Source organism: Agaribacterium haliotis (assembly GCF_002312815.1).
GTDB lineage: Bacteria > Pseudomonadota > Gammaproteobacteria > Pseudomonadales > Cellvibrionaceae > Agaribacterium > Agaribacterium haliotis.
Genome location: NZ_NKQJ01000005.1, coordinates 1 through 115,343, shown reverse-complemented (window position 1 = coordinate 115,343; position 115,343 = coordinate 1). Strand labels below are relative to the sequence as shown.

97 protein-coding genes and 6 tRNA genes (1 of these 103 running past the window's edge) are annotated in these 115,343 nt (G+C 50.8%); 36 read left to right on the top strand and 67 right to left on the bottom strand.

Annotation, left to right across the window (positions count from 1 at the left end; translation table 11 throughout):
• From CFK45_RS07640 to murI, 3 genes are all read left to right on the top strand, one after another.
• Window positions 1-437, top strand: the 3' portion of a protein-coding gene (locus CFK45_RS07640; protein ID WP_096085849.1) for a Bax inhibitor-1/YccA family protein. The gene continues 250 nt to the left of window position 1, outside the view; 437 of the gene's 687 nt are visible here — the last part of the coding sequence; its start codon lies off the left edge, out of view; it ends in the stop codon at window positions 435-437.
• An 80-nt stretch (window positions 438-517) separates the two neighbouring features.
• Window positions 518-1,618: a tRNA (uridine(54)-C5)-methyltransferase TrmA gene (gene trmA, locus CFK45_RS07635; RefSeq protein ID WP_096085848.1), complete on the top strand. Its 1,101-nt coding sequence runs from the start codon at window positions 518-520 to the stop codon at window positions 1,616-1,618.
• A gap of 26 nt (window positions 1,619-1,644) precedes the next feature.
• Window positions 1,645-2,445: a glutamate racemase gene (gene murI, locus CFK45_RS07630; RefSeq protein WP_096085847.1), complete on the top strand. Its 801-nt coding sequence runs from the start codon at window positions 1,645-1,647 to the stop codon at window positions 2,443-2,445.
• A 123-nt stretch (window positions 2,446-2,568) separates the two neighbouring features.
• Here murI and CFK45_RS07625 read toward each other — a convergent pair whose 3' ends face one another.
• From CFK45_RS07625 to CFK45_RS07575, 11 genes are all read right to left on the bottom strand, one after another.
• Window positions 2,569-4,437 (bottom strand): SurA N-terminal domain-containing protein, encoded by a 1,869-nt coding sequence (locus CFK45_RS07625; RefSeq protein ID WP_096085846.1) that lies wholly within the window; start codon window positions 4,435-4,437, stop codon window positions 2,569-2,571.
• Between the two features lie 128 nt (window positions 4,438-4,565).
• Window positions 4,566-4,838 carry an HU family DNA-binding protein gene (locus tag CFK45_RS07620; RefSeq protein WP_096085845.1) on the bottom strand — a complete coding sequence of 91 codons (273 nt, stop codon included), beginning with the start codon at window positions 4,836-4,838 and terminating at the stop codon, window positions 4,566-4,568.
• Window positions 4,839-5,070: 232 nt separating this feature from the next.
• The gene (gene lon / locus CFK45_RS07615; RefSeq protein ID WP_096085844.1) at window positions 5,071-7,482 is read right to left on the bottom strand and encodes an endopeptidase La; all 2,412 of its coding nucleotides are present in this window, start codon (window positions 7,480-7,482) and stop codon (window positions 5,071-5,073) included.
• Between the two features lie 71 nt (window positions 7,483-7,553).
• Window positions 7,554-8,840: an ATP-dependent Clp protease ATP-binding subunit ClpX gene (clpX, locus tag CFK45_RS07610; RefSeq protein ID WP_096085843.1), complete on the bottom strand. Its 1,287-nt coding sequence runs from the start codon at window positions 8,838-8,840 to the stop codon at window positions 7,554-7,556.
• An 80-nt stretch (window positions 8,841-8,920) separates the two neighbouring features.
• Window positions 8,921-9,559: an ATP-dependent Clp endopeptidase proteolytic subunit ClpP gene (clpP, locus tag CFK45_RS07605; RefSeq protein ID WP_096085842.1), complete on the bottom strand. Its 639-nt coding sequence runs from the start codon at window positions 9,557-9,559 to the stop codon at window positions 8,921-8,923.
• Between the two features lie 239 nt (window positions 9,560-9,798).
• Window positions 9,799-11,109: a trigger factor gene (gene tig, locus CFK45_RS07600; protein ID WP_096085841.1), complete on the bottom strand. Its 1,311-nt coding sequence runs from the start codon at window positions 11,107-11,109 to the stop codon at window positions 9,799-9,801.
• Between the two features lie 57 nt (window positions 11,110-11,166).
• Window positions 11,167-11,251: transfer RNA gene (locus tag CFK45_RS07595), tRNA-Leu, on the bottom strand.
• Between the two features lie 174 nt (window positions 11,252-11,425).
• Window positions 11,426-12,604: an acetyl-CoA C-acyltransferase FadA gene (gene fadA / locus CFK45_RS07590; protein ID WP_096085840.1), complete on the bottom strand. Its 1,179-nt coding sequence runs from the start codon at window positions 12,602-12,604 to the stop codon at window positions 11,426-11,428.
• Window positions 12,604-14,766, bottom strand: a complete 2,163-nt coding sequence (gene fadB, locus CFK45_RS07585; protein WP_096085839.1) for a fatty acid oxidation complex subunit alpha FadB — start codon at window positions 14,764-14,766, stop codon at window positions 12,604-12,606. Before fadB ends, fadA begins: the two co-directional genes overlap by 1 nt.
• A 145-nt stretch (window positions 14,767-14,911) precedes the next feature.
• Window positions 14,912-15,493: a helix-turn-helix domain-containing protein gene (locus tag CFK45_RS07580; RefSeq protein ID WP_096085838.1), complete on the bottom strand. Its 582-nt coding sequence runs from the start codon at window positions 15,491-15,493 to the stop codon at window positions 14,912-14,914.
• Window position 15,494: 1 nt separating this feature from the next.
• Window positions 15,495-17,348, bottom strand: a complete 1,854-nt coding sequence (locus CFK45_RS07575; RefSeq protein WP_096085837.1) for a beta-ketoacyl synthase — start codon at window positions 17,346-17,348, stop codon at window positions 15,495-15,497.
• 123 nt (window positions 17,349-17,471) lie between these two features.
• Between CFK45_RS07575 and CFK45_RS07570 the strand changes: the two genes are divergently transcribed.
• From CFK45_RS07570 to CFK45_RS07560, 3 genes are all read left to right on the top strand, one after another.
• On the top strand, window positions 17,472-18,488 hold the full coding sequence (locus tag CFK45_RS07570; protein ID WP_096085836.1) for a GlxA family transcriptional regulator: 1,017 nt from the start codon (window positions 17,472-17,474) through the stop codon (window positions 18,486-18,488).
• A gap of 192 nt (window positions 18,489-18,680) precedes the next feature.
• Window positions 18,681-18,998, top strand: a complete 318-nt coding sequence (gene hpf, locus CFK45_RS07565; RefSeq protein ID WP_096085835.1) for a ribosome hibernation-promoting factor, HPF/YfiA family — start codon at window positions 18,681-18,683, stop codon at window positions 18,996-18,998.
• Between the two features lie 261 nt (window positions 18,999-19,259).
• Complete coding sequence (locus CFK45_RS07560; RefSeq protein ID WP_096085834.1) at window positions 19,260-19,916, top strand: GGDEF domain-containing protein; 657 nt, start codon at window positions 19,260-19,262, stop codon at window positions 19,914-19,916.
• A 163-nt stretch (window positions 19,917-20,079) separates the two neighbouring features.
• Here the strand turns inward: CFK45_RS07560 and uvrB are convergent, their stop codons facing one another.
• Both uvrB and rlmKL read right to left on the bottom strand, forming a co-directional pair.
• Window positions 20,080-22,080 carry an excinuclease ABC subunit UvrB gene (uvrB, locus tag CFK45_RS07555; protein ID WP_096085833.1) on the bottom strand — a complete coding sequence of 667 codons (2,001 nt, stop codon included), beginning with the start codon at window positions 22,078-22,080 and terminating at the stop codon, window positions 20,080-20,082.
• Window positions 22,077-24,275 (bottom strand): bifunctional 23S rRNA (guanine(2069)-N(7))-methyltransferase RlmK/23S rRNA (guanine(2445)-N(2))-methyltransferase RlmL, encoded by a 2,199-nt coding sequence (gene rlmKL, locus CFK45_RS07550; protein WP_096085963.1) that lies wholly within the window; start codon window positions 24,273-24,275, stop codon window positions 22,077-22,079. Before rlmKL ends, uvrB begins: the two co-directional genes overlap by 4 nt.
• A gap of 271 nt (window positions 24,276-24,546) precedes the next feature.
• Here rlmKL and rmf point away from each other — a divergent pair, with 271 nt between their 5' ends.
• Window positions 24,547-24,765, top strand: coding sequence for a ribosome modulation factor (gene rmf / locus CFK45_RS07545; RefSeq protein WP_096085962.1), 219 nt, complete (start codon window positions 24,547-24,549; stop codon window positions 24,763-24,765).
• A 312-nt stretch (window positions 24,766-25,077) separates the two neighbouring features.
• Here the strand turns inward: rmf and CFK45_RS07540 are convergent, their stop codons facing one another.
• Entirely contained in the window at window positions 25,078-26,448 is a 1,371-nt protein-coding gene (locus tag CFK45_RS07540) for an SPFH domain-containing protein (RefSeq protein WP_096085832.1), read from the bottom strand.
• 297 nt (window positions 26,449-26,745) lie between these two features.
• Here CFK45_RS07540 and CFK45_RS07535 point away from each other — a divergent pair, with 297 nt between their 5' ends.
• Window positions 26,746-27,603: a hypothetical protein gene (locus CFK45_RS07535; RefSeq protein ID WP_096085831.1), complete on the top strand. Its 858-nt coding sequence runs from the start codon at window positions 26,746-26,748 to the stop codon at window positions 27,601-27,603.
• A 172-nt stretch (window positions 27,604-27,775) separates the two neighbouring features.
• Window positions 27,776-28,288, top strand: coding sequence for a phage holin family protein (locus tag CFK45_RS07530; protein WP_096085830.1), 513 nt, complete (start codon window positions 27,776-27,778; stop codon window positions 28,286-28,288).
• A 12-nt stretch (window positions 28,289-28,300) separates the two neighbouring features.
• Here CFK45_RS07530 and CFK45_RS07525 read toward each other — a convergent pair whose 3' ends face one another.
• The 4 genes from CFK45_RS07525 to CFK45_RS07510 all read right to left on the bottom strand — a co-directional run bounded on the left by CFK45_RS07525 (window position 28,301) and on the right by CFK45_RS07510 (window position 32,745).
• A complete protein-coding gene (locus tag CFK45_RS07525; RefSeq protein ID WP_096085829.1) occupies window positions 28,301-29,263 on the bottom strand; it encodes a hypothetical protein in 963 nt (320 codons plus the stop codon).
• Window positions 29,260-30,903, bottom strand: coding sequence for an alpha/beta hydrolase (locus CFK45_RS07520; RefSeq protein WP_158224632.1), 1,644 nt, complete (start codon window positions 30,901-30,903; stop codon window positions 29,260-29,262). The genes CFK45_RS07525 and CFK45_RS07520 overlap by 4 nt, the downstream gene beginning before the upstream one ends.
• 31 nt (window positions 30,904-30,934) lie before the next feature.
• A complete protein-coding gene (locus CFK45_RS07515) occupies window positions 30,935-31,657 on the bottom strand; it encodes a polysaccharide deacetylase family protein (RefSeq protein WP_096085827.1) in 723 nt (240 codons plus the stop codon).
• 158 nt (window positions 31,658-31,815) lie between these two features.
• Window positions 31,816-32,745 (bottom strand): helix-turn-helix domain-containing protein, encoded by a 930-nt coding sequence (locus tag CFK45_RS07510; RefSeq protein WP_096085826.1) that lies wholly within the window; start codon window positions 32,743-32,745, stop codon window positions 31,816-31,818.
• A 209-nt stretch (window positions 32,746-32,954) separates the two neighbouring features.
• Between CFK45_RS07510 and CFK45_RS07505 the strand changes: the two genes are divergently transcribed.
• Window positions 32,955-33,815, top strand: coding sequence for a hypothetical protein (locus CFK45_RS07505; RefSeq protein ID WP_096085825.1), 861 nt, complete (start codon window positions 32,955-32,957; stop codon window positions 33,813-33,815).
• Window positions 33,816-33,941: 126 nt separating this feature from the next.
• Here CFK45_RS07505 and CFK45_RS07500 read toward each other — a convergent pair whose 3' ends face one another.
• From CFK45_RS07500 to CFK45_RS07460, 9 genes are all read right to left on the bottom strand, one after another.
• The gene (locus CFK45_RS07500; protein WP_096085824.1) at window positions 33,942-35,204 is read right to left on the bottom strand and encodes a sensor histidine kinase; all 1,263 of its coding nucleotides are present in this window, start codon (window positions 35,202-35,204) and stop codon (window positions 33,942-33,944) included.
• A 71-nt stretch (window positions 35,205-35,275) separates the two neighbouring features.
• Window positions 35,276-35,965: a response regulator transcription factor gene (locus CFK45_RS07495; protein ID WP_096085823.1), complete on the bottom strand. Its 690-nt coding sequence runs from the start codon at window positions 35,963-35,965 to the stop codon at window positions 35,276-35,278.
• A 74-nt stretch (window positions 35,966-36,039) separates the two neighbouring features.
• Window positions 36,040-37,173 carry a DJ-1/PfpI family protein gene (locus CFK45_RS07490; RefSeq protein WP_096085961.1) on the bottom strand — a complete coding sequence of 378 codons (1,134 nt, stop codon included), beginning with the start codon at window positions 37,171-37,173 and terminating at the stop codon, window positions 36,040-36,042.
• A gap of 322 nt (window positions 37,174-37,495) precedes the next feature.
• Window positions 37,496-37,867 carry a hypothetical protein gene (locus tag CFK45_RS07485; protein WP_143247508.1) on the bottom strand — a complete coding sequence of 124 codons (372 nt, stop codon included), beginning with the start codon at window positions 37,865-37,867 and terminating at the stop codon, window positions 37,496-37,498.
• Between the two features lie 611 nt (window positions 37,868-38,478).
• The gene (locus CFK45_RS07480) at window positions 38,479-38,733 is read right to left on the bottom strand and encodes a hypothetical protein (RefSeq protein ID WP_096085821.1); all 255 of its coding nucleotides are present in this window, start codon (window positions 38,731-38,733) and stop codon (window positions 38,479-38,481) included.
• 1 nt (window position 38,734) lies between these two features.
• On the bottom strand, window positions 38,735-39,007 hold the full coding sequence (locus CFK45_RS07475) for a hypothetical protein (RefSeq protein ID WP_096085820.1): 273 nt from the start codon (window positions 39,005-39,007) through the stop codon (window positions 38,735-38,737).
• Window positions 39,008-39,626: 619 nt separating this feature from the next.
• The gene (locus CFK45_RS07470) at window positions 39,627-39,884 is read right to left on the bottom strand and encodes a hypothetical protein (protein WP_143247507.1); all 258 of its coding nucleotides are present in this window, start codon (window positions 39,882-39,884) and stop codon (window positions 39,627-39,629) included.
• A gap of 17 nt (window positions 39,885-39,901) precedes the next feature.
• A complete protein-coding gene (locus CFK45_RS07465) occupies window positions 39,902-40,144 on the bottom strand; it encodes a hypothetical protein (protein WP_096085818.1) in 243 nt (80 codons plus the stop codon).
• A gap of 725 nt (window positions 40,145-40,869) precedes the next feature.
• Window positions 40,870-41,325 (bottom strand): GNAT family N-acetyltransferase, encoded by a 456-nt coding sequence (locus tag CFK45_RS07460; RefSeq protein WP_096085817.1) that lies wholly within the window; start codon window positions 41,323-41,325, stop codon window positions 40,870-40,872.
• A gap of 537 nt (window positions 41,326-41,862) precedes the next feature.
• Here CFK45_RS07460 and CFK45_RS18445 point away from each other — a divergent pair.
• Window positions 41,863-43,917, top strand: a complete 2,055-nt coding sequence (locus CFK45_RS18445) for a methyl-accepting chemotaxis protein (RefSeq protein ID WP_096085816.1) — start codon at window positions 41,863-41,865, stop codon at window positions 43,915-43,917.
• A gap of 226 nt (window positions 43,918-44,143) precedes the next feature.
• A complete protein-coding gene (locus tag CFK45_RS07450) occupies window positions 44,144-45,235 on the top strand; it encodes an AI-2E family transporter (protein WP_096085815.1) in 1,092 nt (363 codons plus the stop codon).
• A 107-nt stretch (window positions 45,236-45,342) separates the two neighbouring features.
• Here the strand turns inward: CFK45_RS07450 and CFK45_RS07445 are convergent, their stop codons facing one another.
• Window positions 45,343-46,767, bottom strand: coding sequence for a methyl-accepting chemotaxis protein (locus tag CFK45_RS07445; protein WP_096085814.1), 1,425 nt, complete (start codon window positions 46,765-46,767; stop codon window positions 45,343-45,345).
• A 282-nt stretch (window positions 46,768-47,049) separates the two neighbouring features.
• Here CFK45_RS07445 and CFK45_RS07440 point away from each other — a divergent pair, with 282 nt between their 5' ends.
• Together CFK45_RS07440 and CFK45_RS07435 are read left to right on the top strand one after the other, a co-directional pair.
• The gene (locus CFK45_RS07440; protein ID WP_096085813.1) at window positions 47,050-48,021 is read left to right on the top strand and encodes a phospholipase D-like domain-containing protein; all 972 of its coding nucleotides are present in this window, start codon (window positions 47,050-47,052) and stop codon (window positions 48,019-48,021) included.
• A 195-nt stretch (window positions 48,022-48,216) separates the two neighbouring features.
• Window positions 48,217-48,648, top strand: coding sequence for a hypothetical protein (locus tag CFK45_RS07435; RefSeq protein ID WP_096085812.1), 432 nt, complete (start codon window positions 48,217-48,219; stop codon window positions 48,646-48,648).
• Window positions 48,649-48,783: 135 nt separating this feature from the next.
• On the opposite strand, the gene CFK45_RS18880 is transcribed toward CFK45_RS07435, so the two are convergent.
• Together CFK45_RS18880 and CFK45_RS07430 are read right to left on the bottom strand one after the other, a co-directional pair.
• Entirely contained in the window at window positions 48,784-48,951 is a 168-nt protein-coding gene (locus CFK45_RS18880; RefSeq protein ID WP_143247506.1) for a helix-turn-helix domain-containing protein, read from the bottom strand.
• 110 nt (window positions 48,952-49,061) lie between these two features.
• Window positions 49,062-49,337 (bottom strand): hypothetical protein, encoded by a 276-nt coding sequence (locus CFK45_RS07430; protein ID WP_096085811.1) that lies wholly within the window; start codon window positions 49,335-49,337, stop codon window positions 49,062-49,064.
• Window positions 49,338-49,533: 196 nt separating this feature from the next.
• Here CFK45_RS07430 and CFK45_RS07425 point away from each other — a divergent pair, with 196 nt between their 5' ends.
• Window positions 49,534-51,144 (top strand): ABC-F family ATPase, encoded by a 1,611-nt coding sequence (locus CFK45_RS07425; protein ID WP_096085810.1) that lies wholly within the window; start codon window positions 49,534-49,536, stop codon window positions 51,142-51,144.
• A gap of 181 nt (window positions 51,145-51,325) precedes the next feature.
• Here the strand turns inward: CFK45_RS07425 and CFK45_RS07420 are convergent, their stop codons facing one another.
• From CFK45_RS07420 to CFK45_RS07410, 3 genes are all read right to left on the bottom strand, one after another.
• Complete coding sequence (locus CFK45_RS07420) at window positions 51,326-52,129, bottom strand: DUF3037 domain-containing protein (protein ID WP_158224631.1); 804 nt, start codon at window positions 52,127-52,129, stop codon at window positions 51,326-51,328.
• 8 nt (window positions 52,130-52,137) lie between these two features.
• Complete coding sequence (locus tag CFK45_RS07415; protein ID WP_143247505.1) at window positions 52,138-52,878, bottom strand: HipA family kinase; 741 nt, start codon at window positions 52,876-52,878, stop codon at window positions 52,138-52,140.
• Window positions 52,879-53,195: 317 nt separating this feature from the next.
• Window positions 53,196-53,927: a DUF3800 domain-containing protein gene (locus tag CFK45_RS07410; RefSeq protein ID WP_096085807.1), complete on the bottom strand. Its 732-nt coding sequence runs from the start codon at window positions 53,925-53,927 to the stop codon at window positions 53,196-53,198.
• 160 nt (window positions 53,928-54,087) lie between these two features.
• On the opposite strand from CFK45_RS07410, the gene CFK45_RS18255 reads away from it, so the two are divergent.
• A complete protein-coding gene (locus tag CFK45_RS18255; protein WP_143247504.1) occupies window positions 54,088-54,252 on the top strand; it encodes a transposase in 165 nt (54 codons plus the stop codon).
• On the opposite strand, the gene CFK45_RS18875 is transcribed toward CFK45_RS18255, so the two are convergent.
• The 13 genes from CFK45_RS18875 to CFK45_RS07345 form a co-directional block, all read right to left on the bottom strand.
• Window positions 54,224-54,409: a hypothetical protein gene (locus CFK45_RS18875; RefSeq protein ID WP_414630748.1), complete on the bottom strand. Its 186-nt coding sequence runs from the start codon at window positions 54,407-54,409 to the stop codon at window positions 54,224-54,226. The genes CFK45_RS18255 and CFK45_RS18875 overlap by 29 nt on opposite strands.
• A gap of 182 nt (window positions 54,410-54,591) precedes the next feature.
• Window positions 54,592-54,678 (bottom strand) — tRNA-Leu (locus tag CFK45_RS07400).
• A 68-nt stretch (window positions 54,679-54,746) separates the two neighbouring features.
• Window positions 54,747-54,820: transfer RNA gene (locus CFK45_RS07395), tRNA-Cys, on the bottom strand.
• Window positions 54,821-55,213: 393 nt separating this feature from the next.
• A complete protein-coding gene (pgsA, locus tag CFK45_RS07390; protein WP_096085806.1) occupies window positions 55,214-55,795 on the bottom strand; it encodes a CDP-diacylglycerol--glycerol-3-phosphate 3-phosphatidyltransferase in 582 nt (193 codons plus the stop codon).
• Between the two features lie 32 nt (window positions 55,796-55,827).
• A complete protein-coding gene (uvrC, locus tag CFK45_RS07385) occupies window positions 55,828-57,660 on the bottom strand; it encodes an excinuclease ABC subunit UvrC (protein ID WP_096085805.1) in 1,833 nt (610 codons plus the stop codon).
• A gap of 9 nt (window positions 57,661-57,669) precedes the next feature.
• A complete protein-coding gene (locus CFK45_RS07380; protein WP_096085804.1) occupies window positions 57,670-58,314 on the bottom strand; it encodes a response regulator in 645 nt (214 codons plus the stop codon).
• Between the two features lie 176 nt (window positions 58,315-58,490).
• Window positions 58,491-59,678 carry a UDP-N-acetylmuramate dehydrogenase gene (gene murB / locus CFK45_RS07375; protein WP_096085803.1) on the bottom strand — a complete coding sequence of 396 codons (1,188 nt, stop codon included), beginning with the start codon at window positions 59,676-59,678 and terminating at the stop codon, window positions 58,491-58,493.
• Window positions 59,678-60,178: a low molecular weight protein-tyrosine-phosphatase gene (locus CFK45_RS07370; protein WP_096085802.1), complete on the bottom strand. Its 501-nt coding sequence runs from the start codon at window positions 60,176-60,178 to the stop codon at window positions 59,678-59,680. The genes murB and CFK45_RS07370 overlap by 1 nt, the downstream gene beginning before the upstream one ends.
• Before the next feature lie 39 nt (window positions 60,179-60,217).
• Window positions 60,218-61,018: a 3-deoxy-manno-octulosonate cytidylyltransferase gene (kdsB, locus tag CFK45_RS07365; protein ID WP_096085801.1), complete on the bottom strand. Its 801-nt coding sequence runs from the start codon at window positions 61,016-61,018 to the stop codon at window positions 60,218-60,220.
• A 150-nt stretch (window positions 61,019-61,168) separates the two neighbouring features.
• Window positions 61,169-62,308: a tetraacyldisaccharide 4'-kinase gene (gene lpxK, locus CFK45_RS07360; RefSeq protein WP_096085800.1), complete on the bottom strand. Its 1,140-nt coding sequence runs from the start codon at window positions 62,306-62,308 to the stop codon at window positions 61,169-61,171.
• A 16-nt stretch (window positions 62,309-62,324) separates the two neighbouring features.
• Complete coding sequence (locus CFK45_RS07355; protein WP_096085799.1) at window positions 62,325-62,750, bottom strand: ExbD/TolR family protein; 426 nt, start codon at window positions 62,748-62,750, stop codon at window positions 62,325-62,327.
• 2 nt (window positions 62,751-62,752) lie between these two features.
• Window positions 62,753-63,379, bottom strand: coding sequence for a MotA/TolQ/ExbB proton channel family protein (locus CFK45_RS07350; protein WP_096085798.1), 627 nt, complete (start codon window positions 63,377-63,379; stop codon window positions 62,753-62,755).
• 86 nt (window positions 63,380-63,465) lie between these two features.
• Window positions 63,466-66,507 carry a ComEC/Rec2 family competence protein gene (locus CFK45_RS07345; protein WP_158224630.1) on the bottom strand — a complete coding sequence of 1,014 codons (3,042 nt, stop codon included), beginning with the start codon at window positions 66,505-66,507 and terminating at the stop codon, window positions 63,466-63,468.
• Between the two features lie 216 nt (window positions 66,508-66,723).
• Between CFK45_RS07345 and CFK45_RS07340 the strand changes: the two genes are divergently transcribed.
• Entirely contained in the window at window positions 66,724-67,248 is a 525-nt protein-coding gene (locus tag CFK45_RS07340; protein WP_096085796.1) for a DUF2062 domain-containing protein, read from the top strand.
• A gap of 175 nt (window positions 67,249-67,423) precedes the next feature.
• Here the strand turns inward: CFK45_RS07340 and CFK45_RS07335 are convergent, their stop codons facing one another.
• The 3 genes from CFK45_RS07335 to CFK45_RS07325 are packed head-to-tail and all read right to left on the bottom strand — an operon-like array spanning window position 67,424 to window position 70,582.
• The gene (locus CFK45_RS07335) at window positions 67,424-68,653 is read right to left on the bottom strand and encodes a lipoprotein-releasing ABC transporter permease subunit (RefSeq protein WP_096085795.1); all 1,230 of its coding nucleotides are present in this window, start codon (window positions 68,651-68,653) and stop codon (window positions 67,424-67,426) included.
• Complete coding sequence (gene lolD / locus CFK45_RS07330) at window positions 68,653-69,339, bottom strand: lipoprotein-releasing ABC transporter ATP-binding protein LolD (RefSeq protein ID WP_096085794.1); 687 nt, start codon at window positions 69,337-69,339, stop codon at window positions 68,653-68,655. Before lolD ends, CFK45_RS07335 begins: the two co-directional genes overlap by 1 nt.
• A gap of 1 nt (window position 69,340) precedes the next feature.
• Window positions 69,341-70,582, bottom strand: coding sequence for a lipoprotein-releasing ABC transporter permease subunit (locus CFK45_RS07325; protein ID WP_096085793.1), 1,242 nt, complete (start codon window positions 70,580-70,582; stop codon window positions 69,341-69,343).
• Window positions 70,583-70,846: 264 nt separating this feature from the next.
• Between CFK45_RS07325 and CFK45_RS07320 the strand changes: the two genes are divergently transcribed.
• The gene (locus CFK45_RS07320; protein WP_096085792.1) at window positions 70,847-71,410 is read left to right on the top strand and encodes a PilZ domain-containing protein; all 564 of its coding nucleotides are present in this window, start codon (window positions 70,847-70,849) and stop codon (window positions 71,408-71,410) included.
• Window positions 71,411-71,421: 11 nt separating this feature from the next.
• Window positions 71,422-71,715, top strand: coding sequence for a hypothetical protein (locus CFK45_RS07315; protein WP_096085791.1), 294 nt, complete (start codon window positions 71,422-71,424; stop codon window positions 71,713-71,715).
• 381 nt (window positions 71,716-72,096) lie between these two features.
• On the opposite strand, the gene CFK45_RS07310 is transcribed toward CFK45_RS07315, so the two are convergent.
• The 3 genes from CFK45_RS07310 to CFK45_RS07300 form a co-directional block, all read right to left on the bottom strand.
• Window positions 72,097-72,172 (bottom strand) — tRNA-His (locus CFK45_RS07310).
• A gap of 87 nt (window positions 72,173-72,259) precedes the next feature.
• A tRNA-Arg gene (locus CFK45_RS07305) sits at window positions 72,260-72,336 on the bottom strand.
• A gap of 19 nt (window positions 72,337-72,355) precedes the next feature.
• Window positions 72,356-72,432: transfer RNA gene (locus CFK45_RS07300), tRNA-Pro, on the bottom strand.
• A 256-nt stretch (window positions 72,433-72,688) separates the two neighbouring features.
• Between CFK45_RS07300 and folD the strand changes: the two genes are divergently transcribed.
• The 3 genes from folD (at window position 72,689) to CFK45_RS07285 (ending at window position 75,644) form a co-directional block, all read left to right on the top strand.
• The gene (gene folD, locus CFK45_RS07295; protein WP_096085790.1) at window positions 72,689-73,531 is read left to right on the top strand and encodes a bifunctional methylenetetrahydrofolate dehydrogenase/methenyltetrahydrofolate cyclohydrolase FolD; all 843 of its coding nucleotides are present in this window, start codon (window positions 72,689-72,691) and stop codon (window positions 73,529-73,531) included.
• Window positions 73,532-73,649: 118 nt separating this feature from the next.
• Window positions 73,650-74,408: a pseudouridine synthase gene (locus CFK45_RS07290; protein ID WP_096085789.1), complete on the top strand. Its 759-nt coding sequence runs from the start codon at window positions 73,650-73,652 to the stop codon at window positions 74,406-74,408.
• A gap of 105 nt (window positions 74,409-74,513) precedes the next feature.
• Window positions 74,514-75,644, top strand: a complete 1,131-nt coding sequence (locus CFK45_RS07285; protein ID WP_096085788.1) for a class I SAM-dependent methyltransferase — start codon at window positions 74,514-74,516, stop codon at window positions 75,642-75,644.
• 121 nt (window positions 75,645-75,765) lie between these two features.
• Here the strand turns inward: CFK45_RS07285 and CFK45_RS07280 are convergent, their stop codons facing one another.
• From CFK45_RS07280 to CFK45_RS07270, 3 genes are all read right to left on the bottom strand, one after another.
• A complete protein-coding gene (locus tag CFK45_RS07280) occupies window positions 75,766-77,319 on the bottom strand; it encodes an alpha/beta fold hydrolase (RefSeq protein WP_158224629.1) in 1,554 nt (517 codons plus the stop codon).
• Window positions 77,320-77,488: 169 nt separating this feature from the next.
• Window positions 77,489-78,172, bottom strand: coding sequence for a pseudouridine synthase (locus CFK45_RS07275; RefSeq protein WP_096085786.1), 684 nt, complete (start codon window positions 78,170-78,172; stop codon window positions 77,489-77,491).
• Window positions 78,172-79,026, bottom strand: a complete 855-nt coding sequence (locus tag CFK45_RS07270) for a DUF748 domain-containing protein (protein ID WP_096085785.1) — start codon at window positions 79,024-79,026, stop codon at window positions 78,172-78,174. Before CFK45_RS07270 ends, CFK45_RS07275 begins: the two co-directional genes overlap by 1 nt.
• Window positions 79,027-79,069: 43 nt before the next feature.
• Here CFK45_RS07270 and CFK45_RS07265 point away from each other — a divergent pair, with 43 nt between their 5' ends.
• The 4 genes from CFK45_RS07265 (at window position 79,070) to CFK45_RS07250 (ending at window position 82,065) form a co-directional block, all read left to right on the top strand.
• On the top strand, window positions 79,070-80,551 hold the full coding sequence (locus CFK45_RS07265) for an FMN-binding glutamate synthase family protein (RefSeq protein ID WP_096085784.1): 1,482 nt from the start codon (window positions 79,070-79,072) through the stop codon (window positions 80,549-80,551).
• A 34-nt stretch (window positions 80,552-80,585) separates the two neighbouring features.
• The gene (locus CFK45_RS07260; protein ID WP_158224628.1) at window positions 80,586-81,074 is read left to right on the top strand and encodes a DUF3806 domain-containing protein; all 489 of its coding nucleotides are present in this window, start codon (window positions 80,586-80,588) and stop codon (window positions 81,072-81,074) included.
• Window positions 81,075-81,365: 291 nt separating this feature from the next.
• Window positions 81,366-81,575, top strand: a complete 210-nt coding sequence (locus tag CFK45_RS07255; protein ID WP_096085782.1) for a cold-shock protein — start codon at window positions 81,366-81,368, stop codon at window positions 81,573-81,575.
• A 106-nt stretch (window positions 81,576-81,681) separates the two neighbouring features.
• Window positions 81,682-82,065, top strand: coding sequence for a YbaN family protein (locus tag CFK45_RS07250; protein ID WP_096085781.1), 384 nt, complete (start codon window positions 81,682-81,684; stop codon window positions 82,063-82,065).
• 18 nt (window positions 82,066-82,083) lie between these two features.
• Here the strand turns inward: CFK45_RS07250 and CFK45_RS07245 are convergent, their stop codons facing one another.
• The 3 genes from CFK45_RS07245 to CFK45_RS07230 form a co-directional block, all read right to left on the bottom strand.
• Window positions 82,084-83,523 carry a DUF1552 domain-containing protein gene (locus CFK45_RS07245; RefSeq protein ID WP_096085780.1) on the bottom strand — a complete coding sequence of 480 codons (1,440 nt, stop codon included), beginning with the start codon at window positions 83,521-83,523 and terminating at the stop codon, window positions 82,084-82,086.
• Complete coding sequence (locus CFK45_RS07240; RefSeq protein WP_143247502.1) at window positions 83,520-86,879, bottom strand: DUF1588 domain-containing protein; 3,360 nt, start codon at window positions 86,877-86,879, stop codon at window positions 83,520-83,522. The genes CFK45_RS07245 and CFK45_RS07240 overlap by 4 nt, the downstream gene beginning before the upstream one ends.
• Before the next feature lie 480 nt (window positions 86,880-87,359).
• On the bottom strand, window positions 87,360-88,202 hold the full coding sequence (locus CFK45_RS07230) for an SDR family NAD(P)-dependent oxidoreductase (RefSeq protein ID WP_096085777.1): 843 nt from the start codon (window positions 88,200-88,202) through the stop codon (window positions 87,360-87,362).
• A gap of 333 nt (window positions 88,203-88,535) precedes the next feature.
• Between CFK45_RS07230 and CFK45_RS18250 the strand changes: the two genes are divergently transcribed.
• Window positions 88,536-88,955 carry a hypothetical protein gene (locus tag CFK45_RS18250; RefSeq protein WP_143247501.1) on the top strand — a complete coding sequence of 140 codons (420 nt, stop codon included), beginning with the start codon at window positions 88,536-88,538 and terminating at the stop codon, window positions 88,953-88,955.
• Between the two features lie 50 nt (window positions 88,956-89,005).
• Here the strand turns inward: CFK45_RS18250 and CFK45_RS07225 are convergent, their stop codons facing one another.
• A complete protein-coding gene (locus CFK45_RS07225) occupies window positions 89,006-89,872 on the bottom strand; it encodes a S1/P1 nuclease (RefSeq protein ID WP_096085776.1) in 867 nt (288 codons plus the stop codon).
• The gene (djlA, locus tag CFK45_RS07220; protein ID WP_239923605.1) at window positions 89,869-90,750 is read right to left on the bottom strand and encodes a co-chaperone DjlA; all 882 of its coding nucleotides are present in this window, start codon (window positions 90,748-90,750) and stop codon (window positions 89,869-89,871) included. The genes CFK45_RS07225 and djlA overlap by 4 nt, the downstream gene beginning before the upstream one ends.
• A gap of 43 nt (window positions 90,751-90,793) precedes the next feature.
• On the opposite strand from djlA, the gene CFK45_RS07215 reads away from it, so the two are divergent.
• Entirely contained in the window at window positions 90,794-91,849 is a 1,056-nt protein-coding gene (locus CFK45_RS07215) for a fructosamine kinase family protein (protein WP_143247500.1), read from the top strand.
• A gap of 22 nt (window positions 91,850-91,871) precedes the next feature.
• Here CFK45_RS07215 and CFK45_RS07210 read toward each other — a convergent pair whose 3' ends face one another.
• From CFK45_RS07210 to CFK45_RS07195, 3 genes are all read right to left on the bottom strand, one after another.
• Window positions 91,872-92,672, bottom strand: a complete 801-nt coding sequence (locus CFK45_RS07210) for an ion transporter (protein ID WP_096085775.1) — start codon at window positions 92,670-92,672, stop codon at window positions 91,872-91,874.
• 465 nt (window positions 92,673-93,137) lie between these two features.
• On the bottom strand, window positions 93,138-94,505 hold the full coding sequence (gene cysS / locus CFK45_RS07200; RefSeq protein ID WP_096085773.1) for a cysteine--tRNA ligase: 1,368 nt from the start codon (window positions 94,503-94,505) through the stop codon (window positions 93,138-93,140).
• Between the two features lie 21 nt (window positions 94,506-94,526).
• On the bottom strand, window positions 94,527-96,185 hold the full coding sequence (locus CFK45_RS07195; RefSeq protein ID WP_096085772.1) for a glutamine--tRNA ligase/YqeY domain fusion protein: 1,659 nt from the start codon (window positions 96,183-96,185) through the stop codon (window positions 94,527-94,529).
• A gap of 133 nt (window positions 96,186-96,318) precedes the next feature.
• On the opposite strand from CFK45_RS07195, the gene CFK45_RS07190 reads away from it, so the two are divergent.
• Both CFK45_RS07190 and CFK45_RS07185 read left to right on the top strand, forming a co-directional pair.
• Window positions 96,319-96,810: a peptidylprolyl isomerase gene (locus CFK45_RS07190; protein ID WP_096085771.1), complete on the top strand. Its 492-nt coding sequence runs from the start codon at window positions 96,319-96,321 to the stop codon at window positions 96,808-96,810.
• Between the two features lie 410 nt (window positions 96,811-97,220).
• Window positions 97,221-99,056, top strand: a complete 1,836-nt coding sequence (locus tag CFK45_RS07185; protein ID WP_096085770.1) for a putative bifunctional diguanylate cyclase/phosphodiesterase — start codon at window positions 97,221-97,223, stop codon at window positions 99,054-99,056.
• A gap of 118 nt (window positions 99,057-99,174) precedes the next feature.
• Here CFK45_RS07185 and CFK45_RS07180 read toward each other — a convergent pair whose 3' ends face one another.
• Both CFK45_RS07180 and CFK45_RS07175 read right to left on the bottom strand, forming a co-directional pair.
• Window positions 99,175-99,783, bottom strand: a complete 609-nt coding sequence (locus tag CFK45_RS07180) for a MiaE family protein (protein ID WP_096085769.1) — start codon at window positions 99,781-99,783, stop codon at window positions 99,175-99,177.
• Complete coding sequence (locus tag CFK45_RS07175; protein WP_096085768.1) at window positions 99,780-100,235, bottom strand: DUF1289 domain-containing protein; 456 nt, start codon at window positions 100,233-100,235, stop codon at window positions 99,780-99,782. The genes CFK45_RS07180 and CFK45_RS07175 overlap by 4 nt, the downstream gene beginning before the upstream one ends.
• Before the next feature lie 353 nt (window positions 100,236-100,588).
• Between CFK45_RS07175 and CFK45_RS07170 the strand changes: the two genes are divergently transcribed.
• A complete protein-coding gene (locus tag CFK45_RS07170) occupies window positions 100,589-103,393 on the top strand; it encodes a bifunctional aconitate hydratase 2/2-methylisocitrate dehydratase (RefSeq protein WP_096085767.1) in 2,805 nt (934 codons plus the stop codon).
• Between the two features lie 152 nt (window positions 103,394-103,545).
• Here the strand turns inward: CFK45_RS07170 and CFK45_RS07165 are convergent, their stop codons facing one another.
• On the bottom strand, window positions 103,546-103,884 hold the full coding sequence (locus CFK45_RS07165) for a hypothetical protein (protein ID WP_143247499.1): 339 nt from the start codon (window positions 103,882-103,884) through the stop codon (window positions 103,546-103,548).
• Between the two features lie 25 nt (window positions 103,885-103,909).
• On the opposite strand from CFK45_RS07165, the gene CFK45_RS07160 reads away from it, so the two are divergent.
• From CFK45_RS07160 to CFK45_RS07140, 5 genes are all read left to right on the top strand, one after another.
• Window positions 103,910-105,241: a helix-turn-helix transcriptional regulator gene (locus CFK45_RS07160; protein ID WP_096085765.1), complete on the top strand. Its 1,332-nt coding sequence runs from the start codon at window positions 103,910-103,912 to the stop codon at window positions 105,239-105,241.
• A 315-nt stretch (window positions 105,242-105,556) separates the two neighbouring features.
• A complete protein-coding gene (locus CFK45_RS07155) occupies window positions 105,557-108,886 on the top strand; it encodes an FG-GAP-like repeat-containing protein (protein ID WP_096085764.1) in 3,330 nt (1,109 codons plus the stop codon).
• A 353-nt stretch (window positions 108,887-109,239) separates the two neighbouring features.
• Window positions 109,240-110,901 carry a sugar porter family MFS transporter gene (locus CFK45_RS07150; protein WP_096085763.1) on the top strand — a complete coding sequence of 554 codons (1,662 nt, stop codon included), beginning with the start codon at window positions 109,240-109,242 and terminating at the stop codon, window positions 110,899-110,901.
• 149 nt (window positions 110,902-111,050) lie between these two features.
• Window positions 111,051-111,548, top strand: coding sequence for a YchJ family protein (locus CFK45_RS07145; RefSeq protein ID WP_096085762.1), 498 nt, complete (start codon window positions 111,051-111,053; stop codon window positions 111,546-111,548).
• Between the two features lie 51 nt (window positions 111,549-111,599).
• Window positions 111,600-114,182 (top strand): glycoside hydrolase family 2 TIM barrel-domain containing protein, encoded by a 2,583-nt coding sequence (locus CFK45_RS07140; RefSeq protein ID WP_096085761.1) that lies wholly within the window; start codon window positions 111,600-111,602, stop codon window positions 114,180-114,182.
• Between the two features lie 110 nt (window positions 114,183-114,292).
• Here the strand turns inward: CFK45_RS07140 and rluB are convergent, their stop codons facing one another.
• Window positions 114,293-115,192, bottom strand: a complete 900-nt coding sequence (gene rluB / locus CFK45_RS07135) for a 23S rRNA pseudouridine(2605) synthase RluB (RefSeq protein ID WP_204378433.1) — start codon at window positions 115,190-115,192, stop codon at window positions 114,293-114,295.
• Window positions 115,193-115,343 lie beyond the last annotated feature (151 nt).

The window sequence follows — 115,343 nt, the reverse complement described above, 5'->3', positions numbered from 1 at the left end:
CCACCTGCCTGGGCGCAGGCCTTGGGCCGGTCTTGGGCCATTACCTTGCAGCCTACTCCAACGGCTCTGCGCTGATTATGCAGTCTCTGGGCCTAACCGCGATTGTCTTTTTTGGCCTCTCCGGTTATGTATTAACGACCGGTAAAGATTTCAGCTTTATGGGTGGCTTTTTAATGGCCGGCCTGATTGTTGCCATTGTCGCCTCGCTCGGCGCGTTTATCGCAAGCCTTTTTGGTGTGGCGATTTCCGGCGTATTTTTAGCGATCAGCGTTATGGTTGCGCTGCTGATGGCCGGCTTTATTTTGTACGACACCAGTCGTATCGTGAACGGCGGCGAAACCAACTACATTATGGCCACCACCGCTCTTTACCTGGACATTTACAACTTGTTCACCAGCTTGCTGCACATCCTCGGCGCATTTAGTGGCGATGACTAATATTGCTTAGCAAGCTTGGCTAATGCTAACTAAAGGCGCGATTGCTATAATCGCGCCTTTGTTTTATCTGAGCTCCGTTAATGCGCAACCTCCCTCCCGGCAAAGCCGCCCCCGATTTATACGAACAGCAATTTGCAACCAAGCTTGACGCCTGCCGCCAGGAATTCGCGGATTTCTACAGCGCCGAGTTTGACGCTTACCGTTCTGACTGCAAACACTATCGCATGCGCGCTGAATTTCGTATTTGGCACAATGACAGCGGCGCCCACTACGTTATGTTTGAACCGGGGCAAAATAAGCAGCCGATCATTATCAATGACTTTGATATCGCATCTGAAACCATTTACAAAACGATGCAGCCCCTACTCAGCCACATCAATCAGCATGCAGAATTAAACAAGCGCCTATTCCAAATTGAATTTTTAAGCAGCCTCAAAGGTGAGTTGCTCGTCAGCCTTATCTACCACCGAGCACTTGGCGACGACTGGCTCAACTTAGCCAGAGAACTAGAAAGCACATTTAATCTTCGGGTAATCGGCCGATCGCGCAAACAAAAAGTCGTTGTCAGCCAAGACTGGATAAGCGAAACACTCAACCTGGATTGCGGCACCTTTGTCTACCAGCAAGTTGAAACGGGCTTCACCCAGCCCAACGCCGGCGTTAACCAGCACATGTTAAATTGGGCGGTTAAACACAGCAGCAGCGTTGGCGGTGATCTGCTCGAGCTCTACTGCGGCAATGCCAATTTTACCATTCCACTTTCTACAAATTTTGACAAGGTACTCGCCACCGAACTTGCCAAAATATCAACGCGCTCAGCCCTTCACAATATCGCTGAAAATCAGCGCAATAACATTCAACTTGCCCGCTTGTCTGCCGAAGAAGCTACTGAGGCGCTCACCGGGGTGCGCGAATTTCGCAGGCTCAAAGAGATTGATCTCAACAGCTACAACTTCTCTACGATTTTTGTCGACCCTCCGCGAGCCGGTATTGACGATGACACCCTCGCGTTTATGAGCCGCTTTAATAATATTATTTACATTAGCTGCAACCCGGTGACCCTGCGTGCAAACCTCGGCAAACTTGACGCCAGCCATGTCGTCGAACGCATGGCGCTGTTTGATCAGTTCCCTTATACCGAGCACCGCGAGTGCGGCGCAATATTAAAAAAACGCAACTGAGAAACATATAGCGATAGTTGAGCCACATGAGCAAGCCTTTACGTATTGCAATCTACGACTCCGGCGCAGGAGGCTTGTCGATCGCCAAAGAGTTAAAACAGCGCAAACACAATTGCACGTTAATTTATTTGGCCGACAAAGCACTGTTTCCCTATGGCTCTCAAAGCGACGAGCGCTTAATTCATCGCGCGACGCAGTTAATGCAAAAGCTGCACAACCACTATCAACCCGATGCCGTTATCATCGCTTGTAACACTGCCAGCACGCTTTTACTTCCTCACCTAAGAGAGCGCTGGCACACACCTTTTATTGGCGTTGTCCCAGCGATCAAACCAGCCGCGGCGGCAAGCAAAAACAAGAGCATCGCCATACTGGCCACCGAGGCGACCGTTCAGCGCGACTACGTGCAACAACTTATTCATGATTTTGCCAAGGGCCAACATATTAAAATGCATGCGTGCCCGGAACTTGTCGATATGGCTGAAGACTATATTCAGCGCGGCCAGTTTTGCCAAAACCGCCTTGGCAAACGCATCGAGGAAATATGTAAAGAAGAGCCCGCGCCAGATCATCTTGTTCTCGCCTGCACTCACTTTCCTATCTTAAAAAGTGAAATTACATCGATCGCAAACAAACACGGAGCAACCGTAATCGATTCAAGCAAAGCCATCATTAACCGCCTCGAAAAAATCTTGCCCGGGCTCGCGCTAGCTCCCCCGCCAGACCAAAAAATCGTTTTGATAAATACCGGCAATGACAAGCTTCAACATTACGCAAGTTATTTAAATAGCGATGACAACACTTGCAGATATGAAACTGATTTTTAAATCAGCTCTCACAAGTAAAAAATCTGACCCGAGTTATTCCCACTAAGTAACAGACATAAAAAAGGCCGGCATTAAGCCGGCCTTTTGGGTCAAAACAACAAGCGCATAGCTGCGCGCTTGAGCTTAGTTCAGTTTAATATCAGCCAGTGCAACCACTTCTGCTTCAAATGCACCGCCATCTTGATTAGCGTAAGCTCGACCAAGCTGAGCAAAAAACGCATCTCTCTCACCTTCGAGCATGTCGGCTTCACTGCCGTCTTCTACCGAGCTTAAAGCAAGCAATAACATATCGCCATTGGCCAGCTTGTGTTGCACATAAGTTACTTGCCCAGATTCAGGCACAGCGCTTGTAAAAGCAGTGGCGATCACCTCGCGGTTCACATCGGCTTGATCACGCTTGACTGCAGCGTAGCTGTTATAAACATAGCCTTTTTCTTCGCTTAGCTGCTGTGCATCCGCACCGGCCTCAATAGAAGCCTGTAATTCGGCAGCCAAAGCCGCAAGCTGTTCGGATTGAAGCTGTTCACTTACTCGAGCGGCAACAAGCGCTTTTACCTCATCAAGCGTTTTAATATAACTAGGCTTGTGTTCTTTAATGCGTAAAACAACGGAGCGCTCAGGGCCGAGCTCTAACAGTTTACTGTTGTGGCCATTAGTTAAGACCTCTGGATCAAAAGCTTCGTTGCGCACCTCGGCCAACTCTGCAATACCCGAACCACTATTTCGATCAAAATAGCTGGTGAGCTGCACTGGTAACGCAAGCTCAGCCGAGGCCGCGCTTAAATCGTCAGATGAAAACGTTAGCTCACTCAAGCTTTCAGCTTGAAGCGCATAATCTTCCGCAGCCTGAACTTTGGCGATCTCGGCACTGATGGCCATTTTGCGGGCATCAAAGCTTGGCACTTCTTGCTTGCTAACAACCAGAGCCTTTATAAAATGAACGCCCGCCTCGGTTTCAACGGCGCCACTGACCTGCCCCTGCTCTAACTGATAAGCAGCCTGCTCAAATGCCTCGGGGAACATTCCCGGCGACAACACGCCAAGCGCACCGCCATCCATGTTTGTCGCGATGTCATCGGAGTACTGCTCCGCCAGCGCGGCAAATTCTTCGCCGGCATCGAGTTTGCTCTGCACTTCCTGCACCGTCGCGGCATCGCCGTCCTCGATAAGAATGTGCGCTAACTCATAACTATCCTTGCCGCTGAAATTTGCGACTTCCGCGTCGTATTGCTGGCGGATGTCTTCTTCAGCAACGTCGATGGTGGCCGCAATGGCATCAACGCTTAATTCCAGGTATTCCACCTGAACCTTCTCGGCAACGCGAAAGCTCTCTTTATTCTGCTCGTAATAATCAAGCAAGGCCTGCTCACTTGGCTCAATGCTTTGCTCTAGCTTAGATGCCGGAATTTCAACCGCAACAAATGAGCGCTTTTGGTGGGTCAATTTGACCAACTGTAAAAGTTCGAGCTCTGTTGCAAATGAAGACGCAGCAAGCCCCGCTGCCTGCTGATTAATCAACATATCCGCTGAGACTTCCTCACGGTAAGACGATGGGGTAAAGCCAGCTTGTGCCAACATATTGCGAAAAACTGATTGACTGAAAGCGCCGTCGATCTGAAATTCTGGTGCCTGAGTGATCGATGAAGAATAAACCCGATCTGAAATTGCCATGCCGCTTTTCTCGGCGTTGGTCACCAGGGCCATGCGGGTTGTCAAGTTATTTAGCACAGGATCGCGCAGGCGCTCTTCACTCAACAGCGGTGATGATGCATCAATATTACCTTGTCGCATCATGCGATCGCGCTGCATACGAATCGCTCGCTGCAAATCGATGTTGCTAATCGCCTGACCATTTACACTGGCCGCATCATTGCCGGCAACCGAACCAAGATAGCCCTGGCCAACACCGGTCAGCACCATAGGGACAACAAAGACTAAAATGACAACAACCGCAAGTGTGCCTTTTAGGTTCTGGCGTACACTTTCTAACATGGGAACCTCATAGTGATTAAATGACAAAGGCGCATCTAATGCGCCTTTGTCGTGTTGAGCCGAAATGACCCAATATTTATTCTGAAATCAGCGATACTCGTTCACTGGCACGATATCGCCAAAAACGCTTAGTTAACAGCGTCTTTCAGGGCTTTACCTGGCTTAAAGCTAGGAATTTTAGCCGCAGCAATTTCGATTGGCGCACCAGTTTGTGGATTGCGACCAGTGCGAGCTGCACGCTCTTTAACTAGGAAAGTACCGAAACCAACCAGAGCAACTTGATCATCTTCTTTAAGCGCGTTAGTGATTGAGTCTGTCACAGCGTCAAGAGCGCGACCGGCTGCGGCTTTAGAAATGTCAGCAGATGCTGCAATGGCTTCGATTAATTCTGATTTGTTCACAATGAACCCCTCTTATTATCTTTAAGAACTGAAAAAAAGCTGCTCGCCCCTGAGCGAGCTTCCCAGGTCATGTTTGCTACCCTGATGTTCGGCAAAGCGTTCCCGCCCCAAGACCTTAATATGCGTGCGAAACGAAGGACGATTTATACCAAGCAGCCCAGTACCGGTCAAGCGAGAATTCGCCCTAGCCCAGGCTTTTTAAGGCCTGAGCGCGAAATCCAAGCCTGCGTCACTAGTGGGTGCTTATTCTTTGATCAGCGCCCAGCTCTTTTGCTTGCTGCTCGAGCTGCTCGTACTCTTCGTCGCTAAATGGCTTGGGCATATATTGCAGCGCAACTTCAAGCACGTCGTCTATCCACGTCACAGCTTTTATATCGAGATCCTCTTTTATGTTATCCGGTATCTCTCTTAGGTCGCGCTCATTGTCAGCAGGTATCAACACCGTCTTAATGCCACCGCGATGTGCTGCCAGCAACTTTTCTTTTAAACCGCCAATTTTAAGAACCTCACCGCGCAGTGTAATTTCACCGGTCATGGCCACATCTGCGCGCACCGGAATATTGGTAAATACCGAAACCAAAGCGGTGCACATCGCAATACCTGCGGACGGGCCATCTTTAGGTGTCGCGCCTTCGGGCACGTGAATATGAAGATCTTTGTTTTCATGAAAATTTGGCTTAATCCCAAGCACTTGTGCTCGTGAACGAACCACCGTCATCGCCGCCTGTATGCTTTCTTGCATAACATCGCCGAGCGAACCGGTTTTCACAAGGCGCCCTTTACCTGTCACAGCAGATGCCTCGATCGTTAGCAACTCACCACCGACTTGCGTCCATGCCAAACCCGTTACCTGCCCCACCTGATTTTCTTCTTCGGCACGGCCAAAATCAAATTTGCGTACACCGAGATAATCTTCAAGAGCTGACGCTTGCACCTCGATCGTCGCGCTGGCTTTATTCATTACATTTTTGGTAACGACTTTTCGGGCCAGCTTGGCAACTTCCCGATCAAGGCCACGTACACCGGCCTCTTTAGTGTAATAACGAATAACATCTCGAATAACATCATCACCGACCTTAATCTCGTCTGCCCGCAAACCATTATTTTTAATTTGCTTCGGCACCAGGTAACGACTGGCGATATTTACTTTTTCATCTTCGGTGTAACCGGGAATACGAATAACTTCCATGCGATCCAACAACGGCCCAGGAATATTCATAGAGTTTGAGGTACACACAAACATGACGTCGCTTAGGTCGTAATCAACCTCAAGATAGTGATCGTTAAACGAGCTGTTTTGCTCAGGATCTAAGACTTCAAGCAATGCACTGGCCGGATCACCGCGGTGATCCATGCCCATCTTGTCAATTTCATCAAGCAAAAACAGTGGGTTCTTAACGCCAACTTTGCACATTTTCTGTACTAATTTGCCCGGCATTGAACCTATGTAGGTTCGCCGATGACCGCGAATTTCCGCCTCATCTCGAACGCCGCCAAGTGCCATGCGCACAAACTGCCTGTTGGTTGCGCGGGCGATGGACTCGCCCAGAGATGTTTTGCCCACACCCGGAGGGCCAACAAGGCACAAGATTGGGCCTTTTACTTTTTTAACACGCTTTTGCACCGCAAGATATTCCATGATGCGCTCTTTGACCTCGTCGAGACCGTAGTGGTCTTTCTCGAGTATGCGCTCGGCGCGACTAAGGTCGTGCATCACACGACTGCGCTTTTTCCATGGAATGGTGACCATCCAATCTATGTACGCGCGCACAACCGAAGCTTCGGCCGACATGGGCGACATCATTTTTAGTTTGTTGAGCTCGGCATTGGCTTTTTCTTCTGCCTCTTTAGGCATGCCGGCTGCACTAATTTTATTAGCCAGCTCATCGAGCTCGTTCGCCTCGACCCCAATTTCACCTAGCTCTTTCTGAATGGCCTTCATTTGCTCGTTCAGATAGTACTCGCGCTGACTTCGCTCCATCTGCTTTTTCACGCGACCGCGAATTTTCTTTTCAACACGGTGCAGGTCCGCCTCGGCTTCGAGCAAAGCGATTAAATGCTCTAGGCGCTCGTGATCATCGATAAGCTCGAGCAAACTTTGTTTTTGTTTCAGTTCCAGCGACATTTGTGCGGCAACCGTATCAGCAAGCCGGCCAGGCTCATCGATGCCGGTGATGGAGCTGAGCACTTCGGCCGGCACTTTTTTACTGGTGTTTACGTAGTTTTCGAAACAGGTCATCAGCGAGCGCATCAGCGCATCGGCTTCTCGATCGTCGGCGCTGGTACTTTCAAAGGCTTCAAAGTCGGCGACAAAATAACTTTCTTCATCGCGAATTTCATTGATGCGCGCGCGCGCCTTGCCCTCAACCAATACTTTAATTGTACCGTCGGGAAGTTTTAACAACTGCAACACCGAAGCCACAGTGCCGAAAGGAAACAGATCATCGGCGCCGGGCTCATCCACCGAGGCGTTTTTTTGCGCAACCAAAATAACTTGTTTATCTTCGAGCATTGCCTGCTCAAGCGCTTGAATCGATTTCTCCCTGCCGACAAAAAGCGGGATAACCATGTGCGGATATACAACAACATCGCGCAGCGGCAACAACGGTAAAGTGGTATCTTGACTGAGGCTAGTATCGGTCATAACAAACTCTTAATTTGCTTCAATGGTCTGGCTGCAGGCAGCCAAACGAAAACGGCGCCGAGGCGCCGCTATTATTCTTCTGGCAAGGCTTTGGGGGTATCGACACTTTCATACACCAACAGTGGCGACGACTCACCTTTAATTACCGCTTCGTCAACAACTACCTTGGCGACGTTGTCCTGGGACGGAAGATCGTACATCGTGTCGAGCAAAACGTTTTCCATAATGGAGCGTAGACCACGAGCACCGGTTTTTCGCTCCATTGATTTTTGCGCAACAGCCGCAAGTGCCTCGTCGCGAAAATCAACTTCGACACCCTCCATTTCAAACAGCTTGCCATATTGCTTAACAAGCGAGTTTTTCGGCTCTTTAAGTATGCGTACAAGCGCGGCTTCATCGAGCTCATCCAGGGTTGCAATCACTGGCAGACGGCCAACAAATTCCGGAATCAAACCAAAACGAATCAAGTCTTCAGGCTCAAGCTCACGCAGGGTTTCACCAACATTTTTGCTGTTGTCTTTGCTCTTAACTTCGGCGCTGAAACCAATACCGCCCTTCTCAGAGCGATCGCGAATAATCTTATCGAGGCCGGCAAATGCGCCGCCGCAAATAAACAGAATATTCGAGGTATCAACCTGCAAAAACTCTTGCTGAGGATGCTTGCGCCCGCCCTGTGGCGGCACAGACGCGACAGTACCTTCGATCAATTTGAGCAGGGCCTGCTGCACACCCTCACCACTGACATCGCGGGTAATAGACGGGTTGTCAGATTTGCGGCTGATTTTGTCTATCTCATCAATGTAAACGATGCCCTGCTGAGCCTTGTCTACGTCGTAATCGCACTTTTGCAAAAGTTTTTGAATGATGTTTTCAACATCTTCGCCAACATAGCCCGCCTCGGTCAGCGTTGTCGCATCGGCAACTGTAAACGGAACATTAAGCATGCGAGCAAGCGTTTGCGCCAATAACGTCTTACCACTACCGGTAGGCCCCACTAATAAGATATTACTCTTACCGAGCTCGATCTCAGCCTTGCTGCCTTTGTCGCCAAGACGCAGACGTTTATAGTGGTTATACACTGCCACAGATAGTACTTTTTTGGCCTTTCCCTGACCGATAACATATTCGTCAAGCTTGGCCGATATTTCTTGCGGTGTCGGTAACGCATCACTACCAGACTCAGTATTCGACTCCTGAATTTCCTCGCGAATAATGTCATTACACAAATCGACACATTCGTCACAGATAAATACCGAGGGGCCCGCAATAAGCTTGCGAACTTCGTGTTGGCTTTTCCCGCAGAAAGAGCAATACAGCAGCTTGCCGTTGTCGTCGTTTCCGCCTTTTTGGTCGGACATTGACCTTCTCCAATCTTTTACTACAGCTAAGCACGTTGGGGCACGCACTTAGGTTTTCAAGTCTTGCGCCTTTAATGCAGTTATTTAGCAACCGCTCGCGCATCTAATACTTCATCAATGAGGCCAAAATCAAGTGATTCTTGTGCACTCATAAAGTTGTCACGCTCGGTGGCCTCAGCCACCTCTTCAACACTGCGACCGGTATTTTCAGCCATCAGCTCATTTAAACGCTGGCGAATTTTGAGTATTTCCTGAGCGTGAATATGTATGTCAGTCGCCTGCCCTTGAGCCCCGCCACTTGGCTGGTGAATCATGGTGCGTGCATTTGGCAAGCAGTAGCGTTTACCCTTTGCGCCAGCCGTTAGTAAAAAAGCACCCATCGAACAGGCCTGGCCGATACACATGGTACTGACATCGGGCTTGATAAACTGCATGGTGTCGTGAATAGACATACCCGCTGTCACACTGCCACCGGGTGAATTGATATAAAGATGTATATCTTTATCGGGGTTTTCAGCTTCGAGAAATAGCAGCTGGGCCACAACCAAATTGGCCATATGATCTTCGACGGGGCCCACCAGAAAGATAACGCGCTCTTTTAACAGGCGAGAATATATGTCGTAAGACCGCTCCCCTCTTGCAGTTTGCTCAACAACGATCGGCACCAAAGAATCGTTGACTTCCAAGCTGTTTGTACCTGTCCAGATATTATTTGTCATGAAGCGATATCACCTTAAAAGACGGAGTTCTGAAAACAAATGCGGGCAAAAATACACACTTAGATTAGCCCATCAAAGTTCATTTTACCTATTTCAAGCCAAGTTTCACGGCCTACGACATAAAAATGACGAAGACGGTATGCAATGCAAACAATGCGCACAGAAAACAAGCAAATGCGCCCATATAAAACAAAAAAAGCCGGCTTAGCCGGCTTTTTTATCATCAAATAGAAGTTNGCTTACTTTTCAGCAGGCTTGATGGCCTCTTCGTAACTAACTTTTTCATCTTTAACTTGAGCCTTTTCAAGCAGTGCATCCACGACTTGATCCTCAAGCGCTGCCGCCTCAACACTGGCCAGGAGCTGCTCGTTTGAGTAGTAGTAATTTACAACTTCCTCAGGGCTCTCGTAGGTTGATGCCGTCTCTTCGATGATTTCACGAACTTTATCCTTGTCAGCCTCAAGCTTTTCAGCCTTAACAAACTCGGAAATGATCAGGCCAAGCGCCGTGCGACGCTCCGCCTGCTCTTTAAACATTTCATCTGGCAACAAAGATTGCACGTCAATTTTGTCGGCAATCGCGCCATACTGCTGCATGGTTTGACCACGCAGCGCATTAATTTCACCTTGAACAAGCGCTTTAGGCAACTCAACCTTATTCGCCTCGATCAGTGCATCCATAACCTGCTCTTTGAGCTTGGCGCGCAGAGCACGTTTTTTCTCGCGCTCCATATTGCCCTTCACATCTTCGCGGAAGCTGGCCTCATCGCCATCACTTACGCCAAATTTTGCGAAAAACTCTTCATTCACCTCAGGCAAAATCTGAGCCTCAACCAGGCTAACACTTACATCAAAAACAACATCGGCGCCTTTGAGGCTATCGACGTGATAGTCTTCAGGAAACTTGAGCTCAAGTGTTTTTTCGTCACCCGCTTTGGCGCCGAGCAGACCATCTTCAAAACCGGGAATCATTGACTTAGAGCCGAGTATCAAAGACTGACCCTCCGCGGTGCCGCCATCAAAGGCTTCACCATCGCGTTTTCCAACGTAAGAGATTTTCACTCGGTTGCCATCTTCAGCGGCGGCATCAACCTCCTGCCATGCGCCCTGACTCTTGCGCAGAGTCTCAATCATGGTATCGATGTCGGCGTCTTCAATCTCAGCATCGAGGCGAGTGAACTCAGCCTGACTGAGGTCGGCAAGCTCAACTTCTGGATACACTTCAAAGGTTGCGACAAACTCAACGTCCTTGCCTTCTTCCAGCGCGTTAGGCTCAATATTTGGCTGGCCGGCAGGACGCAACTTCTCTTGAGTAACAGCTTCGTAGAACGATTTATTGATCGCATCACCAACAACCTCTTGGCGTACACCTTCGCCGTAGCGCTGTTTGACAACCTTCAAAGGCACTTTACCTTTGCGGAAGCCGTTGATACGCACGGTTTTGGTCGCCTGCTGAAGTCGTTTTTGAACTTCGCTGTCAATGGTTTCAGCCGGGATGCCAACCGTCAGACGGCGTTCCAATCCAGTGGTTGTTTCAACAGAAACTTGCATGATAGTCCTCGCGCTAACTCAAAGTCGGGGAGTTTGAAAAAAAGAATAATAAATAAATGGTGCGGTCGGAGAGACTTGAACTCTCACGCCTTGCGGCACTGGAACCTAAATCCAGCGCGTCTACCAATTCCGCCACGACCGCATTTATCTAATACCGTTTAGAGGTATTGCTGCTAAACCTTTGTTTTTTATCGCTTTATCCACGCCAAGCAATAGGTCTACCAGCGAAGGCGGGCCATTTTGCCACAAGCCCTCACCGGGTTCAACATAAACTGCAAAAAGATATATATGAATCGTTCGCGCTGCGTCGGCAGCGCTAAACCTGCTCAATCAAGGTGGCGATGCCCTGACCGAGGCCGATGCACATCGTCGCCAAGCCGAGCTCGTGTTGCTGATCGCGCATAATATTCAGCAAAGTGCCACTAATGCGCGCGCCAGAGCAGCCAAAAGCATGACCAAGAGCAATCGCACCACCGCGCAAATTGACTTTGTCATCAATGCTATCGAGCAGCTCCAAATCCTTAAGCACCGGCAAAGCTTGCGCAGCAAACGCCTCATTTAGCTCCACTGCCCCGATATCCGCCATACTCAAACCCTGATCTTGCAGCAACTGCTGACAAGCTGGCACCGGCCCATAACCCATAATTGAAGGGTCCACCCCAACAACCTTCATTGCCTTGATACGAGCGAGCGCAGTTAAACCGCGCGCTTTGGCATAGGCACCGGAACACAACAGCATCGCCGACGCCCCGTCTGTGATCTGCGATGAACTTCCAGCCGTAACGGTGCCACCTCGGGGGTTAAACACCGGCTTTAACTGAGACAAAGCTTCAAGTGTTGTGTCATCGCGAATGGTTTCGTCATGCTGCATTTGATAAGGCAAGCCGTTTTTATCGTGCGCGTTTATTGAAATAATTTCCCGGCTGAAGCCCCCAGTGTCGCGCGCGGCTGCGGCCAACTTATGGGAGCGCAGAGAAAACTCATCCATCTGCTCGCGATTTATACCGTGCAACAAAGCCAGATATTCAGCAGTAATGCCCATCGACCCGGCCGCCTTGGCCACCGACAAACCGAGCGCCGGGTTCACGTCAATGCCCTCGTCCATTGGCAAATGCCCCATATGCTCAACCCCACCAACCAGATAAGCCTGGCCGAGACCGGCGATAATGCTGGCCGCGGCCGTATGCATAGCCGCCATCGACGAGCCACATAGGCGGTTTACAGTTTGCGCAGGTACACTGTGAGGAATGCTCTGCGTGCGAAGCAACATATTGCGCGCAACATTAAAACCCTGTTCGCCACGCTGCATCACACAACCCCAGATCACGTCGTCAAGCTCAGCAGGGTCAAGCGCTTCATTGCGTTTTAAGAGCTGGTCGACCAGCGAAGCACTAAGCTCCTCGGCGCGGGTGAAACGAAAACTTCCATTTTTTGATCGCCCCATCGGGGTGCGGGCGAAATCGACGATCAACGCATCATTGTCTCGAATAGTCATTATTCAGCCTCCCCACCTAGTGCATAAAACTTCTGACCGTCTTCCAGGCGCCGCCGGGTTTGCTCGCTAACCTGATACAAGGCCCCCAGCGACTTATGGTTATCGAGCAGCTGTAAAAACGGCTCGCCTCCGAGTTGGTCCAGCCAGCGCAACAGCCCCCCTCTAAAAGGTGGAAAACCCAAACCGTAAATTAATGCCATATCAGCCTCACCCGCCGTGGCAACGATGCCTTCTTCGAGGCAGCGAAGCATTTCACAAGCCATTGGCAACATCATGCGCATCACAATCAGCTCGTCATCCAAATCGACCGGCTCGACACAGCCCCCCTTAATAAGCTCATAGGTCTCATCGAGCGGCACCTTCTTTGACTTGCCTTTACTGTCTTTTTCGTAAGCGTAAAAGCCGACGCCATTTTTCTGACCGAGGCGCCCTTCGCGATAAAGCAGCTCATGAGCGGCCGTAAAATCACGAGTCATTCGCTGCGGGTAGGCTTTGGCCATCACCGTCTCGGCGTGCACGCCGGTATCGAGACCGACAACATCCATTAAATACGCAGGCCCCATCGGCCAGCCCCAGCGCTCCATACACTTATCGATCTTTTGAAAATCCGCACCGTCGCGAAGCAACATCGAAAACGCGGCAAAATATGGGAACAGCACGCGGTTCACCAAAAAACCGGTGCAGTCGTTAACCACAACTACCTTTTTGCCCATCGCCAGAGCATAGGCCACAGTGCGCGCAACGGCTGCATCTGAACTGCGCTTGCCGCGGATAACCTCAACCAGCGGCATGCGATGTACCGGGTTAAAAAAATGCATACCGCAAAAATTCTCCGGCCGCTCAAGCCCCTCAGCAAGCAGCGATATCGGAATCGTCGAGGTGTTTGAGCACAGCACCGTATCGGCACTCACATGACGCTCGACTTCAGCGAGCACAGAACGCTTAAGTTCAAGATTTTCAACGACCGCCTCAACGACAATATCCACGCCGCCAAAGCCATCGTAACTAAGACTTGGGCTAATACGATTGAGCACCTCAGCCAATTCGTGATTGCTCATACGGCCGCGCTCAACCCGCGACGACAATAGCGAAGCGGCTTCATCCATGCCCTGCTTTAAACCTTCGGCGGCGATGTCTTTCATCAGGATAGGAATGCCCTTGTAGGCACTTTGGTAAGCAATACCCCCGCCCATAATACCGGCCCCCAACACTGCCGAGCACGCAAGCTTTGCCTCGGCGGAGGCGAGTGACTTGGCCTTTTTGCCCATCTGCTGATCTTCAAGAAACAAACCGACAAGTGCCTTGGCTACATCGCCCTGGGCCTGTTTGCAAAACTCATCACGCTCAAAGTTAAGGGCGTCGTCACGGCCAAATTTTGCAGCGTTTTGCATAACCTGGATCGCCGCTACCGGTGCCGGGTAATTTCTACCAGCCTGAGCCTTGATAAAAGCCTTAGAGCTTTCAAACGCCAAAATGGCTTCCATATCGACATGCCTAAGCGGCGCTTTTTTCTGATCGCGACGAGCCCGATAGTCGAGCTCACCCCTTGCAAGGCGCTTCAATACCGTCAGCGCCGAATCTACAAGCTCAGCCTCTTCGACCACGGCATCAACAACACCGTCGCGCATCGCTTTGTCTGCCGGCTGATCTTTGCCGCTGGCGATCCATTCCACCGCCACGTCGACACCGGCCAACCTCGGTAAGCGCACGGTACCGCCCCAGCCGGGAATAATGCCAAGCTTGGTTTCAGGCAAACCGATTTTTGCGCCGCGCGCCGCAATGCGATAGTCACAGGCCAAGCTAAATTCGCAGCCACCACCAAGCGCATAACCGTTGATCGCCACCACCGTTGGCATAGCAAGATCTTCAAGCCGATTAAAGCTGTGATTATTGTTTTCTAAGTGTTTGACGATTGCGCCCTGACCAAGTGCAAACACGCCGCCGAACTCGCCGATGTCAGCACCGACAACAAACGCGTCTTTTGCGCTGCTTATCAGCAGGCCTGCCGCGGCCTTATCTGCTTCGAGCACATCGAGCACCTCGGCGAGCTCAGCCATGACCGCCACGCCGAACTTATTAACACTCTGCCCGTCGAGGTCAAACACCAGATGGCGCAAACCGTGCTCAAGCTCTGTTAGCTCAAACGCCTTTCCTTTATACATAGACACCCCTTGTCTCCATCTCAAACACGTCACGGCCATTGCAGCCAACGCTTGTTTTATTATCAGAGTATGGATGAGAGCACAGAGAAATTACAGAGCTATAGCCTGCGACAAAAAGTAAACAAGCTCGTTAAAGCGGGAATCGTTAGTCCGCAAGGCTCACACTGACAACAACGCAGTTGGCCGAAGAAACGTTCTTAAAGCTGTGGGGGCGCTGGATCGAAAAGCAGAAGCCGTCCCCGGTGACAAGCCGGTATTCAACGCCCTCGAGCACCAATTCCAGCTCACCTTCGACAAGCAAACCTGCAACCGTGCCGCTGTAGACCATCCACTCAGAACTGACCTTTGCGCCGGGGCTGTAACTCTGACGAGCGAGATAATTGCCACTGCGACTGCCCTCAGCAAACGGCAAGATACGATAGTCCGTGCCGTCTTTGTGAATCTGCACCAGCTGCTCTTCTTTAAAAACAGGGGGACTGAGCTCAAGATCTTCGGAAAAAAACTCCTGCATCGACATAGGTACAGCAGCGAGAATTTTTTCAAGCGACGCAATCGATGGGCTAACCTTGCCCTGCTCGATATTTGACAACGTACCGTTGGTGACCCCGCCCCTTCGTGCCAGCTCCCGCTGACTCAGCCCGGCGCGCTCGCGAACAAAGCGCAAGCGCACGCCGATCTCATCCGACAACATAGGTGTTTCGTCACGGCTGTCGGATTCACCACTCATACTAAAAGCCCTCTAAACCTTCGCTATCTTTTAGGCTCACCGCCTTGGCAAAACCTGGAAAACGAATCTCTTCATCATTCAATGAAATACCGTTCTCATCAATCAAGTCATTGCCAAAGTTATAGCGCGGCTGCAATTGGCCTGCATCGGCGCCGGCCAGATAGCGATCGCGCTCAGCGACGACCAGCTCACGCTTGTGCTCGTATTCTTTAAGCTCGGCATTGCTGTAGTGGTGCTTCAGATAACCGTTAATTGCGTCGGGTGCAAAAACCGTAGCCGTCGCATTATTGCCGCCAAAACCTTTGCTGTTAAGGAACGCGATTTGACAAGCATCTTGACCGAGCTGCTGGTCTGTACTTGTGATACTAAGGCGGCTGGCAAACACATCATCCGCAACAGCATCAATGGTTTTGATACCGGGAACGATGCCGCGATTAAACACGCCGAGTGTAGCGGCGAGCTGATCGCCACTTGCCGGGCCCAGCGAGTGACCGACATAGGCCTTAACGGCGGCAACCGGCCAGCGCTCCATGCCAAACGCCTTGGCGACCTCATCAAAGATGCGCGACTCCGTCACCCGGTTTTGAGGTGTGCTGGAACCGTGCGCTTGCACAAAACTGCTGTTGCGGACTAACTCGTCTCCGAGCAAGGTTTTTGCAACACCAACCGCTTTTGCCATCGTCAGGTAATTGCCAGCTCCCGGCGCTGAAATAGACTTCTTAAAGCCGTCGGCGTTGACATAAACCCCCGGCACCGCGCCGTAGATCTGTGCGCCGAGCTCAATGGCCAGGTCATCGGCCATTAGCACAACGTACTGAGAAGACTCGGCGATGGTAAAACCGCAGTTCGCGCCAAACGGCCGGCTGGCGCGGCGATAATCGGGAACAGCTACGCCGTCCAGTTTGCGCAAGTCATCATCGGTTGCGAGCGCGCTCATGGCGGCAAAACCGTCGATGACTTCAGGCAAAATTGGCGCTTCAGCACAGCCCACAACGGCCACTTTGCGGCGCCCCCGGCGCAAATCTTCAACCGCCCAGCGCAAATTGTACAAAAAAGTGGCACAGGCACCGGTTACCGCGCCTGTTGCACCGAGGCTGCCTAAAACATAAGCATTGGTGAAATCCGCAGGCATCGAGGTAAAACCAAGGCTGAGCTGCTTAGAGCTCGAGCGCTGCCCGAGCACTCGCGCATTCATCATGCCGCCAACACCGGTATCGTCGAGCTGACACATAACACTGCTGCTGTAGACAGCGACATCGTCAGGGTCGACGGAATCTTGAATACGCTGCCAGTCAATGCCAACACTGTTGACAGCATCGGAGGCGCCAAGCACTGACATTTGCAGACCGCGCGGGTGATGGGTGGAGCGGTAATAATCGCCGGGCTTAAAACCGCTTGGCAACTGGCCAGCCGCTTTTACTTGCAAAGAATCGGTCACTGGAACCCGCACTTTAAGCGGCTCGGCTACCGTTATACGAAAGCGCTTGCCGCCTTCATCCATTGGCTCAACGTGCCAGTTTTCAGGCAGCTTCGCCGGCATTTGGCGCGCACTTAACTCAAACTGCGCACTGTTGTTGGCCGCGGTATTTTGCAGCTCAACATTCACCGCCAGGCGCGCCTGATCAGCGTCGAGCACATCGGCTTCAAGTTTGCGCACAAGCGTGCCGGCCAATACCTCAGCATCGGCGACATCAGCACTCAAGGCTCGCAAATTGCGCAGACTGTCGACAACCGCACGCTGATCTGCCTGGCCCAGACTTTCATAAATCATACGCTCGTAGGCTCGATGACCGGAGGCCCTGCCTGCAGCGTTATAACCGCCAAAACCAACAATTAGAGGGAGATAGCTGCGCATAACTCTATAAATAACCGTAATTACTGAATCAAGTCGCAATTCTACTGAGTTACTGTGTTAGATTTATAGGCATACCAGCCACAAGCAGTGGCGATCAAGCCAATCTAATCACGCACTTAAGCCATGCCCAAGCAACTCGACGTCGTATTCATCACCTGTGAGCATATGTTAACCACGTCGGTGTCACTGCCGATCGAATTACTGCGCGCAGCGGACGATATCTATCGAGCCTCTTCGCGTAAAAAAACCATGCAGAGCGCATTAAATATTCGTATTGCCTCCGGTGCAGAAAAGCGAAGTGATATCCACGCAGGAACAAGCCTGAATATCGCGTGCAATGCGCACTTAGAAGACATTAACCAAGCCAATATCGTTTTCTTACCCGCGCTGTGGCGAAACCCCTTCCCCATCGTCGCCAAACACAAGAAACTTACAAACTGGTTGACATTTATGTTTTCACGTGAAACCACGCGCATTGCAGGGGTGGGCACGGGTTGCTGCTTTATGGCTGAAGCGGGCTTATTAAACAATCGAGTTGCCACCACACACTGGCACTATTTTGATCAGTTTGAAAAGCGTTACCCCGAGGTGCTGCTGCAGCGAAAATATTTCATCACCCAAAGTGGCCGCCTGTATTGCACCGGCAGTGTGAACACACTCGCCGATCTGGTGGTCCATTTTATTGAACTTAATTACGGCCGCGAAATTTCAACCCAGGTACAACGACACTTTTTTCACGATATCCGCAAAAATTATCAACAGCTGGCCCTGCAAGATAACTCCAAAGCCCTGCTGACCGATGAGCTTATGCTCGATGCTCAGCGGGCCATCGCCAATAACCTGAGCCCGGGCCTAAATTTCGATGAACTTGCCTGCGAGCTCGGCATGAGCCGGCGCAGTTTTGACAGGCGCTTTCGCCAAAGTTTTGAACAAAGTCCGCTGCAATATTTGCAAAAGCTGCGCTTGGACAGCGCTCGCGAACTGCTAAAAAATAGCAATCTGAGTACAACCGAAGTCATGCACAGCGTCGGCTACTCGGACGCCAGCCATTTTAACAAACTCTTTAAGCAAATCGTCGGGCTTACACCGCGACAATATCGCACCACTGTACGCGCGAAACTCTTTTCAGAGAAGCCTTAAAACCAGCGATTGACGGCGATTTTTGACATAAATTAAAAAAATTTAGTACATTATGTCGCGACTTTTTTGGCAAAGAAAAAAGTCTTTAATTCTCTCAAAAACCTCTTGAATTTTTTTTTACAAGCGCCATAGTAAAGACGTGGGCCCCAGCAATATTTCCCCCAGAAACTACGGCACGACGGAGGTCAGCCTATGAAATCAAATGCGGAAGTTGTCTATCGAGACCTCGAATCATCCCCCGCGCTGAATGACACAATCAATAAACGCATGGAAAAGCTGCACCGATTCTCGGATGCCATTATCCATAGCCGGGTCGTACTCGACAGTCCGCACAAACATAAGCATAAAGGCAAGATTTTCCGAGCCTCTATCGAGATTGACGTAAAGGGAAATCCTCTGCTTGTTTCCAATGATGACGAATCCATGCACGTTGCAGTACGGGACGCGTTTGAAACCATGGAGCGAAAACTCAAAGAAGAAAGCAGCAAGCGCAAAAACACTCGGCATTAAATATCGCCAACGACCAAATTCTTATCGCAGGTTTATCCGACCTGCCGTTCCCCGCCTTCTGGCGGGGAATCCCCTTAAACGCCACCTATGTTGCAGTGCCTTTCCTCGTCGCCCCCTTAGCTGTACTTGTAGAAGCCCTATTTACACAGCTCAACACCGGTTAATTTCAGCTGCACCGCATGCAGAAAACTGCAGCCACCAAGACTTTTTACAAAGACTTGTTTACACTTCAGAAGAGCCCCTAGAGATTAGCTAGCAACGATGAGCCGCGACCAACGCACGCTTTGCCCGAATGGCCCCGACTCCTGCCCGAACTACAGCGAGCTTGAAGCGTTACACGCTGAAATTGCAGAGCTTAAATTAGCCGTAAGAACCGACCCACTAACAAAGCTTTTTAATCGTCGCCACCTAAACTACTGCCTCGATCAAGAACTTGAGCGCACGACACGCACAGGCCAGGCAACAACATTATTGATGCTCGACATCGATTTCTTTAAAAACATAAACGACCAATACGGCCACGATGTGGGCGATAAAGCGCTGGTGCACATCGCCCAACTTATTAGGCAGTGCACACGAAAGCTCGATGTTGCCTGTCGCTATGGTGGTGAGGAGTTTGCGATTGTGTTGCCCGCCAGCAACCTCGGGGTCGGCGTACGTGTTGCCGAGCGCTTGCGTCAGCATATTGAGCAGCAGCAGTTGAGCATCGACAGCGTTGCTCAGCTCGACATCACCGCGAGCATTGGTGTGGCCTCAGCTGACAGGCAGCAAAGCCTAAACCCTGAACAACTTATAAAAAAAGCAGACGAACAGCTGTACAAAGCAAAAGGCGCTGGCCGCAACCAAATTTCCTGCCCAGATGAAAGCGGCCCGACAAGTGAAGTCAGCGCCGCCGAAAAAGCAGCCCTGTTTGATTGAAGCAGCACACTTGCAGCGCAGCACTCTTATTGCATTGCTCTTAGTACAATGCTCTCATTACATTGCTTTTAGTACCGTGCTCATGCAAATGCCATCAAGCAGGCGCAACCATTTTTGAAGCGTTTTAAAGGCAAGTTAGCCGAGCACACTGAATAAAGCGAGCTTAAAGCGCCTGAGCTTGAGTTCGTAAGCGGTGCACCTCATCGCGTAAAGCCGCCGCTTTTTCAAACTCCAGATCTTTTGCCGCATCGTGCATTTTTGCCTCCAGCGCTTCGATCTGACTCCAAATATCGGCCTCTTTATCCAGCTCGACTCGGTAGCTTGCACGGGCATCGGCCACTTTGCGCTGGCGCGCTTGCGGTGTATAAACACCCTCCATAATATCGGCAATGCTTTTTTGTATACCGGCAGGCACAATACCGTGCGCCTCGTTGTAGGCCAGCTGCTTAGCCCGACGCCGCTCTGTCTCATCCATTGCCCGCTGCATAGAGCCGGTTATCCTGTCTGCATAGAGAATGGCCCGTCCCTGCACATTTCGAGCTGCACGCCCTATCGTTTGTATCAAGCTGCGCTCGGATCGCAAAAAACCCTCCTTATCCGCATCGAGTATTGCTACCAGTGACACCTCGGGCATGTCCAGGCCCTCACGCAAAAGGTTAATGCCCACCAGGACATCAAACTCACCGAGCCTTAGATCACGAATAATTTCCACGCGCTCAACCGTGTCAATATCGGAGTGTAAATAACGCACGCGCACGCCGTGCTCGAGCAAAAACTCCGTTAAGTCTTCAGCCATGCGCTTGGTTAACACGGTCAACAATACGCGACTGCCAGACTCAACCGTGCGGTTGATTTCGCCGAGCACATCGTCAACCTGTGAACTGGCCGGGCGAACTTCCAATACCGGGTCAACCAAACCGGTGGGCCTAACCACCTGCTCGACGACCTGCGCCTGGTGTTCTTTTTCATAGTCACCCGGCGTTGCACTGACCATAATCATTTGCGGCGCTTTATTTTCCCACTCTTCAAAACGCATGGGGCGATTATCTAACGCACTCGGCAGGCGAAAACCGTACTCAACCAAGGTTTCTTTACGGGATCGATCGCCTTTGTACATGGCGCCAATTTGCGGGATAGTCACGTGGCTTTCATCAATAACCAACAGGGCTTCAGTGGGCAAATAGTCAAATAAGGTCGGCGGTGCATTGCCGCTGTCGCGACCGCTGAGATAGCGCGAGTAATTTTCAATACCATTGCAATAACCGAGCTCGCGCATCATCTCAAGATCGTAGCGCGTGCGCTGCTCAAGGCGCTGCGCCTCAACAAGCTTACTGTTATCGCGCAGCTGTTTTAAACGCTGCTCCAACTCAACGTCAATGTGATCAATCGCCTCTAAAATGCGCTCGCGCGGCGTTACATAGTGTGTTTTTGGATGAATCGTAACCCGCTGTAATTTATTTAACTGCTCGCCGGTCAACGGATCAAAAATACTGAGCCGGTCTACCTCTTCATCAAAAAGCTCAATGCGCACGGCGTCTTGCTCGGAGTCTGCGGGAAAAACATCAATAACATCTCCGCGCACCCTGTAGGTACCGCGGCGAAAATCAATATCGTTGCGCTCGTACTGGAGCTCCGCTAAACGACGCAAAATATCCCGCTGCCCGATCGGCTCACCGACCACCAGGTGCAGCATCATCTTCATATACAGCTCGGGGTCACCGAGGCCATAAATCGCCGACACCGTTGCAACAATGATGGTATCTCGACGCTCAAGCAAAGCTTTGGTGGCGCTGAGCCTCATCTGCTCTACGTGCTCGTTGATCGATGCATCTTTTTCAATAAAGGTATCGGAAGCCGGCACATAGGCTTCCGGCTGATAATAATCGTAATACGAAACAAAATATTCGACGGAGTTATTTGGGAAAAACTCTTTAAATTCACCGTAGAGCTGCGCGGCAAGCGTTTTATTGTGCGCCATAACCAACGTTGGTCTTTGCAACTTATCGATAACATTGGCGATTGTGTAGGTTTTTCCTGAGCCGGTCACCCCGAGTAAAGTCTGGTAGGCCAAACCTGACTGCACACCTTCGCTTAGCAACTTGATCGCACCGGGTTGATCGCCCGCAGGCTTATATTTACTGACTAAGTTAAACGCCTTCACTATTTTTGCTCCAGACGAAAACAGCGGTGAATTTTTGAATTGCGCGCAAAATCTTTATCGATGCTTTGGCGGCTAATATCCTCAACTCGATAAGCCGTTAAAATCTCATCGCTCAATTTAAACGAACGTAGATTATTGGAAAAATACAGCACCCCACCGGGCTTAAGTAGCTCCATACAGCGCTTAAGTAAAAAAACATGATCGCGCTGCACATCAAAGCTTTGCGCCATTTTTTTTGAGTTAGAAAAACTCGGAGGGTCCAGCATAATCAGGTCGTAGCCACGGCGGCACTGCCCCAGCCAGTGCATGACATCCGCGCGCACTAATTCATGCTTACTTTCGTTTAAACGATTAAGCTCAAAGTTTTTTTGGGCCCAGTCAAGATAAGTATTACTCATATCCACACTGGTTGTCGCTTTGGCGCCGCCGAGAGCCGCGTGTACACTCGCACTTGCGGTGTAACAAAAAAGATTCAAAAACTCTTTGCCTTGTGCCTCGTCAGCAAGGCGCAAACGCAGCGGCCTGTGATCGAGAAAAAGACCCGTGTCGAGATACGCCTTGAGGTTAACCTTAAGTTTTGCCTTGCCTTCGCGCACCGTGAAGAAGTCCTGCTCATCGAGTGCGCCGAGCTTTTCATACTGCTCCTGGCCACGGTTGCGCTGGCGGGTTTTAAGTGAAATATGGGCCCGGTCCATCGCAAATACCTGCGCTGCGGCCGCCACTGTCATGTGCAAACGCTGCTTGGCCTTGCGGGCATCAACGCTGCTTGGCGCCTGGTATTCCTGAATGTGCAGATAGTCGCCGTAAACATCGATGGCCGAACTGTACTCGGGAAGATCCGCATCGTAGACACGGTAAGCTTCGATGCCAGATGTTTTCAACCAGGACTTGAGCTTGTTTAAATTTTTTCGCAGACGATTGGCCAGCATCTGCCCACCTTCGTCTAACTCAACATTTAAACGCGCGCCCGCACCTGCGCGGCTGTCATCGCGCAATGTCGCCTCGGCGTTGAGCTCATACAGGCGCAGCTCACAGGGAATCGGGCCGTTGTGCAACTTGTACTTGCGGGCACAGCGAAGTCGCGTCTGTGCCAACAGCTCCATATTGGAACTAAACAAAGCCAGGCGCCAGCCCGGATAGTGCTCTTTCGCCAACGCCGCCAAGCTTTGATAGTCGACACTGAGCTTTTCCTGCTCGCCAAGGCGCATACCATAGGGGGGGTTACAGATCAGCAAGCCCCGGGCAGCGCTGTCCTTATCTAAATCAGCACTGCTCTGCGCTTCAAGCTCGAGAAAATTCTCACACTGCAAATGCACGTAGGCGTCAAAACCGGCGCGCTTGATATTTTCACGCGCCTGAGCGGCAATATGGATGTCGAGCTCAGCGCCGCGAAGGACCACGGCAAAGTTCGGGCGATGCTCCGCCTCACTGGCCTCGCGCTTTAACTCAGACCACAGCCGAGCTTGGTGCTGCTGCCAAGCTTCAAAACCCCACTGCTCTCGCAACAGGCCAGGCGCCCGCCGACAGGCCATCATCGCCGCCTCAATGATCAAGGTGCCCGAGCCACACATCGGGTCGATCAAGTTCAGGTCGGATCCGTCTGCCCGAGACTGCTCAATAAGCTCTGGCCAGCCAGCGCGAATCAGCAGCGCCGCTGCAAGATTTTCTTTCAGCGGCGCCATGCCGCCACCTGCGCGATAGCCGCGCCGATGCAAGCTGTCGCCACTTAAATCGAGGGAGATATACAGGTGCTTTTTGGTCAGGCGCACATTGACACGCAACTGCGCCTGCTTTAAATCGACTTCAGGGCGCACCGGGCCCCGAGCCAAAAATTGATCGACAATCGCGTCTTTAATAACCTGCGCACCGAACTGGCTGTGGCGGATGTGTTGATTGCTGCCGCTAAAGTCAACACGAAAGCGCGCATTGGCGGCCATATGCTCAGACCAATCAATCGATGAGGCTTGCTCATAGAGCTGTTCACGGTCACCGCTCGGGGACTCGGCGAGCAATAGCAGCACCCTATTAGCCAAGCGGCTCCATAGGTTAATGCGGTACAGGGCCGCGGCATCAGCATCGACAAACACCCCTGTCACGGTCTGTCTAAGCCCAGTTAAACCCAGCTGCTCAAGCTCAAGCTTTAGCAACTCTTCTAATCCCGCCGGGCAGGTAACAAACAAACGATATAGAGAACTCATATTAAAAGACAAACCTAAACCTATGATAAACAAAGGTATTTGATATTTTACTTATGTGTTTTAGCCATTAAAGCGAACCCCGAAATAATTAATAATTCGTTCCAATAAACAGGCGGAGTTGAGAAACTGGTGATTCGTGCTCACCGCGTCAACGATAGCGCCAGAGACATAAGCGCAAAACGTTAAGGCGGCACAACGGCAATTGGGCGCATAGTTTACGCCCTTTTTGCCAAGAGCACGTGTTTTCTGCTCACGAAGAGGAAAGATGCTTATGAAGCGCCAAAAACGCGATCGTTCTGAATTGGCAATGAGTCGAGGCTACCAGGTAGGCTTCAGTGGTAGTTCACGAGAAAAATGCCCCTACGAACAAGGCAGCATACGCTATCAGTGGCTAAGTGGATGGCGACAGGGCCGAGAAGACCGCTGGGACGGCTACAACCGCGCGGCATGCGCACAAAAGCTGAGCAACATGCACGGCGCCTACTTCTAGTTTACACATTCACGCAGCCCGCATTCTCTGCGGCAACAGCGACTAAAAACAGACCACGAAGCTAAGGCTAAAGAAGTAAGAGCCAGCAAACAAAGCAAGCAAAGACACAAAACGAAAGCTAGAAGCTAGTAGTTAGCCGTTAGTACGTAAAAGGCGCGGTGCATCCAGAATGCAGTTCATCACGCCCAATAAACACCCTCAAACTCCGCATTCATCTTTAGGTACAAACCTTTAAATAGCTGCTAGGCAGCTAAACAAAAAAGCCGGGCTGAAAAGCCCGGCTTTTTTTCAACTAAATAAACAGCGGCTTGGCTACTTCGATGCCGTGCTCACCTCTCTGTCGTAACTAAGGCGTTTAGCCGCATCCAAAGTCAGCATCTGCATAAACGCTTTGACTTCGGCGTCGCTGCCAACGGGCGCCGAGCCCTGCCCGCCCGCGCCAAAAACGGTGCTAGGTACTTTGCGCTGCGCAAAAGCCTTGGCCCAAATTTGGTGAATTGATACCTCCGCCTCAAGTTTTTGCGCCAGAGCATTATCGGCTTCGAGAATAACGCGTTTCTGATACGCTTCTGCCTCGGCGAGCGTGCGCCGGGTTTCAGCTTCAACCCTTGCTTTTTCGAGGTTGATTTCGGCGGTTTCCTTGGCAATGGCTGCTTGTTCGCGCAGTTTGTTGGCATTGGTAATTGCCAGCTGCTTTTCGGTTTCAGCGTTAGTTGTTTTTTCAATCTGAGCAACTTTTGCCTTGGCTTGACGCTCGGCCACTTCGCGCTCACCGCGAGCAATCGCCAACAGGCGCTGCTCCTCTTCTTGCACGCGTTGCTCACGCGCAATCGCTCGATCGGCACTGGCTTTTTGTTTTAATTGCATGCGCTCAATAAACTTTTTATTTGGCCTCATATCGGTAACCAGCGCAGAGACCACCGTTATGCCAAAGTTATTAAAACGCTGAGCCTTGCGCACCGGGAGACCGCTGTCATCGAGCACTTTTTGCACAACAAATATTGTTTTTGTATCTTCTCCGTATTCCGCCTGATCTTTGCCAAGGGCAGCATTTGCTGAACCCGCCGCCGGCCTGCCACTGGCCACCGCCATCTCCTTGCGTTTCACAAGGTAAATACCATCGCTCATCTGATTTTCAAACTCAGAGTTAAACTCGGTACGGCCGCCACTGTAATACTCTTCAGCGCTCATCAGTGAGGCATTGGCTTGCAGCGTTTCTTTAAACGCTGGGATCAGCGCTGTTCTGAGCAAATTATCCGGTGTTCGGTATTCGTGCGCCAACTCAAGAAAGGACTCGTGATCGCCCGGCATCGAGAAACGCACTGTCGCCTCGGCGTGAGCATCAACCTGATCGAGGAACATAATACTTAAAGGCGGTAAGGTCGCCGAAGCCGTTACCTGATCAGACTCGGCATTAATACCGTTGGCATTTGAGTCGCGCACCGCCTGCACCGTCATCGCCCTTTTCCAGGAGTTGTAGCGACCAAAAGGATAGAACTTATATCCGACATCGGTCACAACTTGTTCATCGCCAAGCACGGTTCGCACATGGTAGATATAGCCGGGCTCAGCGTAGAAAAATGAATTCTTTAGAAGCAGCAGCACAGCCAAGACACACGCAGCCGCTGCGGCTAGCTTGGCGAGTAATACACTGGGTAAACGGGGCGTTTTTTTGATCTCCATATCATCCTCTTATTTACAGATCCATCAAAAATAAAACCGTACAGGGCATAGCCCAATGGCGCCCAGCATAACAGAGCCTATTGACGACGTCGCGCAATTCAACCATTTTTAAGACTCAGGATCCCGTAAACTTAAAAGCTGCCCCGCTCTTGGTTTGTATTGGTTTGTATTTGTGCCAAACACAACAAACTATTTAGAGCCGCTTCGGTATAGACTTACGCTCTGTGCGGCGCCTGACACAATAACCTGTCGCAATAATAATACGCAGCCACTGTCACCTGCTTTTGCTTTGATTTTATGTTCTCGCTATTTACTAAAACACAAATCGTCGATGACGCCACCTCTGAAAACTTACGTATAAGTTTTGATTGGGCACAAAACAATTTTGACAACGAGTTCTTTTTAAAGCACAGCGTATTAGTGCTGCCCTCGCGCGATTTTTTCCCCGACCGCGCAGATAACGCCCACGATATGGCCACTGCACTTTGCCAGCGCATCCTTAGTTACGCGGGTTTAGAGCACTGGCCATTTGCGCTCATCAAGCCTGAACAATATATCGCCAGCGCGCCGCGCTTGCTGCAACTTGCGACACAAACGCGCGGTGGCGAAAAAAAAGCTCAACAGAACCACCTTGCTGCCGGTGAAGCGCCTAACTCAACACTCAGCTCACAACCCGGTAAAAACGCCGGCGGCGACCATCATACCTTGTTCAGCCATATCAGCAGCTTTGACTACCGGCCGGCACAGCTCGAGTTAAGTTACAGCGCCGCAATGATGAAAAAACCCATGGACTTGGTTGGCAGCATGAGCAAAAACATAGCCCAACACTATCTTTGGCAGTCTCAATTGGTGCCGCCGACCGGGCCGGAGGGCTTTGACGCCAGCGCTGAACTGCTCGCCATTTTCATGGGTTTTGGCGTATTTATCGCCAACAGTGCCTACACCTTTCGCGGCAGTTGTGCGAGGTGTTACGACCCCAGTGCAAACCGCACTGCAGCCCTGAGTGAAGACGAAGCCCTCTATAGCCTGGCCCTTTTTTGCCAGTTAAAAAATATCGATAACAAAGCGGTGCTTCCGTCGTTAAAAACCTATTTGCGACCGGCGTTTAAAAAAGCCAGAAAACAGGTTCGCCACGAGCTTGCACCCGCGCGTTAACGCCGCGCCCCATAAAAACCTTCGAATTTAATGCCTTTGGCGCCAATCCCTTCGGCGCGCCACGACAAGTCACAAAACTTTCATTAAAATCAGCTAAACCATCAAGCCTAAATTAGTATGTATAGGCCCGGGCCAAACAACCGTATTCACCCAGTGAAAGGCAAGCCGTTTTATGAAGGCACTAGAAAACAAAGCAGAAAAGCTTCAGATGCTCTACGACATCGAAAAAAGCCTGATCAAGATGGAGCTTCGCAAACAGCGCAAGTCGGCCTTTTTAATTGCCGTGCTTGTGGCTTTAGGGGGGCTGGCCATATTGGCCGCAAATGTTGCGCTGTACTTGAGCATTGCCGGTTTAAAGCACTATGCGCTAAGTGCCTGCTGGATCATAGCATTAAATATCGGTTTGATGATTGTACCTGCGCTTATGCTGCGCAAGCATAAAAATTCAGAGCCAGAACAAACCATCATTGATATTCGCGACGCCCTTATTGAAGACCTTAAACAAAGTGCAGAACTGGGTTTGCGTGAAGCCCAACAGAGTGTCGAGCAAATTTACCACCTGGGCAAAGACATCAAAGCCTTCAGTGAAAGCGGCCTCGCTGTGCTTATCCCAATCGTCAAGCTCATTGCCAACGCCGTGCATCACCACGACAAAAACAAACATGAAGAGGCGGAGAAAAACTGAGAACAAACAGGTTTAAAGTGTCAGATCCAGTATATTCTCTCCGTGCAGATTGATTGTTCCATCAATCGAAATAAACGCTCTATCTTTTGTTCGCACCTTTATTTCAAGGTAGGCATAATTGCCCTCATCACTGCGATAATAAAAAAACAGACTCTTTCGATGGCTCCAAAGCGCATCGTCTTTGCTGATCTTTAGCTCGTATGAAGAGGCATAGCCCTGAAGCGGAGCATATTGATCGGGCAGCTGCACCACAGGTTTTAAGCCACCACCATCTACCTGAATAGTCAGCTGCCAGTCATAGCGAGCGCGCTTATCGTCGGTGGCCTTAGTAAGATAAAACGCTAAATCGGCATTGTCCGGGCTTGTTGCATAGCCCATTGAACCGAGTAACTGTACATAGGTCGGCGCGGCCTGATTTAAAAATATAGAACCAGTATTAATTTTGCTATTTTTTGCGTGCTCAGGCTTTTCCTGCAACTCAATCACAAATGCTTCTTCTAGCGAAGACGGCAGCGCCACCGTATTTAAGTACTTCAGCCTGTCGGCAAAATACAGTATTCCCGTGCTGCCCCCTTCATGCCAATACGCTTTTGAAGCAATTGCACCAATCAGCGCAGCTCCACGTGTCTTAACTTCGATAACTCCGCGTTTATCACTGCGATAGTTTCGCAAATGAGTAAAACCATAGTAAGGATAATCAAAAGGCTCAAGCACAGTGTCCAACACTACAAAGTCCATCGGAACGTCGCGAAGTGCATGACCACGGGCATCCACAAAACGTATAAAAGTATGAATGTCGCTTGTCACATCCTGCTCAACAAGCTGCTCCAGGGTATCGTATTCGAACTCAGGAAAGCGCGGCACTAACTCCATATTTTTAACAATTTCGACATCGCGAGCAGTGCGGCTATTTGTCGGCCTCGTGACACACGCAAACAAGAGCAGGCACACGCAAATAACAACAAGATATTTCACTCAAGCACCTCAAGTGCGTTGTAACGAAGATTAAAAATATCGAGCATCAGGCTAAAATATGGCATTACATCCTGCGGATTCCAGCGCCACATTGCGACATGATCAGCGCCGTATTCATAGGGCGGCAGCGCGAGGTTATAGGCCTCCAATACATCGCCCTCAACACGCGCTTCGGCACCAAGCGCTTGTGTTTTTGAGTTGATAATATAGGCAAGTGCTTCGTGCTCGTCGTCAACAGGTCGAGAAAACCACCACCAGTATCGCAGTCGAGCTTGATCGCCGCTGTTGCGATGCACATCGTAGGAATATTTACGGCCGAAGTTTTTTAATGGTTTCATGCTCACTTGCGCGGCATTCCAACCCAGCCAGGTAACATCTTCGGGATTAAACAAACTGTAAATCTCAGCATTGCTCTTGCCAATGTAACCCGACCAACCTCCGTCACTTGCATCGCGCGGCGTAACGGTTTTATTAAGTTCCGTAACTAACAGCTCATCGCGCGTATCAAATGCTTCGGCCGGTACGGCCGATACTTGAAAAATTACCTCATCGGCTTCAAGGCCCTGATGCAACGCCTCCATCAATACAATGCCGCCTAAACTGTGACACGTAAGTTTAACGTTTTTCGAATCTGGCAAGGCATTGACATAGTCAAGCAGCAACGCGGCACTTTTTAAGCCCCTAAATTCACTCGATAACAAACCCAAGGCGTTGGCCCGCTTTCGTGTCGGCCAGTGAAAATGAACAAGCCTGCCTCGATAACCCTGATGCCACAAACGCTTAAACATCGTTTCAAATGAAAACACCAGGGTCCGCTGATAGTTTTCTTCATCGTGAGGAATCCAACCGTGCACCCAAATAAGAACATTATTGTCTTCGTACCAGGGTTTATGAAAATCAAAACCGAGTGTTTCCGGCTGCAGTGTTAAATTTACCTCCGGTGGTAACAACTTGTATTTATAGGGGTGTTTTAACTGCTTAGGCCAGACAACCTGCACACGCTCATATAGCGACTTTACCGGGTACAAATCAAGATAGAGTTCGTTGCTGCTTACAAGCCGCTCTTGCTGGAGCAGCTCGGCACGCAAGGTTAAACGACCACTTTTTACCGCTTCAAAGACCAAACAAATACGGCCATGCTTATCCAGCTTGCTATCAAGCGCATCAATATTGACACTGTGCTTAGCATCAACAACACCCAGTGCACCTTTTTGCATAAATTTAAACTGTTTTTTTGCATGCGCGTCATCAATTAAGTAGTTCCTCGAACAATCATTGCCCTCGCTTAACCAAAGCCGAATCTGCGCCTCTCCACTTGCGTAAAGACGCAGAGATGTAGCCGAAAGCTGCGTATTTTCAGAGCCAAGTTCGATATGAATCCGGGAGAAATCCTCCAAATCACGTAGCGACCCGGGTAGCTCATCCTCGTTGTCCGGATGCTGATGCGGCCAACTTTCATAAAGCTCTAAATCGTCCTGATCGTCGTTAATCCAGAATACAAAAGGTTGATCGATGGCGCTGCGATCTTGCGGAATAAAGTCGTGTGCATGTAGCTGAATAACACCATCACCGTTAACATCTGCCCCTAAGCTTAAAGTGTATTTAACATCTTCAGCCAGGGCCTTGGTAGGCACAGCCAAAAAAAAGCAACAGACAATAAAACACCACAATTTAAGAGCGAGACGCCGAAACCTCAGCTGAATACTGATCCTGATAAAGAACAAAGTCATATCCCTCTTGCTTGGCCCAAACGATGAGTTGCTCGACCATCGCTGGCAACCAGCTTTTGTCCACATATTTGTCTGATGGATAGCGCGATTCATGCAACACAATTGCCGCGCCTTGATGTTTTTTTATACCACTTTTTATTCGCGCCAACACCGATGCTGATTTATCGGGCCCGGCACTTGCCTCGTGCACATAAAACGTTAAATAGGCCAGTTCCACCTCGTGTTGATTCAACAAAACCCTAACCGCAGGGCTGACCAGACCGCGGGGTGGTCGATAATAATCAAGCTGAATATCGCTACCCGGTGCCGCGGCGCGAATCGCTGCTCTCGACTTCTGTATCTGTTCAAGTAGTAGCGTTTCGTCAAACAACGGCGGCCAGCTTCGGTTGTACGAATGGGTGACGATCGCGTGGCCGTCGCCCGCAGCGCGCCGAACAAGCTCCGGGTTACGGTCGACGTGTTCACCAACATAACAGAACGTTGCCTTGATACCGTGTTTCTTTAGTACATCCAGTAACTGATGGGACACCTGCGCATCGGGGTTGGGCCCGTCGTCAAAGGTAAGCAAGATCACATTATTACCTGCCGGCCACCGATCTTTTTGCAAAATCGTACAGCCCTGCAAAATAATCAATACGGATAGACAGACAAACTTAAGCAACATAGATTTTAACCAAAGGCAGCTTCAGCAAGCGCGGCTAAACATATGCAAATAGTAGCCAGCCACCAAGTAAGATCCGTTACATTTTTATGACGCCGCTGTCGCAGTGCTGTATAGGTTGGTCAAGTCAAAAGTCCACGTGCAACGCGTTAAGCCGCAAACTAGAGCCACACAAGTTTTGCCGTTGACGACGGCACTTCGCCAAACATGCGCCGGTAATTTTTTGAAAAATTCCCCATATGGCGTATACCGTGCGACTCACAGGCCTGGCGAATGCTCTCGTAGCGCCCCTGCTTTAGCCCCCGGCGAACGCGACCGAGCAACACCGCATTGATATACGCCTTAGGGCTAATCCCCATCGCCTTGTAAAAAGCGAGCTCCAGATTGCGCACAGATGTATTACTTTTGATTGACAACTCAAGCACGGTGTAGCGCTTGAGCTCATCTGAGTGCGCACATGCAACTGCCCGTTTAACAATTTTTTCAAAACCATTACAACGCAATGCCTGCTTTTCTGAAACTAATAACGACATCAACAATAACTGAATGTTGTCTTTATAACGTTCGATATAACGTTTGCTTTTGCGCGGCCCTTCCTCATCGGTCATTGCGCGCAAAAACGACATCGTCTCTGCCTGGCACATAAAAATCGAGTTTTGAAAACCGATCTTCTTAAAGCCGCGAAACTGCAGCTTGTCGAGATAGCGGCTCTGATCCGTTGTTTTTAAGCGCTGCCACAAAGCGCTTTTCACTGCGATAGGAATATAGCTCGAGCCCGCTGGCAGCAATCGATGCAATTCTTCGCCCTCGGGAATAATAGCTGCTTGAGCCGGGCCAATGCGCTCGCCCCGGACAACCAGCTCATTGCCGCTAACCGGCAGACAAAACAAGGTCGTACCTTTGGGCACACTGCCAAAATCCTCCACCGCGCGCGTCGCCGAACGATTGCCAACGTGCAGCGCTGCGTCCATGTACAGATAACTCTGACCAAAAAAGTCGCCCGGTGTTATTTGGTTAGTTATAAAATCCAGGCCGACCTTCTCGAGACCAAAATCGTCAATACAACTTGCGTTTGTCTTACTTACTTTCATTTGCCACTACCGATATTGCTGTACACGTATTGACCACAGCAAGCGGCGAATATTCGCGTGCAACATGCGACAGCGCGCTGACACTTTCAGACAGATCAAAAAAACGCCAATTAAAATCAGGCAAAAACGCGAACACTTAGGCCACTTACCTTGCGTCGCAAGCGCTGCAGCGCCTTAATGAATGCTGAAGGATTGACGAGGGTTCGGCCATGAGCTGCGCAGCGAACAGTACTGAAAACAACACAGAGAAGCACACCGACAACGACAGCAAACAGAGTATCAACAACCACTGCACCGGCGCCGGCAGCAGTGAGCATGCAATATTGAAATCGGCCTTAAAGCACGTGTGTTTTTTAAAGCAGGTACTGAAGTTTTGCAGCGACTCACTACAAGCGCGAACACGCGAGGCTCTTTTGGATAACCTGGCCTACGCGCTAGTATCAATGGGGCTACACGGCAAGATCATCGACCCGCTCAACACGAGTGAACAGCGCTTCGGCTCAGGCTTTAGCCAATCGCTTCGCATTGAGCTTGAAGCTCTAGACCACGACCTGTTCAAACGCGATGTTGCGCACGATCGAGCGTTCGCCTACGGCGTGCTCGTCAAAACCAATAACATTGCCGTGATCATCGATACCTGTCATTTCGACCAGGACAAAATAGATCTGCTGATCGAGTGCAACCAGAGCCTGGTTGAGTGTTTTGATACGATATACAGCCATCTGCTCGCGCACGAGCACTCAAAACAAGATACAGTCGCAAGCCGCCAGCAACTGCACAAACAACAGTGCCAGGATATCGACTACATCAGAGACCTTGTGAGCATGGGCCTACTGAATATTGAACAGGCCGTTAGTGCCTGCGGCGAGGAACTAGAGCGCTACGCTGCGGAAATTTTACCGCACCTGGAACTTGATCAGCGCGACTCAAACAATGTGCAACACTCGCTAAAGCCACTGTTTAAGCAGCTGCTTTGCCACTTGCAAACGCAACAGCAGATTGTTCAAACACTGATGCAATATCTTGATAACAACGCCGACACAGCGACAGTAAATGTGGCGAGCGCCTAGCAGGCGCTCGCGAGCACTAAAAATGCGCAATAGTGCAGTGCGTTCTCAACAAGCGCTTTATACAAATAAAAACCGCGGCCAACATACTGAGCTAGCTCAAGTGCTTAGCGCTTGAATAAATCCGGCCTACCAAGACAGGCGCGCACAAACCCCCTGCTTCGTATTCTCGATTGAAACGGCGACAGACAAGCGTTCACACAAACGCTTTACCAGCGCCAAACCAATACCGTAACCCTGACTTTGCGCGCCCTTCACGCCGCCTTGAAAAATACGCTCTAGCAGGTCGCTGTCAATTTGATCACCGACATTGGTAATGGTTAAACACTGAGCGTCGGCGGCAATGCAGATCTTGGCTGATTTGCAATGAATAAAGGCGTTAGCCAATAAATTACAAACGATAATGCGCAGCGCCTGTTCATTGCTCTGCAGCACCAATTCTGGCTCCACCTTTAACTCAAGGTCGAGTTGTTCCAATTTCGTTTGTAGCAACTTGCCCTCTTTGCCAAGGCACTCAGAGCATTCGATAATAGCCGCCTCAAGCAGAGCTAATACCGGCACCGGGGCCTCGTCAAAACCTTGCTCCCGTGCGAGCGTTAACAAAGCCTCAATACATTGCTGCATTTGATCTTGCGCAGCTTGCAAGCGATGCAGCAGCTTGCGCTGATCCGCATCGAGCTCACTGTCGGCTAACAGGCAAAGCGCGCCCTGACTAATCGCAAGTGGTGTGCGTAATTCGTGAGAGACATCCCGGGTAAAATCCTGCTCGCGCTGAATAAACGCTTGTAAACGCTGCATCGCCGCATCAAGCTCACGGGCAAACATGCCAATTTCATCGCGCTTAAATTCGGCGGAAAAACCTTGCGGTAAAGCCTGATTACCCATTTTGCTAACCAGCGTATTTAACTGCTGAATAGGCTGAACCAAACGCCGCGCCAGCAACCACGCCAACAGCGCGATGATAAGCACAATAATAAACATAACAAACAGCTGCAAAAGTGCCATGGCGCTTTTTGCTTTGCGCACAACCAAATGATCGCTGACTTCGGCCAGTAAATAACCGTGACTAAGTTCAACAAGGTGGTAGTGGCGCTGGCCCGGGCCGGGAAATTCGATGCGCTGGGGCTCGTGCTCAAGCACATCCAACACTGCGCGAGGCAACTGCGCTTTAGTTGAATAAAAATCAACATAACTTAGTGTCGGCGAAACCACATCACCGCGTTCAAGCTGAGTCTCAGCCCGCTTAGCTTCGTCACTTAGCAAGCGCTGGAACATTGTATCTTCGATATTGTAGGAAAATAAAAAACCAAGCAACGAAAACAGCAGGCTAATGCCAAGCGCCATCGTCACAAAATAAACAACAATACGGGTGCGAATACTGTTAAAAATCATCGTGTTAAATTCATTGGTTGTCAGGGCCGGTCAAAGCGATATAAATACGCAGCACAAAAATATTCAAACGGCTAAATATCGATACGAAAACCAACCCCGTGTAAAGTTTTGATTACAGCGCGCTCAAACGGCTTATCAATGGCCTGGCGCAACTGATACATATGTGAGCGCAAACTGTCCGAGCCACTTGGCTCTCCGTGCCAGATACGCTCACAGAGCTCGGATCGTGTTACCGTGCGCGGGTGGGCCTGCATCAACAGTTTCAATATTTCAAACGGAATGCGCTGCAGCGCCACGGTGCTGCCCATCCTGCTTGCGGTACGTGCGCTCAAGTCCAGGCTGATCTGAGTCTCCCCCTGACCGAGGCTCAAGACCTTAGCCGCAACCTGTTGCTGGCGGGCCGCCAGAGCCTGACAGCGCGCATACAACTCTTCAAGTGCAAACGGTTTACACAAATAATCGTCCGCACCACAGGCAAAACCTGTAAGTTTGTCATCAAGGCTATCCCTGGCGGTTAACATCAGAATAGGAATATGGCGCTGCGACTGCTGACGCAGTTGGCGACAAACCACCAAGCCATCCATCTTAGGCATGGCAATATCGAGCACAATGCAATCAAAATATTCGTTTAATGCCAGCTCACAGGCGAGCCTGCCGTCGTGGGCAAAATCCAACTCGACACTGCGCTTTTGCATAAACGCTTCAATATTTTTGCAAATAGCAAGGTTGTCTTCCGCTATTAGTATTTTAAGATTTGCCATAACTACCTACCTGTTTAACAGCCTGTTAACGCATACCGCCTAAACCGCATTTAAGCCAGCAAGACACATGCGCCCTACCTGTTTGCAAGCTGAGTACGCAAGGTGGCTAAGCCCTGGTCGTCGGGAAACAGCGCTTTGGATTGCTTAAGTAGCTGCGCCGCCTGCGCTAACTCGTTTTCATCGATATAAGCTTCAACAAGCGCGGTGTAAAGGGCCGCATGCTTGATTTCGTCTATCGTCTGCTGCATCAATACAATGGCAACATCGCGCTCAATTTCAGATTTTGCGTAGCGCGCGTGATAGACACCGAGCATTGCCAACAGCATTGTGTCATAGGACTCTGGTGTTTGCTGATACTGCTTCGCTGCCTGTTTTCGGTCTTTGAAAAAGGCCTCAACAAGCTTTACTGTTTTATCATCTTTAAATTCAAGCCCAGCATCAAACTCCAGACCAAGCTGCTCAACTAAGGCCTTGGCGGTATCGGCGGTGGAAAATGGATTCTGCCCGGTGACAAGCCTCTGATCGACACTCACCTGATTTAACATCAGTGCATCTTGGCGAAACACAGCGCCTTGCGCACTTAGCTCATCTTCAAGTAGAAATGGCAGCTGCCACTTTTTGCTAAACACGGCTTCTTCTTCATTGCTAAAAGCCGATATACGTTTGCCGCCTACCAGATAACTGCCATCGCTGAGTTTAATATCCAATAGCGCAGCGGGCCCGTGGCACACCGCGCCAACCGCGCCCCCGCGCTCGTAAATATCCCGGATTACACGCTTGAGTTGTTTATTATCTCGCAGATCAAACATCGGCCCTTTACCGCCAACAACAAATACCGCATCGTAGTTGTCGGCGTTAATGTCACTGAGCTTAAGGCTGCTAGCAAGTGCGTGAACGGCGGCTTCATCGGCTAAAAAACTCTGATTGTAGCGTTTGTTTTTATCGTAGTTGTCCGTTACCAGCTCACCGCCTTTCGGAGATGTAAAATCCACGTCGGCGCCTGCGTGTTTAAACACAAGATACGCTTTACTCATCTCGTCAAATTCATAACCCGGCTTAACCAGTTCACCATCGGTGTTTTTTTCACCGTAGCTGCTCAAAACCATTAAGATTCGGGCTGTTTTTTCCTGCGCGAGCACCTGGGCGCTCGGAAACAATAGAATGAATGCTGAAATAAAAACCAATAAAGTAGAAAAAGAATGCCCCATGATTTGCTCCATTTGTTTAAAAAAGACGCTTAGAACAAGCGTGTTTCAAACAAAGTAGCAAGCGGCTTGTGAAATGGATGTGAAGAGCTTAGACAAGGTGGGCGATCGCCACAGATAACAGCAGACGCCTTCGGCTGCCGTGGCTTATGCCGCTAACCTATGCCGCTAACCTATGCCAGTGACCTGTACCTGTGTTTGGGTTTTATCTAAGGGCTTATGTTAGAAGCTTATGTTAGAACCTCGTATTCGGGCCTAGTGTTAGCGGCCTTGTATTTGGTCAGTCGGTACTCCTATATAGGCTCGCGAGAGCCCCATTTAAACCTTAGGCGCCCATAGGGCCTGGCGACGCTGCGCCTGCGAGTGCGCCTGTTGATGCACCGACTATCATCTGCGCCAGTTGTGCCATATTTGTCGAGCCAAGCTCTCTAACCTCATTGTAGGCATCACGCAGGCTATTTCGCGATTCGGCCTGACTGGCAAGGAAACTGGCAAACGTTAGCGCCTCTGCCTGATTAATAGACTCTTTCACACCGACTTTTTGGTTGAGCGAACTTTCGATATAGACGCGACTCCCGTGAACAATTCTCGGCTTTTCGCGGCGAACGGAAAGCTCACTCCAAAAACTTTTTTTACTGCTTCGGCAGTCTATTTCAACAACTTCAAATTTTTCATCTTCCAGGTAGCGAATACGCATATGCATCCCCCTCGACAAGCTATCCTAACTTCATCTTTTTAGCCGTATCGTATTGACCGCCACTTCAGCAACACTGCCAAAACATAAAACGGCCAAATAGTCAGATCGACCCATGTATCTTACAAGCAATAACAAACACGCTTGACGACCAGATCTCATTTTTACGCCATCATTTTTTTGACATCATAAAATTGGTATTTTCTTACCATGCTCCGACTTGCAAACTAACAAGCAACTACGAGGAGAATAGCTACAAAATTGCAACAAAATAACAGAGCGCACTGACAAGCAGCAGCAACCAGGGCAAACATCGATACAAGATTAAGTAGCAAATGCCCAAAATTGCCAAGCCACAACGAGCATTTTTACAAGCCATTGACAACAAGCGCGGTTATTAACGAGCTAGAACTGCAGCTCCATACTGCAATGAAGCACTACGATATAAACAATAAAATGACGACATTAAACGAGCCAACAAACAGCCCGCAAAAGCAAATAACAAAGACAAATATAAAGACAGGAAGAAAACAAACGTCGCAGCACTTACAAGCTGGACAAACAATCAGAAGAATAGAATAATAATTGCCGGCTTCAAAATCGCCGGCAGCGAACTAGTGAAACTGCTCCAGGGCAATCGTATTAATCTCTTTACCGGTTATATCACGAACCTTTTCCAACACCGCTTTTGCTGCGTCATTTTGATTTCTGGCGTAAGCCAAATACTGATAATAAACATTGCTAACAATAGCCGCTGAATTTAAGTCATTAAACTGGCTCGCCATCCAGTCGCGTATTTTTGTACGCTCCTGCTCAGGCAGGGTTTCAAGTATAAAGGCTACATTTAAGCTGCGCTCGTCTGTGTTCATATCAGACCTCGTAAACATGAAAGTTTAAATCACCATTAAAAAGCCTTATCTGACCAAGGCACGCTTGATTGCCGTCACACTCCATCCACGCCGGCACCGTTAAAAACGCTCGTTTTTCATGGGCTTTTGTTTCGCCGCCTTCGCACACAAGACAGCGCAGCCTGGGTTGGCCATCGTAGAGATCAACACCGAGCACTTCCGTACCTTTGGGCATGCTGATTATTTGCTCGGGCGCCATAGACAGCTCATATTCGCGAATCATTAAGCCACTCATCACTACAAGCCCCTACTTTCTTCCTGCACTTAAAAGTTTGAATCAAACTTTTTCCGTATTAAGCACTAAACGTCATCAAACGCAATCGAGAATACTACCGGCAGCGCATACATAGTTAGCACTGGCGCACACTTTAAAAAAATTCTAAGCGTGAGCTCGCGCTTTTACGCGATTTTTTAAATTTTTTTAGCGCAGCACAATGCGCAAGGCACAGCGCAGCTCATCAAATAAAAACGGCCATCTTTTTTGCATAAAACTTAATCGCACTTAAGTAGCAAGATCTGCGGTCGAATACAGCTTATTCAAAATAATTTCGGGATAAACAGGGAAATGCATTATTAACAAAACACTCAACAATGCCTAAGCAGCAATAGATCGTATGCGGGAGCTGGGAGCTGGGAGTTGAGGGTTGAGAGCTGAGAGTTGAGGGGCGCGGATCTAGCGCATTTAAGAATCCATGCCCGAAACTGAATGCCGCTGAGCGCATATTGATTGCCTAGCAGCACATCGAATGACAGCAGTCCTGGCGAAAATATTCCTAACTTTAAGATTTAGAACTGCAACATTGCCAACGCAAATCGTTTAACCGCGACATGTTCGTTCAAGCTTAACGCCACGGTTATTTTCGAGTCAGCTGCCTTACTTTGTTAATAAGAAGCTCGGCCGCTTGTTTTTTTTCTTCTGCTTGGGCCAGGTACTGAAAGTACACTAGGCCAACGGTGCCAACGGGCGCAACGCCTTCCAACTTATCAACCAACCACCGCTTCAACTCGCTTCGAAGCGGAAACGGCAAACCCTCAAGATAGGAAGCCATCTCGAGATTTGCATTGCCCTTGTCGCCCACCAAACTCCCCCAAACTGCTAAATTATTGGCCAAAATAAGTTATTTACGTTTTAGTTCAATACACTATCTAGTGCGACGCCGGTCATTTCGCTGAGCTGCCCAATGACCGCAAGCGCCGCCTCATTTTCATTCTTAGACTCAGATAAATAGCGAAAGAACACATCGCTAACCGTCGTCCGGGAATCAGGCAATTTTGCCTTTTTTTCCATCCAATCCTTAATATCATCGCGCTGATGCTCCAACAGCTCTTCAAGCTCTAGCGCCACCTTGAGTATGTTTCGACCATGATTCATGCCCCACCCCACGTTAAAAATCAAACAGCGATCAAAAACCCCGGTAAGATTTAAAACATCACCAGCCCGTACACTGCGCTAACGGCTAGTTCTGCCCTTATCCCCCACAAAAAAAGGGATGCACTTTCGCGCATCCCTTCTTATCGTTTGCATACAAAACAATGTTTACAACTTAGCGCATTCGGCGGCGATCCCGGCCCCACTCAACGTGTAGGCTCTTATCAACCAGCGGCGCGCCCTGGTAAATAAAGCATCCTTTTATTTACCAATAACAACACAAAAAAACGGCACAAAAGCACTATGCCAGGCAAGACAATTAACCAGAAAGAGCCTGCGCAAACAGCAGCTTCAGGCATGGCAGCCCGTTGTGTTCACGCCAACCAAGCTCGAACAGTAGCCAGCGCTGGCACACAAATATAGCAATGCATGCATTGTTGGCGCCAGTATACACATTTTTAGAGTTGTGACAGCATTAATTATTACCAATGGCAAATTTATGCTAGGCACCTGGATGATTTATGCGCCAGCAGGCAGCATATGAAAGAAATATGACGGTTTTGTAACAAAAAACCCTTGCGATGCACTTATATACTCGCCGTTGGCACAAGGCCTGGAACTCAGAGTCAGAACTTAGCTATATCGGGGCTCGGGGCCTCCAGTGAGGTCGGGCTCACAGCAAAGCCATGTAGCTAAAGCCATATGCCAGGTACCTTTCTAAAGCAGGCCTATACTGCATGCAAATGCAGCAACATGATGTTTTCCTCAAACTCATCCTGATCGATTAGTTCAAAACCAAAACGTTCAAAAAACGACCTCATACGGTCGTGCCCTTCAACATAACAAATAGATACCGAACGAATGCCCTCGAGCTTTTTGATCTGCTCTAACAACAAACAAATCGCTTTTGTTCCGTAACCCCGGCCTTGTAGCTCAAGGTCGATCAAGAACTGATCAATAAAGATTTCATCGGGCTTATTGTCGTCATAGTTTGGGTAGTACTGGATATAGCCCACCGCTTTGTCATCGAGATAAATACCGCAATTAACGTAGTAGTCATAAAACTTCGATGCGGCAATGGCTTCGGATGGCAACGCAACAAACTGTTGTTGGGCTTTACTGATCTCAAGATCAATCATGTCGAGCCAGTTATCTTTATCGATGTCACGTAGGTTTATATTCATATCGCACACTCGCCTTTTTTTCTTTGGGCCTGGGTCCTGCAGCACTTCGGATAACCCGGGCCAAGTCTCAGCCCCAGCCCTTATCAGGCCCCAGCTCTTATCAAGCCGCAGCTCATATCTGGCCGCAGCTCTTATCTGGCCGCAGCGCAGCTAACTTGGGTACCCAAGTTATCAGCCAAGTGTGCCATAACAACTGTGCTCATTAGAAGGCAGAGCTATTAAAACATGTAAGCATAGAAGTAAGAGGCCTAAGTTTAAGTTTCTCGGCTGACGTCGTTCTACGTAAACAAAGCAACACCAGCATCGCGGGCCTACAAACTTCATTCACTACTGGCAAGCCCGTTTTAAGTCAGGCTGCCTTTGCAAAGCACCGAGCGCGCAACTTGAGAATCCAAGCAGGCATGCTATACGTAAAGACTAATGGTTTTTATGCATTCAAGTGGGCTGATACACCGAATGAGCCAAGGAGGTAATTAAAAGAAAGGAGGAAAGGACAGCTCCGTCAGCCGGTAAGTTTATATTTAATGGCTGTTCTAGATGAAGTTTCTAAATCATATCAATATCAGTACACGCATTTTCCTTATTGTTATCTCGCTAATCTCCGTCATTGTCTTTAATGCAGTTGGCAATTTAATCGAAGCAAATAAAAAAAAAGCCGCCTTGGCTGAACTTGCGCAATTGCTCTACTACGCAGAACTTACCGCCGAGCTGATCGATTATAGTTCTCAAGAATCGCTCTATACCCGGCTATACATCGATAGCACCCCGGCCAATGCCGATACCGCTAAGCGCCGAATGTTAGAGGCCCGAGCCTTAAGCAACCAAAGTCTTGATGCGTTTAAAGATTTAATAAAAACCAAACAAACACTGTTTAGTCAATATGGCGCTCTGAGTAACAATCTAGAGCTTATCCAGGAAAAGCTCGATCGCTACCACCACGTTAGAAATGCCGCAGATAAAAAACTGCACTTAGATAAAGTCAACGGCCAGGACCTTCATACCTTGTACGAAATATCACTGCTGATCGGCGACTTAGTCGCATCGCTAAGCTCAGTGGTTATTATCTCTTCCCAAAATGAAGAGCTCAGTTTAATGGCCAATGCACTTTACAATCTAATGATTGCATCGACAGAGTCGGCCCGCTTAAACAGTTATATTTTTGCCGCCGCCAACCACCACCTGGGCTTTCAAACTTATGTGTTCGGACAAATGGTGTTAATGCACTACAAAGAAATGGATGCCCAGCGACTATTCAGTGCCTTCGCCAATGCCGAGATCAACGAATATTATAAAAAACACGTCGTCGACAACCCCTCATACAAGCAATACAAAACCTTTAAGCTCGACGCCATTATGGTCTTCGAGAAATACCTCGACAAAAAATTTGATCTTTCCGATAAAAACTGGAACCAAGTGACTGACGATGTGTTTCAGTCCTATCAGTCGACCCGGGAATTTGTCATGCAGGCCATCCTTCAGGAAAAAGACCGGCAGATGTCTGAAGCCCAGAACACACTGGTTTTTACCAGTGTATCTGTCACCGCCCTGGTTGCGATTTTAGCTGGCCTGTCTTACCTGCTTAGCCGAAGCATTAATGCCCCGCTTAACAAGCTGGTTGAAACCATGTCATTTATTGCCAGAGAAAAAGACATGTCCATGCAACTTGAAGAATCCGGCTCAGATGAGCTAACCAAGGCCAGCAAAGTCTTTAATCAGCTTATCGCCAGCTTTAACACGGCCTTGCGCGGTGTCACCACACAAGTGCACAGCTTGTCTTCACTCAGCCAGGAAGTGGCTGCCAATACCGAACAAGGTTTGAAGCGCAACGACAGTCAACTTGAAGCCACCGACAGCATTAGTGTCGCCGTCACCGAAATGACAAGCACCATCGAAGAAATCAGTAAGATGATTCACAGCTCGTCAGAGGCGGTCAACAGCGCCAGTGCAACCTCGATCGAAAGCAGTGACTACGCCGATAGAAGCCGCAGATTAATGGAGCAACTAACGCAAGAGCTCGGCAGCACCAGTGAGGTTGTCAACAAGCTCAATCACGAAAGTGAACAAATCAGCCTGGTCTTAAACGTTATTCAAAATATTGCCGAACAAACCAACCTGCTTGCGCTCAACGCCGCCATTGAAGCCGCCAGAGCTGGCGAGCAGGGCCGCGGTTTTGCCGTGGTGGCCGATGAAGTGCGCACACTTGCGCAAAAAACTCAGGAGTCCACCGAGCAAATTCGCCTGCAAATTGATTCACTGCAACAGCAGGCCTCCCTTGCCACCGAAAACATGCAGCGCTTACAGCAAGAGGGCACAGACGCCGTCGACGTCGTCAAAGGCAGCGCCTCGGCAGTTGAGCGCATGAAGGCTGAACTCGACAAAATTAAAGACATGTCTACCCAGATAGCCGTCGCAGCCGAGCAACAATCTTCGGTATCCAACGAGATAAATGAGCGTGTTGTCGCGGTAAGAGACGACTCTGAAAGTATTACGCAAAGCTCGCGCAACACCTTTGACACCACCAAAACCATGCAAGAGAGCTGTCAAATACTGGTTGACCACGTCAATGTGTTCAAACTAAAAAAAGAGCAATAAGCCCCCGGCGTATTGTGTGGCAGAATATAAGCGCTGCAGATTAAACTGCCGCACAAGCGCCCCTAAAGATAAAGCACAGGCAACAAGCATCGCGTTATACACGTTATATTATAAAAGCTGCGCAAGTAGCGGATAATCCAGGCGCGCAAGACGATCATGTACGATCACTGACATACAGCATTCATCAACAACAGAGTATGCTGGTCAAAGCTGAAGGAGACTTAGCATGCAACTTAACTTTCTGCGCCTTGGCATGGGCTTATTGGTGCTGTCGATCTGCCTTGCCCTGCTGATCTACGGCAGTAACTTTTTAATTCCAATCGCCGTATCCGTCTTGCTGTGGAGCCTGCTGGACGCCATCAGAAACTATTATTTTAAACACCTATTTCTCGGTCGCTTCCCTCACGCCCTGTGCACCACCTTGGCCATCGCCACCGTTGCTGTGTTTATCTACATTGTCTACGCCATCGTTGTCAGTCAAAGCGACAGCCTTGAACGCACCGCACCAATCTATCAAGAAAACTTCCGCACCTTAATTAGCAAGCTATCCGACGCAGTACCAACCATTGATCACATGGATTTAGAAACCCTCACCCAAGATATCGATATCGGTGCGGTTTTGTCGTATATAGCAAGCTCCGCCGGAAGCCTATTTAAAAACATCGGTCTGGTGGCAATTTACTTAGGTTTTATGCTCGCCGAACAGCCGTTAATTGCGCGCAAGCTTCACAAGCTTCAGCAGAACCACTCTGGCGCCGGTGAACTGCCGCGCCTAACCCAGCATATCGCGGCAACCATTAAACGCTATATGTGGATGAAAACCGTGATCAGCCTGCTCACCGCGCTTATCAGCTATGCGGTGCTGGCTTTGGTCGGTGTCGACTTTGCCGAAGTCTGGGCCCTGCTTATCTTTTTGCTTAACTTTATCCCTAATATCGGTTCTATAATCGGCGTTATTTTTCCCGCACTGCTAACGCTTATCCAGTTTGACAGCTTTACCCCGTTTTTTATTGTTTCCATCGGCTTAGGTTGTACGCAATTTTTTATCGGCAACGTGATCGAACCGGCTTATATGGGTAAGAGCCTTAACTTAAGCTCGCTAATGATTATTTTATCGCTGACCTTCTGGGGCACGATCTGGGGCATTGCCGGTATGTTTTTAGCTGTGCCACTGATGGTGGTTTCAGCGATAGTATTTGCAAGCTTTAAAAACACGCGCTGGATCGCTATTTTGCTTTCCGCCGATGGCGAACTGATCGAGCCGGCGAAACACGTTGCCGACGACAACAAAGCATCGGTGTCGCTGTCAAAGCTTTAACATTACCAGGCAGAGATAGGTTGAGTTGACTTGAGTTGAGTTGCTACTAGAGCCGCCTTCATGAGCAGCTTACTTTATTTAATTTAATGAAACTCAACCTTGCTTAGTTACGACTTGGCAACAACAATTGCCTGCAATTCATTGGCCATCATATTTAGGCTTTCTGTGGTGGCGGCAATGTGCTGAGAGTTTTGCTCAACAACCATAGCAACGGTTTTATTCTCGAGCGAAATTTCTGAAAGCTCATTGACCACGGCCATGGTATTTTTGATGCCCTCGTCACTGCCATTCATGCACTGCTTGACCTCGCGAAACTGAATAAAGATATCATTTACCGCTTTGAGAATATCCGCCAATTGCTCGCCTGCATTCGCAACAATCGCCGCGCCTTCGTCAATGCTGCAGGTTGCCTGCGCCAGGCTCGTTTGAATTTCTTCGGCCGTCAGGTTACTGCGTGTCGCAAGTGTTCGAACTTCTTCGGCAACAACAGCAAAACCCCTGCCCTGATCACCGGCGCGCGCAGCTTCAATGGCCGCATTTAAGGCAAGCAGGTTGGTTTGCTCTGCAAGCCCGGAAATCATGGTTGCGGCGTGGTTAATTTCAACATTGCTTGCTTTTATTTTGTCCATTGAAACGATGGTTTGATCAATCGCTTTTTGGCCATTGGCGGCGTTTTCTTTGGTCTGCACAACCTTGTCATTCACGCCGGTAATATTTTCAGAACACTGGGCAACAAACCCTGCCAACTGATCAAAAGCAGAGCTTAGTTGGCTTGCAGCGCCATCTTGCCTATCCGCGTGGGCGCTTAAGTTTTGAGTATTCTCTAAAATCGCTTTTGACGTGAGGGAAAGCTGCTCGGTTGCCGATGCGAGTGTAACCGCATTGCGCTCAGCCGTATCGATCAAGGCCGATAGTTTATCTCGCTGCGCCTCGGCATCGCCGCGCATTGTTTGCGCCTCGTTGAAGGCCATGGTCGCTTCTTTTTTACTCTTGATGCGCAAGGCCTCCATAATCACAACAAGTAGCATATTGGTCAAAATGGCACCACTTATAAATACCAAGTTTGCAAAGTTCACCCGCTCAGCTGTAATTTCAGGCTTAGGCAAACTGTCGTGAGCAAGGTACAAAACCGCGACACTTGCCGCGCACAAGCCACCCCAAACGGCACCTTGTTTGTAGCCGCCCAACAGTGAGCCCAGGGCCGGCACAATCAGCATCCAGGCCGCCGTGCCCGAAAGCACACCGCCGTTCTGGTACATCAGTAGTGTCATCAGCCAATAGGCCGCAAATACAATATTGATAATTGCAGCGGCAACAAAACCTGCGCGTATCAATAACAAAGACAACACTTGCTGCAGCGCAACTGCAAGTATCGCCCAGGCACCACTGCTGGCACCCAAATAGAAAAATATCAGCGCGTAGATAACGGCAGCGGGAATTAAAATCAGGCAAAAACGCGCAGCCAGCACCGCGCGATACAGCGATTGCTCATCGCGATAGTGCTCATAAAACGAATTGTTCTCGTCAATCATGCAGGCCTCTTGCAGTCGCTTAGTAATGGTTTGGTGCGAGCGGGTACGAGTTAGAAAGCGGTAATCATTCGTATCAAGCACAAACCGAATCAAATATTAAGAATAGTAGGCTGAGCAAAAGCCTGCCCGGCGCCTGACTTCCAAGAACACACACTCGAGCAAGTCACTTTTAAGCCCATTGTGCACACATCAATTTCAAGCCATTGCCGTCACCATAGCGGCATAACAGACCGCCCTATACCTAAGTGGCAACAAAGCACTGTGCTGTGGAGCTGACCAGCAATGAGTATCTACAAACTAGTGACCCTAATCGTCTTAATAATCAGCTGCGGCGTGCTTATCGGTGGCTGCGCATCGATTAACCACAGCAGCTTTAGAACCCAGTCTTACAGTGTAAAGCCCGACACTACAAAACAGAGCTATTTTGGCCAGATACATAGCGATGTTATGCAAGACAAAGCTGCGAGCCTATCAGCGTTTAGGTTGCTCGACGACGGGGTCGAAGCGCTCGCGGCAAGGCTCTTGCTGATTGAAAAAGCCGAACACAGCATAGACGCCCAGTACTACCTGATTAAAGATGACTTAGCCGGCCAGGCTTTTGCTCACGCTTTAATTAAAGCCGCTGATCGCGGTGTGAAAGTACGCATCTTACTCGATGACTTTTTAAGCGCTGGCCTGGACGATGCCATCATTGCCATGAATGCCCACCCAAATATCGAACTGCGTATCTACAACCCTTTTGCCTACCGCAATTTCCGCCTGATGGATCTACACAATTTTTCGCAGCTAAACCGTCGCATGCACAACAAAGCGTTAATTAGCGACAATCAGGTTACAATTATCGGCGGCAGAAATATTGCAAGCGAATATTTTGGCGCGCGCAAAGATCTAAACTTTGGCGACCTGGATGTACTGGCGTTTGGCCCGATTGTTCAGCAGACATCGCAAATGTTTGACGATTATTGGAACGCCTGGGCAGCACACACGACATCAAGTTTCACTAATACAGCCTATGCCAATGACAAACTAAAAAAAATAAGGGCTAACTTAGACAAGATCTTAAGCCATGCCGAAGGCAGCATCTACGCCGATGCCGTACAGCAAGATTTCAACCTGCTACTTGCCGAGGGCAATGAACAGATCTATTGGGCAGATTATCAATTTTTAAGCGATAGCCCCGATAAAACCAGCACCGATAAACAGCGCAACCAACACAGCATCGCCGTTAAGTTAAGTGCTGCCACCCGCGACTAGTAGCCCAGAATACCTTTCCTTTAATTCTATTCAACCTGAGCCTGCAATGCAGACTTCATGGACAACCTCGTTACGGCTACAGAAAACACACTTTCACCCAATGTATTCACACAGCCATCAGCCAACAAATAAATAAACTGTACTTACTCAAACTATGAATGCGATAAATCTATCGCAGAAGCACAGGATATTTATATGACTTTTTCGCTGATTGAATTAAATAAACACATCAAGCACAGTTGCCACCACCTCGGTGAGCACTTTGACCATAGTATCCAGCGCATCGACACGCTCGACAACAAACACAAACAAAACGTTGAAACGGCGCTAACAAATATACGCACAAGTATTGAACGCAACCAAAAGCGTATTAACAGCAAACAACAACAGCTGGACAACTGGATCAACGAACTCAAGCGCATGCCGCAAACAAGCCTGCAACAACAAAAACATCAGCACGAACTGGATAAACTCGAAAAACGTGCAAAAAAATCACAAAAACGCGCCGAAGAGACACTAGCTATTGCCATCGCCGCCAACCTTGAAGCCGAAGACGCTATTTTAGATGCGATTTTGGATACCGTAATTTTTGAACAAAACTCTGCGGGCGGCGTCGAAATTGTTTAGTACGATTATTGGCCTATTCTGCCGGGATACCCTTATCAACGTGGCCCTGACCTTCGATAATCACCGCTTCAACGACTTTCTGTTCATGAAGCAAGCTGGTATTTAAGTACAGGTCAAAACGCTTTCGGACTTCACTTACTGAAAAAAGTCCTCTTCCATATCGAAGAGCCCGTCAAATGTATCCTGGACACCTAATAACTGAGCGGCGCGATAGTACTTCTCCAAAGATACAGACAAGTCCCCTTTTTCCATTTTTTGCAACGTTGCCCGGCTTACCCCTAAACGCACATAAAATGCGTACATGTCGACAGCTAAGTACTAGGGAAGCCCTCCCTACCCCTAGGGAAGGGTCGGTAAGGTGCTGGGAAAGGGTCAAAGTGCGCTCGGAAGCTTTAATAAGCAGCTCAACAGCCTTAAGCACGCTTAACCCGCACAACCTTCATAAGCTCAAAACGAATACCCGCCACAGCCTCCTCCGCCGGGTAGTAAGTCAGGTTCACCCTAGCCCCCTTCAAGCTTTGGTAATTACCTTTGCGCTTAAACTTAAACGGCACATCCCAGCCTTCAATCATAAGCGAATGCAAAACCCACTTATCCTGATCTCGCTGGGTATGGGAAACCACCTTTACCGCATCGGCGTGTATAAGCTGCTGATTCTTCCCAACTAGCTTCTTAGGGTCTGACTGCATTTGACTGAAACTCGTAACTGTATTGCGTGACCCATCATACAGCTTTGGCACTCGAACAACGTAATCAGCAAAGCCCCCACCGTACAGTATTTAAACTATTCACTCGACAAGGCACCCTCAACTCTCTATAGTTCGCGCGCTTCCAGAGCAGCGGCTTTATCCAGCTCTTCGACCTCTACCAAACTGGACTTCCTCCTTGATTTCTACTGCAAATATCACCATTCAATTTGGCGCCGAGCCGCTGTTCGAAGACATATCCGTAAAGTTTGATGCCGGCAAGCGCTACGGCCTGATCGGTGCCAATGGTTGTGGCAAGTCGACCTTTATGAAGATCTTAAGCGGCGAACTGGCCCCCACCTCTGGCACCGTCACCTTTGATCCGGGCGCCAAGGTCGGTACCTTGAGTCAGGATCAATTCGCCTTTGAGCAGTTCAGCGTGATTGATGCCGTCATCCAGGGCGACACCGAATTGTGGCGAGTAAAACAAGAGCGCGAACGCATCTACAGCCTGCCCGAAATGTCCGAAGAAGAAGGCATGATCGTCGCCGAACTCGAAACACAATTTGCGGAGATGGATGGTTACAGCGCAGAAAGCCGCGCCGGCGATATTTTGCTAGAGGCAGGCATCGCCGAAGAATTTCACTTTGGCCCAATGACAGAAGTCGCACCCGGCTACAAAGTTCGGGTACTACTTGCCCAAGCCCTATTCTCCAACCCCGACGTATTACTGCTGGATGAGCCAACCAACAACCTGGACATCCACACCATCAGCTGGCTTGCCCGCGTGTTGAACGAGCGCAAATGCACAATGATCATCATCTCGCATGACCGCCACTTCCTAAATTCCGTATGCACACACATGGCCGATATCGACTACGGCGGCCTGCGCATCTTCCCCGGCAACTACGAAGCCTTTATTGCGGCTTCAACACTCATTCAAGAGCAGCTGCACGCCGAGAACGCTAAAAAAACCGCAGAAATGGAAGACTTACAATCATTCGTAAATCGCTTTTCTGCCAACGCATCCAAAGCAAAACAAGCGAGCTCACGCGCTAAGCGCTTAGAGAAAATTTCACTTAACGAAATCAAAGCCTCTAGCCGACAAAAACCGTATATCAGCTACCAACAGTGCAAAAAACTGCACCGCCAGGCATTAATACTCGAAGACCTAGCACACGGTTACGACGGAGAAACCCTGTTCTCACAAGGCGATATTATCTTAGAAGCCGGAGCGCGCCTTGCAGTTATCGGAGAAAATGGCGCCGGCAAATCTACCTTCCTGCGCTGCCTTGTCGGCGAGCTAGAAGCTAACAATGGCACCATCAAATGGGCAGAAAACGCGAACATCGGCTACTGCCCACAAGACAGCACCGCAGATTTTGATTGTGACCTAAGCCTATTTGAATGGATGTCTCAATGGCGCCAACCCAAGCACGACGACCTTGCCGTAAGGGGCATGCTTGGCCGCTTGTTATTCACTGCAGACGACGCCAACAAAAAAGTACGCGTTTGTTCCGGTGGAGAGAAAAACCGACTGCTCTTTGGCAAACTGATGATGATGGACACCAACGTCTTAGTCATGGACGAGCCAACCAACCACCTGGACATGGAATCGATCGAAGCGCTAAACATCGCGTTAGAAAAATACGACGGCACCATTATTTTTGTAAGCCACGACAGGGAGTTTGTTTCATCGCTGGCGACGCGGGTTATTGAGATTAAAGATCAGCGTATTTACGACTACCAGGGTACTTATGCTGAGTATTTGGCTCATGCTCAGAAGGGAAAAGCGCAAGATGCTGCGTAGGTGATTGAGGGGTACTGAGTTAGGCGCGCTTGCTTTTTAAGGATTAAACGACGCGGAATAGGATCAGGACTTCAGTTTTGCATTGACCGCTTTGGCTGAATGCAAGATAGAAGCCCTGGCCTCGCAAGACTTGCAAAATTTTATTAACTCTTAGGCCAAAGGCTAAAGCACTACTCTCAAGCTAAGACCGGGCAAAAGTCAAAATTTCATTTCTATTGCTGTTTTCAGTGTGCGCAATACAGTCGCGCTGAAAGCGTCTCTTAATATCGTGATAAGCATCCTTGGCATCATGATTAGCAGGCTCAGAATCCAAGGTAAGCAACAAATTCTCACCGAGAACATTTCTATTTCTGAGTTCATTAATCTTAAATAACCACTGCCCACCGTGATTGATCACATCGGTCGCTTTTTCGTAAGCCAAATGCAAAGGCTTGATAGCTCGTGTGCCACTTTCTGCTTGTTTCACAAAAGGAAAAGTCATTTTGTAAAGGCTGTCACCTAGCTCTTTTCTCTTGTATAAACCATTAAGATCAGCCTCTTTGAGAATACCGCGCACAGACTTTTCCATCGCCTGCTCTTTATACTCTGGAGTAACAAAATTCCGCCTCACAAAATGAGAAAAAACATCATCCAACGCTTTTACAGGATCAAGATACAGGCCCGCTTTTACATCACTAAAGTTCAAAAGCGTTTCTCTAGGGCGCACAACTTCGTTGAACAAAGCTTCAAGCTGCTTAGTGCCCGGGCCATAATTGCCAAGCTCACAAATACGCTCTAATTCTTGCTTAAGCTCACGCAAGGCTTGTCTAAATACATCCGGGTTTAAATCATCAAAAAAATGCGTTATCCGAGCCTGCTTGCGCAGCTCCAGCTTAAATTGCAAGCCTTTAGGACTCTGCATAAACACACCAATATTGGCAAACTCCTCCGTCTCTACAAACGGAGTGAAACGAATGATGGCGTAGCGACACAGCTGCTTATTCACATTCCGATTCATCGTTCTGTCCAAAATTGTTCGTTTTCGTATCTATTCAGTATGGTGCGTATTTGCGCGTCACTCAAGTGTACCGACTCCTGCTGCCTATCCTCATCCAAAAATCGCCAATCTTCGGGGATTTGAGCAAGAATATCATCCAAATTCAGCAAACAAGAGGCAAGCTGATCACTCAGCTCGCAGCGCTGAGCGAGATCAGAAAACACCGAGTCCGCTTGCGCGCGGAAGACATGATAATTGAAGGTATCCTGAACGCAATAGCCCACATCAAATGCCTGGTTATGGTCGATTACCACAAGTTGCTGCTCTCCAGGCTCCCAGAAGAGGTTAGGATTACCGCCATTTAGGCTCAAGGTTCGATCACCGTTCTGAACCCAGTGATCAAACAGCAGCAGCTTTTGCTGTGTATGAACAGGCACCTTGGAAAGTAAACTGATTGTGAGCTCATTTAGAAGCCGCTTTCGGGATGCAAACGCCGGCCCAGCTCCAATCCCCCTAAACTCCGGGATATCCAAAAACGCCTCGTCAACGTGAACAATCTCGAAATGAGGAATAGGCAAACCCAAAGCTCGCCCCAGGCAACCAGCAACCCACTCATAAATCTGGCTGGATCGGCCAGCGTCTTTACCTTTAACAAAGTATTCATAACCATCGCTACAGCGGCAAATATAAGGCTCAGTGACACCTTGCTTAGCGCGACCTGTAACTTCCGTCACCTCAAGCATAACTGGATTAGGCATTCCTCTCTCCTCAAGCCTTAGCTAACGATTCATCGACACTTAGATGCGCCTCTACTCGGCTTGGCAGCCTTTCTGTAGAAAACAGAAGCAAGTTCTGACCTGCACGCGTCATTGCAACGTACAGCTTCCTTGTAGACTCTTCACGAGCTACTACTTTCTCATCTTCGCTTAGGTCTAAGTTATTTTCTGGCCGAATTCCGGGGACAGTATACCTAACTCAACAGCCGCTTCGGGTCGATTACCACCTCCTGCCCTGTTCGGCCAAGAGTAGAAATTCAATTAAGTAACTGTCCCCGGAACTCCTTCGATCATCCTCATCATGAGTGCTCGCTGGGCCCCTTCATTCTGATTACTTCATTATCGACTAACGATGAAACCATAATCTTGGAGCGCTGTATTACCTCTTTCTTAAAATCTGAGGTTTCTCTCCCAATTAGTTCGTAATCCTGCGCTTGAAGCATATACCCCACCATATCAACAAGCTGAATCAATACCGAGTTGCTGCTGGGCGCAAACATTGGTTCACACATATTTTCTGCCGGTTGAATACTGCACAACTCTTTCCATCCTTTAGCGACCATCAAAGCGGGTTGTTGCCCCTGCCGTGCGAGCGTCCTCCCTACCTTCTCATCCAAGCCATCAATCACTGGAATAACCGCTCCTTTTTCAAGCTCATCTCGAACCGACAGACTCATATTCATGAAGTTCAGCTGATGAAGCTTCGGGTCATTCTTGGTAAAAAGCTTTACAGAACTGCGATAATATCCGGTTCTGATTACTCTGAGTTCCAGTTGATTTATAAGATTGGCCACCATCTCGAAGCACCTAAGACGAATCTCATCAGTTGCCCAATCATGACCTTTTAATAGAGCACATCCATGCAGTTCTGGTGTACCTCCAATGCCGTTAGGAGTTATCTCATGTACAAATGAATAGATTGCTCTAGCAACCTCTTTATAGTCCGAAACGGGTACGACGACGCCCGTCATAGATATTATTTTTGTTTCTGGATTATCTGATTCATCAAGTGCGAAAAATGAACACGTCAAAGCTCGGCCCTCCTAGTGCTCAAATAGAATATCAGTTATTTGCAACTCACTTGCATGATATGGTCATAGTCTCGAGTTCCGAGGACAGTATACTGAAGTGGTCTAATGGCACCGGACACTTTAATGAGAGACTATATCTGTCAATGATTAAGGTGTACACATGAAGCAAAAGCGTAGTTACAAGCAGTACCCTAAAGAGTTTAAAGAAGAGGCGGTTGCCCTCGTTCGTGAGCAGGGCTATAGCGTCCCCGAGGTGGCCGAGTCTGGTCAACTTAAACCGGACACTAAATTTTATACTAACGCTCTGAGCTTATTGGTCGAATAAACACCACGCCGGACATGCCCTGATCGAGCAGAACCCGCGCGCTTTTTTTCGACGCCTCTCTTTGTTTTTCAAAAGCCATTGGTGACTGATCACCATTAGCAGAGCGCAAACGCTCCACGTTGTAATATTTCACGTACCGGGCAACGTCCACTTTCATATGCTCGCGAGTTGGCTGGGCAAGCTTAACAGGCGATAAGGTTGGGGTGAAACGTTGCTTGCAGCATCACCAAAGCACTGATGCACTGGAACAAGCTGACACAAGAAAAGATCATTTTCTTATGCGTATCGGTAAGCTATGGGAACTATCGAGGCGGTTTGAAATAGATTAAAACAAGCTAATGGTGCCCGGGGCCGGACTTGAACCGGCACGATATTGCTATCGGGAGATTTTAAGTCTCCTGTGTCTACCAATTCCACCACCCGGGCTGGGTAGCTAGGTAGGTTGGCCCTACCTTAATTCTTTGCTCCTAGAACTGGAACAAAGATAGAGAAAGTGGAGGCGCGACCCGGAGTCGAACCGGGCTACGTGGATTTGCAATCCAGTGCATAACCGCTTTGCTATCGCGCCTAAAATTTTCGAAGGCAGTTTCTATGAGCATAAAACCAAACTAGTAGAACGGTAGATTCTAAAGCGGTTTTGCACTGGATTCTCCAGTGGCTCTTTACCTTCCCGCCTTTGGCGGGGTCGCCCTATCGGGCTCGGCGCTTTGCTAGTTAGGCATCGCACCTTGTTTTGAACATTAATTTGTTCAGGGTTAAAACCGAGCTTCTAGAACATACCGCTGTTCGAGCGGTTATGCACTGGATGCCAGTGGCTTTTTACCTTTGCTGCTTCGCAGCAGTCGCCCTATCGGGCTCGGCGCTTTGCTCATACTACTTTTACAGCATGGTTTGCACTGCGCCGTTTCTTTCGGGTCACCCCTGAAAGGCCGCGCATTTTAGCCAAATTGCCGGGCTGTGCCTAGCCCTGTTCTTCACTTTTTATGCTTTTTCCACTCAGACTTGGCCAGGCGGCTTTTAAGTAGACAAACATTGACCAAAGAGTGAGCACTGCAGCGCCGTAGACGGTGACTAGACCCAGCTCGTGAAGATAAAACGGGCTGCCGGCGGGGAAAGCCAGCAGCAGCAAGATGGCGATAATTTGCAGGGTGGTTTTGAGCTTGCCTATCCAGCTAACCGCTACGGCGGAGCGTGCGCCGAGTTCGGCCATCCACTCGCGAAGTGCGCTAATAACGATTTCACGGCAAATAATCACCACCGCCGGCAAGGTAAACCAGGCGTTGGCGTTTTGTTCAATTAGAAGCGCCAGGGCCACGGCAACAATGAGTTTGTCAGCGACAGGATCTAAGAAGGCACCAAAAGGCGTGCTCAAATTGTATTTGCGCGCGTAGTAGCCGTCGAGCGCATCGGTGATGCCGGCCAGACCAAAGAGCGCCGCACTTGCAAAGAAGCGCCACTGCCAGTCGGTGTAAAACAGCACCACAAGCATAGGGATAACAAGAACGCGAAAGAGCGTCAGCTGGTTCGGTAGCGTGCTAAGCATGTGTGTCACTTCTATCTAATGAGGGCAGCACCCTACTCGCTGTGCAGAACGCTGTAAACCTCCTCGGCTAATTTTTTGCTGATGCCCGGCACCTTGGCCAGTTCGGCCTGGCTGGCTTTCATCACCTCGCCAAGGCCACCGAAGTGCGTCAACAGCGCTTTGCGCCGCGAAGCGCCAACACCGGGCACATCTTCTAGGCGCGAGCGGCGGCGTTTTTTGTCCCGCGCCTGCACGTGGCTGCTGACCGCAAAGCGGTGCGCTTCATCGCGGATAAACTGAATCAGGTGCAAAGCCGGGTGATCGCCGGGCAAATCTAGCTCGCGCCCATCTTCAAAGTGCAAAAGCTCGAGCCCGGCCTTGCGGGTCGGGCCTTTGGCGACGCCGATCAACATCACTGAGTGAATGCCGAGCTCGGCGAGCACTTCGCGGGCCTGGCTTAACTGCCCTTTGCCGCCGTCGATAATCAGCAGTTCCGGCAGGGCCTTGTCTTCTTTTTGCAAGCGGGTGTAGCGCCGGTTCAAGGCCTGATGCATCGCGGCATAATCATCGCCTGCATTGATGTCTTCTATATTAAAACGCCGATAATCGCTTTTTTTAGGTCCCTGGCTGTCGAAGACCACACATGAAGCTACAGTGCTCTCGCCCGAACTGTGGCTGATATCAAAACACTCCATGCGCGCCGGTGGCTCGTCCAGCCCCAGCACATCGGCCAGAGCCTGATAGCGCTTGTCGAGCGTCATTTGGCTATTGAGTTTTTGCTGCAGGTTTTGGCGCGCCGCCTCCACCGCCATCGCCAGCCACTTGGCTTTGTAGGTGCGCACATTGCTGCTGATTTTAATATTGCTGCCGCGCTGCTCTTGTATCGCCTCGATTAGAGCACTGTCGTGCTCAGGTGCGTGGTTGACGACAAGTTCCGAAGGCACATCAAAGCTCTGCCCGCCTAAGTACTTTTGCGCAATAAAGCTCTGCAGCACTTCTTGCTCTTCACTTTCGAGCTTGTCGCTTGGGAAATAACTGCGGCTACCCATAATGCGCCCCGAGCGCACATAAATAACGTGCACACAGCTGGCCGCGTTTTCACGCCAGCAGGCAATCACATCCATATTACCCATGCCCGCTTCGATGCTTTGCTCGGCTTGAATATGCTGCAGCGCTGCTAAGCGGTCGCGAAATTCCGCCGCTTTTTCATACTCAAGCTCGCCTGCGGCCTCTTCCATTTTTTTGCCGAGGGTATTTTTAAGTTGTGCATTTTTACCCTCTAAAAACAGCTGAATTTCACTTAGGTCTTCGGCGTAGGCCTCTTTGCTAATCATATTTACGCAGGGGCCAGAACAGCGTTTAATTTGATACATCAAACACGGGCGCGAGCGGTTTTTATAAGTTGCGTCTTCGCACTGGCGCACCTTGAAGGTTTTTTGCAAAAAGTTAAGGCTTTCACGCACCGCAGCGGCATTGGGAAAAGGCCCAAAATATTGGCCTTTGCGTTTTTTTGCGCCGCGGTGAAAACCGAGCTTGGGGTAGTCTTCGCCAGAGGAAATAAAAATGTAGGGGTAGCTTTTATCGTCACGCAGAAGAATATTAAACGGTGGTTTCTGCGCTTTAATTAAGTTGTGCTCAAGCACCAGCGCTTCGGCTTCGCTCGGCGCGATGGTAATTTCAATATTGCAGATGCGCTTAACCAGCGCCTGGGTTTTAAGTGGCAGGCCTGTTTTTTGAAAATACGAACTAACCCGCTTTTTTAAATTTTTGGCTTTGCCAACGTACAGAATTTCGCCGTCCTGACCATACATCTGGTAGACGCCGGGCTGGCTGCTTAAATTCTTTAAAAAGCTTTTGGCATCAAAAGCTGGTGCGGTATCAGTCATAGGCCGGCGTTAACCGACCTCAAGCATATTGTGCTTAACCGCTAACAGGGCAAGCTCAACGTCGCTGGTAATATTGAGTTTTTCGAAAATACGATAGCGATAGCTGTTAACCGTTTTGGGGCTGATGCAAAACGATTCGGCAATATCGGGCACTTTCATGCCACCGGAAATCATCAGCGCCGTTTGCAATTCGCGCTCGCTTAGCTCATCAAACGGGTTGCCCTCAGAGCCGCCGGCAAAATTTTTTAAGGCCAACTGCTGAGCGACATCGCCGCTCATATAGCGCCCGCCGCGCAATACCTTTTGTATGCCGGCGACAATTTCATCAAAGCCGGCTTCTTTCGTAACGTAACCGGCCGCGCCGGCTTTTAATAAGCGGTCTGCGTACATCTCATCGGTCACTCCGGTAACGGCAATGACTTTGGTCTGAGCGGCAATCGCAAGTATTTTTTTGGTTGCCTCTAAGCCACCAATGCCGGGCATTTTTACATCCATAAGCACCACACCAGGCTTGTGCGCACGCACAGCCTGTATGGCCTCCTCCCCCGTCTTGGCTTCGGCAACAACGGTAAGGTTATCTATATCTTCTATCATGCGCACAATCCCCATGCGCACAAGGTCGTGGTCGTCAGCGACGACTATGGTTGTCTGCATCAAGCGCTGCTCTTTTTGTTTTGGCTTTTCTGGCTTTTTAAGTCAGCTGCGCATTCTCGTTGCGCATACTTGCAGTCCTTGCAACACGGGCGGCCCCAACGAACCACCGCTTATCGGAAATGTACCACTTGCAAGTTCGCCGCGCCAGCAGCGACACACAATGGCGCGCATATTCCCTAAGGAATATGGCGACGCGTCACAGAAAGTATTTGCGGCTCGCGCTCAAGCTCTATATCAAAACGGCGCTTAATATCGGCCTGTAGTTGCTCGGCGTAAAACAGCACGGCGCTTAAGGGCTCGGCCTTGATATTGGTCAGAACCAGCGCCTGCTGGCTGTGCATACACACGCCTTCGGCGCCTTGCACAAAGCGCTGCTTCCAGCCGGCCTTCTCTATTAGCCAGCCTGCGGCCACCTTCCTAAAGCCGGGGCCCGCCGGGTAACTGGGTACATCGGGCCACCTGGCTTTTAGAGCTTCAAATTGCGCCAGACGCAGTACCGGGTTTTTAAAAAAACTGCCAACATTTGGCAGCTCTTCTGGTTGTGGCAATTTAGAGCGGCGCACCGCACATACCGCATCGGCAAGCGCTTGCGCTGACAGCGCCGTTACATCAGCAGTGTTTGTATTTTGGGCTTGGTCTTCGCTACTGCCTTGGCTACTGTCTTCGCTGCGGTCTTCTGTGCTGCCTTCAGTGCCACCTTCTGTATGTGCCCCGGCCTGGCCTTGAGCAGCCAGGTAGGCCTTAAGCGCCGGATAACTGGCATCGAGCCGGTGGTTTTTAGGCAGGCAAAACTCGACCGAAGTAATCACCAGGCGCGGACAGTGCTGGCGTTTAAACAGGCTGTCGCGGTAGCCAAATTCACAGGCCTTGGCATCGAGTTTAAACGATTCGCCCGTATCGAGATCGACGCCGCTAACACAAGCGATAAACGCGCCGACTTCCACACCGTAAGCACCGATGTTTTGAATCGGCGCCGCGCCAACGGTACCGGGGATTAGGCTTAAGTTTTCGAGCCCCGGCCAGCCTTCAGCTAAAGTCCACTGAACAAAGTCGTGCCAGTTTTCGCCTGCACCGGCGCGCACATAATAAGCCTGGCTGTCTTCAGCAACAAAACTGCGCCCGCCTATTTCTATTTTTAAAAGCAGCGCATCGAGCGCTTCGGGCAGCAAAATATTCGAACCGCCGCCAACTATAGCCAGCGCCCAGCGTTTGGCTTTTGCATACGCCCGGGCTTCTGACACATCGGCCGCGGAATAACAGCGCACCAGCGCCTTGGCTTTACTCGGCAGCGCCAGGGTATTAAAAGCTTGCAGCGCCACATCGCGCTCAACAACAAGGCCGGGTAGCGTGTCGCCTTGCAGCATTAAACACCACCGCCTTTTGTTTGTGCTTGAGTCTGTGTTTGCACAATGTGCTCAATTAAACCATCGCAGGCGTCTTCAATTAAATCGAGCACCAAGGCAAAACCTTCGTCGCCGCCGTAATACGGGTCCGGCACTTCGCGATAACGATCTTGCTTGGAAAAATCCAAAAATAAGCTGAGCTTGGAATTAAGCCCTTCTGGCGCAATTGCAGCTAGATCGTCGTAATTGCTTTGATCCATTGCCAGAATATAATCAAACTGCTCAAAATCCGCGGCAATGGCCTGGCGCGCGTGCAGTGAATTTAAGTCGTAACCGCGCTCACCACCTTTGGCAATTGCGCGTGCATCGGGGCGCTTGCCTTCGTGCCAGTTAGAGGTGCCGGCGCTGTCGATATCGATGCGCTTGTTTAAACCCGCCTTCGCAACTTTTTTTTGCATCACGGCCTCGGCCGTTGGCGAGCGGCAAATATTGCCCAAACAAACAAATAAGACTCTTTGCATAACGGGTTACTCAGTTTGGAAGGTATACGTTACAGGTATTTACGCCGAGCCGGCGGACTCGAGCTGTTTGCGCAGCTTGTCGAGATCAGCTTGAGTATCGATGCCACCGGGCACAGCTTCACAGGCTTCGGCAACGTGAATGCGGTGGCCCTGATGTAAAATTCGAAGTTGTTCGAGCTTTTCTATCGACTCAAGCGCGCAAAGCGGCCAGGTAACAAAAGCGTTTAGCAAAGCCACGCGGTAGGCGTAAATGCCTATGTGTTTAAATGCTGGCTGCTCGGCCAAGGCCTTTTCTACGAGTGCCAGGCTCTGCTGCCTATCTGAACTTAAATCATTTAATAAGCCGCGGTGCCAGGGCATTGGCGCGCGCGAAAAATACAGGGCAAGGCCTTGCGCATCGGCCACAACTTTTACAGCATTGGCATCAAAGAACCGCTCGGCATCACAGATGCGCTCGCTGGCCGTGGCACAGCTCGCCTGACTTGCCAGCTGTAAATTTTTGGCGACCTGATTAATCACGGCAGGAGGCATTAGCGGCTCGTCGCCCTGCACGTTAACGACAATATCCGAATCGGCAAAAGCGAGCTTGCCCACCACTTCGGCAAGGCGGTCGGTACCACTTTCGTGATCGGCCCTGGTCATACAGACTTCAGCACCAAAGCCCTTAGCGCAGTCGGCAACGCCCTGGTGATCGGTGGCGATAATTACGCGCTCGGCATCGCTGAGCGAAGCTTGCTCCCACACGCGCTGAATCATGCTTTTGCCGGCAATATCGGCCAGAGGTTTGCCGGGCAGTCGCGTCGATGCAAAGCGCGCCGGAATAATAACGCTGAAACTCATAATGTTTTCTCTAACAGGTTTTTGTTTTTTTTACACTGCTATATTTTATAAACGGCTTTTCGCTCGCTATTGCGTTCTGATTAAACGCGCTATTTTTTATAGGCACCAGTATTGACTGCAGTTCTTTTTTGCCGGGCATCGGCCTTATTATTACAAGTTTATTTTTTTAAGCGATTTAAGTTTTTGCAAAAATGCGCTGAAAAAATCCTCATTGAGGCAAACATTTAATTCGTAATAATAAATATCGATGTCTTGATGCTGTTCGCTATGGCTCTGGCTACCTGTATTACTCTTATCAGGCGCATTGCTCTTATCAAGCGCATTGCGCCCGTTTAACTCAAGCGGCTCAGCGCCCTCACTAAACAGTTCCCGGCATTTGACTGCATCTTTGGCTGTCATTAAATAGCAAAATTCACTGCTAAAATCACTGGCTTGATAACGGCCGTGATCTTTTTTTGCTCTGGCCTCAAATTCCAGGCCCTGGCGGCTTAGCTCATCAAAAAAACGTTGGGGCTGACCGATACCGGCGTAGGCAATCAGTTTTTTATCCTGTTTGGGCAAACTGGCAAAACGGTGCTCCGCATCGCGTTTTAGCTTGTCGCCCTTAACCGACGTAGTGAGCTTGCGCCAGGCGCCGCCGGCAAAGCTAAGCGGAAATTGCGGCGCCGCGGTTTTTATTGGCTGATCGCTGCGCTGAATAATAAAGTCGACGGTATCTAAGCGCGATGGCGCTTCGCGCAGCGGGCCAACAGGCAATAAATGGCCATTGCCCAAACCCTGGGGGCCAATCACCGCCACCTCAATATCCCGCGCCATTCGGTAGTGCTGCAAACCGTCGTCGCTTAAAATCAGGTCGATCGCGTTTGATTTTTCAGCAGCGGCCACCGCGTCGCAGCGCGCTTCGGCCACCCATACGCCAGCGCCTGTGGCCAGAAAAATCTCCAGCGGCTCATCGCCAACTTCGTCGGCGCGGCTGTCGGCGCTAACTTTTTTTAGGCCTTTTGTGCTGCGCCCATAACCGCGGCTAACGACTCCAGCGCGCAGGCCCTCGGCTTGCAGGCGCTTAATTAATGCAATTATCAGCGGCGTTTTACCGGTGCCGCCAACCGAGATATTGCCGACAACCACCACCGGCAGTTTGTTGCTTTGCTGCTTTGCTAACTGGCGACGCTTGTTTTGTTTACTCAAACATCTATACAGCGATTCAAGCGGGCTTAATAGCGCTAATAAACCTGCGCTATCGCTGTACCACTGTTTTTCTATTGTCTTAACTAAGCTCGGCACGGGCATCGGGCTGTGGCTAATGTCACGGCGAAGCCGATTCGGGGCTGCGGGTGGTCATGCTTAAATTGACAAAACCAAGCTGACCGGCAAGATCCATGACCGCAACAATGCTCTGATAACTGGCGTCGGCATCGCCGGTAATAATAAACGGCAATTGATTATCGCCATCGGCAACATCAACCACAGCCGCCTGCAGCGTTTCAATATTGTTATCGACAAGCACACGGCCGTTAACGGTGTAATTGCCCTGCTGATCGATGACGACCTCAATTTCTTTTGTCTGCTGCTGGCGCTTGTCGGCGCTCGCTTCGGGCAGATCAATTTCAAGGTGGCTCTCTTTGGTAAAGGTGGTCGATACCATAAAAAAGATAAGCAGCAGAAAAACAACATCAATCAGCGGTGTCAGATTGACGCCCTCTTCGGCCGTAACCTGGCGTTTAAACTTCATGGTTAAGCGCCCTTAAGATCAACGCGGCGCTCATTGTGCAGCGCATCCACCAACTTCACTGCCTCTTGCTCCATTTGCACCACCAGCGAATCCACCCGGCGCACAAAATAGCGGTGCGCAATCATTGCAGGAATTGCCACGGTCAAGCCGGCGGCGGTGGTTACCAGAGCTTCAGAGATGCCACCGGCGAGCACCTGGGCATTGCCGGCGCCCATTAAATTAAGCGCGGTAAAGACTTTGATCATGCCGATCACGGTACCGAGCAAACCCAACAGCGGCGCGATGGCGGCGATCGTGCCGAGCGGGCCTAAGTAGCGCTCTAAGTCGTGCACAACTTCACTGGCGGCCTCTTCAATGCTGTCGCGCATCACATCGCGACCGTGGCGGCTATTGCCAAGCCCGGCGGCAAGTATGCGCCCAAGCGGCGAGCTCTGGCGCAGGCTTTTTAATTTGGCCGAGTCCAGCTCCTTCGCTTGTATCCAGCCCCAGACCTGCCCGAGCTGATGTTTTGGTGTGATTTTCTCCGGGTTTAAGGTCCAAAAGCGCTCTGCGCAAATACCTACAACCACAATGGAACAAATAATGATTGGCAGCATCAGCCACCCACCGGAGCTTACGATCTCTAACACCCTGAAGGACTCCCCTAAACTTTATGAAACAGCGGCCAAAAGCGTTACCAGGCCGGCAAAGGCCGCCTATGATACAGAAAAACGCTCTACAAACAGTATCCTTCATCGCGATACCAAAGCCGTTTTTGAGCACAGCGTTCCGCTCTGATCACAAATTCGTCGCCCTGCAACTGAAACAACAGCGCCCCGTGCCAAGCCGTGTTCCAAAGCTTAGCGCCAACGGCATCGGCGCGCCGCACTATCGCGGCATGTGGATGACCGTAACGATTGTTGTAACCGGCGCTGACCACCATGTGCTTAGGGCGCAGCGCCTCAACAAAAGCCGCCGAACTCGAGGTTAGGCTGCCGTGATGGCCTAGCAGCAAAATATCTACCGTTTCTGGCAGCAGCTTTTGCTGCATTAATTCATGCTCTACCCGGCGGTCGACATCACCCATCAACAGTACGCGCCGCACCGCGCCACTGGCTGATACATATTCAAGCAGCAGTACACAGCTTTGATTGTTACTGGTAAGCGCAGGTGCAGGCGGCGCTTTGTTGAGCCCAAGCTCACTGTTCTCAGGAAGCGGCCACAGCACCGAAACTTGCCACAGGGGCTTAGTCGCAGCTAACGCAGGGGGCGCTAGTGACGCTACATGGCCAGCAACATATTGATCGCGGCTGCGCCAGTGCTGGCCCTGCTCACAGGCCTGAAACATCGGCTGATCAAGGCGCTGATTTAAGACCTTGGCCTGGCCGGAAAGCGCCTGTGCAATGCCGAGCAAGGCGACAAACTGCTCAAGGCCACCGGCGTGGTCGTTATCGGCGTGACTGATAAACAGTTTATCGAGGCTGTCTATGCCGCGCTGGCGCAACCACGGGTACAGCAGTTTGTCGGCGACAGCAAAATTTGGAGAAAAGCGCGCGCCGAGATCGTAAAGCCAGCGCTGCCGATCAAACTGCAGAAACAGCGCCAAACCCTGGCCGACGTCAAGCACCTGCAAACTCAGCTGGCGCGCCGGCAAGTGCGCAGGCCGAACGTACGGGGCCGAGCCCGCAGCTGACCGAGGCCGTCGCGCAGCGTTTAACCCTTGCTCGATACCGGTCTCAATACCTGGCGCTTGCTCATAGAGAGCCGGGCCTAAATTCGGCGACAGCGGCGGCGCCTGCACTGACGTCACGATCGGTGCCAGCCCTAACGCCGCAGCTAACAAGATAAGCAAAGGCCCAAGGCCAAAACAGCGCGGTACAAGCAGCAACAAGGCACAAAGGCCCATCAGCGGCAAATACCTGGCAGCCGCATCGGGGGGCAAATAAAACAGCAGCTCAGAGCTGCTTAGCAGCTCTAGAAATAAAAGCAGGCCCTGCAGCGCCCAGTCAGCCAGCCCAAATACAAAACCGGCCAGCTCAGCTTGCAAAGGCAGCAACACACAGCCAAGCAGACACAAGGGCAACAGCACCAGCGCCATTAGTGGCAGTAATAATAAATTGGCGAACACGGCGAGCCCACTGACCGGCAACAGCATCAATAACAGAAGTGGCGCCATTACCAAACTCAGCATGCTTTGCAGCAGAACAAGGGCAACAAACTTTTGTTTAAGCGCTGCCAAACATTGCGATAAATAACCGCAAACACCGCGCCAGCGCCAAAAGTCAGCAGCTAAGGTTCCAAACCAGCCCCCCGACCAGCCCCGAGACAGCAACGACAACAAGCCGAACTCATGTATTAACGAGCTGGCGCTCTTGGTTTTGGCGGCGACAGGCGCACGCTGAGTCGAGTGCCCCGGCACCAGCCTCATTTTTTGACCAAGCGCTAACAAAATAGCGACGGCACCAAAACTTAAAACAAAACTTTGCTGGCTAAGCAACAGCGGGTTGTGAACTAAAAAGATGGCCGCGACCAGGGCCAGAAAGTGCCAGGCGCTGCAGCGGCGCCCAACAGCTAAACAGATATAAACCAACATCAGCGCCGAAAACGCCCGCAGTGTTGGCAAAGAAAAACCCGCCATTGACGCGTAAAACGCCGCAGCTGCCGCACTGGCCAACAAACGCAAGAGCTGCCAATAACGATACGGCACGAACAAAAGTAAAGGTCGAAACAGCACTGAAAAACACAGATAGACAAAACCGGCAAGCAGCGCGATATGCAGGCCGGAAATCACCAACAGATGCACCGTGCCGCTTTCGCGAAAAAGCCGCCACTGCTCGGCACTTAGTTCGCCCTGCTCGCCTAAAATCAGCGCCGCAAACAAAGGCCAACTGGAAAAGCTCTTTAACGCTGCGCCAAGCTGTTTTTTGTAGTTTTGCACGGCTGAGTCAGGTGCAGCTTGCAGCAAGCGCGGCAACCCTGAGGCTAACGAACGCGCATCGTTTTGCACATAACCCGTGGCAACAATATCGCGCGCCAGCAACCAGGCTTGGTAGTCAAAGCTCGCTTGATTGACAAACCCCCGCGGCCGGCGCAATTTCACCATCAAACGCCAGCGCTGACCCAGCTCAAGCTGGCGCTCAGTGCGCCAACTCAAACGCAAGCGCCTTGATTCAAGCTTGGCCAAAGCCCGATTTACGGCAAACGCGCGCTCGTTACGTTCACGCACGCTAGCTTCTCTTACGCTAGCTTCTCTTGCGCCCCCCTCTCCCGGGCCCGCGTTGCTAAGGCCTGCTTCGCCCAAGATAGATTTGCCCAAGATAGCTTTGCCCAAGCTTGCCAGCTCACCTGTGCGGCCTTCTAAGCGCAGCTTGGCATCGGCGTCTAGCTCAAGGCTTGCAGTGTCGATCTCAAACTGCAGGCGCCACAGGCCGGCGCCACTTTGTTGTAAGCGGCTAATACGGCCACTTATTAGCAGCGATTTTTGCTCAAGCGCGGGCTCAAGCTGGGCATCGAGCAGCGCATAAATACGCCAGTTGGCCAAGAACAGCACAGCGACTAAAGGCAGGCAAAAAGCTAAAAACCGGGTAATAAGAGCGAGCCTGCCGGAGAAAAGCACGCTGGTGAACCGAGCACTTTTTTGCAGACAAGCAAGCAGCAGCGAAGCGAGCAAGACCAAACAAAAACCATAAAAACTGTAAGGCGATGGCCAATACGGGCCGCCGAATAACAATAAAAAGCAGGCTGCAATAAAACTGCATAACACAGTGAATAGAGTCACGGGCTTCCCTGTCCATGGGCTCACTTATTTAGTTAGTTATAGCAGCGAGCATGCAGCTCTAACGCTAAAAACAGCAATAGCCGGCCCCAGCAACAGTTAAAGCAGGCTATTATTTTTGAGTCAGATCACGCCAAGTATGCGCACTGAGAGTTTGCCCTATGGCGAGTTTTAAGCTCTTTGGGCATAATACCGCGTCAATTAATTCGGCAGAGCCTTATGCCCCGCAAGTTGTTTAAAAGATGGACGCCCGACGCCAAGGATATACACGGTAATCCAGCGCTCGGTTTTCTTGGCAACCTGCTTCACGACCCCAATCTATTTCACCTAAATCGCCACAGCGTATCGATGGCGTTTTTTATTGGTTTATTTATCGCGTTTTTGCCTATACCCGGTCAAATTCCACTGGCTGCACTTGCAGCGCTGCGCCTGCGTTGCAACCTACCGCTTAGCGTATTATTAGTTTGGGTGAGCAACCCGCTGACCTTCCCGATTATTTTTTACGCTGAATATAAATTAGGCACCAGCATTTTAATGCAGCCGGACAACCAATTTGCATTTGAACTGAGCTGGGCCTGGTTTAAAACAACCTTCCCACTTATTTGGCAACCGCTGTTGCTCGGCGCCATTATCGCAAGTATCTTTTTTAGCAGCGCAGGCTATTTAGCTGTGCAGTGGTTCTGGCGCTGGCACGTTATCGACCGCTGGAAACGCCGCAAACAAGCTCGAAACAATAAACGCTGATTCACGCGTTTTGTGATTGATTATTTGTTGTTGGCGAGTTCGCTGTTGATTATTTTCTGGGTGCACGTTACTTATTTTGGCTCGCGTATTTTGCGCTGAGGGCCCAGAGTTTGCGGCGCTTATTCAGCCTGTTTTTAGCGACTAAGCTTTGCAATTTATTGCGCTATACACAGACCTATTCGTAACGCAGCACCGCAGCGGGCTGCAGGCGCGACGCGCGCCAGGCCGGGTAGATTGTCGCCGCCAACACCAACGACATTGCCACCGCAATAACCTGTAATAAATCTCCGATTTTCACTTCCACCGGCAGCTCGGTGAGCGGGTACACATCCGAGTGCAAAAACTGCACACCAAACAAACTCTGCACGGCCTGAAAAAAACTATCCAAACCAAGCACAAATAACAAACCGAGCAACACACCCAACAGCACACCGCCGAGACCAATCACCAGGCCCTGAACAATAAAAATACGCAAAATCGCCGAGGAGCTGGCGCCGAGGGTACGCAAAATGGCGATGCTGCCCTGCTTTTCAAGCACCACTAAAGTCAGGGTGGAAATCACATTAAATGCTGCCAGGGCAACAATTAAAGACATCAACAGTGCCACCATTTTTTTGCTGACCTGAATGGCGTGATATAAATTGCCGTGGCTGCGCTGCCAGTTGCTTTGATACCAAGTGGGCCCGAGCTGATTCGCCACCCGAGTCGCCATCCAGGGCGCATCGTCGAGTTCGGCAAACTGCAGCCTAAGGCCGTCGACGCGGCCGCGAAGCTCAGCCGAACGCAGATCATCCAGCGCATCCATCGCACTGAGCGCCAGCGCTTGATCGAGCTCAGAGCCGGTATCCAGAGTTGCCGCAAGCTGCAAGTAGGCAACCTTAGGTGCCGCGCGCACACTTTTGCCCGGCACAATCAGCATCAGCTCGTCGCCGATGTTCAGATGTAATTTAGCCGCCAGCGCCTTGCCGAGTACCACCTGGTTTTTACCGGGCTCTAGCGCCGCCAGCGCTTCGGCGGAAGCAAAATCCGCAAGCCGGCTGATTTTTTTCTCGCGCTCAAGCTGCACACCGTAAATCATCGCCGCCTCAGTATTGCCGCGAAAATTCAGCAGCGCCTGCAAGCGCACAAACGGCGCGGCGTGTTGCACACCATCAATGGCTTCAACCTCGTCGGCATAGGCTTGCCAGTTGTCGATGCCACCGACCTGAAACACACTCGCCTGCGGCATCAGGCCGAGGATACGCTCTCTGAGCTCACGCTCAAAACCGTTCATCACCGACAGCACCAACACCAGCAGGCTGACACCGAGCACCAGCCCCGCCATCGATATACTCGATAAAAAAGACAACATGCCGCTGGCGCGCGAGGCGCGAGTGTAACGCCAGCCTATCGCTACCGGCCACATCAAGGGCGACGCTCCTGCAACGAGCCGTCTTCGAGCACAAGGCAGCGATCCAAACGCGCTGCTAAGTGCTCGTCGTGGGTGACAATAACAAAGGCCGTGGCTAACTCGGCACTGAGCTCATTGATCAGCTGGTGAATATTTTCGGCATTTTTTTTATCGAGATTACCGGTTGGCTCGTCGAGCAAAACACAGTCGGGTTGCATTGCCAGGGCCCGGGCGATCGCCGCGCGCTGGCGCTCACCGCCGCTTAACTGCGAAGGTTTGTGCGTCAGCCGCTGGCCGAGGCCAACGCGCTCTAACAACTCGCTTGCCCTGCTTTCTTGCTCGGTTGCTTTTTTTCCGGCGATACGAAGCGGCATCGCAACGTTTTCAAGTGCGCTAAATTCCGGCAATAGGTGGTGAAACTGATAGACAAAACCGAGGCGGCGATTGCGAATCAAACCGCGTTTATTGTCGCTTAACTCGGAAAAGCGTTCGCCGGCAATGCGCACCGAGCCCGAGCACGGCCGATCGAGACCACCGAGCACGTTTAACAGCGTCGACTTGCCGCTGCCCGAAGCGCCGACTATCGCCAGCCGCTCGGAGGCTCTGAGCTGCAAATTCACACCGCTAAGCACCTGCAAACGCTGGCCAGCTTCGCTGTAAGATTTATGGATATCCAGGCATTCAAGAACAAATTCAGACATATTAACTATCGTAACGTATGGCTTCGGCCGGCTCCGTTAACGAGGCCCTCCAGGCGGGAAACAGCGTCGCAAGCACAACACACAGCGACGAGAAAATAAGTATCCACACGGTGTCGCTCAGGCGCCACTGCGACGGCAAGCTGCTGACAAAATACACACTGGGATCAAAGACATTCAGGCCGAGCAGCGACTCAAGTGCGGTCATAATTTCGGGTAAAAATATCGCCACCGGCACGCCGGCAAGCAAACCCAAAGCAATGCCGAGAAAGCCGCTGGCCGAACCTTGGGTAATAAAAATTTTAACAACTTCGGTGCGGGTCAAACCCATTGTACGCAACACGGCGATATCCGAGCGCTTGTCATTTACCATCATGATCAGGCTGGTAATAATATTAAACGCCGCAACAGCGATGATGATGCCGAGCAAAAGCCCGGTCACCGTTTTTTCGAGTTTGACCGCCTGAAACAAACTGCCCTGGGTCTGGCTCCAATCCGTGACTTGATACGCCTCACCGAGCGCCTTTGCCAGCTCAGGCGCCATTGCCGGCGCCTGATAGAGATCGGGGTAACGAAGGCGCAGGCCCTGCACCGCATCGCCATAACTAAACAAGGCCTGGGCGTCGCCGAGGTGAATGAGCGCCAGGTGTTGATCGACCGCGGCGCCGGCTTCAAAAAAGCCGACAACGGTAAATTCGCGGCTGCGCGGAAACACGCCGGCAAAGGTCATCGACAGCTTGGGCAAGGTGATTTTTACCTTGTCGCCAGGCTGCACACTGAGCGCATAACCGAGCAGGCGCCCAAGCACAATGCCAAACTCTCCGGCTTTGAGCTCACTGATTTGTCCGCGCACAAAATACTGCGCAATCGGGCTGACCCGGCTTTCGGCATCGGGGTCTATACCCTCAAGTTCGATACCTTTAATTAGGCGCGGCCCACTGATCAGGACCTTGGCCGAGATAACCGGCGAGGCCGCAACAATTTCCGGCCGCGCTTCAAGCTCGGCCTTAAGCTCAGGCCAGTTTGACAACGGCTCGCGAGCATCGACCTGGGCGTGAGGCAAAGCGCGCAACAAGCGCTGCTTGAGTTCGTGATCAAAACCGTTCATCACCGAGAGCACAACAATCAGTGCAAAAACCCCAAGCGCCATGCCTCCGGTGGCAAAAAAGCTGACAAACGACATAAAGCCGGAGGAGCGTTTGCTGCGGGTGTAGCGCAGTCCAATAAAGGCGGCGGCAGAGAGCATAGAAACTAAGACAGGTTAAGATAGGTGAAGTCAGCTGGATTTTTCTCAACGAGGCCGAAGTCTACCCTAAAGCACAGGCTTTCGCTTGCCAATATGCGTATCTTGGTCATAGTTAAAGAAAGCACTTAACGGCGGCCAAGCCCACCACGCAACTAGTACCCAGCTCAAGTTAGCATCTGGCTAAAATGAGCGCCGAGCTAAAACTAACAACAAGCCAACCTAAGCCCGGGCCCAGCGCACTAAAAAATCGGGGAAATACGGATAATGACAGACCGGCGAGACTCCTTTCGCATCGACGAAGACGTGCACTTTGAGTTCAAACTTGTCGCCAGCACCGCGATCAAAGAGCAAGCGGCCGAGCAGCTTTTTGAGGGCGAAGACGATGCTCTGCAATTGGTGCACAAACTCAGTCAGCTCGATAAAAAAGCCAGCCAAAGCCTTAAATTGATTGCCGAAAAAAATCGCTTGCTCGGCGATTTCTTAAACAACCTCAATCAGAAAGTCGATCTGATTGGCCGCCAGCTGCTGTTAAATTCCGAGCAGAGCCTAAAGAGCCGAGCCAAAACCCGAGTCAGCCTCAGCGAAGACGGCATCGGCTTTATTTGCGAGCGCTCGTTATATAAAGACAGCTTTATTGCATTAAAATTGATCTTCCTGCCGCACTACGCAATGGCCTGCAGCTATGCTCAAATCGTGCGCTGTGTGCAAAAAGAAGATAAATATCAGGTTGCAGCGAAGTTCCATCAAATTTACGATAAAGACCGGCAAACCATTGCGCGCCAAGTTCTAAAATCACAAGTACAGGCTAGAAAGCCAGCTAAACCCTAGTCGAGGTCCCTATGAAATTGATTTCCACCCTTCTCCTCAGCCTAAGCTTTTCCGCTGCCGTTCTCGCCGATGAAATACGCGTGCCTGTAGGCACTCAAAACGATGCCGTCACCGACAAACCCGAACACTCAATGAGCAAAGCCGCGGTTGAAGAAAAATACGGCGCGCCCGAAAGCCGCCACGGCCCCAATGGCCAGCCGCCGATCTACTTTTGGGAATACCCGAAATTTACTGTGTATTTTGAAGGCGACCGCGTGATTCACTCGGTATCAAAATACAAAAGCAAAAGCGCAATGAAAAAATAAAAGATAAAGCCACAGCCCTGCCTGGCTATTCGCCTTAGCAGGGCCTTTTTGTTTTTAGATAGTTTTAATATCAACAGTTACCTGCCCCGCCGCCTGAAAAAGCATCGCGCGTTCGTGTTTATTTAGTTTTTCACTTATTTATGCGCTGTGCTTTTAATGCAAAGCTGAAAATAATCCACGCCTGAAAAACGTAAAGCATAAAAAGCTAAAAGCGAGACACACCGACATAGGCACACCGCTTTACCCACAAAAAAAGCTTAAAAAAACAGACACTAAAAACACTGCGGAAAAACGAGCCGGTCAAAAGCTGACTTAAAACGTGCAACAGCCTATGGCAACAGTTAGCTAGTGTTTACGGGAATCAACAAGATAAATAGAAGATGGGGTGGCTGAGGGGACTTGAACCCCCGACGACTGGAATCACAATCCAGGGCTCTACCAACTGAGCTACAGCCACCATAGAGCGTCTTACTGCCTGAGTGTAGCAGGCGAAGAACAAAGTTTGCTTACCCTTAAAACCCTTAGGTTCGCTTGGCTGTGCAAATGGCACGCCCGACAGGATTCGAACCTGTGACCGACGGCTTAGAAGGCCGTTGCTCTATCCAGCTGAGCTACGGGCGCTCGACTGAGGGGTAAGTAATGGTCGGAGTGGAGGGATTCGAACCCCCGACACCCTGCTCCCAAAGCAGGTGCGCTACCAGGCTGCGCTACACTCCGACAGATAGAAAGCCGAGGCCCCCTAAACAAGAGACGCGCATCTTACTCGCGAGTTTTTCATTCGTCAACGCCCAAATCTATGTTTTTTCTCAGTTTTTTGTGGCGCCTTTTTATACAGCCCAGGCAGCGTTCAATAATCAAACAAAGTCCAGCCCGACTCAGCCTACTCTGACCGCGGCTATATACAGAGCAGTTTGTTTCAAGCGGAAGCTGTGGGAAAATGCGCTCAAATTTTCTGACCCTTAAGGTAGTTCCTATGACGGCATTGATTCTCGACGGTAAGGCGCTGGCCCAAAAAACCGAACAAGAGCTGAGTCAACGCGTTGCGGCGCTTGCGGCCAAAAGCGGCAAAACGCCCATTCTCGCCACCATCCTTGTCGGCGACGACCCGGCCTCGGCCACTTACGTAAAGATGAAAGGCAATGCCTGCAAACGCATAGGTATGGACAGCATTCAAGTTGAGCTGCCCTCTTCTACGACAACCGCTGAGCTGCTGGACAAAATTGAGCAGCTTAACAACAACGACGCCGTGCACGGCATCCTGTTGCAGCACCCCGTACCCGAGCAAATTGACGAGCGCGCCTGCTTTGATGCCATCGACGCGCGCAAAGACGTCGACGGCGTGACCTGCTTGGGTTTTGGTCGCATGGCCATGGGTGAAAAAGCTTACGGCTGCGCCACGCCGGCCGGCATCATGCGCCTGCTGAAGGCCTACGATATCCCGCTCGAAGGCAAACACGCTGTCGTGGTCGGCCGCAGCCCTATTCTCGGCAAACCCATGGCAATGATGCTGTTAAACGCCAACGCGACCGTCACCATCTGCCACAGCCGCACCCAAGACCTTGAAAGCCATATCCGCCAAGCTGACATCCTAGTTGGCGCCGTCGGCCGCCCCGAATTTATTAAAGCCGAGTGGGTAAAAGAAGGCGCCGTTGTGGTTGATGCCGGTTATCACCCGGGTGGTGTTGGCGATATTGAGCTTGGTCCACTGGCCGAAAAAGCCTCGGCGCTGACCCCGGTTCCCGGCGGCGTTGGACCGATGACCATCAATACGCTTATTTACCAAAGTGTTGAAAGTGGTGAAGATTTTCTTGCTTAAGTTTTGCCTGCGCCTAAACGCGGCCAAAGCCCAATGGCCACTAAAAAGCAGCAAAAACGCCTAAGCAATACCATAAGCAACACCTAATCAGTACCAGCTAAACAGCTAAGAGCCATCCATGCGCCTGGATAAATACATCGCTGAAGCTTCGGGTTTGAGCCGCAGCGACGTTAAAAAACAGCTTAAGTCTGGGCGCATTCGGCTCAACGGCCTTGTTTGTAACGATGCCAAACAGCAGGTTGAAAACAACATCGACTGTATCGAGCTTGACTCGACGCCGCTGGCGCTGCAAGGCGAGCAATACCTAATGCTTTACAAACCGCCGGGGTATGTCAGCGCCCGGCGCGACAGTCAGCAGCCCTGCGTATTTGACCTGCTGACAGACAGCAACTTTTACTGCGCAGACAAAGCAGTAGCGCCAAACGCCAACCAAACTCAGCTGCCGCACTTTGTACCCCATAAAAAACTGGCCATCGTCGGGCGTCTCGATGTCGACACCAGCGGTTTATTATTGCTAAGCAGTGACGGCCAGTGGAATCACCGAATTTGCTCGCCCAAGCAGCAGTGTTTTAAGCTCTACCAAGTGGAACTTGCAAGGCCGCTGCCGGCCGATGCCCAAACTCAACTTAACCAAGGGCTGATGCTTCGCGGTGAAGACAAAGCGACCTTGCCGGCCCAGCTGATAGAGCTCGACAGGCTCACGGTGCAGCTAAAAATACAAGAAGGTCGCTACCATCAGGTGAAACGCATGATGGCCGCGCTAGGCAGCCACGTAACACAACTAACTCGGCTTAGCATAGGCGAACTTGAACTTGATCCGCAGCTAAAAGCCGGGCAGTTTCGCCAGCTAAGCGCCGATGAAATTGCATTGTTTTAATATTTTCCGTTTCAAAGCTCAGCTTTATAGCATAAAAGCCCGAGCGCCCGAGCTTGACCCGGGTTAAACATTTAAAAAAGCACAAGCAAATACACACAAAGACCTATGGACGCAGCCAACCGTTTACTGCAGCAAGAACTTAGCACGGCCATCAACGAAAAAAAGCAGCAGCCGGCGCTGCTCATTTGCGATGAGGCTTTTAACTGCGCTGTGGTCGCGGCGCTGCCACTGACCGAGCTCACACTGCTGAGCGCACGCAAAGATATTGCCGATGAGCTACTAAAGCTCGGCGCCAACACGGTATTTAGCGACTATCACCTAGAAGCAAGCGCGGGCTCATTTCAACTCTGCGCACTGCGTGTTGGCAAAGAAAAACTCTGTGTGCACCGAGCGCTGAACCTCTGCTTAGGGCATTTAAGGCCAGGCGGCGAGCTGTTGCTCATTGGCCGCAAAGACGACGGCATCAAAGCCTATGTTGATAAATGCAAAAAGCAGCTGGGCATGACAGGCAAGATAAAAAAGCACGGCGAGTTGTACTGCGCAACACTTGAGCCCGGCCCAGATACGCTTGCGAGTTCGACAGAGCAGCGCAAACACACGCACGAACACCAGCACCAGCACCACAAACACGCTCAGCTCGACGATGGCCCCTACGAGACATTTCGCGCCGTCGCCGAATTAGAGCTCGGCGGCAAGCGCTACCAAATCGAAAGCAAACCCGGCGTCTTTGGCTGGAAAAAACTCGATGCCGGTAGCTTATTTTTAATCGATCAGCTCGATATTGCCGGCCTAAGCCAGCTCGCCCAAAATGGCGCATCCGCGCTTGATCTTGGCTGCGGCTCTGGCCTATTAAGTTTTGCTGCCGATGCCCTGGGCTTTAAAAACATTGTGGCCAGCGACAACAATGCGGCCGCTATTTCAGCCTGCCAACACAACTTTCAATTAAACAAGATAAACGCGACATGCATTGCCGATGACGCCGGCAAAAACTTAAATCAACAATTTGATTTTATTATCTGTAACCCGCCGTTTCACAAAGGCAAGGCCCACAGCCAGGAACTAAGCGCAAGTTTTGCTAGAGCCATCGCCGATCGCCTCAAACAAAAAGGTCAGGCCTGGTTGGTATGCAACGCCTTTGTTGGCATAGAGAAACAATTCAAGCAGCTCAATATGAGCTCGAGCACCGTTGCCAACAATAAGAGTTTTAAAGTACTTAAAGTAACTCACAACACTTAAAGTTTGATGCGCTAACTTGAGTTTGACTAGGGCTGGCTTATCGAGTGAATTGCAAAACTGCAGTGAACATAGATTGTGAGCACAGATCGTAAACACAGATCACAAACATCGACCGCGCGCACTAATTGCGAGGCTGCCCTGCTTGATCAAAAGCCAGCAACTGCCAAAACGCCTCGCTTGCTTGTTTACACTTAAAGCGAAGTGTTTCGCCGCTGACAAAACGATCTAACACAGGGCCGGCACAAGGCCACGACGCAAACGACGCATGGCCCTGGTGCTGAAACTCCAGCAACCACTCGGCATTCAAATCACCCAGACTTTCGTGCGCCCACGCTGATGGTGTGACCGGGTCCCAGCGCCCACCGCTTATCAGAATGCGCTTATTTTTCAGCAGTGTAGTCAACTGGTCTCTATCAACGATATTTTGCTGTACGGCAAACACATCGTCGCCACAGATATCGACCTGCCACCACCACTGCCAGTCAAACGGCCCGACATCGACTTGAGCGGCAAGTTTGTCGTAGTCATTTTTAGCTACTGGCGCTGCATCCTGGCAGTTGGCGGTGATGGCCAGCAAACTGTTAAAGTCCCGATCGAAAGCGCTGTTAATCACTGTTTCCAACATACGCTGTAGCGCCTTTTGATATTTAGCCGGCTGCTGTAAAAAACGATACCAGAGCTTGGCCTGCTGTGGCGCGTAGAGCAACTGAAAGTGCAGCTGATACAGGCGCTCGGGCGTCAAGACTATCGTAAGTGGCTCGCCGCTTGGCCACAGTTGCACACGGAATGTTTGTGTCTGTTGCTTAAGCTGGGCCTCATAGTTTTGGTATTGCGTTAAATAATCATAGTTCTCGCCCATTAATTCTTTGGCCAGGCGCTGATGCAAACGATAAGAGCGCTGTACGCTGTTTAGTTGCTCAAACAAGCCACCTTTGGACAAGGGGTAGACACCGTCGAGCACCAGACTTTTTACTTTTTTATTTTCACCTGCAAGCATCGCCACGCGCGTACCGTAAGATACGCCCCACAAGTGCACACTGTCATAGGCCATCGCATTGACAAGCCCCTGTAAACTCTCGGCAAAGTCGAGGGCGTTAAACGCATGCAGGCCGCGCTCAAGGCCCTGCTTTTTTAAGCGTTGGTCGTAGTCGTAAAGGCAGGTTTTTAACAGAGCATCGAGCTGTTCAACTTCGTTTTTTAAACTGATATTTTGAGATGTTAAGGCCAGCGCGGTATTTTCATAAGCCGAGCAGCGCCAATACGCAGACGAGCCTTTTACGCCAGGGGCATCGTAAATAAGCAAATCAAAACCGGGCTTGTGTTCGGCATACCAATCCAGCCAATACTGCGCCCAATTTTCAGCGGTCAACGCACCGAGACCGGGGCCACCGGCGACGTAAATCAGCAAGTGTTCGGCCGGCACCAGCGATGAAGAAATACGCAGCGCGCGACTGCGCTGCTCAAGGTGTGCATCTTGCCAATAAAAACACTGCAGGTTTAAACCGTTGTCGTTCAGTAAATCCCAGCAGCGGCTCGGGCTTAATGTCGCTTTATTTGGCTGCAGTTTTGTTTGTTGCACCGGCCCTTGTTGCTCGGCCGTTTTTTTAAGTTCAGAGGCGCTATCTGAACGCTGCGGTGCCCGCTCACACGCACCAAGCGCTAGCGCAACAGCCAATACAAGCCCAGTGCGAATAAATAAGCCAGAAATGTTTATCTTGTTAAAGGCGCTAAATTGGTTAGGGGCTTTTATTCCGCTCAAGGCTTTTAATCGGCTAAGGGCTTTTCTTCCGCTAAGGGCTTTTAACCCGCTAAGGGCTTTTAATCGGCTAAAGGCTTTTAACTGGCTAAAGGCTTTTAAGTAAAACATCTTTATTGTTGTGCTCAAGTGCCTCAGCACAGTGAAAAAACTCGCCGCTTGCAGGCCAGCGATAGTAGGCGTAATGCTGGCCAAACAGGGTAAAAGCTAAGTAGGCCGAGTGTAAATGTAGGCGACTGGCCGGCTCGCTACCGTAGCGCTGATCGCCAACAATAGGTGCAGCCAGCGCTTTCATGGCAACACGCAGCTGGTGGGTTTTGCCCGTGCTCGGTTTTAACCAGCAAAGACGGCGCCGCTCGCCCAACGCAAAACTAACAAAGCGTGTTATGGCCGGGTTTTCGTGCGAGCTGCACAACTTCCAGCTGCCCGAGCGACTCGGCTTCATATCGCCTTTTATCAGACCGGACTTCTTTTTAATTTTTTGCCCGGGTTTGGCCCGAACAACCGCAAGGTAGCGCTTGTCAACCGCGCGCTGTTGGAAGGCCTGACTCAGCGCTGCATTCGCCTCGGCGTGTTTGGCCACCAGCAATAAACCGCTGGTGGCTTTGTCGAGGCGGTGCACCGGGTGGGCCTGAGTCAGACCAAAGCCCCCTTTAAACTGACTGATCAAACCGGCGTGATCAGCGTCATCGTTGACAGCAACGTCAACCGGCTTATCCAACAGCCAGAAGTGTTCTGTCTCATCGACAACAAGTGAGGCCAGTTCAAGCATTAAAACAGTTTTTTCAGTTTATCTTTTGCCTGGTCTTCCATATCTTTTTGTTTGTCCTTAGCCTGGGCCTCGAGTTCGGCTTGTTTGGCATCGGCATCGGCCTGCAGCTCATCTTGTTTATCTTTAAGCTGCTTCTTGGCGTCGTCGATCTGCTCGCCGTACTGATCTTCAAGGTGTTCGCGCGCCATTTGTTCAGCGGCGTCTTTAACACTTTTCTTTGCCTGTTCAAGCAGCGGTTTAATAATCGCTTCGGTCACCTGCTTAGGCGTTAGGCCGTGGCTGGCACTGCCAATATTGTTTTGCACAATATCCGGCATCTTCAGGGTTTTAGAGCCCCATTTCTCAGTAACAAACTTCAGTGAGTTATTGGTAAAGCGCAGTTTATTAATCGCCAGCAAAGGCTCTTCACTTGTGCTGCTGTCTGCCGAAGTTTCACTGTCAGCGCTGTCGGATTTAGGCAATTTGTCTAGCAGAGTCTGAATATTGGTGCTTTTGCCTTTTTGTTCGGCAACCACATTAACGCCATCGATCACAATTTCATCGAGCACTATCACCTTGCCTTCAAGGGTTGCAGGGTCCATGGCAACGGTAATGTCATCGAAGCCGGCGAGATTCTTTTCACTAAAGCCCGGGTAGTTTTTGATCGAAAACTGGCCAAGCGTCGCTCGGGCGTCCATCAATTTAATATCGACATGGTTTAAACTGACCGGCGTTTGCAGTACTGCCGAACCTTCTTTTTCGACAATCTCTTTAACAATTTCATTGAGATTGGAGAACACATACCAAAGCGCTACAGCAATAACAAGCACAAGTATGGCGAGTAAAGACAGTATAATTTTCCCAAACTTCTTCATAGTAGATCCTCTAACAATTTTTATACGTGGCCGCTAAACAGTAATGAACGAGCACCTAATCTTTAACCTACTCGGTATCCTCGCCCTTCTTTTCAGCTCCGTCATCCTGGTGCTGCTAGTTTACATCGTAATTTTATACCTGCTAGATGTTTCACAAAGTAGACACACAATACGACGAAATTACCCGGTCATCGGCCGATTTCGCTATCTTTTTGAGCACCTCGGTACATTTTTTCGCCAGTATTTTTTTGCCCTGGACAGAGAAGAGCTGCCGTTTAACCGCGCGCTGCGCAATTGGGTCTACCGCGCGGCCAAAAAAAACAAGTTGAGCAACGCCTTTGGCTCAAGCAACGACTTGAGCAAAGCCAATATGCCCATCTTTCTCAATGCGCCCTATCCCGTGCTTGAGGACGATGTCGAAACGAGCCAGCCTGCACTGATCGGCCCGCTGTGCCAACAGCCCTACCAGCCGCAGTCGTATTTTAATATCAGCGGTATGAGCTATGGCGCGCTGAGTAAAGTTGCCGTCAGCGCGCTGGCCCAGGGCGCTGCCAAAGCCGGCTGCTGGATGAACACCGGTGAAGGCGGCCTGAGCCCCTATCACCGCGCCGGTTGCGACCTGGTCTTCCAAATTGGTACGGCGCGCTACGGTGTTCGCGATCAACACGGCAATATCGATCAAGAAAAAATCAAAACGCTGGCGGCGATGGACAACATTAAAATGTTCGAAATTAAACTCAGCCAGGGTGCCAAGCCCGGCAAGGGCGGCATCCTGCCGGCCGACAAAGTCAGCAAAGAAATTGCAGACATTCGCGGCATCAAAGAAGGCCAGGCCTCAATCAGCCCCAATCGCCAACCGGGCATTGATAACGACGAGGCGCTTATCGATTTTATCCAACAGATAAAACAGCTGACAGGTAAACCCGTGGGTATCAAATTTGTGCTCGGCGACGTCAGCTGGATAGATAGCTTTTGTCAAAAAGTCGCTGCGCTTGAGAATAACAAGCGGCCCGACTTTTTCACCGTCGATGGCGCCGAAGGTGGCTCGGGCGCCGCGCCCCAACCGCTGATGGACTTTGTTGGCCTGCCCCTTCGCTACAGCTTACCGGCGGTAAAAGAAGCGCTCGATAAACACGGCCTTAGCGGCCGCATCTGTTTAATCGCCTCTGGCAAACTGATTAACCCCGCGGCCGTGGCCATGGCCCTCGCCGCCGGCGCAGACTTTTGTGTCAGCGCCCGCGGTTTTATGTTTGCGATCGGCTGTATCCAGGCCATGCAGTGCCACAACAATCGCTGCCCGACCGGTATCACCACTCACAATGCCAAAATGCAGCGCGGCCTTGACCCGGAACTAAAATCAAACCGCGTTGCCAACTATCATGCTAACCTCGTTGACAGCGTTGAGCTGATCGCCCACAGTTGCGGGCGCAGCAATGCGCTGGATTTAAACAGCGCCAATGTCAGCCTGATCAATACCAGTGATAACTTCAGCAACAGCTCCGTACTTGCCCATGTTTCGAATTAATTTAGCCTTCGTTTTTATTTTTTTGCTGGCGCCTGTGGCCCAGGCTCAAATCACCTTTGGCCCCCAACTTGAAGCGCCGAGCGACAAACCGCAAATTCGCGATTTGAATTTTATGAACGAGCAATTTCTCGAACGTCAGCGCAGCTTGGCCGACGATCTTGTACGCGCCAAACTCGGCCGCCAATTGCGCAAAACGCGCAACGATCTGTACCTGATTCAGCAAATGATTAATCGCGGCCATTTGGCCGATGCAGATACCCAAACCTTGCAAGCTTTTGGTGCAGCAATGGGCGATGTGTATGCACACGAGAACCGAAGTTTGCACTGGCAAGTCTATGAAGATGAGCTCGGCGCCAGCCACGCCGTGTGTGTTGATAACAGTGAACACTGCATATTCCCTATGACGCTGCTGAGTCGGCGCATGGAGGCGGGCTTAAATCCAGACCCGGTCAAAATTTATGACACAGTTCTTGCATCTATAAAACCCTATATGCCGCGCTTACCTTATTCTCGCGATCAATAAGTTATGTAATAAACCCGTCACAGTCAGGGCTCAACATGCTTGATCTGGGGCAATTAAGCCCCATGAGGTAAGACGTCAACACGATTGATAAAGACTATAACAGGGAGGTTGGGCAGAGCTAGTGCCACGTGCGCCGGCGCTGCCGGGAAAGCACCGATAACTCGGCCGCTTTTCGCGTAGCGAAAAAGTCAGGATGGCTTTTTCAATTAACGGCTAGATGTTTAACCAGCCGCCAAACAGGAACGTGGCTGCCTCGCGCGCCCCAGTATTAAAGTGTTATAGGAATCAAGCATGTCAGAGAAGCAAAACGGCACCGTTAAGTGGTTTAATGAAAGTAAGGGTTTTGGTTTTATTTCCCGCGCAGATGGTGGCGACCTTTTTGTTCATTACAGCAATATCACAGGTTCAGGTTTTAAAACACTCAAAGAAGGCCAAGCGGTCACCTTTGAAGAAACCCAAGGCGCCAAAGGCCCACAAGCCGAAAACGTCGAGCCGGTTTAAATACGCTGCAACGGAAGTTTTCATTAAGCGGGTTTTGATCTGCTTACTTTAGTTTGGCCTCGCGCTCGACTAAGCTTGCATTAGTAACAATAAACCGCGACGCTTAATGAAAAAAACAGCTTTAGCTACTCTGGGCTGGCTCTTAGTCGGCCTGGGTATTGCCGGTATTTTCCTCCCCCTTCTTCCAACCACCGTATTTTTACTCGGTGCCAGCTGGTGTTTTGCCCGCTCGTCCGAACGCTTTCACCGTTGGCTGCACCAGCACCCGAGACTCGGGCCCTTTATTCGCGCGTGGGAAAATGGCGAGGGGCTTTCGATGCCGCTTAAATGTCGTATGTCCACCGTGTTATGGCTGGGTTTGTTGCTATCAATGCTGATCGTCAACAAGCTAGTTGTCAGTGTAATTTTGCTGACGGTTGGCATCGGCGTCAGCTTGTGGATCTGGCGCCAGCCAACGGCAAAAAGTGATGCCGGGCCGGGCGCTCACTAACGACCGGCCAGCTGCGTGTTAAGACATCAGCTCAGACAAAGGCCCAAGCGCCTTGCGAGTTTGTTCACTCTCTGCGCCAAAATCATTTAAATCCAAGCCGGCAAGGTGCCCCATGGTATTCCAGACATTGGAAAGCTGGCGGTGGGCATCTTCTTTTATACCCGGATACACCAAGGTGCGCCCACCCTGCTTTAAGCCCATCGCTTCGCCGCCAATAATAAGTAGCGGCCACTCTGCAGCGCGCGAGTGGTGGCGCTCTCCGGTATCGGGTAAATACACCAATACGGTATTGGCCAACATGTCTTCACCGTCGCTGTCGGGCGTCGCCGCCAGCGCTTTGGCCATGTCTGTCATGTTTTTAATTTTGTCTGCGGTAATTGCGTGAATCATATCGGCAAACTCACCGCCGCCCTCGCCGCTTTTAGTCTCGGCCTGGTGGTGCAAAGAGTGGCGATTAATGTTGTAAGCGCCGCCGTAGCGAAGATCAAAAGCGCCTTCACCGCTGCTGCCAATTGGCAGCACCGCAACATTGGTTAAACCACCGATTAGCGCAGCCGTGGCAAGCTTGGCCTGCTGCGCGTACTTTTCAAGCGGGTCGGCCGTGTCGATGGCGCCGGGAATATCCATCGTTGCAAACGAGTGGCCGGCAACCCGGTCGTGGCGATTGGCGAGCACATCAATGGACTCGGCGTAAGCTTCCAATTTGGCGCGCTCAGCTCCGGATGGGAAATGCTGCAGTGAGCTGTCGATGCCACGGCGAATAACATCGTAGACTTGCGCGCGCTCGGAAAAACCAACGGCATCAACCGCCGGCGCAAAATAGATGGTGCGCGCCGTATTCGGGTTCATAACCACCGGCGACGCTTTGCCCCGGCGCAGCGCGGTAATGCCAAAATCCAAACTCGCACCGGAGTTAATTACACCGAGGCGCATCGCATCAAAGGGTGTCTCTGAGCCGACAGCAGCGGCGAGCAGCGCATCGATGGTTGGCCCGCCCGGCACCAGGTTTGAGGTTTTGGCACAGGCCAAAGCGCCGTGAAAATTACTGTGGCCACCGCCAGAGATTTTTGACGACAGACCAAAAACAACGCTGGCGCGATCGGCCAAACCCTCAAGCGAGGCCAAGCTTTTTGCCTCGGCCAAATCCGGGCTGGCTATATCCATCACCGCGCTGTGACGGTACTGCTCATACCAGTAGCGGTGCGAGGCGAGTTCATTTAAAAAACTGTTGTTAAGCGCCTGGCGAGCACTCGGCGCCAGCATGGTAATGGGCTCAACACCATTGCCTTCAACAAAAAACACAAAGCGCCGCGGTTTTACTGTGTTCGCCAGAGCCAGTTGATTTAACAGCGGGAACAAAGTCAAACCGGCGGTGCTGGCGGCACCGGTTAACAAGCTGCGGCGCGACAGACTCACCGCTTTTGGCGAGAACAAAAGTTTAATTAACGAGTTGTTCATTGTGCGGCTCCGTGACTGCGGTGAGTGAATGTTTCGCTGGCAACCAATGCTTGCAGCATATCGATAAATGAGCCGTTTTGATCAAGCGCGCTTTCCATCTCAACCAAGGTACAACTGTCTTCAATGCGTTCGGCGCGGCCCATAAAATAGCGAAAACTTTGGCGAATAAATCCGCGCCTGGCGTAATTGGATTCGGACAGCGCCGTTAAAAACTCTTTGCCGCTGGTGTAACTTCGATTTAATTGTTCATCCGGCAAATTGTTGATGACCGTGCTCGAATCAACGCCGCCGTCTCCCCTGTCGTAGGCGCGGACAAAACCGGCGTGGTTAAAGTCTTCAAACGGCAAACCGAGCGAATTCATTTTCTCGTGGCAGCCGCGACACGCCGCGGCACTCGGCCCGGTTTCCGTCGCCTGGCGTACGCGCTCACGGGCACTGACATCCGGGTGAGATGGCGCCAACTGCGCATCGACCATAACAAATTCAAGCGAGGGCACACTTTGCGAAAACAAGTGCTCGCGTATCCATTTACCGCGCAGCACTAAGCTCGGGCCGTCTTCGTTGGCGTCGCCGTGTGCGGCGAGCCAGGCCGGGTGCGTTAAAACGCCGGTGCGCTCGGGCAGTTGTTTCCAGCGCTCGCTGCGGTCTTTACTGATCGCTTCATCGCTGTTGTAAACCATGCCAAAGCGTTTTTCTATGCGATCTTCAGCGATATTTTGCAACTCGGCCCCAATATTGGCCGGCAGCATAAAACGGTTGGTGCTCATTAATTCGCGAAACACATCCGTATCATCGGCATCCGTTTCAATCACCACCCTTGCAATAACATCGTCGAGCGCATCGGCCAGCATCGGCTGCCGACCGCGCTTGCGGCTGTTCACTGCGCCACTTTCGGCAATAAAAAAGCTGTAGAAATTATTCACGCTGAAAACATCTTCAAACGCCGAGGTACTCGCCGCGGACTGTTTAAAGGTAATTTCGTCATAATCCAACCACTCGCGAAAGAATTTCTGAATATTTGGCGCCAACCAATACGCGCCGCGCCAGTTAGCATGGGCATCAAATTCGTTGTGAGGCCTAACCAGATCTGGCCGCTCGGTACTGACACCAAAGGCGTATTTTCGCAGCAGTGCCTTGCGCACCTCCGGGTCAAAAATACTGCCGTCTTCGGCGGCTTTTTTAATGGCACCAAAGCGCCCGCGCGAACGGTCGTCGGCATCTGGATCCGAGGCAAATAATTCATCGGAAAAAAACGGCGCGCCGACCGGGAACGGTGACAACACCGCAGCTAAAGCCAGGGCCAATTCATCGGCACGCAGGCGCCCCTGCTCGTCACCGAGCTCGGAGCGAAACAGCGCACCGGGCAGTAAACTGGCGGTAAACACGGTAAGTTCCAGCGCTTTTTTTCGCGAGGTATTTTGCGCAAGTGCGTTGTCGAGCACCTCGCGAATTAAGCTGGTTTCTTCTGTTGTAGGTGTGCGAAACAGCGCGCGCTTTTCCAGAATTAAGGCAACGTAAGCATCGCGACAGGCATCGCTGACCGTGCCGCTTTTAAACATGCACTCAAAATCTTCATGTTTGTGTACACCTTCGAGCTTGTACATGCTGCGCCAACCGTTGACGTTGTTTTCCGTCCACGGTCGCAAGAAATTAAATTTAGTTAAGAACAATAACTCAACCGTTCCCGGATCCAGCGAAAGACCGGCGCCTTCGGTTGAAAAATACGCGCCGGCGCTGCGCTCAAGCACTTCAATATCGTCGCGGCGATACTGCGAAGCGCTGCTGTATTCATCGCCCAGAATACGGCGCATGCGCGCTGGCGATGAGCGCTGAGCCGAGGCTGAGGCGCAGCTGAACAAGCGTGTTTGATCGAGCGCATTCGGGTGACTGACCGGCGTATCGTCAGGTTCAGCGTCACAGGTCTTGGCGCCGTCGAGTATCCACTGGGTCACCACCGACATGCCATCACTTGGCGAGGCGGCACCAAGCGGCATCAGCGCGCCACCGCCGTCGCCCTGAGAGCCATCCATTTTTTTGTGCAGCCAGCTTGTTGCGGGGTCACCGGCCACCAGCATTTTTTCACCGGGTTTAATTTTACTTTCAAGCTCGCCAAGCACAGCGATGCCGGCCTTCGTCAACAGCGGATAGGCACCGCCGCCGTGGCAGGCGGAGTTCGCACAAGTTTGTTCAATATAGCGAATGGCCTCGTGCGGCTCGCAGTCTTCATCGAGCTTTTGCGCAACCTGAAATTCAACGACCTGCTCGGCTTTGCGCCCCTGCACATCAGTAAGCAAGGCCTTTAAACGATAGCTACCTGCGGCCAAATTTTGCAACAGCGCATCGTCTTGCATCTCGGCGTTCCAGGTAAACGGCAACTGCGTTTCCGTGCGAACGAGTACGTCGTTAAGAAAAAGATCGATGCTCTGCACCGCGCTGTCGTCCGCAGTGCTCACAGAAATACTCAGCGAGTCGCCCGCGATCAGCTCGCCACTTTCGGGCAGGCCGCTAATTTGCGGTTCTGGCGCGAGTTTTTCACCGCGAACGGCAAACTCCGCCATATGTAAATAACCTTTGCCGAGCAGCTGCACACGCAAATAGCGCGCGTGTTTATCCAGATCGAGCGTTATATGCTCACCAACTGCATCGACATGAATCGCCAGCACACCCTCTTGAGCTAAGCTCGCTTGCAATTCTTCAGAAACAAAAGGCTCGGCCGAGACCAGTACATAAAAATTATTGAGCCGCTCCTGACAGCAATTTTCACGATTGTAAATATCGATCGCGCTGATCGCATGCTGCTGCCCAAGATCGACTTGCCACCAGGCATTTTGCGTATTTTGGGTGTGCTGATAATCGTCGAGGCGACCATTGACCGCCCTGGCCGCCGCGTAAGGCGACCAGGTGCTGTCTTGAGTGGCCGGTTTAGCAAAGGCCAAATTGTTTTGCGCATTGCTAATATTGTCATCAACAGGCGAAGCCGGGCTCGGTGACGGCACAGGCGTTTGCTCAGGTGTTGATGCTGGTGTTGGTGTCGGTGTTGGCATCGCCGTCGGCACCGGCGAAGCTGAAGGCAAAGGCGAGGCTGGTGTGCTGGGCAGAGAGCTCGGCTCAGCACTAGGTAAACTGCTCGGCATAACGCTCGGCTGGCCACTGGGCTCGGGCCTTGCCGACGGCGACAACACTGGCACAGGCGACGGCATCACAGGCAATGTTGTTGCACTGGCCTCAGGCACCGGCGTCGCGCTTGCGCTGGGACTGATCAGTATTTCAGGAATCGATGGCAGCAGCGCTTTGCTTTCACCGCCACAGGCGCTGAGCGCCAGCAAAATCACACTTAAAAACAGGTATTTATTCAAGCCTGCTCGGGCTTGGCTTAAGGGCCGCGGTGATCTCAGTGCGCACAAAGGCAAACCTATGTTAGGTGTACGAAAAAAAATACGAATTAATATCGCAGCCAAGCAACAAAAAAATTGGCGCAAGCGACAAATAAAAGCCAGGCACACGTGGCCAAGGCTCGAATCGGCAGTCAGGCGTTTCATAGTTATGCATCAGGTCCAAATAGAAAACAGGACAATAGTGGCTATCCCTGCTCGCTATTATCGTCAGCGCTTCAATACTAAAGACTTAATTTGAAGCACCCGCGCATACTAGTGAGGCGATACACCCATATCCGAGAACCTGCGCACGCAAAAACCTGACAACGTTTACAAGCGAAAATTTTCTGACCAGCGGTTAAAAAAAGTGCAAATCAAGCGTATTTAAGATCAAAAAGATGACAAAATAAAAAGAGTTGAGTCAGACGCAAAGCACCGCAAACGAAAAATCCGACAAACTAACTATTCGCTTTTTGCGTATTTCAGCAAAATTTTATCTATCCATCGGCTGGGTAAAATGCGCGTCAGCACGGCCATTACATAGGTTGGCGTTGTAACGTAATAGTGATTTTTTGGCCTTCGGCTTTCCAGCGCATGAATTAACTTATCCACCACCGCCTCTGGCCCGAGTGTCGACTTCGATGTTGCCCCCTTTTTACTCAAGCGCCCGATTGCTGCAACGTAGCGCCAGCCATGGCGGCTTGAATCAAAATCAACATTATCCTGCAGGGCTTTTAAGGCATTGGCTCGGAAATTACTTAGGATCGGCCCGGGCTCAATAATGCTGAACTTAATATTGGTATCCGACATTTCCATACGCATCGTCGATGTCAGCCCTTCAAGCGCATATTTTGATGCGACGTAAGAACCTCGCATTGGCATCGGAAGGAATCCAAGGATCGAAGAGTTCTGAACAATACGAGCATCATCCATTTTCAACATCATTGGCAGCAGCTTGCAGCTTAGCTCGTGAGTGCCAAATAAATTGGTTTCGAACTGCTGGCGCAAGGTATCGCGGCTGATATCCTCAACCGCCCCCGGCTGGCCGTATGCGGCATTATTAAACAGCGCAAACAACTTATTGCCAGTGATGCGCCCTACTTCAGCCACGCACTGATCAATGGATTGCGAATCGCGAAGATCCATCTTCAATACGTAGGGAATATTTTCTTTCTGTAGCGCAGTTACATCTTCGTCAGACCGGACAGTGGCAATCACTTTATAACCGCGCTTGTGCAATATAAGCGCCGCCGAATAGCCAATGCCTGTTGAACAGCCTGTGATTAATACAAATCTATCTTTCATCAGTCACTAATATATAGAGGAATTACTTCAAAAAGTCTCATCAGAGAATTCACTGAGACAAAATAAAAAAATTACTACACCACCACTTTTCACTACAAGCAATGCACGCACTAACTTAAAAGAACAGGGAAAAACGCATCCAAATCAACCTCAACTGACGATACAAACCGAAAACACAGACACCGAAATTGACGGCTATCAAAACCAAGTCTTTTGTCATCTTGATCATCAAAAAATAATACTGAAAACGTAGATCCGGATTAAATAGATCGTTATTCTACAGGTCCTGCGAGATTGCAGGTCTAACAATAACATTTGAAAGGAACTCAAGTAATGAAAAATATATTTCTCATATCTCTACTTTTACTGCTCTCTTCATCAACTCTGGCAGCGATGAAAAATGCACGTGCCGTTGCTGCTACCAACTGTCAAGCTGTCTTGGCATCCTGGGACCCTGTTATCTCATCTTTAGGTGGTTATCCTGTTCGAGAAGCGGACTACTACACCATGAGTGTCTGGGGGAGATTCTTTGACGGTACAAGCATTAGCAACACTTCAGGTAAATCTAGTAGTAATTATGCGTTATCATCATTTAAGTATCCGTCGGGTAAGACTTTCAACGACTTTGAAACAACGTCAATCACGGTTTGGGCGCACTGGCACCTCTACGATAACAACGGCAACATAATCCCCGGAATGGCAGAGGGGAATAAAGTACGGGCGGCATCAGCTTCCAATCTAAACTGCAGCTAGAGAGCTAGTTAAATAGCCTCATTGGGCCTCTTTGTTGAGGCACGATGAGGCTATATATGTTTATCCCGCCAATGCGCCAGTAATAACGCATTTAATCTAGACACCGCCTTAGTTAAACGTTCGCGGCTAAATGTATCGGCCCAGCTTTGGTAGTTTGGGTGCGGCATGCGGTTTTCGTCGGTGTTGTAGACTTTATTTTTTTCGCGCTGGCTTTCGCTTAACACTAAATTAAACTGCATCTGCAAAGGCAGTTCTGAGGCCGGCTCTAAGTTCAGGTTTTTCCAGAACGTTTTATTTCTCGCAACACTTTGGCCCGAATCCCAGTAGCTGTGTAAGTTCATACTGCAAAAACCGGCTTGTTTTATCAGGCAAAAGTCGTTGCCACCGCGGTCACTTTGGCAGTTTTTTCGCAGCATGGTCATGGTGTGTAGTGGCTGGTGGGCATCCTCTAAAAGATGCATCATAAACGCCAGGGTCAGCAGCTCGGCCTGCGGGCTAAGCGGTTCCTGTAAGGCTTTTTCAAGTGCAGGATAAACCGTTTCAAGCTGGCCGGCATTTCGAAACGAGCACTGTTCGGCGCCGCGCTGGCGATACACACTGGCGTTGCTCCAGTGCCAGCGCGTGCTGTGGGAGCGCGCGACGGGCATCAGCGCCAGCGGCACTTCGGCCTGATAACTGGCGTACAATTCAGCAATCGGTTGTTTGCGCACCGAATCGACCCACGGACTCAAATCGGAAAAATACATCGAGTCATCGGGTGCGTAGTGCATTAATTTAAAATAATAGGCTTGCGCCTCGGCCGGTAAGCGCACAAACGCCGCATCGGCAATGTTTTTGTGCACATCGCGCGACCAGGCCCACAGATCGGCACTGAGCAGCAAGAACAAGCAAATAAATATACGGCTTAAAGAGCTCATTTATTTTTTCGGCTCTTTTTAATCAGGTCGTAGGCTGTTTGAATTTCCTGAGAGCGCTCGGTGGCCTGGCGCACCACTTCATCCGGTACACCCTGCCCGGCGAGTTTGTCGGGATGATTTTCACTCATCAGCTTGCGATAGCGGCGCTTAAGCTCGTCGTCACTGACGTTCGATTCGAGCCCCAGCGCTTTGTAGGCGGTCTCGAGTTCAGAGGCAGCGCCAAAAAAGCCAGAACCTGCCTGATGCTGTTGATGGCCGTGAGCACCTTGATAACCTTGCTGCTGTTGTTGGCGAAACGCGGCTTGGGCCTGCACCATCGCCATCAGCTGTTTAAAGATAAACGATGAAAAGCCAAGCTCGGCGGCAACTTGTTCAAGCACCGCTGTTTCTTTTTCATGCAAGCTGCCATCGGCCAGGGCCAGTTGAATCAAAAAGCTCAGGTACTGGCGCTTAAGGTCGGTGTAGCGAGCACAGACTTCACTAAATTCAGCTAAGGCGCTGTGCAGGTCAAAATCGTCCTGTTTACCTTCGGAAAAAAGTTTGATCGCCTCGCTGCGCTGATCGGCGTTTAAGCCCATGCGCTGCATCAGCTCTTCGGTGCTTGAGACCTCTTCTTCAGAGACCCGGCCATCGGCCTTGGCCAAATAACCCAATACTGGGAACAGCGCACTAAAAAATGCGTGCTCAACTTTCTGCCGCTGCTCTGGGCTAAATGCCTCGCGGTTTTTTTTCATACCGATATCAAAAAAGTGGCCGGCCACCAAACCAAGTACCGCACCAAGTGGCCCAAGCGTGAACCAACCGATCAGTGCGCCAATAATTTTGCCCATAAATAGCTCCAGAAAAAAGCCAACTTCGCCAATTTCAAATTGGCTCATTTCAAATTACCATGCGTCAGTACTCAGGAAGAGACCGTACAACATGCATGTTTTTAGCCCCGAGATCATACAGCAAATCGAAGCTCACTTAAGTGATGCTCTGCCTTATCCGCCAAGCGCTAATAGCAACAAGCAAGTGCGTGCCACCGTTAAAATCGAAAGCATTGAGGCGCTCTTTGGTGGCGACAGCGCCGAAGCCGCCAAACTAAACTGCCTTATCGGCAGATCGGGCGAGCCCGCCACCGCTGCAACTTCGCGCAGCTTTTTTGCCAAATACCAGCGCGATAGCGCCCCACTTAAGAGCGAACTCGACAACCTGCAAACACTTAACCTGTGTATTCCCGGCCACTGCCCTCAAGCTTTGTTTTTACTTGAATTTAACGCTGGCGCGATCTTAGTACTTAACTATCTGCAGCTGAGCAAGTTAGACACCAGCGAGGCTTGTCTAAATGGCTCTTACCTAAGTAACTCTCATATAAGCAACTCTCATCAAGGCGATAAGGCGTTAAACAAGCACAGTGAGAAGCTTCAGCAAGAGCAATTGGCCGAACTGATCTTAAAGCTGCACAGCCATAAAAGTACGCTCTACGGCTGGCCAAAGGATAATTATTGTGGCCAGGGCCAACAATTCAATGGCCAGAGTGACAATTGGGCCCAGTTCTGGTGGCAACAGCGGCTATTACCACAGTGGCAACTCGCCGATAGGCGCGGTTTGCTGGCGAGCTTGGCGCCTCTGGAAGCGCCGCTCAAACAAGCCTGTGAATCTCTGCTTGGAAAACATCAGCCCGAGGCGAGCTTATTGCACGGCGATCTGTGGAGTGGCAATGCCGCATTTAGCGACGGCCGCCCGGTGATCTTTGACCCGGCTTGTTATTACGGCGATGTCGAAGCTGAACTGGCGATGTGCAGGCTGTTTGGCGGCTTTAGCGAGGCCTTTTACCGGCGCTATTTTAAACAAAAATCCAGGCCGGGCTGGCAGCAGCGCTTAGCGCTGTACCAGCTTTATCACCTGTTCAATCATCTAACTATCTTTGGCGGCAGTTATGAAAACCAGTGCCGCCGCTGCATCGAGCAAGTTATTCAAGATGCCGGCATTTAACAAAACGCGCCAGTCGGTGCACTTAGGCTTTTTCTTTCAGCAAAATTTTAAGCTCGGCCAATTCGGCGTGCACTTGCTTTAAGTCTTCGCGAATCAAGTTGTGTGGATCGTCGGCGTCGGCGCGGTGTTCTTGCTCAATCACATTAACAACGATGCCAATCACCATATTTAGAAACGCAAACGCGGTTAGGAAAATAAAGCTTAAATAAAACACCCAGCTAAGCGGATAGACGGCCTGAGTTTCGTACATGACATCAGTCCAGTCTTCAAAGGTCATCACCCGGAACAAAGTCAGCATGCTGATGGCAATGTCGCCCCAGAGCACCGGATTAATCTCGGCAAAGAATGTTGAACCAACGGCTGCATAGATATAAAAAATAATAAACAGCATCAGGCAGACATAACCGAGCTGGGGCAGCGCTTTGAGCAAAGAGCTCAACAAAATGCGCAGCTCCGGAATCATGCTGACCATACGCAATACCCGGAAGATACGCACCAAGCGACCAATAACGGCCATATCGCTATTGTCGATGGGAATAATGCTGACAAGCACAATCAGCGTGTCAAAGATATTCCAGCCTTTTTTGAAGAAGTCTTTTTTATTTGGCTCGCCAATAAAACGAATGGTGATTTCAACAAGGAAAAACGCGGTAATACCCCAATCCATAAAACGAACGGCGGTATCAAGCAGCGGCGGAATATCGTAGGTTTTCACCCCGATCACCAATGCCGAGAAGATAATTACCGAGATAACAAACGTTTCGAAAATTTTGTTAGCACGTAAACGAGTAAATTTTGCCTCTAAGGCCTGGTAGTTAGTCATACAACAAATAGCATACGTTCAGGTTTTGGAATCTTAGAGAAGTGCGAGATTTTCGGCTTGCCCCCTGAACAGGCCATCGCGGGGCGCGGTAAATACATCCTTGTACGCTTAACAGCCGCATCCGTGCGGCAGATACCCGCTCAAACCTGTTCAGGGATCAAGCCTAACTAAGGCGCTTCTATTAGTCGTTTGATACAAATGGAACTGAACAGCCCCTTTCTTCCACTCTGAGATATTCGATTTGGCATAGAGCCAAATAAACAGGTACCAGGCCAATGTAGCAGCCTTTCCCATTTCAAATAAATGAGAACTTGGCGCTGCGCTTCGCAGAATGGTTGCGGCATAGCCTAGCGGGAATGTCTGCCGCATGGATGCGGCTGCCAAGCCCCCAAGGAGGGGTTTACGGCGTTTCCCGATAGGCTGTGCCGCAACCGTTCACGGCACACAACCAATGACAATTCTCAATTATGCTCTGCGCCAGCTTGCTCCATCTTTACTGTCTTCAAGAATAATTCCGCGCTCTTTTAACTCATCGCGAATTTCATCCGCGCGGCCCCAGTTTTTCGCAGCCTTGGCTTCATCGCGCTCTTTAACCAGCGCATTGATCTCAGCGTCTTCATCAGAAGCTTCGCCTTTAAACCAAGTCTCTGCATCGACCGTTAACAAACCCAAAAGTTTACCGAGCTCAAGCAACATCGCGCGCGTTTCCGGCTTGGCGTTTTCGCCATCGCGATTTAACTCTTTGGCCAAAGCGTGCAACTCACTGATGGCCATCGCACTGTTTAAATCATCGAGCAAAGCAGCGTAAGCCGGGCTGGTTTTAATATCCACCTCAACAGCAGGCAGTGCGGCACTTGCGCGCAGGGCTGTATAAATACCATCGAGCGAAGCTTTACTCTGATCGAGCAGTGAAACACTAAAATCGAGTTCCGAGCGATAGTGCGCCGATAACAAGGCGTAGCGAATCACCTCGCCGTGATATTGCTCGAGCAGGCCGCGAACGGTGCGGAAGTTGCCGAGCGACTTCGACATCTTTTCGCCATCGATATTGATATAGCCGTTGTGCATCCAATATTGCACAAACTGCTTGCCACCGTGAGCACACTGGCTCTGCGCACGTTCATTTTCATGGTGGGGGAAAATCAGGTCGCGACCGCCGCCGTGAATATCGATGCTCTCACCTAAGTGTTCGGCAATCATCGCCGAGCACTCAAGGTGCCAGCCTGGTCGGCCGCGGCCCCAGGGGCTGTCCCAGCCGGGTTCTTCTTCACTTGATGGTTTCCACAAAACAAAATCGCCGCCGTATTTTTTGTACGGTGCCACTTCGACACGCGCGCCTTCAAGCATATCTTCAAGGCTGCGGTTGCTGAGTTTGCCGTAGTCGTCCATCGAGCGAACATCAAATAACACATGGCCTTCAGCCGCGTAGGCGTGGCCCTGATCAACGAGCTTTTGAACCATGTTGAGCATGGCCTGGATATGATCGGTCGCCTTAGGTGCGAGCGTTGGCTGCTGCACATTCAGCGCCGCCATATCGGCAACGTAGGCGTCGGTATATTCATTGGCGATGCTATCGATGCTGCGGCCACTTTCGGCGGCGGCTTTCATGATTTTATCGTCAATATCAGTGATATTGCGGGCGTAAACAACCTCTGGATACAGGGTGTCGAGTACACGCTTTAGCACATCAAAAACCACAGCCGGACGGGCGTTACCGATGTGCACCAAGTTGTAAACCGTCGGCCCACAGACGTACATTTTTACGCTTTCTGGGTTTAACGGAGTAAATGGCTCTTTTTCGCGCTTGGCGGTGTTGTAAATCGTAAACTGCATAGTTTTCCACTTAAGTCGGCATTAGCCGGCTTTATTAAAACTGTCTCGTAAACCGATGGTTTGGTTAAACACTAACGTTTCTGCTTTGCTGTCGCGGCAGAAATAGCCGATGCGCTCAAACTGATAACCCTGCCCTACTTCGGCATTTTTGAGTGCAACTTCACCGAGTGCCTTGTTAACCACACTCAAATTATCGGGGTTAATATCGTCGAGGAAATCTTTACCGCCAGCGCCCGGCGCCTCAACATTAAATAAACGATCGTAAAGGCGCACTTCAAATTCGGCGTGCTCGTGCGCGGCAACCCACTGGATAACACCTTTAGGTTTGACGCCGTCGGCTGGATCTTTACCGACGGTATCATCGATAACACGAGCGCGAACTTCGATGATTTCACCGGCCTCGTTTTTAATCGCCTCGTCGGCTTCAATCACATAAGCACCGCGCAAGCGCGTGCGCTTGCCGATGACTAAACGCTTGAATTTTTTATTGGCCTCTTCGCGGAAGTCTTCAGCATCGATAAAGACTTCACGACCAAACGGTAAGCTGCGATCGGCAAGGTCGTCGCGATTTGGTGAACCTGCGATGCTCAAAGCTTCCGTTTTATCTTCCGGGTAATTAGTCAGCACCACTTTTAATGGCTTCAAAACACACATCGCGCGCGGCGCGTTTTTATCCAGGTCATCGCGAATGGCGTGCTCAAGCATCGCCACATCCACAAGTGAATCGGAGCGCGTCACACCGATCATGTCACAAAATTTGCGCAAACTCGCCGGCGTATAACCGCGGCGGCGGTAGCCGGCGATGGTTGGCATGCGCGGGTCGTCCCAGCCGTCAACTATGTTTTCATCCACAAGCTGCTTGAGTTTGCGCTTAGAGGTAACGGTGTAATTCAGGTTTAAACGACCAAACTCATACTGCGTTGGTTTGCTCGGCACCGGTAGGTTTTCTATAAACCAATCGTACAGCGGTTTGTGATCGGCAAACTCAAGGGTACAGATGCTGTGGCTAATGCCTTCTATCGCATCTTCCTGGCCGTGAGCAAAATCATACGACGGGTAAATATTCCATTTGTCGCCGGTTTGATGATGGGCCTGTTTGCGAATACGGTAGAGCACCGGGTCGCGCATATTAATGTTGCCCGAGGCCATATCGATTTTGGCGCGCAAACTTTTTGAGCCCTCGTCGAACTCGCCATTTTTCATGCGCTCAAACAAATCGAGGTTTTCTTCAACACTGCGCTCGCGCGTTGGGCTCGGCTTGCCCGGCTCGGTCAGGCTGCCGCGGTATTCGCGCGCCTGCTCCGGGTTTAAATCGCAGACGTAGGCCTTGCCCGCTTTAATCAGGTGTTGGGCCCACTCATAAAAGGTATCAAAATAGCTTGAGGCGTAGCGCACTTCGCCTGCCCAGCGAAACCCGAGCCACTCAACATCTTTTTTAATCGCCTCAACATAGGCCAGCTCTTCTTTGGCTGGATTAGTATCGTCAAAACGCAGGTTACATTCACCGCCAAAACTCTCCGCAAGGCCAAAGTTCAAGCAAATGCTCTTGGCGTGGCCGATGTGTAAAAAGCCATTGGGCTCGGGGGGGAAACGGGTGATCACTTTGGCGACTTTGCCGCTTTCAAGATCGTTTTTTATGATTTGCTCAAGAAAGTTCAAAGGCTTTTCAGTTTCGCTCATGCACGGGCCACTACTTACTAATAACGGAGGCTGCCTTGCCGCAGCCGGGAAAGCGCGTATTATAGCGGCCTCGCGGCCCTAGGGAAGCTCACCAGCTCGGTCGCGATGAATTCATTAGCTTAAGGAGCCCCAAATGATCACGCTTCATACAAACTACGGCGATATCGTCCTCGAACTCGACTTTGAAAAGGCCCCTGTTACTGCGGCGAATTTTAAGCAATATGCCGAAGACGGACACTACAACGGCACTATTTTTCACCGTGTTATCGACGGTTTTATGATTCAAGGCGGCGGTTTTGACGCCGACATGATGCAAAAAGACACGCGCGAGCCAATTGAAAACGAAGCCGACAACGGCCTTAAGAACGATGAAGGCACCATCGCCATGGCCCGCACCATGGATCCGCACAGTGCCAGCGCCCAGTTTTTCATCAATGTCAAAGACAATGATTTCTTAAACTTCCGCTCTAAAGATACGCAGGGCTGGGGTTATTGTGTATTTGGTAAAGTCAGCGAAGGCTTAGATACCGTTAAGAAAATCAAAGCGGTTAAAACCGGCAGCAGCATGGGCCACCAAGACGTGCCTGTCGAAACCGTTGTAATTGAAAAAGTAACGGTTGCCTAGGGCCACAATGCGCGGTGCTACGGCGCCGCGCTTGCTTGCACAAGCGCCGCTAAGCCGGACTATTTCCCTGCCCTTCCTGCTTCGCTCTTTACAGCCCCACCCTCTACAGCCTTCGCCCTACTGCCGCCGCGTTCCCTGCGCATTCAGGCTAATACGAGACTCTTGACACCGTAAGCCCCCGAACCGCGAGACTCCCGACACCGTGAGACGATCAACACGGCAAGAGCCAGGCGACTGCTATTGCACAAAACCCAACGACATGGCGCATAAAAAAACATAAATATCAGATCGAAACGGTCTTGCATCAGCACTTTGTGCCCAGGCGAGCTGAACTAAGCTGATAACAAGCAGGCCTTAAGCGCCGCAGTATCGAGCCCCAAGCCTTTGATTGTGCACAACTTGAGAAAACTATGAGTGCTGAGTTCAGCCGAGAAATGCAGAGTTTGTTACAGACTCACCAACTTAGTAAAGATGCCCTATGTGACAGTTTGACTGAGCTTATCGCCGAAATTGACAGCAAACTGCAAACAAGCCGCGAGCGTGAACAGGCCTTTGCGGCCCAGTGCCGGCGCCTCGACGAATTTAACGACTTTGCCCACCTGCACTTTAATACGGAGCTCATCTCGATGAGCACCGGGGCGCGCAAGCTATTATTTACCGATTTTGAGCCTCCGGCCGCAAGCGAGCTTGGCAATCTGGGTTTGCACAGTCTCTTTGAACTTGCTCAGAAACTCTCACCCGCCTTCCAACAGCTTCGCAGCCACATTGAATTCGCCCGCGCCGACGGCAAAACCCTATGGCTTGGGGTCGAGCTGCGCCTTAACAACGATCAGAGCTACAGCGCGCTGCTACACGATGACAGTGAGTTGCGCATCAGTCAGGCGCGCCTGAATTATCTGAGCCAGCACGATGAAAAAACCGGGCTGCCAAATCGCCAGCGCTTGCTGCAGAAAATAGAAAGCGCCATCGCCCGCGCGCACCGCGACATCAACTACCAGTTTTCACTGCTGTTGATTGAACTCAAGCCCTGCCAGCACACACTTGAGCAGCACGAACTCGAGCACGCCCAGGTTGAACTCGCTAAGCGCCTGCACAAGCGTGTCCGCAATGAAGACTTGTGCGCCTACATGGGCGGCTGGGAATTTGCCGTACTGCTCGGCGACAGCGCAAGCGCCAGCGCGACCCAGGCCTGGGCCGAACAGCTGCAACAGCATATGAGCGAGCCGCTGAGCTTTGCGCCAAATAAAACGGCTTTTACGGTGCTAATCGGCGCCAGTATCTCTCAGAAACAACAGCAACACGGCGAGCAGCTGCTTAGTGAAGCGCGCCAGGCGCTCGAACACGCCGAGGGCGAAACAAGCAAGGTGCGCCTGTTTGACCGGCAGCTGCGCCAGCGCGATAAACTGGTTGTTGAAACCGAAACACGCCTGCGCCACGCGCTGAGGCAAGAGCGACTCGAGCTGCACTACCAGCCCATCGTCGATTTAAACAGCTGGCGCACCGCACACTGCGAAGCCCTGCTGCGCTGGCGCCAACAAAATAATGAACTGAGCACGCCCGGCAGTTTTATCGCGCACGCCGAACAGAGCAGTATTATGCAAAAACTTGGCAACTGGGTGATTGACGAGGCCTGCGAACAGCTTTGTCAGTGGCAGCAAATAAGTGGTAAACAACACAGCTTATCGATCAATATCAGCGCCACTCAGCTGTTGAGCGACGACCTTATCCCAGAATTACAAGCGGCCATCAAACGCCACCGGCTCAGCCCCGACACGCTCAAGCTCGAACTCTCTGAACAGAGTTTGTTAAAAGTTTACGCCGATGCCAAACAGCAGCTACGAAAACTCAATAAACTGCAGTGCGAGTTATTGGTGGACGACTTTGGCAGCGGCTTTAGTTCAATGACCTATTTAAAACAATTGCCAATTAGCACGGTAAAAATCGATCAGCGCTTGATCGCTGAATTTGATAAAAACGACAGTGACAGCAAAGCCATCGTCAAAGCCATTATTGCCCTGGCGCACAACCTTGATCTAAAAGTGATTGCCGAGGGCGTAGAGAGCAGGCAGCAGCTGCTTGAATTAGAGCAACTCGGCTGCGATATGGCCCAGGGTTTTATTTTTAGTTGCGCCGAGCCAGCTGACAAGGCCGAAGCACTATTAAACCAGGACTGGGCCGCAATACTTGAGCTTGCGCGCCCAAACCAGAAGCCACACAACACCGTGCTGTATTCGCTGCATAGTTAACACGACCAGGCGCAGCGAACTTAGCCATGCCTGGCCGCATCAAGCCCTCTTAAGCCTAATTGGGCTAATCATCCTAGCTGGGCGAATAACCCTAGTTGGACCAATAACCTTAGTTGGATTAAGCCTGGCCCTGAACGCCGGAATGGAAACGAAACTCGCTGTCTTCAGCTTCAACCAGCGAGCGCTCGAGTTCGAGGAAAAACTGCACACGCTCGTCAATACGTTCATCGCCAGCGGCTTTTTGTGCCAGCGCCAAATAGTCTTCAAAGTGACGCGCCTCAGATTTAAGCAACGACAGATAAAACTTCTGTAGCTCGTCATCGAGTTTGGGCGCAAGTTTTTCAAAGCGCTCACACGAGCGCGCTTCAATAATGGCGCCAACAATCAAAGTATCGATTAAACGCGCCGGCTCAAATGTGCGAATGGGCTTGCGCAGCTCAGCCGCGTAACGCGACGCACTGACCGGTTTATAGCTGATGCCCCGCTTTTGCATAATCGCGATCACCTGCTCAAAGTGACGCAACTCTTCGCGCGCAAGGCGCGACATTTTATTGAGCAGCTCAAAATCGTCAATGTAGCGATACATCAAATTCAGCGCCGTGCCCGCCGCTTTTTTTTCACAGTTGGCGTGATCGATCAGCATCAATTCGGGCTCACCCTCGGCCCAGTCAATCCAGGCGTCGGGCGTGGGGCACAGTAAAAAAGCGTGGATCGCGTCGGTAATCATGCGTGATGAGCCTTAAAATATCGTTCGTAGTGCACTTCGGACAGAGTATAAAAGTCGCTGTCTATCTGCTGTTTGATGTCGCTTAAGCTGCGGCCTTTGTGAGCCGGGCGCACGCGGCAGCCAAACGGCTCGAGCGAAACCAGGCTCGCCGAGCCCACTTGCAATAACTCGTGCAGCCACAGGTAGGCGCCGGCATGCTTGTCGTAACGAATTTTCTGGTAGTCGAGCCCCTGCTGCAAGGCCGTTTTATCATAAATGTCGACCAGCGGTTCGGCCACCTGGCGAATCAACTCACTTAGGCGAGCGACAATGGTGTGCTGCTGCTCGGCGCTGTAACTGTTCCAGTCGATAACCTCGTGCATATAGCGCTTGCAGCCTCGACAGACTGAGTCGCCAATACCGGTGGAACAAATACCCACACAGGGGCTGAGCGCACGCGTTTTTATCCTCAAAGATGACTCGCTTTGTTGAACATATTGTCAGGGGCGGCGATTTTACCTACAGCCACTAGCAGATGCTACCTTAACTCAGATCAAGATTTAGGCTAGAATACGCGCCCGCTTTTCTGTGCGTTGAACGCCCAGAACCGGGCTTGAACCATGGCATGGCTCAGGCCCCACATCAGCCACGGCGGCTGATAGCCTCAGTTGGCAGCGATCCTGCCTCGCTGAGTAAACCCAAATCTATAGAGGACAAACAATCGTGTTAGAAGCCTATCGTGCACACGCCGAAGAGCGTGCAGCTCCCGGTATTGATCTTTTCGAGCCTTTAAAGCATACCAACATTGATACCCTGGAGGCCTAAAGTGAGTTTATATAGTCAATACCTAGAGGAAATCGAGACCCGCAAAAACGAGCTGGGCTTGCATCCAAAACCGATTGATAGCGCAGAGCTGCTGGCTGAGATCATTGAGCAAATCAAAGATGTAAACAACGAGTACCGCAAAGACTCGCTTAACTTTTTCATCTACAACACCCTGCCAGGCACCACCAGCGCAGCGGGTGTAAAAGCTAAATTCCTTAAAGAAATCATTTTGGGCGAAGCGAGCGTTGCCGAGATCAGCGCTGATTTTGCCTTTGAGCTGCTTTCACACATGAAAGGCGGCCCTTCTATTGAAGTACTGCTAGACCTAGTGATCGACGGCAGCGACGCTGCGATCGCCAAGCAAGCGGCCGACGTACTGAAAACTCAGGTGTTCTTGTACGATGCCGACACCGCACGCTTAAAAGCTGCGTACGAAAAAGGCTGCCCAATCTGTAAAGACATCCTTGAGAGCTACGCAAAAGCCGAGTTCTTTACCAACCTGCCTGAAATCGACGAGAAAATCGACGTTGTGACCTTTATTGCTGGTGAAGGCGATATCTCTACCGATTTGCTGTCTCCGGGCAACCAGGCGCACTCGCGTGCCGACCGCGAACTTCACGGCCAGTGCATGATCACGCCAGAAGCCCAGCAGGAAATCGTTGAGCTTCAGAAGAAACACCCTCAGGCCAAAGTGATGCTGATCGCCGAGAAAGGCACCATGGGTGTTGGTTCTTCGCGTATGTCCGGTGTGAACAACGTGGCCTTGTGGGCTGGTAAGCAAGCAAGCCCCTACGTGCCCTTTGTCAACATCGCTCCTGTAGTCGCCGGTACGAATGGCATCTCGCCCATCTTCCTCACTACCGTTGGCGTAACCGGCGGTATCGGCCTTGACCTTAAAAACTGGGTCAAAAAGACCGACGAAGCTGGCAATGTAGTTAAAGACGAGAACGGCGACCCTGTATTGGAAGAAGCCTACTCCGTAGCCACGGGCACCGTTCTGACCATCGATACCAAAGCCAAGAAGCTGTACAACGGCGAGCAAGAGCTGGTTGACGTGGCCTCTGCTTTCACCCCGCAAAAAGTGGAATTTATGAAAGCCGGTGGTTCTTACGCCGTTGTATTCGGTAAGAAACTACAAACCCTGGCAGCAGAAACCCTCGGTATTGAAGCACCACAGGTTTACGCCGCCTCTAAAGAAATCAGCGTTGAAGGCCAGGGCCTGACTGCGGTCGAAAAAATCTTCAACCGCAACGCAGTGGGCGTAGCCTCTGAAGCGAACCTGCACGCAGGTTCTGACGTACGCGTTAAGGTGAATATCGTTGGCTCACAGGACACTACTGGCCCAATGACTGCGCAAGAGCTTGAAGCCATGGCAGCTTCAACCATCTCTTCTGACGTAGACGCGGGTTACCAGTCAGGCTGTCACACCGCTTCTGTTTGGGATAAAAAAGCGCAAGCGAATATTCCTAAACTGATGAAGTTTATGAACGACTTTGGTTTGATCACCGCGCGTGATCCTAAAGGCGTTTACCACGCGATGACCGACGTGATCCACAAGGTTCTTAATGACCTGACTATTGATGATCGCTCCATCATTATCGGTGGTGACTCGCACACCCGTATGTCTAAGGGTGTCGCTTTCGGTGCGGACTCCGGCACCGTTGCCCTGGCACTGGCCACCGGTGAAGCCACCATGCCCATCCCTGAGTCAGTTAAAGTGACGTTCAAAGGCAAGATGGCCAGCCACATGGACTTCCGCGACGTGGTCCACGCCACTCAAGCGCAAATGCTTAAGCAATTTGGCGGCGAGAACGTGTTCCAGGGCCGTATTATCGAAGTACATATCGGTACTTTGTTGGCCGACCAAGCCTTCACCTTTACCGACTGGACTGCAGAGATGAAGGCAAAAGCCTCTATCTGTATCTCTAACGACCAAACCCTGATCGAATCTATCGAGCTTGCTAAGAGCCGCATCCAGATCATGATCGACAAAGGCATGGATAACGAAGCCAAGACCCTTGCCGGCCTGATCGAGCTTGCCGACAAGCGTATCGCTGGTATCAAGTCTGGCGAGCAACCAGCCTTGGCACCAGATAACAACGCTAAGTACTACGCCGAAGTACTGGTTGATTTGGACCAGATCGCCGAGCCGATGATCGCTGACCCGGACGTCAATAACGAAGACGTATCCAAGCGCTACACCCACGACGTGATCCGCCCGGTATCTTTCTACGAAGGCCGCCCGGTAGACCTTGGTTTTGTTGGTTCGTGTATGGTGCACAAAGGCGACATGCAGATCATTGCGCAAATGCTTCGCAACCTTGAGAAGCAAGGCGAAATCACCTTCAACGCGCCGCTTGTTGTTGCGCCACCAACCTACAACATTGTCGACGAGCTTAAAGCCGAAGGCGATTGGGACATCCTCGAAAAATACGCAGGTTTTGTATTTGACGACGAGCACCCGAAAGGCGAAGCGCGCACCAAGTACGACAACATCCTCTACCTCGAGCGCCCGGGTTGTAACCTGTGCATGGGTAACCAGGAAAAAGCCGAGCCAGGTGATACCGTTATCGCCACCTCAACTCGCCTGTTCCAAGGCCGTGTTGTTGCCGACTCTGCCGATAAGAAAGGCGAGTCGCTGCTAGGTTCTACGCCACTTGTTGTACTGTCTTCTATCTTGGGTCGTTTCCCAACCATGGACGAGTACACCGCTGCGGTTGAAGGCATCGATCTGACGCGCTTCGCACCACCTAGCGAAGAGCTCAGCACCGAACCTTCTGCCGAGCCGATAAGGATTGTTGGCTAAAGCAGAATTAAGGCCCTAGCTTGCAGATTTAAGCCTTTCCCGGTTTTTTATGCCAAGCCAGCCTTATTATTTAAAGCCTCAAGCGGCAACGCTTGGGGCTTTTTTATTTTTGGCTTTAGCTCACGCCCCACCCTTTGCCCCAACACTGTTGTTCACTTGAGCGCAAACATCCCGGAACCAAGCTGATGCGGGTTTTCTTGGGGCGCCGTTAACCCGTCCATGGGGTCTTCGCCGCCGCATCCTTGCGGCGAAGACCCAATCAAACCCGCATCAGCTTCGCTCCTACCATCTCGGTACATCATTAAGTGAACATTGCGCTCTTTGCCCACCTTGTTCACCCAAACAATGTAAGCGCTTAATTTGTAATAAAATTTGCGCCAGCCTTGACAATGAATGCGTAAAAAAACGAAGATGAGCCCCGCCGTTGTTGTCAGCTCGACACAACTTACACCCCATTTGCGCTTGCGCCTAAAAGAATAAACCGCTGCCAAACTGCTACGCACCGGACAAAACACGATGTTTAATATTCCGGATATTATTTTAAATAATGTTGTGCTGCCGCTTTTATCTGCGCAGCTATTTATTATTGTGGCTTTGTACTTTAATTTTTTCGGCAGGCATGTGCTCAAGGCCCTGCTGTCGTTTAATATATTTATTGGCGCCTATGTATTTTATTTGGCAGCCAACGTACTGCAGTTTTACGCGCGAACACCGGTTGATTTTTCAATATTGTATTTGCGACTAACACTGATACTGAGTCTCGGCCTGCCCTGCCTGACCCTGTTTTTAATTGCCCAGTGTCAACGAACGCTGCCCAATACCGTTAAAGCCCTGCCTTTTTTTGTGGGTATGGCTATGTCCGTGCTTTACACCATTGGTTCCGATGCCCGCCACCAACAGCTTTTATTTGACGCAAAATTTGCCAATTTAATTGAGCTAAATATTTTTGGCCCTTTTCATATCGATGCCGAAATGTTTTCGGTAATACTGACAGCAACGCTGCCAAGCTTGCTTTTATTAGTGCTTGAACTGCGTCAGGAGCGCAGAAAAACCTGCCTGGCATTTATTGGCGGAGCCTTAATCATCTCGCTGAGTTATGTCGCCGGCCTGTCGAGCAGACGCTACTGGCTGTACCACGTTGGCGCCAGCCTGACTGCCCTGTACTGGCTAAAAACCGTATACAGCGACATTCAACAAAATAAGAGCCAGACTCAGTTGCTAAAAGAGCAGCTAAAACAACAGATACAAGAGCAGGAGACTGAACTGCAGCCTGCAATTGATCAGCTGCTGCGCGCGATTGAAGCTGAAAGCAGCAACCTGCAACACTACAAACTGAAAATTCGCGAGATACTAAACGAGCTAACTGAGCTTACCATCGAAGCCGGCGGCGACGCCGACAGCCTGCTCGAAAGAAATTTAAGCAAAATCGAATCGCTATTAAAAAGCAATGACGCGGCAACTGTGCGCAACATCGCCAACCAGGAGACAAGCAACCTAAAAGACATTATTACCCGCCTACCACAAAAACGCAGCGAAACGATTATCGCCGAAACCAAGGCTTACATACACCAACACTTCGATCAGAATATTGATATTGCAGACTTGGCCAACAATGTTCACGTCAGCGAATCCTATTTAATGCGTTGCTTTAAAAAGCACGCGGGCTGCACCATCAAACAATATCTCACTCACTACCGCATTGAACAAGCCAAAGTACTGCTGACCAGCATGAGTGTCGCAGAGGCGGCCTTTGCTGTTGGTTTTAATGACTCAAACTACTTTAGCAATGTCTTTAAGCGCTTTACCGGTAGCTCTCCGCAGCAGTATAAAAATCAGCGAAGCGCTTAAACGTAAACGGTTTCTTTTGTCGCAGAAAAAAACAATAGACAAAATTAGTGTACGTTTTTGTCCATTTGGCCATCTGTAAAAAAATGAACTACGGCCCAAACAAACGCTAAGCCACTGCTTTTAAAACACTTTTTCAAGATTTTATTCATTTTTATTTGTTCATATTTCTTAAGGATGACAGCGCCTGCGGCTGTTAGCCTGAACGCACTTAAGCACAGTTGTATATGGACATAGGCGCTGGCAGCCGTGCCGCGCGTTTATTACAAAGATAAAAATTAAAAAGTCCCAATAGGATATTGGGTACAGGACATCTGTATGAGTTTGCCTGCGTTAACTATCAACGCATTAAATAAAAGCGTCATATATTCTGCACTGATTGCAGCAATGCTTGTTGCACTTGGCGCCTGCAACGCTGAAAACGACGACAGCGCTTCGCCATCGCCAAGCCCGATCAGCTCAAGCACTCCAAGCGTTTCACCAGCAGCTTCACCCCTGCCCTCACCGCTGAGCTCGCCATCACCTTCGGTTAACGCAACGCCTGCCGCAAGCCCAAGCCCAAGCCCAAGCCCAAGCCCAAGCCCAAGCCCAACAGACAGCCTATTAAATATTGGCAAAATTAATGACCAACAAGCCTACAGCTTTAAATATCAAGTTGATAGCGCAACCCTGCAGCGCGTTGACTTAAATGTTGCCATTGAACACAACTACGCCAACCTGAGCCTGTTAAGTGATGGCAAACGCCTGCTCGACAATATTGACATCGCCCACGCCGGTGAGCACCAACTCAGCGCCCTTGTCGACTTTGAATCGACAGGGGAAAAAACCATCGAACTGGCTGTGCGCGGCGCCGAGCTACAAGTAAAAAGCCTGGTGTTTAGCGCGGCGGCATCAAGCGCGCTGCCGCGCTATCGCAATATTTCTGAAGAGCTTGGTTTGCTAGACGAGCCCAGCCTCAAATACGGTGGCCCGACCATCGCCGATATCGATAACGATGGCGACTACGATCTGGTGCTAAACAACCACAACGACTCGCCGAGTAAACTCTACTGGAACAATGGCGATGCTGGCCTTGAGAAAAACATTCCGGACTTAGCACTGTGGAACAAAATGGATCTGCACGGCTCGGCCGCCGGTGACTACGACAACGACGGCGATCTTGATCTATTGATCTCGCTTGGCGGCGGCAACGGCACCCTGCCCCAGCCACCGGTATTTTATCGCAACGACAACGGCACCATGGTACGCGCCGACGCTGTTGTTGGCCTGACCAGCGGCGCTCGCGGCCGCGCGCCACGCTGGGGCGACTTTGACTTAGATGGCGACTTAGATTTAGCCCTGATCAACGCCCACGGCATCAATGGCCAAAGCGGTTCGCAGCATATTTTTTATCAAAATCTCGGCGATGGCCGCTTTGAAGTCATTGAGGTGCCCGGCATTGCGTATCAAAACGCCGAGCGCGCGCTGATGCTGGATTTTAACCGCGACGGCATCGACGACTTTTTATTATTTTCTCCGACCACTCTGTGGCAAGGCAATGGCGACTACAGTTTCACCAATGTCACCGACAGCTGGTTGCCCGAAGCGGCGCGCGAACGCTGGGGCATCATGGCGGCAAGCGACATCGATGTCGACAACGACGGTGACTACGACCTTTACCTGGCCGCAGGCAAAGGCTATTACACGGTCGCCGATAAATCGCTCGACTTTAACCCGCAAACTAAGCGCCTGGATATACGTGACAAAGCCGACGCCGCATTAACCACAGCCATGCGCTTTAGCGCCGAGGGCAATATCAGCGTAAGCGAGTTTGAGCTGGTGACCCTGCCAAGCTATGTCGACGCCTTCCCTATCTTTTTGGGTGAGCAAAAAATCGCTCACAGCGTCGACTACGACGACCAACTTGAAATCAGCCGCGACAGCGCCGAGGGCTGGCCAGACGACAGGAGCCTGAACGGTATTTATATTGGCCACAGCGGCGATGGCCAGTGGCAGATTGAGTGGGTTCGCGACCGGCGCCTGGCCTGGCAGTTGGCATTTAGTGTACACGGCGTTGACAGCATCGATAGCGAGTGGGCACCCAACAACCGCAACGTACAAGACATGCTGCTTATTAACGATGGCGGCAAGTACGTCGACGGCTCAGATAGTTGGAACATCCCTAAGGGCGGCAACCACTGGGGCGTGACTCACGGCGACTTTAACAACGACGGCCACAACGACTTGTTTGTGTATCGTTTTGCTTATCTCAAAGAGCGCGTTGCCGATTACATGCTGCTCAATACCGGCAAGGGCTACTTTGAGCTTGCCACGCCAGAGCAGGCAACTGAGCTCGGCACCAGCGCCCACGGCGATTCTGGCCAGGCCTTTGATTTTGATCTCGATGGTGACGTCGACATCCTAAGCGGCGACGACGAGTTTGGCGTCTGGCATTTATTTGCCAATCAGCACATCGAAAACAATAACAACAGCGGCAACTACAGCCTTGTGCACGTCGGCTACAGCCCGTTGGCCAATGTCGATGCGATTTCGGCGGAAGTCATCATCAGCGCAGGCGACAAGCGCTACCAAAAGCGCGTGGCCTCATCCGGTGAAGTATTTTCCCAAAGCCTGCTTAACATACTGCATTTTGGCCTCGGCGACGAAGAGCACATCGAACAGGTCGAAATTCGCTGGCGCAACGGGGAAACAGTTTTACTTCACAACCAGGGCGTTAACAAGCTGCTAAAAAGCGCCGATGGAAGCCTGCCGCCGCCAAGCGCACTAAAGCTCGAGCCCAGAGCGGTCGAGTTGCGCCTCGGCACAAAGCTACAGCTGGACGTAGAACTTGAGCCAATGAATGCAAACCCTCAGCTGCGCTGGTCTTCGAGCAATGCCGCGATCGCCAGTGTCGACAACCAAGGCCTTGTCAGCGGCAACACGCTCGGCTCAGCGGTGAGCATCCAGGCGCAGTCCACCGTCAACAGCGTTGCCGACTCGGTGGTTGTTGATGTGGTTGAATTTTACGACATCCCGGTTGAAGCCATTGCGGTTGAGCCTGAAAGTGCCCTGGTATTGACCGGCGCGCGAACTCAGCTAAGCGCCACCATTGCACCGCCAAATGCAGATAACACCGCGCTACAGTGGCGCTCGAGCGACGACAGTATTGCCAACGTAGATAACACCGGCCTGGTTACCGGCCTTAGTGATGGCCAGGCGATTATCACCGCAACAAGCCTCGAAGGTGGCTTTGAAGATTACAGTCAAATCACCGTTGAAAGCTATGCCCCGGCGTCGCTCAGCTTCGACGATAAAAACTATTACATCAACACCCACTTTGATCACTCCGAAAAGCTTGAGGTTAACGTTAATTACGATGCCGGTACGGGCAACACCGTTGTCGCCGGCGCCCGCGGAGGCTTGGTGTTCTGGCTGCGCCAGCTCAATGCCTCGTGGATACCTGTCGCCGAAGATATAAAAATCGTCGACACCAGTGTTATTGGCAGCCGCTTGGGCAGTGCTTCGGCAAGCTTTTCACTCGAAGGCCTGCCGGCCAGTGACGAGCTCGATAGCGGCAACTTTTATTTTCTGTGGGTGACCTTTAGCAACAGCGACGGTGAAGAAATTGATGTATCGGCCTCGCCACTGACTATTGGCGCGGCGCCGTGATTCAGGCTTTAGGCACTTGCCGAAAACAGTTTAACCCCGGACTACTACGTCGATAAGCTCTCCTTTATCCGTCAGTAGTCACCCCGCCGATGAGTCCCCCGTACGACTCACCCGGTGTTTTGAGAGCCCGCACGGGCGGCTCTCTTTTTTTCTTTTTACCCCCAGATAACAGCGCTCAGGCAAAACAGCTGTGTAAAAAAGCCGCGTTAACACTTATAACCACACAACCTAGTGACTCGTAGCAACAACAAAATATACGTTCTATGACGAAGATCAGGTATGATTGCAGGCTTACTCGCCCATGGCTTGTTAACAATTTACAATAATGATCCGCACAAAGACGGGAAAGCAAGATGTCAGATACACCCAGCACAGAAATGACGGCCGGCGCCATGTCGGACGCAGCAACGGATTCACAGCAGAGTAATTTCATGTCAAAAGAAAAACGTAATGCGTTTGCCTACGCGTTTATTGTCGCCATCGGTGGCTTTATCTTTGGTCTAGATCTGATGCTCATTTCAGGGACCTGGGAGTCATTAACGATTCAATACAACCTGACTGCCGCCCAGCAGGGTTTGATTGTCAGCGGCCCCGGTATTGGCGCCCTTGCGGCACTTGCCGTTGCCGGCATCTTCTGTGACCGCTACGGCCGCAAAGCGACACTGCTGGTGATCGCCGCACTCTACACCATCTCTGCCATTGGTTCGGCCTGGGCCCCCTCTTGGATGTGGCTGTTTACCTTCCGCCTGATCGGCGGCCTTGCGTTTACCTCACTGAGCCTTGCGTCGATGTATATCGGTGAAATTGCTCCGCCTCATATGCGCGGCAAACTTGTCGGCATGAACCAATTAAATATTGCCGTCGGCATCCTCGCCGCATCGTTTTTTAATTACTGGATTGTCGGTGTTGTCGCCGATGGTGGCACCGCCTGGGCCAACGCCATTAATTTAACCGAAGCCAATATTTGGCGCTGGATGCTCGGCATGGAAATTGTACCGGCCATTATCTGGCTTGCTTTACTGGTCATCATTCCCGAAAGCCCGCGCTGGCTGATGATTAACGGCAAACACAAAAAAGCCGAAAGTGTCTTGCGCAAAATTACCCCCGCTGACGAAGTTGAAGAAGAGCTGCGTCAAATCGAAGAAAACCTCAAAGATACAAACCACACCGTCAGCTACCCCCAGCAGGCCAAAATTTTATTTAGCAAGCGCATGCGCATCGCCTTGTATATTGGCCTGGCGATGGCCGTTGTTCAGCCAATGACAGGTATGAACGCCGCCCTGGCCTTTATGCCAACTATTTTCTCGCAAGCCGGCGCTGGCGACGACGCCTTCTTTAACACCATGCTGATCAGCTTTGTCGGTATGTTTTTTACCCTGTTTGCGCTGGCGGTTATCGATAAGCTCGGTCGCCGCTTGATTTTGCTCGGCGGCCTTGCCGCGTGCACCCTGGGCATGGCTCTGATCACCTGGGGTTTTGGTACCGCCGTCTATGAAATCACTCCAGAAGCGCTGGCCTTTGTTTCCGACAAAGTGGATGTGGCCCTGCTGCAACCGCTGTTAAGCCAGGAATTTACCAGCGAAACCGCGTTCAAAGCCGCTGTATTGCAGGCCGTTGGCGCTGAAAGCATGAACGTTATCGAAAGTGACCTGCTTATTCACGCGGCGAGTATGCACGGCGCGCTGGTTCTTGCCGGCCTGCTGATTTTTGTCTGCTCTTACAACTTCTCGGTTGGCCCCGTACTTTGGATTCTGTTTTCAGAAGTATTCCCAACTAAAGTTCGCGCACTGGCCATTACCGGCTGTGCATTTATTACCTCAGTATTTGGCGGTTTTGTTGTGCCGGCTTTCTTCCCAGTGCAACTTGAAGTATTTGGCTCAACTTATACCTTTGTTATTTATGCGATCTTCTGCGCCGTTGGTTTTGGCCTGATGTATGTACTGTGCCCGGAAACTAAAAATCGCACCATCGAAGAAATTGAGAAAGAGCTATCTGAGCGCAGCTTAAAAGCCTAAGCAAGCCTTTACGACGTTCAAGGCGGTCAATGACCGCCTTTTTTATATCTGGCTTATCGCCGCGATATTTAAAACAGCCTTAGCCTGCTCAATGCTCACACCTCTTTGCAAAAAAACTGCAATACATTTACGCAGAGTTTTTAAAACGCATGCAAAAACAACTGTGCCCCTGTGGCAGCCAGCTACCCTACGCGACATGCTGTGAGGTTTTACACTTAAAACCCGAGCAAGCCGCCACTGCCGAAGCGTTAATGCGCTCGCGCTTTAGCGCTTTTTACTTAAATAAAGCCGCCTACCTTGTCGAGACCTTGCACCCGAGCAAACGCGCAGATGACGAATACGAACAAGTTCGGCGCAGTATTGCCAACACCCAGTGGCTGTCGCTGCGCATTTTAAAAGCCAGCAGCAAGAGTGTTGAGTTTGTCGCCTTTTATCGCGCGCGCGCGGAGCACAGCTCCCCGATTAATTTTGCCCAGCTTCACGAACAGTCAAACTTTGTATTTGAACATCAGCGCTGGTTTTATCTCGACGGCAAACAACTGCCAGCGATAAAAATCGGCCGCAACGATGACTGCCCCTGCGCAAGCGGTTTAAAATACAAGCGCTGCCAACACAGCCAGCTTTTAGAGCGCCCCAACTCCAGCTAGACAGCTGAACCGATCGTTAACTTAGAGAACAATAAATATTCAGGAAAGCACATGAAGTTCAGACACCTTTTATTTAAGCCTTGCCTTGACAAGCACCACCTGGCAAAGCCTCAGCGATTGATCTTGGCAATAACTATTGCTGCCAGCGTCGCGCTTGGCGCCTGCGCTAAAAAACCAGAGGCTCCCGTTGAACAGGTGAGCGCTGAGCGCAATGTCGATTTTAATTTTAACTGGCAATTTAGCCTTGACGACAGCGCCGAGTTTTCCAAAGTCGACTTCGACAGCAGCCATTGGCGCACGCTGAGACTGCCACACGACTGGAGCATTGAAGCGGATTTTGACAAAGAACTCGACGGCGCCACCGCTTACCTGCCCGGCGGTATTGGCTGGTATCGAAAAAGCTTTGTGCTCGATAAGAATAAAATTAGTTACCTGTATTTTGACGGCATCTACAACAACAGCGAAATCTGGCTCAACGGCGAAAAAATCGGTGGCCGCATCAATGGTTACACCCCGTTTTACTACGAAATAAGCCAGTATTTAAAACCTGCAGGGCAAACAAATGTGCTGGCAATACGGGTCGATCGCAGCCGCTATATCGACAGCCGCTGGTATCCGGGCTCGGGTATTTATCGCGACGTGCAGTTAATTCAAACTGACCTGATGCACATTCCCCCCTGGGGCACCTATGTCAAAACCCCCACGGCCACCAGCGAGCTCGGCGAACTGGAAATTGATGTCTCGATCGCCAATAAATATCCACAAAGTCACAAGATTGAGCTAAAAACCAGCGTACTGGATGCCGAGGGCAATACCGTTGCCTCAACCAGCACTGAAGCGACTTTGTCGTCGCGCTCGGCAAACACCCTGCGCCAGCACATTCAAGTTAGCCAACCGTCACTGTGGAGCCCGGATAATCCTGCGCTCTATACCGCGCGCACAGAAATTTATGCGCAGAAAAAACTCATTGATAGTTACGATACCCGCTTTGGTTTTCGCCATATTCGCTACGACGCCAACGAAGGGTTTTTCTTAAACGGCGTAAACACGCCCATTAAAGGTGTCAATCTACACCACGATGCCGGTGCGCTCGGTGCGGCCGTGCCCGATGACGTCTGGCGCCGCCGCCTTGAAAAACTCAAGCGGGCCGGCACCAATGCACTGCGCATGGCACACAACCCCTCATCTGTGAATTTGCTGCGCCTGGCCGATGAAATGGGCTTTTTAGTGCAGTCTGAAATTTTTGATGAATGGGACAACCCCAAAGACAAACGCCTGAATCAATGGGAGCGCCACGACGACTATATCAGCCGCGGCTACGCCGACTGGTTTCAACAAGAAGCCGAATCCGATTTAAAACTTGCAGTAAAGCGCGATCGCAATCACCCTTCGGTGGTGATGTGGAGCATCGGCAACGAAATCGAATGGACCTACCCTCGCTACAAAGAGGCGACCGGTTATTTTGATATGAATGCATCGGGCAATTATTTTTATAACCCGCCGTTTATTAGCCCCGAAGAAATTCGCAAACGCTTTTTCGACAGCCCCGAAGGCCCCTATGTGCTTGCCAATACCGCAAAAAAGCTGAGCAAGTGGGTTAAAGAAGTCGACAATACCCGCCCGGTCACCGCCAACCTGATTCTGCCGTCAGTGAGCCACTTAAGCGGCTACACCGATGCGCTCGACATTATCGGCTACAGCTATCGCCGTGTAATCTACGACTACGGCCACAAGCTCTACCCAGGCAAAATGATTATGGGCACCGAAAACGTGCCGCAGTGGCACGAGTGGAAGGCGGTGGAAGATCGCGACTTTATTCCCGGTACCTTTTTGTGGACGGGCATCGACTACCTCGGTGAAAGCCACAACGCCTGGCCGCGCAAGGCCGTTACCAGTGGTTTATTGGACACCGCCGGCTTCGACAACCCGAGCTTTCACATGTTTAAGTCACTGTGGAACGACGAGCCCCATATTTACATCAGCTCGCAAACCGAAGAAAAGTCTTTGTACCGCGAGCAAGATGGCAGCGTCGTTGAAAAAGAACCTGGCAAGTGGGCCGAACGCGTCTGGATCTGGCAAGACGTTAACCGCCACTGGAACTATCAAGACGGTGAAAAAGTTATTGTTGAAGTGCTGAGCAACTGTGAAGCGGTTGAACTCTTTCTCAACGAGCGCTCACTGGGTGTGCAAAAGCTTGCCGACAACGACGATCGCGAGCTGAAATGGGCGCTGGACTACGAAGCGGGAACACTGCGAGCCAAAGGTTTAGGTGATTGCGCAAGCGAAGACAAAATCCGCACCGCCGGCAGCGCCACCGACGTCGAACTAAGCAGCGATAAAAGCAGCTTGGCATTTGATAACTACGAAGTCGCCCACATCGTCGCACAGTTAAAAGATGCCGATGGCAACAAGGTAAGCCACCAGGAATTGCCGCTTAAACTGAGCTTGAGCGATAACCTGGAACTGCTGGGCGCCGACAACGGCGATACCACAACCATGCAGCGCTACCAAAGCCCGGAACTCTCAAGCGACCAGGGCCAGGCCCTATTTGTTATTCGCCGCACGGCCGCAGGCCCGGCAAGCGTTAAGGTAACAGCGGGCAAATTAAAGGCTGCCAAACTGACGCTGAATTAACAAGGGTTAACAAGCTCGGCTCGTTTGCCGCAATAAAAAAGGGTGTGCTTTTTAGCACGCCCTTTTTTTGTTGAGCTTTATAAAGCTCAGCCCACAGTTTTAAGCGCTAACTAGCGCCGGCGCTGATTGCGTTTTCCCGCACCTTGCGCCGAAGAGCGCAGCTTGCGCACGTGGCGTTTGCGCTGCTCATCTTTGCGGCGCTGAAACGGCTTGCGCGCCGGGGCCGGCAAACCTGCGGTGGAGCACAGGTCTTTTAGCTCTTTGTCGCCAAGTTCTATCCACTGGCCAACACGCACGTGGCTCGGCACAAAAATATTGCCAAAACGCACGCGCTTTAAGCGATTTACCTGCAGCCCCTGACTTTCCCACAAGCGCCTGACTTCGCGGTTGCGCCCTTCCATCACCACACAGTAATACCACTGGTGAGCACTGCCCTCTTCGTTATTCGGCGACTCGGCAATATCGGTAAAACGCGCCGGGCCATCGTCGAGCTCTACCCCGTTGGTCAAGGTGCGGCGCATATCTTCGCTCAGCTCACCGCGCACACGCACAAGGTACTCGCGGTCAATATTTGACGACGGATGCATCAGCTTGTTGGCCAGCTCGCCGTTATTGGTAAACAGCAGCAAACCCGAAGTATTGATATCGAGGCGGCCTATTTGTATCCAGCGGCCATTGTTTAGACGCGGCAACCTGTCAAACACCGTTGGTCGCCCTTCGGGATCGTGGCGCGTACATATTTCACCTTCGGGCTTGTTGTACAAAAGCACACGCATATCTTCGTCGGCAGCGCTTAAGCGCACACGTTTGCCGGCCAGCTCAACCGTATCGCTCAGCAGAACCCTGTCGCCCAGCTTGGCTTGCTGACCGTTAACCGTAACCCGGCCGGCACTGATTTCCCGCTCCATTTCTCGCCTGGAGCCGAGACCGCAGCGCGCGAGCACTTTTTGCAGTTTCTCACCTTCGGGCGCGGCGGCCATATCCTCATGTTCAAACTGCTCATCGCTCATTGTCTTGCTCCTCGGGCTCGCCTGCAATTACCGCGGTTTCACTGCCAAACAAACTGTTGGCAACGGTTTTAGTGTCGGCTTCGGCTTCGGCTTCGGCTTCGGCTTCGGCTTCGGCTTCGGCTTCGGCTTCGGCTTCGGCTTCGGCTTCGGC

Excerpts from the sequence above, each read along its gene's own strand:
- CFK45_RS07225 (WP_096085776.1), bottom strand. The coding sequence starts at position 89,872 with ATGAGCTCTTTAAGCCGTATATTTATTTGCTTGTTCTTGCTGCTCAGT.
- CFK45_RS18875 (WP_414630748.1), bottom strand. The coding sequence starts at position 54,409 with ATGAAAGTGGACGTTGCCCGGTACGTGAAATATTACAACGTGGAGCGT.
- CFK45_RS07485 (WP_143247508.1), bottom strand. The coding sequence starts at position 37,867 with ATGCGTATTCGCTACCTGGAAGATGAAAAATTTGAAGTTGTTGAAATA.
- murI (WP_096085847.1), top strand. The coding sequence starts at position 1,645 with ATGAGCAAGCCTTTACGTATTGCAATCTACGACTCCGGCGCAGGAGGC.
- CFK45_RS07230 (WP_096085777.1), bottom strand. The coding sequence starts at position 88,202 with ATGAAAGATAGATTTGTATTAATCACAGGCTGTTCAACAGGCATTGGC.
- cysS (WP_096085773.1), bottom strand. The coding sequence starts at position 94,505 with ATGCAGTTTACGATTTACAACACCGCCAAGCGCGAAAAAGAGCCATTT.
- CFK45_RS07490 (WP_096085961.1), bottom strand. The coding sequence starts at position 37,173 with ATGGGGCATTCTTTTTCTACTTTATTGGTTTTTATTTCAGCATTCATT.
- rmf (WP_096085962.1), top strand. The coding sequence starts at position 24,547 with ATGAAGCGCCAAAAACGCGATCGTTCTGAATTGGCAATGAGTCGAGGC.
- CFK45_RS18255 (WP_143247504.1), top strand. The coding sequence starts at position 54,088 with ATGAAGCAAAAGCGTAGTTACAAGCAGTACCCTAAAGAGTTTAAAGAA.
- CFK45_RS07480 (WP_096085821.1), bottom strand. The coding sequence starts at position 38,733 with ATGAACACAGACGAGCGCAGCTTAAATGTAGCCTTTATACTTGAAACC.
- lon (WP_096085844.1), bottom strand. The coding sequence starts at position 7,482 with ATGACCGATACTAGCCTCAGTCAAGATACCACTTTACCGTTGTTGCCG.
- CFK45_RS07325 (WP_096085793.1), bottom strand. The coding sequence starts at position 70,582 with ATGCTCTCTGCCGCCGCCTTTATTGGACTGCGCTACACCCGCAGCAAA.
- CFK45_RS07320 (WP_096085792.1), top strand. The coding sequence starts at position 70,847 with ATGACAGACCGGCGAGACTCCTTTCGCATCGACGAAGACGTGCACTTT.
- CFK45_RS18880 (WP_143247506.1), bottom strand. The coding sequence starts at position 48,951 with ATGTACGCATTTTATGTGCGTTTAGGGGTAAGCCGGGCAACGTTGCAA.
- clpX (WP_096085843.1), bottom strand. The coding sequence starts at position 8,840 with ATGTCCGACCAAAAAGGCGGAAACGACGACAACGGCAAGCTGCTGTAT.
- CFK45_RS07370 (WP_096085802.1), bottom strand. The coding sequence starts at position 60,178 with ATGCAAAGAGTCTTATTTGTTTGTTTGGGCAATATTTGCCGCTCGCCA.
- CFK45_RS07160 (WP_096085765.1), top strand. The coding sequence starts at position 103,910 with ATGTTTAATATTCCGGATATTATTTTAAATAATGTTGTGCTGCCGCTT.
- CFK45_RS07430 (WP_096085811.1), bottom strand. The coding sequence starts at position 49,337 with ATGCAGTCAGACCCTAAGAAGCTAGTTGGGAAGAATCAGCAGCTTATA.
- kdsB (WP_096085801.1), bottom strand. The coding sequence starts at position 61,018 with ATGAGTTTCAGCGTTATTATTCCGGCGCGCTTTGCATCGACGCGACTG.
- CFK45_RS07285 (WP_096085788.1), top strand. The coding sequence starts at position 74,514 with ATGGACGCAGCCAACCGTTTACTGCAGCAAGAACTTAGCACGGCCATC.
- CFK45_RS07515 (WP_096085827.1), bottom strand. The coding sequence starts at position 31,657 with ATGTTGCTTAAGTTTGTCTGTCTATCCGTATTGATTATTTTGCAGGGC.
- CFK45_RS07540 (WP_096085832.1), bottom strand. The coding sequence starts at position 26,448 with ATGGAGATCAAAAAAACGCCCCGTTTACCCAGTGTATTACTCGCCAAG.
- CFK45_RS07355 (WP_096085799.1), bottom strand. The coding sequence starts at position 62,750 with ATGAAGTTTAAACGCCAGGTTACGGCCGAAGAGGGCGTCAATCTGACA.
- CFK45_RS07495 (WP_096085823.1), bottom strand. The coding sequence starts at position 35,965 with ATGGCAAATCTTAAAATACTAATAGCGGAAGACAACCTTGCTATTTGC.
- CFK45_RS07460 (WP_096085817.1), bottom strand. The coding sequence starts at position 41,325 with ATGAATATAAACCTACGTGACATCGATAAAGATAACTGGCTCGACATG.
- CFK45_RS07215 (WP_143247500.1), top strand. The coding sequence starts at position 90,794 with ATGCATGTTTTTAGCCCCGAGATCATACAGCAAATCGAAGCTCACTTA.
- CFK45_RS18445 (WP_096085816.1), top strand. The coding sequence starts at position 41,863 with ATGAAGTTTCTAAATCATATCAATATCAGTACACGCATTTTCCTTATT.
- CFK45_RS07560 (WP_096085834.1), top strand. The coding sequence starts at position 19,260 with ATGAGCCGCGACCAACGCACGCTTTGCCCGAATGGCCCCGACTCCTGC.
- CFK45_RS07270 (WP_096085785.1), bottom strand. The coding sequence starts at position 79,026 with ATGAAGAAGTTTGGGAAAATTATACTGTCTTTACTCGCCATACTTGTG.
- CFK45_RS07435 (WP_096085812.1), top strand. The coding sequence starts at position 48,217 with ATGACTTTTTCGCTGATTGAATTAAATAAACACATCAAGCACAGTTGC.
- CFK45_RS07575 (WP_096085837.1), bottom strand. The coding sequence starts at position 17,348 with ATGCGCAGCTATCTCCCTCTAATTGTTGGTTTTGGCGGTTATAACGCT.
- CFK45_RS07340 (WP_096085796.1), top strand. The coding sequence starts at position 66,724 with ATGCCCCGCAAGTTGTTTAAAAGATGGACGCCCGACGCCAAGGATATA.
- CFK45_RS07475 (WP_096085820.1), bottom strand. The coding sequence starts at position 39,007 with ATGAGTGGCTTAATGATTCGCGAATATGAGCTGTCTATGGCGCCCGAG.
- pgsA (WP_096085806.1), bottom strand. The coding sequence starts at position 55,795 with ATGCTTAGCACGCTACCGAACCAGCTGACGCTCTTTCGCGTTCTTGTT.
- CFK45_RS07245 (WP_096085780.1), bottom strand. The coding sequence starts at position 83,523 with ATGAACAACTCGTTAATTAAACTTTTGTTCTCGCCAAAAGCGGTGAGT.
- CFK45_RS07145 (WP_096085762.1), top strand. The coding sequence starts at position 111,051 with ATGCAAAAACAACTGTGCCCCTGTGGCAGCCAGCTACCCTACGCGACA.
- CFK45_RS07500 (WP_096085824.1), bottom strand. The coding sequence starts at position 35,204 with ATGATTTTTAACAGTATTCGCACCCGTATTGTTGTTTATTTTGTGACG.
- CFK45_RS07465 (WP_096085818.1), bottom strand. The coding sequence starts at position 40,144 with ATGAATCATGGTCGAAACATACTCAAGGTGGCGCTAGAGCTTGAAGAG.
- CFK45_RS07265 (WP_096085784.1), top strand. The coding sequence starts at position 79,070 with ATGAACGAGCACCTAATCTTTAACCTACTCGGTATCCTCGCCCTTCTT.
- trmA (WP_096085848.1), top strand. The coding sequence starts at position 518 with ATGCGCAACCTCCCTCCCGGCAAAGCCGCCCCCGATTTATACGAACAG.
- CFK45_RS07580 (WP_096085838.1), bottom strand. The coding sequence starts at position 15,493 with ATGAGTGGTGAATCCGACAGCCGTGACGAAACACCTATGTTGTCGGAT.
- clpP (WP_096085842.1), bottom strand. The coding sequence starts at position 9,559 with ATGACAAATAATATCTGGACAGGTACAAACAGCTTGGAAGTCAACGAT.
- CFK45_RS07450 (WP_096085815.1), top strand. The coding sequence starts at position 44,144 with ATGCAACTTAACTTTCTGCGCCTTGGCATGGGCTTATTGGTGCTGTCG.
- uvrC (WP_096085805.1), bottom strand. The coding sequence starts at position 57,660 with ATGACTGATACCGCACCAGCTTTTGATGCCAAAAGCTTTTTAAAGAAT.
- CFK45_RS07445 (WP_096085814.1), bottom strand. The coding sequence starts at position 46,767 with ATGATTGACGAGAACAATTCGTTTTATGAGCACTATCGCGATGAGCAA.
- CFK45_RS07315 (WP_096085791.1), top strand. The coding sequence starts at position 71,422 with ATGAAATTGATTTCCACCCTTCTCCTCAGCCTAAGCTTTTCCGCTGCC.
- CFK45_RS07275 (WP_096085786.1), bottom strand. The coding sequence starts at position 78,172 with ATGCTTGAACTGGCCTCACTTGTTGTCGATGAGACAGAACACTTCTGG.
- CFK45_RS07180 (WP_096085769.1), bottom strand. The coding sequence starts at position 99,783 with ATGATTACCGACGCGATCCACGCTTTTTTACTGTGCCCCACGCCCGAC.
- CFK45_RS07440 (WP_096085813.1), top strand. The coding sequence starts at position 47,050 with ATGAGTATCTACAAACTAGTGACCCTAATCGTCTTAATAATCAGCTGC.
- CFK45_RS07150 (WP_096085763.1), top strand. The coding sequence starts at position 109,240 with ATGTCAGATACACCCAGCACAGAAATGACGGCCGGCGCCATGTCGGAC.
- rluB (WP_204378433.1), bottom strand. The coding sequence starts at position 115,192 with ATGAGCGATGAGCAGTTTGAACATGAGGATATGGCCGCCGCGCCCGAA.
- CFK45_RS07415 (WP_143247505.1), bottom strand. The coding sequence starts at position 52,878 with ATGCCTAATCCAGTTATGCTTGAGGTGACGGAAGTTACAGGTCGCGCT.
- CFK45_RS07505 (WP_096085825.1), top strand. The coding sequence starts at position 32,955 with ATGAGCTGCGCAGCGAACAGTACTGAAAACAACACAGAGAAGCACACC.
- CFK45_RS07185 (WP_096085770.1), top strand. The coding sequence starts at position 97,221 with ATGAGTGCTGAGTTCAGCCGAGAAATGCAGAGTTTGTTACAGACTCAC.
- lpxK (WP_096085800.1), bottom strand. The coding sequence starts at position 62,308 with ATGCCCGTGCCGAGCTTAGTTAAGACAATAGAAAAACAGTGGTACAGC.
- CFK45_RS07570 (WP_096085836.1), top strand. The coding sequence starts at position 17,472 with ATGCCCAAGCAACTCGACGTCGTATTCATCACCTGTGAGCATATGTTA.
- CFK45_RS18250 (WP_143247501.1), top strand. The coding sequence starts at position 88,536 with ATGAAAAATATATTTCTCATATCTCTACTTTTACTGCTCTCTTCATCA.
- CFK45_RS07250 (WP_096085781.1), top strand. The coding sequence starts at position 81,682 with ATGAAAAAAACAGCTTTAGCTACTCTGGGCTGGCTCTTAGTCGGCCTG.
- CFK45_RS07210 (WP_096085775.1), bottom strand. The coding sequence starts at position 92,672 with ATGACTAACTACCAGGCCTTAGAGGCAAAATTTACTCGTTTACGTGCT.
- CFK45_RS07140 (WP_096085761.1), top strand. The coding sequence starts at position 111,600 with ATGAAGTTCAGACACCTTTTATTTAAGCCTTGCCTTGACAAGCACCAC.
- fadA (WP_096085840.1), bottom strand. The coding sequence starts at position 12,604 with ATGACTATTCGAGACAATGATGCGTTGATCGTCGATTTCGCCCGCACC.
- CFK45_RS07530 (WP_096085830.1), top strand. The coding sequence starts at position 27,776 with ATGAAGGCACTAGAAAACAAAGCAGAAAAGCTTCAGATGCTCTACGAC.
- CFK45_RS07335 (WP_096085795.1), bottom strand. The coding sequence starts at position 68,653 with ATGTGGCCGGTAGCGATAGGCTGGCGTTACACTCGCGCCTCGCGCGCC.
- CFK45_RS07190 (WP_096085771.1), top strand. The coding sequence starts at position 96,319 with ATGATCACGCTTCATACAAACTACGGCGATATCGTCCTCGAACTCGAC.
- fadB (WP_096085839.1), bottom strand. The coding sequence starts at position 14,766 with ATGTATAAAGGAAAGGCGTTTGAGCTAACAGAGCTTGAGCACGGTTTG.
- murB (WP_096085803.1), bottom strand. The coding sequence starts at position 59,678 with ATGCTGCAAGGCGACACGCTACCCGGCCTTGTTGTTGAGCGCGATGTG.
- CFK45_RS07195 (WP_096085772.1), bottom strand. The coding sequence starts at position 96,185 with ATGAGCGAAACTGAAAAGCCTTTGAACTTTCTTGAGCAAATCATAAAA.
- CFK45_RS07625 (WP_096085846.1), bottom strand. The coding sequence starts at position 4,437 with ATGTTAGAAAGTGTACGCCAGAACCTAAAAGGCACACTTGCGGTTGTT.
- CFK45_RS07290 (WP_096085789.1), top strand. The coding sequence starts at position 73,650 with ATGCGCCTGGATAAATACATCGCTGAAGCTTCGGGTTTGAGCCGCAGC.
- folD (WP_096085790.1), top strand. The coding sequence starts at position 72,689 with ATGACGGCATTGATTCTCGACGGTAAGGCGCTGGCCCAAAAAACCGAA.
- CFK45_RS07510 (WP_096085826.1), bottom strand. The coding sequence starts at position 32,745 with ATGAAAGTAAGTAAGACAAACGCAAGTTGTATTGACGATTTTGGTCTC.
- lolD (WP_096085794.1), bottom strand. The coding sequence starts at position 69,339 with ATGTCTGAATTTGTTCTTGAATGCCTGGATATCCATAAATCTTACAGC.
- rlmKL (WP_096085963.1), bottom strand. The coding sequence starts at position 24,275 with ATGAGTTCTCTATATCGTTTGTTTGTTACCTGCCCGGCGGGATTAGAA.
- CFK45_RS07155 (WP_096085764.1), top strand. The coding sequence starts at position 105,557 with ATGAGTTTGCCTGCGTTAACTATCAACGCATTAAATAAAAGCGTCATA.
- hpf (WP_096085835.1), top strand. The coding sequence starts at position 18,681 with ATGAAATCAAATGCGGAAGTTGTCTATCGAGACCTCGAATCATCCCCC.
- djlA (WP_239923605.1), bottom strand. The coding sequence starts at position 90,750 with ATGAGCCAATTTGAAATTGGCGAAGTTGGCTTTTTTCTGGAGCTATTT.
- CFK45_RS07380 (WP_096085804.1), bottom strand. The coding sequence starts at position 58,314 with ATGCAGACAACCATAGTCGTCGCTGACGACCACGACCTTGTGCGCATG.
- tig (WP_096085841.1), bottom strand. The coding sequence starts at position 11,109 with ATGCAAGTTTCTGTTGAAACAACCACTGGATTGGAACGCCGTCTGACG.
- CFK45_RS07255 (WP_096085782.1), top strand. The coding sequence starts at position 81,366 with ATGTCAGAGAAGCAAAACGGCACCGTTAAGTGGTTTAATGAAAGTAAG.
- CFK45_RS07535 (WP_096085831.1), top strand. The coding sequence starts at position 26,746 with ATGTTCTCGCTATTTACTAAAACACAAATCGTCGATGACGCCACCTCT.